Below are 115,343 nucleotides of genomic sequence, written 5' to 3'. Positions count from 1 at the left end.
ATGGGCTGCTGAGCTTTACGGCGGCGCAACGTACGACAGAGATCGGCATTCGCATGGCGCTGGGAGCGCAGCGCTGGCAGGTGATCACGCTGGTGCTGCGGCAGTCGTTTGTGCTGATTGGCGCAGGGATCGGTGTTGGGCTGGGGCTGACGTTTGTTGCGCAGCGAATTTTGACGCATTCATTTGCCGCGATGCATGGGGGATTGGCGGATTCACTGGTGCTGGCTGGGGTGAGTCTGGCACTGGCTGCGACGCTGGCTTCGGTGATTCCGGCGAGCCGGTCGGCGGCGGTGGATCCGATGATCGCGCTGCGGAATGAGTGAAAATCCGCAATCGAAAGCGGCGCTATTCTCAATTTCCCGATAGCGCCGCTGCTACACTTGCTGGCGTTATGCGCCGCATCTTAATTCTCGCTTTCTGCGCCATCTCTTGCTTTGTTCTTGCTGATGGCGTTCATGCTTATTCGCAGACTCCTTCGGCTGCGCCTGCACCTGCTCCCCCAGCGCGGCCTGCTGCGCCGCGAACTGAGGTGAATGCTGATGGATCGATCACTTTCCGGCTAACGTATCCGGGAGCCAAGCAGGTGTCGGTGTTGACTGATGCGCTGTTGCAGCCGCTGGCGCTGGTGCAGGGTGCGGATGGGGTATGGACGGCTACAACGAGTCCTTTGCCTCCCGAACACTACGGATACACGTTTGTGGTGGATGGAGTACACATGCTCGATCCGCTGAATCTGAGCGTGCATGTGAACTTCGTGGATCCGTATAGCGATGTGCTGGTGCCGGGGCATCCGGCTGAGCCGTGGGAGCTGACAGATATTCCGCATGGGATGGTTTCAAAGCACTTTTTCACGACGAAGATAGGGGTGCATTTTCCTGAAAACCAGAGCGCGTATGTGGTGTACACGCCGCCGGGATACGACCCGAAGCGCAAGGATGGGTATCCGGTGCTTTATCTGCTGCATGGGTACACGGATACCGAGGATGGCTGGACGCTTACGGGCAAGGCCAACCTGATGATGGACCGGATGCTTGCGGATGGAAAGATCATTCCAATGATTGTGGTGATGCCGCGTGGGTATGGTGATTTTGACGTAGTGAGCCGCGGGCGCAATGGGACGCCGAGCGGGGCGATGGGAGTGGACAATATTCGGCTCTTTGACCAGACGCTGGCGCGCGAGGTGATGCCTGCGGTGGAACGTGACTACAACGTAGCGCGAGGCCGTGAGAGTCGGGCGATTATTGGGTTGTCTATGGGAGGTATCGAGAGTCTGTCGCTGGCGCTGAATCATTCCGACATCTTCGCGTGGGTGGGCTCGATGAGCGGAGCGCTGCCGCGCGGGGATTTCGATACGCATTTTCGCGATGTGGAAGCGGCCAAGACGAATCTGAAGATGCTTTGGGTTGCTTGCGGAACGGATGACCGGCTGATTACGCCGAACCGTGATTTTGTGGCCTGGGCTAAAGGCAAAGGGTTGCCGGTAACAGCGGTGGAGACTCCGGGAGCGCACACGTTTGTCGTGTGGCGGCAAAATCTGCTGGCTGCTGCACCGTTGCTGTTCCGAAAATGACGGACTGATTACGCGCCAGTGAAGACTGTGATGTTTGCAGTGATAATGTGAGACTGATCTGGCTGGAGTATGACTCCGGCGCTGAGGATATTCGAGGCTTCGACACAGGCAAATTCGCGCCACTCGCTGTCATCCATGTCGGCGAAAGCGGCCGCTCCGCCGCTCCATGGATTCCAGACTACGGTCGTGAGTGAACTTCGCTTTTCAAGGCGAATGGAGCGATTGAGTCCCGCGTCGTGGATAGTGACTGCGTCCCCTGTTTCGACATAGGCGTTGTCGGTGGCGGTAGTGAAGCGAATGTCGCCTGATTGCACCTTCATGGCGTTGTTGTTGCGGTTGTCCAGATAAGTAGCCTCATCCAGTCCGGAGATGCGGATCGATGAGGAATCGCTGACTCGGTTGTAGGTATGAAGCGCTTCTTCGAACTGAAATCCTTCGCTACCTGTGTTCTCCACGATCAGTTCGAGCTTGAGCGATGTGCCTACGGTAATGCGATGAGTGGCGCGGAAGTCGAATGGCCACCAGGCGCGGGTGGAGTCGTCGCTTGCGGTGGTGAGAGCCACAACAACGTTAGCAGCATCCTGGGCGATGGATTCGAGTTTCCATTCTCGCGTTCGGACGAAGCCGTGGGCTGGAGCCTTGGGATTGTCGGCTTTGGCACGGAACCAGGGGAAGCAGATGGGGATGCCGCCGCGGATGGCTTTGCCGTCTTCAAAGTGTGAGAGCTTGCTGACGAAGAGAATTTCATCGAAGCCTGCCGGCTGCCATGAGGTGACGTGCGCGCCGTGGAGGTAGATTTCGGCATTGGCGGCGGGGGTGGTGATGTCGAGCTTTGGAAGGCCGCTCTGGTCGGAAACGACACTGGCCACCCCGGGGATGGCCAGTAAATCGTTGAGTGCTGCGAGTTCTGTTTGCGTCATCGTTGTGATCCGTCGAAGAATCGACACTCGTGGGATGCAACAAATCAGAGAGCCGATTCGCCGCGCTCGTCGTTGCGGATGCGGATGGCGTCGTCGATGCGGGTGACGAAGATTTTGCCGTCGCCGATTTTGCCGGTTCGGGCTGCGCCGATGATGGCGGCAATGGTCTTCTCGGCGAGTGCGTCGGGAACGACGATTTCGATCTTGACCTTGGGCAGGAGATCGACGGTGTATTCGCGGCCACGGTAAAACTCGGTGTGGCCCTTCTGGCGGCCGTGGCCGCGGGCTTCGAGGATGGTCATGCCTTCGATGCCGGCTTCGAGCAGGGCGTCTTTTACCGAGTCGAGCTTGGAAGGTTGGATAACTGCTTCGATCTTTTGCATAGCCGGGAAATCCTTGTGCGAGGTCTACTCGCAATAACGGTGTTTAGGGTATCAGTTCTTCTGACGGGATACGCAATCCCACGAAGTTAGCAAAGTAGTGACCCGGGCGGCCTCATAGAGCCGCCCACTACGCGATAGCTGCTGCCGCTGTGTGATGCAGCAAACATGCTTATGACGTGAGTTATGCGCCAAACTCGTAGCCTTCTTCACCATGCTGTGTGAGATCCAGACCTTCGTTCTCGTCGTGTGCAGAGACGCGCAGGCCGATGGTTTTGTCGACGAGGAAGAGGATGATGACGGTGCCTACGATGGAGATAACCCATGCGATGGCGATGCCGACGATCTGGTTGACGACCTGATGCCAGTTACCGTCCATGCCGCCGGTAGGAAGCAGGTGGCCTTGCGCGTCCTTACCGAAGATGGGATTGACGGCTGCGGTCGCGAAGATGCCAGTGAGGATAGCGCCGAGTGTGCCGCCCGCGCCGTGCACGCCAAAGGCATCGAGTGAGTCGTCATAGCCGAAGATGGCCTTGACCTTGAAGACCATGAAGAAGCAGAAGACGCCCGCGATGAGTCCGATGAGGATGGCGGGCATGGGCTCGACGAAGCCTGACGCTGGTGTGATGGCGACGAGGCCTGCGACCGCGCCGGAGATAGCGCCGAGCGCGGTGGGCTTGCCGTTGTGAATCCATTCGGCCACCGACCAGCTTATGGCTGCTGCTGCGGCGGCGAAGTGAGTCGCGACGAAGGCGCTGGTGGCAAGGCCGTTGGCTGCCAGGGCAGAGCCGGCGTTGAATCCGAACCAGCCTACCCACAGCAAACATGCGCCGATGAAGCTGAGCACCATGGAATGCGGCGGCATGGCTGTCTTGGGGTACCCGACGCGTTTACCGAGATAAAGCGCGGTGATGAGCGCTGATACACCGGAGGTGACGTGAACGACTGTGCCGCCGGCGAAGTCGAGGCAGGGGAATTTGCCGCCAGCCGCGTTGAGCAGGCCGCCGACGCCCCAGACCATGTGCGCCATTGGGTCATACACGATGATGGACCAGAGGGAAAGGAAGACCAGCATGGCGCTGAATTTCATGCGCTCGGCGAATGCTCCGCAGATGAGCGCCGGGGTGATGATGGCAAACATGAGCTGGTAGATCATGTAGGTCTGGTGGGGGATGGTCGCTGCGTAGTCGGCGTCGGGCGCGGCACCCACGCCTTTGAGGAATAGATGTTCTAAGCCCCCAATGAAACTGGTGCCGTGGCCAAAAGCGAGCGAGTAGCTGACGAGCGCCCAGAGCAAGGAGATAACGCCCATCATGGCGAAGCTCTGCATCATGGTGCCGAGTACATTTTTGCGGCGGACGAGACCGCTATAGAAGAGCGCCAGGCCAGGGCCGGTCATCATGAGCACAAGCGCGGCGGAGGTGAGCATCCAGGCGTTGTCGCCTGCACTTTGTGCGCTGGTGACGGCGTTCTGCAATGCTGTGATCTGGTCTTGTGTTGAGGCCGGCGGTGCCGGCGAGCTAGCCTGCGCCAGTGCGGAAACTGGCAGCAGAATGATGCCCGCTGTCGTTAGACACAATAGGAGGAAGGCTCGAAGGGAAAATTTGGGTCTCATTATCGGTTGATTGTATTGAGAAGCGCCAGAAATGCAATCGGTGTATTACGAAGTTTTTACGAGTCTCGCCTGCGATGCTTGAGAAAACAATGGGTTGTGTTCAAAAAAAAGATCTGATGGCCGGCCAGCGAGGTTGTGTGAGAGATGTGGAAATGGAAGCTGTGTTTGCATGGTATCCCATGTTGCCTGCTGTGGATGGTGATCGCGATGATGAGTTTGCTCGATGTGGCGCTGGCGCATGCGCAGAGCGCTGCGAAAAATCCGGCGGCCCAGGACTGCGTGCATGTGTCGCTGCAGGGCGAAGTTGTTGAAGGTAAGAGCTGGAGCGCTTCGCTGGGTGAAGGTTGGGTGCTGCAGGTCATTCCTGTGTCTGGGCCAGTGTCAGGGCCTGTCTCAGGCAATGCGATTTCAGATGGGAAAGTTTTTCGTGGGTGGGACTTGGCGGTGAATCGAGTTGGAGCAGAGACGTATCCGGACGCGCTGTTGCTGGCTACGCCTCCGTATGGCTCGCTGAATGCGCGGGAGATTGCTACGACCTATGGCATGCGGGCGCAGGATGCCATTGCGTGGGAGCCTAGGCATTTCCGGTTTCTGACGATGCAGGAGGATTTAACGCGAGCGTGCGAGTTACATGCGCAGGTGATGTCGATTGGACAAAGGAGCGATGCTGAGCGCAATAAGGCAAGTGCGCAACTGCTTGCTCTACTGGGATCGGCACGGCAGGGAAGCGGGCAGTTGCACGTGGAAGATGCGCACATCGTTCCCGGAATTGCCGACCCGCCATTGTTTGCGCAGGCGTGGACGCAGCACTTACACAATGTTCCTCACAGCAATGAACAGAACGCTGTTGCGAGCGCACGCGGTCAGTTGCGATGGATGCGTTTTGCAATTGATTTGTGGTTGCCGGGTTCGTGGAAGATGCCTTCTCAGCTGAGGGGCGTGAGAGCAAAATGCGCTGAATGATACGTTTCGGGGAATTTCAAATAACGAAACAAATGCTGAAAAAATTTTGAATCTGGTGGATGCGTCGTATACTAGAGGCATGGCGGGAGCGAGCGGCGGAAGTAGTCCGGAAAGCAATCGGGGTACGGGGCAGGAAAAAGACCGATATCTTTTCGGATCTCTCGAGAGCAGTGCCATCAACCGTGCGAAAGTACGCGAGGTTAGTTACGGCTATGAGCAGCCTGAGGGTGTGTTTCTTACCTCGCTGGATTTCGCCGTTAACTGGATACGCAAAAGTTCCATCTGGCCGATGACTTTTGGCTTGGCGTGTTGCGCCATCGAGATGATGTCGATGGGAGCATCGCGCTACGATATCGCTCGTTTTGGCGCTGAAGTCTTCCGGCCATCTCCAAGACAATCGGATCTCATGATCATCGCGGGGCGCGTGTCGCAAAAGATGGCCCCTGTGATTCGCAGGCTTTACGAACAGATGCCAGAGCCCAAGTGGGTTATCTCGATGGGAGCATGCGCGACCTCCGGCGGCGTCTTCAATAATTATGCTTTGGTGCAGGGTGTTAATCAGGTTATCCCCGTAGATGTTTACGTGCCTGGTTGTCCGCCGCGGCCAGAGCAGTTACTGTATGCAATCACGCTGCTTCAAGAAAAGATTCAGCACGAACGCGGAAGTCTGAAACGCACGTTAAACGTTGGGTAAACATCCCTTGGTGCCGAGTAAATTTTATAAGCGCTGAGAGAGATCAATAAGTTAAACGGATGTTTTGCCTGTTACCGGAGCTGGTTGCCAAACGTTGATTGATATGGCAACTCATTCAAGAATTTTACGTTCCGGGATTATCCCTATGTTAATTTGGGATTGATGTAACGATAAGGGCTTGATTCTGTATCAAATGAATTGACTGCCCGCATAGCATCATGCGGGTTTCAACAATTGAAGGGTTTTGCACGCCTGGAAGATCTTCGGATCTTTCGGGCATGGTTGCGGAGGAAATCGAATGAAACTTGGTGTGACGAAACAACAAATTCTCGCAGTTGCGGCTGCTGCATGCATGCTGCCGTTTGCTGCACTCGCGCAGGATAAGCCTGCGGCGAAGCCCCCAGCGGATTCTGCATCCCGCTGGGATATCTTCCTTGGCTATAGCTATCTTGCCCCGCATGGCACGGTCGAAGCGCTTCAGCCGAATTCCGGGCAGACATTGCCCTTCTCTTATCAGTCGGTGAACTGGGGAGCGATCGGAAGCGGAGCGTATTACTTTAACCGGTACATTGGCGCACAGGCGGAAGTGAGTGTCCACAAGTGTGGCGCTACGCAGTCTGATTGCGGCAACAACGATACTTTCATTCTTCCGGCGGCTGGTTTGATCTTCCGTTATCCGACCAGCGATATCACCCCGTTTGCTCATGCTCTCGTGGGTGCAGCCGATATTGGCGGTCCTGATCATGAGCCGATGACCTGGGGCCCATCGTTGACGGTTGGCGGCGGTATGGACTACAACACACCGCTGTTTAACCATCACCTTGCAATTCGTCTGTTTCAGGCGGATTACCAGTACATGCACGCGGACTTCGGTCCTGTCGTGTACGGCGGCCGTGCGAACATCAACGCGGCACGCCTGAGCGCTGGCATCGTGCTCCATGTCGGCGAAATCTACGTGCCACCTGTGACCTATGCCTGCTCGGTCAACCCGTCTTCTGTCTATCCGGGCGAACCGATCACGGTTTCGGGCACGGCAGAGATGCTGAACCCGAAGAAGAAGGTGACGTACACATGGACCGGCGTCAACGGCATCAGCGGTTCGGACGCTACGGCGAAGATCGACACCACCTCGCTTGCTCCGGGCAGCTACACGGTGCACGGCAATGTTTCGGAAGGTCCGAAGGCGGGCCAGTCGGCAGACTGCTCGGCGAACTTTACGGTCAAGCAGTTTGAGCCTCCGACAGTTAGCTGCTCGGCGAATCCGACGACGATCAAGCCGGGTGATTCGAGCACGATTACCGCGACTGGCGTAAGCCCGCAGAACCGTCCTCTGACCTACAGCTACTCGGCCACTGCCGGTTCGGTGAGCGGTACGGGCAACACGGCGACCTACTCTTCGGCTGGCGCACCTGCAGGCTCGGTAACAGTCACCTGCACGGTCACAGACGATAAGGGCCAGACAGCAAGCGCAACTACGCCGATCACGATCGAGCAGCCTTATGTTGCTCCTCCGCCGACGCAGTCTTCGCTCTGCTCGCTGACCTTTGACAAGGACAAGAAGCGTCCGACCCGCGTAGACAACGAAGCCAAGGCCTGCCTTGACGACATCGCGCTGACTCTGCAGAGCAAGTCCGATGCCTCGCTGTCGATCGTTGGCGAGTCGACCGCCGATGAGAAGAACCCGCCGAAGCATCACCACCGCAAGAACGAGCAGCCGGAAGACTTTGCGGCTCAGCGCGCGGTGAATGCCAAGGACTACCTGGTGACCGAGAAGGGCATTGATGCTTCCCGCATTACGCTCTACACGGGCACAACCGATGGCAAGACGGTGGAAGATTATCTGGTACCGTCTGGCGCAACCTTCAATGCAAATGGTGCAACGCAGTACACCGGTGATGTGAAGGCACAGCCTCGCAAGCCGCTGGCCGAGCGTCATCACGCGCACAAAAAGGCAGCAGAAACGAAGTAAACCGTAGCAGGTTTCTTTCGCGACGTGGGCGGAGACTCGATTGAGTCTCCGCCCATTTTCTTGCACGAGAATCAGTGAAACCCGACTTATGATGGAAATATGCAATCTGGCCAGGTTTGGACTTAATTGCATGGCGCTGATGGTGTGAGCGGCCTATTTTGTGTTTCAAACGGAGTTCCGTTGTTCTTTTTCAAGTCTCGTTGGCCTGCATCGCCGGGGTTAAATCGCGGTTTGATCGCTGTGGCCTGTGTTTCCGCAATGACGGCGGGTGCGCTCATTGCGCGCGCCGAGGCGCCGTGGCGCTCGATTGGGCCATTTGGGGGCGACGTGCGGTCGTTTACTGCCGTTCCTGGAGAGCCGGGGCATGTTTACCTGGGCGATGCCGATAGCTGGGTCTTCGAATCGACGGACGATGGTCTTACCTGGAAGCGACTGAGCCGGGTGGATGGCCCGGATGGCGATGGCGGTTTGCTGGTAGACGATATCGTCGTGGACGCATCGGACACGCGAACTCTATATGCCGGTGTTCATCGTGTAGATCGCGTGGATGGCGGAGTTTATGTCAGTCACGACGCCGGTGAGACCTGGAAGGCGATTCCGGCGCTGAAGGGACAGTCCATCCGCTCGCTGGCCCAAGCGCCTTCCGATCCGAATGTTCTGGTTGCCGGTTCGCTGGAGGGCGTCTATCGCAGCACCGATCACGGGACGACCTGGGAACTCATCAGTCCCGCGGGCAGCCATGAGATTCACGAGGTTGAGTCGCTGGCGATCGATCCTCGCAATCCGGGAATTATCTATGCCGGAACGTGGCATCTGCCGTGGAAGACCAGCGACGATGGCAAGCACTGGCGGAATATCAAGAAAGGCGTCATCGACGACTCGGATGTCTTCTCGATCATCATCGATCCTAGACATCCCAGTGTGGTGTATGCCAGCGCCTGCTCGGGGATCTATAAAAGCGAGGATGCGGGCGATCTGTTCCACAAAGTGCAGGGAATTCCGTCTACCGCGCGACGCACACGAGTGCTGATGCAGGATCCGAATCATCGAGAAATTGTCTACGCAGGCACGACGGAGGGTTTATACCGTACGCGGGACAGCGGACATGAGTGGCAGAGGCTGACGGGAGATGACGTTGTCGTCAATGACATCTACCTTGATCCTGCAAAACCGGGCAGGATTCTTCTGGCTACGGATCGCGGAGGCGTGCTAGCGAGCGACAACGGAGGCTCCACGTTTGCCGAGTCGAACCAGGGTTTTTCCGCGCGTAAGGTAGAGGCGCTTGTGGCCGACAATCGCGGCACAGGGCGCATTCTTGCAGGCATCGTGAATGACAAGGCTTACGGTGGCGTGTTTGAAACGGTGGATGGCGGCGGCAGCTGGAACCAGATTGCCAATGGACTGGATGGCCGCGATGTTTTCACGCTGGCCCAGTCGAACGATGGCACTGTTCTTGCCGGCACGAGTCATGGCATTTTCATGCTGGAAGAAGGGGCTGGCGGCGCGCCGCGATGGACGATGACAAGCAGCATCGTCAATACCGGAAGCAAAGTGGTTTCCGAAAATATCGGCGGGCATAAGGTGAACCGGCTTGAGACGGTGACGCTTCCAGCGCGCGAGATGGGATCGCGCGTGATGGCGTTTGATCTCTCAGGGAATGTGTGGCTGGCGGCGACTGCAGAGGGGCTTTTTACCAGTGCGGATAAAGGAATGACCTGGCAGGGCGGACTGGTGATGGGCTCGTCCGACTACATTACGGTTGCTGTATGGGATGGAGAGATGCTCGCGGCGCGGCGGCAGGGGGTGGTCTATTCCAGGGATCACGGACAGACCTGGGACCCGATGGGGATTCCGTCGCGGATTAAGGATATTCACACGATTGCCTTCTCCAAGGATGGATCGTTCTGGATTGGCGCGGGGGATGGCATCTACTTTTCTCGCGACAAGGGCAAGACATGGTTTTGGCTTGAAAAGGTGCCGGCGCGTGACGTAGGCGATCTTGCCTTTGATATGCGCAGCGGCAAGATGCTGGCGACCTCGCGAATTAGCGAATATCTCTATTCGATAGATCCGGCTACGCTGCTGTACACGCGTCTCCCTACCGGGTACAGGCTGTTCATGGCGCGGACGGCGGGCGGGGTTGCGTTTGCGGCGTCGCTGCAGAACGGCGTTCTGATGCAGCCAAAGTCTGAAAAGCCGGAAGTGCCCAAAGCAAGTTTAGCCAAGGAGCAAAATCCGGCTCTCAAGCAGAATGCCCAACATTCGGGTGATTCAAGGGTAAAACCTGCTCTTTCAGAGCCTTAAGTCGGCTTGTGGCTCCGTCAGGTTCCTATGTGGGAATTGAATGAAGCGAGCGGCAGGCTTTGAGTATCATCTAACTATGAGTGTTGAGCCTGTCGTGTCCTCTCGTTCGCCATTTCGTACGTACGATGCCCGCCTTGAGCCTATTGCAGAGAAGGTGTTTGCCGGGGAGCGGCTGAGCTTCGACGACGGCCTGACTTTGTACGGCTCCAGCGACGTGTTAGCTGTGGGCTGGCTGGCAAATCATGTGCGCGAGCGGATGCACGGCGATGTGACGTACTTCAATGTCAACCGCCATATTAATCCGACGAATGTGTGCGTGGCGGCATGCAGGCTATGTGCTTTCGGGCGTAAAAAGGGCGATCCGTCCGGATACACGATGGCGCTTGAGGAAGCGTGGGAGACGGCTGCCTCGGGTTACAGCGAGGCTGTGACAGAGTTTCATATCGTTGGCGGGCTGCATCCGGATTTGCCGCTTGAGTATTTCCTCGATCTGGTGAGCGGTCTCAAGGTTCGTTTTCCCAAGGTGCATATCAAGGCCTTCACGATGGTGGAGGTGGCGTTTCTGGCGAGACGTGCCAAGCTCACCATTGAAGAGACACTGCTGAAGCTGCGCGAGGCTGGCGTGGACTCGATGCCCGGCGGCGGCGCGGAGATTTTTGCGACGCGCGTGCGGAGCTTCATCTGCGACCACAAGATCGATGGCGACGAGTGGCTGAATACGGCGCGACTCGCGCATAAGATGGGCTTCCGGTCGAACGCGACGATGCTGTACGGGCATATCGAAAACAATGAGGATCGCGTCGATCATCTGCTGCGTCTGCGCAATGTGCAGGACGAGACGGGTGGATTCCAGACCTTCATTCCGCTGGCGTTTCATCCAGAAAATACGCCGATGGATCATCTGCCGGTAACTACCGGACTGACGGACATACGACAGATCGCGGTCAGTCGATTGCTACTGGATAACTTTGCGCATATCAAGGCTTACTGGCAGATGCTTACTCCCAAGATAGCCCAGATAGCTTTGCGTTTTGGTGCGGATGATCTGGACGGAACGGTGATTGAGGAGAAGATCTATCACGACGCCGGGGCTAAGACGCCGCAGGGAATGACCCGCAAAGAGCTTTGCCGCCTGATTACAGAGGCTGGGCGGGTACCGATGGAGCGGGATACGCTGTACCACGCGGTGACACGGACCGAAGACAGCTTTGTGGTGGCGGTCTAAACGAAAACATGCTAAGCTTAGCTAAGTTTGGCTAGGTTCGGGGGTTTTCGTGTCTACTGTGAATATTTTCCAAGCCAAAACGCAGCTCTCGAAGCTGGTGGAGCTTGCCGAGCAAGGGCAGGACACCATCATTGCTCGCGCCGGGAAGCCAGTGGCCCGGCTGACAAAGCTAGAGCCTCAAAAGAAAGCCATCCGTTATGGATCTCTCAAAGGAAAAGTGTGGATTGCGGATGATTTCGATGCGCCGCTGCCGGAAGACTTCTTGATAAAGCCTGAGGCCTAAGCGTGCGAATACTGCTCGATACCCATGTGTTCCTGTGGTTGACAACCGGCGATCCACGGCTGACTCCTAAGACACGAGCAATGCTCGACGATGCCAGGGCGATCTTTGTTTCTGCCGCATCCATCTGGGAAATATCCATCAAAGTACGGCTGGGAAAGCTGAGGGCCGATCCTTCGGTTCTGGTAGAGGAGATGCAGGCGAATGGTTTTGTCGAGTTGCCGGTTTCTGCGTTGCATGCAAAGGAAGTTGTGAATCTCCCACCACATCACGGCGACCCCTTTGACCGGCTGCTGGTCGGGCAGGCAATCGTTGAACAGTTGCGGCTGTTCACTGCAGATTCTCACTTAGCGGCTTATTCGGAACTTGTGGTTATTATCTGATTTGCCGCTCTGCTTTTTGCGGGGCTCCTGTTAAGTAGAGAAAGGCAACAGGGAAGGAACAGGAAGGCTTCCACTATGAGTGAATTTGGCATCTCTGCCCTCTTCGGACTGATTCTTGGATTCATGTTTGGGGTTGGCTGCGCCTTTGCAGTCTTATACACGATCTATCTGGGCGGTTATAAGAAGGCGCTGGAAGAAGGATTGCTGGGTCGTAAGTCAGCACGCTATATAGAAAGCCTCGAAAAAGTAAAAACCAGGCTGGCGAAGCGGAAGTCTTCTGTCTTCGAATAGTGGGATATTTCCCGGCAGTTTTCTCACGGGGCTTAAGGTGTGTGCGTGAGAACTCAGGCCGAAGAGATAGAGGTCTATTTCCAATGGTCCGTGGCTAAAGCCACTTCCATGGTTGCCTTGCATTCAGCAGCCTGAAGGCTGCTGCTCCCTCCCATTTGGTCGCCGAAAGCATGCCGAAACGAGTTCCCACGCAAACACGGTCTTTCGCGGAGGCTCTATGCCTGATGCATAGCTTAGAGGCATCTGCATGGGAATCATCAGCATCCGAAGCTATGCAGGAGGGATCGAGATCATGCCGGAAGAACGGACTACGAGAAAAGCGAAGAACGATCTGAAGGAAGGCAAGTCACCCTCGACGGCGGCCGGTGAGTTTGTGCACGAAGAGATTGAACATGTGCGTAAAGGCAAACATGGAGCGTGGTCTGCAAAGCAGGCAGTTGCCATTGGACTAAGCAAAGCGCGCAGAGCAGGCATTCCTGTAAAGCCACCCGCGGAAGGCAAGACCAGCGGCGAAACACGCAGCAAAGCCGAGAAGGATTATGAGAAAGGGCAGCGGTCTCCGCGTTCTCATAAAGAGGGATCGACTCCGCGCAGCAAGGCTCGCATGAAAGCGATGAAGCGCGAACCGAAGAGTTCGGCGAGTCATGCAGCTTTGTCGAGACAGGCCAAGAGCGCAGCCAAGCGCCGTCAGCGATCGTCTTAAGACTAGAGGTTAGAATCTTAGCAAGACAGAGGCGTAGGTACTACTTAAGAGAAGCGTAAGATGCGCCGGCGCAGGTAGCGCCACAACGAGAGGCGCTGCGCAGATGCCGGAGAATCCCGATCAGCAGGTACAGACCTTTGGGGTTTCGCCGTGGCTGATTGCTGTGTCGGTCATGCTGGCCACGTTTATGGAGGTGCTGGATACAGCCATCGCCTCCGTGGCGCTGCCTTATATCGCGGGGTCCTTGTCAGCCTCGACTGATGAAGCGACTTGGGTGCTGACAAGCTATCTGGTTGCGAATGCCGTTATTCTTCCCGCGAGTAACTGGTTTGCGATTCGCTTTGGACGCAAGCGATTTCTCGTTATTTGCGTGATTATTTTTACGGTCGCTTCTTTTTTTTGTGGGGCGGCGCCATCGCTCGGTTTCATCCTGCTGGCGCGGGTGGTGCAGGGAGCGGGCGGTGGCGCGCTGCAGCCTTTATCGCAGGCAATTCTGCTGGAAAGTTTTGAGCCGAAGAAGCGCGGTATGGCGATGGCCGTATTTGCCTTTGGCGTGGTGGTGGCGCCTGTCATCGGACCAACGCTGGGTGGATGGCTGACTGATACCTATAGTTGGCGGTATGCGTTCTATATCAATATTCCGGTAGGCATTCTTGCGGCGTTCATGATCGGACGGTTTGTGCATGATCCGTCTTACATCAAAGACGCGAAGGCGCCGAAGTTCGACAATCTTGGCTTTGGCCTGCTGATTGTGTGGACTGGCTGCCTGCAGGTGGTGCTGGACAAGGGACAGGAAGTTGACTGGTTTGGGGCGATTTGGGTTCGCTATGCAGTGGCCGCAATGAGTGTGGCGCTGGTGTGGTTTGTCATTCATTCCTTCCGCTCGGAAACACCGCTGGTGAACATACGCATTTTCAAAGACAGAAACTTTGCCGCCGGGTGTCTGCTGATAGCGATGTTTGGAGTGGCGGTCTATTCGACGATCACTATCCTTCCGCTTTTCTATCAGGAACTACTGGGATATACAGCGTTTACTGCAGGCCTGGCGGTGTTTCCGCGTGGTATCGGCGCCATCATTGCCATGCCAGTGATTGGCTATCTTAGTCAGAAGGTGGATGCACGTTATCTGCTGACCTTTGGCTTTGTGGTATTTGGCATTACTTCCTTGATCTTTGGCGGAGTCACTTTGGATATCGGTCCCTGGACATTGTTGTGGCCCATTATGATCACCGGCTTTGCCTTGAGCTTTGTCTTTGTGCCCATTACAACGCAGTCTTATGGGACGCTGAAGAATGAACAAATCGGCAATGCGAGCGGGATCTTCAATCTGCTGCGCAATGTGGGTGGATCGATTGGGATCTCGATTTCGCAGACAATGCTGACGCGGCGGTCAGACTCTCATCAGAACGAAATTACGAACTATGTGGCACGCCCGCAACAGTGGTTTCAGAATCAAACCTCGGAGCTGGGGCGCTATCTAGGGCACTTCGTGAATCCTGCGAATGCACTGCCGCAAGCTCGCGGGGAGCTGTATCACGAGCTGGGGCAGCAGGCGCTGCTGTGGGCGTTTATCGATGTGTTTCGATGGACCGCCTTATTGTGCTTTGCGTGCGTGGGGTTGGTGTGGCTCTTCCAGAAGGTGAAGCATGGCAGGGCTCCGGCGGGTGCGCACTAATACTGCTGTTTCGGGCGGCAAAGCAAATAGCAACGGCATCTATTGTGGACATGATACGCAAACTCAAATCCGGAGAATATCGGCTGTATTCGAGGAAGAAGGACGCCTCAACCGGCAAACGCCGCAACCTTGGCACATTCTCCACGATGGAGCAAGCCAAGCAGCATGAGCGTGAAGTGCAGTACTTCAAGAAGCATTGAGTATTGTGCTTTTGCTGACCTGCTTATCGCGGGTCAGCACTCGTGCTCAGAATGCCGCACTGCCGGTGATGTGGCCGCCGATGATCAGGGCGTGGACATCGTGCTAGCATTCCGTCATGCCAAAATCTATCTACCCTGACTTTGAATTGATTAAAAAATGGCCTAGGGAATTTTTGGGGGCCAAGAATGGCAATCAACTCTTAATTCGTCAGACCGTTTCGCAACTTGAACGCCCGGGAGTGTATATCCTGTATCACGCAGATACGCCTGTGTACGTTGGCCGAGCGACTCGTTTAATCTCACGCTTGCATTCGCATGCGAATAAAACTACCAGCAAGCACTTTCAAGGATGGAACTTCTTTTCCGCTTTTGTGCTTGTCGAGAGAGCCAAAAACTCTGATTCGGAGATAGCGCTCCTGGAAGCTGTTCTCATTGCAGCCATACCAGGCATTCGTAACGGAGCTGTTCCTCGATTTAATAAAGTGGTGATTCCGAAAGAATTCAGAAAAATTCTGCAAGAAATCGTATGACTCGCGATTCCATTAGAATGCAGGGCTTCCTGTAATATGCCCGCCGATGATGAGGGCGTGGATGTCGTGTGTGCCCTCGTAGGTAATGACGGATTCGAGGTTCATCATGTGGCGCATGATGGGGTAATCCTCGGTGATGCCGTTGGCGCCGAGTACCTGACGCGCCATGCGGGCGCATTCGAGAGCCATCCAGACGTTGTTGCGCTTGGCGAGTGAGATGATCTCGTGAGTGAGTGTGCCTGCATCCTTGAGGCGGCCGGCGTGCAGTGAGAGCAACTGTGCCTTCGATATTTCGCTGATCATCCATACCAGCTTTTCCTGGATGAGCTGATGGCTGGCGATGGGCTCGTTGCGGAACTGCTTGCGGGTTTTGGCATATTGGAGCGCCGTGTCGTAGCAGGACATCGCTGCGCCGATGGCTCCCCAACTGATGCCGTAGCGGGCTTGATTGAGGCACATGAGCGGGCTCTTGAGACCACCTGAGCCGGGAAGCAGATTGCTGGCCGGGATGTGCACATCCTGCAGCGAGAGACCTGACGTAACAGATGCGCGCAGCGACCACTTGCCATGCACTTCGTCGGCGCGGAAGCCCGGGCGATCGGTTTCGACGAGGAAGCCGCGGACGGTTTCTTTGCCGGGCTCGGGATCATCGACGACCTTGGCCCAGATGATGGCTACGTCGGCAATATTGCCGGAGGTGATCCACATCTTTTCGCCGTTGAGAATGTACTCGTCGCCGACTTTGCGGGCGCGGGTGGTCATGCCACCGGGGTTGGAACCGAAGCCGGGTTCAGTCAGGCCGAAGCAGCCGAGTTTGCGGCCGGAGGCGAGGTCGGGGAGCCACTTCTGCTTCTGCTCCTCGGAGCCGAAGGTGTAGATGGGATACATGACGAGCGCGGACTGGACGCTGACGAAGCTGCGGAAGCCGGAGTCACCGCGTTCGAGCTCCTGCATGACGAGGCCGTATTCGACGTTGGACATGCCGGCGCAGCCGTAGCCGTGCAGGTTGGCTCCGAAGAAGCCTAGTTCGCCCATCTGTGGAACGAGCTCGCGTGGGAAACGGCCCTCACGGAAGCAGTCTTCGATGATGGGAACGAGGTTGTCTTCGACAAAGGCGCGGGCGGTGTCGCGGACGAGGCGCTCGTCTTCATTGAGCAGGGTATCGAACTTGAGGAAGTCTACGTTCTGGAATTTGAAGCCCATGATGGCGGCCTTTCTGCTTCGATTGCGGCGGCGCAGGAAGAGAGGCAAATATGCGCCGGCCCAAACGATTGAGGGTAGCAGGTTGCAGGCGGCGAGGGGAAGGCGGGATCAGTAGAAGGTGAGCTGCTTCATGGGGTTTCAGTAACCGAGTATCTCCGCCGACGGCGACAATCGCGCAATCTGCGGATATAAGCATCTACATCATCGAATTCAGGGCGATCCTTCCAGAGACCGACGATTGCCTCCATAGCAACTTTACGCCGCTCGAAAGAATTGAGGTATTTCTCCTTTACCGCGATGCGGAGTAGTCCGGAGACGCTTGTTTTCTCGGCTTTTGCACGGGTCTTGAGAGCATTCCAGAGATCGTCATCAAGGGTAATCTGGATTTTGCGCATGAGCTAGTTTAATGGAGAACTGTATATTTTCCTCTGGCCAGGAAATAGGCTCAACGGACAGTATTGTTTTATCGCAATCTCTCTAAGCTAGGAACTCCTTGATAAACGGGTCCTGGCTGGTGATCAGTTCGGCGGTTGTCCCGTCGAAGATGAGCTTTCCATCATGGAGCACGAGGAAGCTGGTTTTGGCGTTTATCTGGCCGTGCGGCAGGGGAACCATCTTGTTTTGAGTTTGGTCGAAGCGGTGCGTGACCATGGTGAACGCGTCCTGCAGGCGATGCGTGACGAGCAGGGATGGTGTGCCGAGTACATCGCGTTCTTTGACGACGAGCTCGATGATGGTGGTGGAAGTGATAGGATCGAGGCCGCCTGTGGGTGAGTCGTAGAGGATGAGGTCGGGCTGGTCAATGATGGCGCGGGCGATGGCGACGCGGCGGCGCATGCCTCCAGAGAGCGATGCGGGCAGCAGATCGTAGGTGTGCTCGAGCTCGACGAAACGCAGCGAGTCGCGCACGCGCCGGTCAACCTCGTCGACGGGCTTGTGACGCTCCATAAGCTGATAGCCGACGTTGTCGCGCACGGCGAGCGAGTCGAAGAGCGCGCCTTCCTGGAAGACCATGCCGGTGCGTGTTCGCAAGGGAAAAAGCTCTCGCTCGGTCATGTGTGTAATGTCTTCGCCGAAAAGGAGGATGCGGCCTGAGTCGGGGCGCAGCAGGCCGTTGACCAGTTTGAGCAGGACGCTCTTGCCAACGCCTGCGGGGCCGAGCAGGATGCGGGTTTCGCCGGGTCCTACCTGGAAACTGACGTCCTTGAGGACTTTCAGATCATTGAAGCCGATTGAGACGTGTTCGAAGACTACGACCGGCTCCGAGCTTCCGTGAGCGGAAGCTGGTTCGTGAGCGAACTGTACGGAGTATGCCATTGGCCTAGAACCCCGAGAAGATCCAGAGCATGGCGCGGCTGAGCAGGAAGTCGACGAAGATGATCAGGATGGACGAAACGACGACTGCCTGCGTGGTGGATCGGCCTACTCCTTGCGTACCTCCTGTGGTTCGCATGCCGAAGAAACAACCGATAGTGGCGATGATGAAGCCGAAGAAAAGGGGCTTGGTGAGGCCTTGCGCGATGTCGGCATAGGCCAGCGCCTGGTAGGCAGAGGTGAAGTATTGCGTGCCGTTCTGGTTGTTGATGAAGACCGAGACAAAAGCGCCGCCGGCGGTGCCGAGCGTGTCGGAGATGATAGTGAGCAGAAAGAGCATCACCACCGTCGAGAGCATGCGTGGCGTGACCAGCTTCTTCATTGGGTCGGTGCCGAGGGCGCGCATGGCGTCGATCTGCTCTGTTACCTGCATGGAGCCGAGCTCGCTGGCCATGCCTCCGGCGTTACGTCCTGAAACCATGAGGCCGGTGAGCACGGGGGCCAGCTCGCGAATCATGGAAAGCGAAACGAAGCGGCCTGTGTAGGCCTGGGCTCCGAACTGAGCGAGGGATTGGGCCGATTGCAGGGCAAGCACGCCGCCGGTGAAGAATCCGGTGAGGACGACGATGGGCACTGAGCCGACGCCGATGAGGTCAGCCTGTTGCAGAACGTCGCCCCAGTATTTCGGGGTGCGGAATAGATTGGCGACGGATTGCCAGCAGAAGATGGAGTAATCCTGCACGGCCAGGACCATGCGCTTGGCGACTATGTCGATCTTTTCGAGGGCAAGGGGCATCAGGACGCGTGCTCTTTTAAATCCGGTGCTGTTGCGATGGCTGCCAGTGCTGCGCGAAAACCTCTGCGGTCAGAATAGCGTATCCGGATGGAAATCCGGGTAACGAGGATCGATCCGATCCGGATCATCCTTTGAATCACAAAGTATGAATCATGCGTGCCGGCTTATTGGATGTAAGCGGATTGCTGGAGAATGCATCTAATTTGGCTTAGGAAAGCACTATATAGCCTGTGCTGAAAGGAACACTGGATGAGCCTGTGGTTGCTTCAGACAGGAGCGCAGACAGCGCAACATGCCGCACGTCATGCCGGGAGGCATTCTTCGCCGTGGCTGCGCTGGTTGGTCAGCCTGGGTGGAGTAGGGCTGTTTGCCGTGGCTATCGTGGACTCGTCGGTGATTCCGTTGCCGGTGCCGGGAAGCACGGATTTTTTGCTGATTCTGCTTGTTGTACGGCGCATTTCGTCGGGGCTATGGGTGATCGTTTATCCAGCGGTGGCTGTGGTGGGATCGCTTGTAGGCGGCTATTTGACCTGGAGCGCAGGACGAAAGGGCGGCGAAGTCGCGTTGGAACGATATGTTCCGAAGAAATATCTGAGCAAGATCAACGGATGGGTTAAAAAGCATGGAGCGTGGTCGGTGGCGGTATCGGCAATCTTGCCGCCGCCGATTCCGCTGACTCCCTTTCTGCTAGCTGCTGGGGCGCTCAAAGTGCCGCGAGGCCGTTTTCTGTTGGCGTTTGGCGTGGCGCGAGTCATGCGGTATGGGCTGCTGGCGTGGCTCGGTGTAAGCTTTGGCCGCCATTTTATTCATGAGTGGAATCAGCAGACTGCGAGCTGGTCTTCCACAATTCTGTGGATCTATGGCGCGGTGATGGTGCTGGGACTTGCGTTTGCTGTGTGGAAGATGAGGCGCGGGAACCGGACGCGCGGCCACCGGGCTGGCGCAGTGGCGTGAGGAAAGGAACCTGTTTGTGCGCCCTCCGGCCCGCTCGCGCAAGTTCTTTCATGAGACAAATCCGACTCGGGTGAATGTTGGCCTACTGCGGCTGTTTTTGCTTGTCCGCTACAGTAGCTGCGGGTTTCTCTGCCGGGTATGGAGGCTGCTCGTACTTGTACAAGAGATTGAAGAAGAACTTATACGTTCCGTGCGATTGAGCTCTCCATTGCGGCTTAAATCCGTAGAGGAAGATGTGTCCTTTGCCGTAGGGGACCTCAAGTGCAGCAATCTTCCCCTCGATCGCTTCTGGATGTAGCAGTAGTCCGCTCTCGAGTGGATTCGTATCCTTGGGATATCGTGCCAGCACCGCACCTTTGAAACCGGACTGCGTTTCGAACGCTGGACCGTTCTCAAACATCACTGTGGGCTCACCAGGCAGGCCAAGGGTTGCCGGCCTTTCGGGAGATTCCAGGTCGACTCGCAACAGTGCTCCAGAGCAGAAGAACTTATCGCTCTTGACACCCTCCAGTACATTCTTCACTGGCAGCGATAAGAGAGGAATCAGTGTTGCCGCTGTCTGATTGAAGGCTACGAGTGTTCCACCCTGGCGTACGAAGTCGCGCACGTTCGCCAGTCCTTCTTCGTTGAGGCCACCTGCATATTCCCCGGGAACGATCCCAGTATTGAACCCATTGACCAGTTGCCGCGCGCTCATGTCCGGGAGGATCAGCACATCGACGCGATCCTTTAACCCACCGGAGCGCATATCCGCGTTGTAGAGGCTGATCGGCTTGTAACCGTATTGCTCCAGAATCCACCGCGTCCAGCCTTCATCGATCGAAGCATTCCAGGGCCTGTACAAGCCCACACGCGCCTTATGAATTGCTGTCTGATGTGCTGGAGCTTTATCCAGGGCCAGCGCGGATGCGCCGTACTTTGAGGTCAAGTCCGTCACCGTGCTGCGGCTTATCCCGCTCACTACCAGCGCGCCTGTCTCGGTGCCTTCGGGTGTTTTTACTTCGTCGTTGTCAAAGGCGACCGATCCACCATTCGCTAGCACTTCGTTCACAACGCGGAAGCTGGCATTGGCCTCATGGCTCAGCACGAATTCAGTTCCGGTGCCATCGACTTTCGCGGCAGGTGAATCAATCTGAGTGACCTGCTTCAGAGCGCTCAACTGGGCCGGCGTAATCGGGTCTGACACCGCATCTACCTGAACACCCATTTGCAGCGGCAGTGTCCAGCCTGTGACGTCGTAGGGCAGATCGACGGCTTTGGTAGCTCCGGTATCCATTGCGGCTGGATAGCGCTGGATCTCGAATAGTTCCTGGGCCAGGGAAGAGTATGGCTGGTTCATGAGGATCACCCAGGAGCCGGTAGGGTATTCGCGCCCGTTGGCTGTGAATCCGGCCGTCGTCTCGTTGATGGTGAGGCCGTTTTCCAACATGATGTTGGCGAGTTGTGCAGCTTCTGGCACATCTCTTTGCACGCTGGGAATCACATAGGCGAATGGAGGGGATTGCTGGTAGTGCTGAATGTTGTCGCGAGCCGCCTGGTATTGGTTGTAGAGCAGAGTTTCCTTATATCGCGCCGCCGTGTCCAGAACCGACATGGAGCCTGCCACCATGTAATCGACCGCGTCTTTCAAGCGCCACCACCCGCCCTGCCATGGAGTGGTATACATCGTCAGCGCCTTCAGGTCTTGGCGATCCTTGGGAAACTCGTCGACCGTATAAAACCGCGGCGTTGCGTAGCGGTAAAGAGCGGTTTCTGTGAAGAACGAAATCTCGTTGCGGAATGATCCTGCATAGTCGACAAACCCGGGATACCAGTTATCGAATTGCGATTCGCTGATCGCGCCCGGCATTTGGTGCTCGTTCAGATAGGCCGTCATGTCTGTGCCGATGACGTTGAACCAACTGCGCACATACTGGCTGATGTTCGAAGAGATAGGGTCAGAGAATGGTGGAATCCAGATGCGCGCTGGAAAGGGAGCCGTCTGGTGCTGGCAGTAGAAGATGGCTGGGCTGTACTCCAACTCTGTCTTCGTCACTACCTGCGACTCTTTCATGTTGAGCATGTAGCCGTCGCGATTGTTGTCGTGCCCGACGTAGTCCTGAAAGAGCCATGGCATGGGGCTCACCTCGAATCGGGTTCCGAGATTTTTGCGGTACCACGAGACGACCATGTCCTGTCCATCCGGATTTAGCGTCGGATAGAGCAAAAGAATTTCATTGCTCAGGATTCTGTCGATCTCCGGATCACCCTGTGCCGAGAGCAGCTTATACGCCAGCACCATTGAGTGCTGCGGCCCCGCTACCTCGCTTGAGTGCAGCCCTCCGTCGATATGTACGATGACCTTGGCTTGCTGAGCCAGAGCTTTCGCCGACGCGTCATTCAGCCCCTGCGCCGTGGATAGCCGCTTTGTATCGGCCTTGTACTCGTCCAGCTTGGCAAGATTTTCCGGGGAGGAAATCACCGCAATCTCAATATCGCGGCCCTCGGTGGTCTTGCCCACGGTAAACATCTTGATGCGGTCGGAATGCGCCGCCAACGCATGAAAGTATTGGATCTCTTCTTCGTAGTTGGCCAGATAGTAGTCGTCTCCAGGATTATGCCCCAGAACGGAAATTGGGGTTGGAACCTGTGCTGAGACATACAGGGCCGATGCTGCAAATGCAGCCGAAACAACCAGAAAAAGACGACAAGCATTTCCTATCTGCATCCGATTCCTCTTTGCTAACAGTCTTTGAAAATGATTTAACCACGCAATACCGCGTCAAGATTGCGTCAAGGCTAACCACTATCGCGTTCTTAGGCTCCTGTTCATTTTGCCATCTCAAGAGCGTGGTTGCGGCAGTGCAGTCAAAGATTACGGTAATAAGAGCATCAGCACGATGCGCCAGAGAGAGAATTTCCGGATTTATCGGTTGCAGGAGATGGGCAGCAGGTAAGTTTTCAGATGGGATGGAAATGTATCGTTGAACGTGGTTGGTGATGCCCGTACACTGTCTGCGTGAAGGTTACGCGCCGGTCATTCGTCAAGGTTATTCCCGCGGCCCTCGTTACTACCCACAGCGGTATTTCGCAGCCGATCGTGACTGGCACCAGCTCTGAGACCGGGCTGCCGGTGCGCGATGCATTTGTCACGCAGCAGTTTGAGATATGCCTGAACAACGCCCGCTGGCATCCGCTTTCGATCGCTGCCCGCAAGGCGACGGAGGATTATCTCGAATACAAGTCACGTGGCATCTGGAATCAGAATGGCATTACCAGTCCAATTTCTATCCTGGTTCGAGAGTCGTTTGCGAAGTTGATCCATGCCACGCCTAACGAAATTGCCTTCGTTCAAAGCACTACTACCGGTGAGAACCTCGTGGTCAGCGCGCTGGGTCTAACACAGCCCGGCAACTTCAACATTGTCACGGAGGCGCTGCACTTTGAGGGATCGCTTTATCTCTATACCGAGCTAAAGAGGCGAGGCGTAGATGTTCGTATCGTCAAGCCGCACATTACTGATCAGGGCTGGTCTATCGACAAGGCTGATATTGAGAAGGTGGTCGATCAGAACACGCGGCTTATTGCGGTTTCGTGGGTTTCGATGATTAACGGCTTCACCCATGACGTAGGCTGGCTTGCGTCTCTTGCTCATGCTCATGGCGCGCGCCTTTTTGTGGACTCTGTGCAAGCGGCCGGTTGTGTGCCAATCGATGTACGGAGTGCAGGTGTCGATTTTCTCGCGAGCGCAAGTTACAAGTGGCTCATGGGCGACTTCGGTCTCGGTTTTCTGTACGCTCGCGCGGATATCCTGCCTACTCTTCAGCGCACGCAGTGGAGCTACCGCCAGTTCTCGGACATCGAGTATCATGCCTTTCCTGGTGACACGCCTGGTCCTTTTCCGGCGACGTTTGATCAGCTGCATACTGCTGCGGGCTACTTTGAAACCGGCACCTACGCTAATGCCGTGTTGGCCGCGCTTAGTTATTCGCTTCCGTGGATCCAGCAACTTGGTGTTTCCAACATCCAACAGCATGTGCATGGGCTGAACGCAATGCTGCGCAAGGAGATGCCGCAACTTGGCTATGAGTGCATTACGCCAGCTGACGCGCAAGGAGCGATCGTCAGCTTTTCCGTGAAGGATGATGCAGGCACGGCGGCAAAGCTGAAGCGGGCTAATGTCGATGTTTCACTGAACCCGAGGCGTATGCGGGTTTCGCCGTCCATTTACAACAACGAGGCGGACGTGAGGTCTTTGCTGGAAGCTCTCAGCTGATGCTTAGCTTGCACTGGACTCTTCTAACTCGGCGACGTTGGCCGTGGGAATAATGCCGAGTTGTTGATAGATGGGCCGCATGTGCTTGCGGATATATGGCATGCGCGTGAAGAACCAGGCTGAGCCGAGAATGCAGCAGATGCCGCTGACGATTACTGTATGCTGTGCGCCGATGACGTTGGCAAGCGTGCCGGCGAGCAGGCTGCCGAATGGAGCCATGCCGACGAAGGCGATGGTGTAGTAGCTCATGACGCGTCCGCGTTTATCGGCTGGGACGATGGTCTGGATAATGGTGTTGGAAGCGGTCAGTCCCTGCATCATGCCGAATCCGGTGAGGAGCAGGAGGGCCATCGAGAGCCAGAGATTGTTTGAAAAGCCGAAGAGGATGAGCCCAACGCCAAATGTGGCAGCCGCGACGGGAATCATCTTGAGCAGGCCGCGGACAGACTTGCGCAGGACGAGTGAGATGGCGGAGATAAGCGAGCCGACTCCCAGCGCGCCCATGAGGAAACCAAGGGTATGTGGGCCACCTTTGAGTACCTGCGCTGCAAAGATGGGCATGAGTACTACGAAGGGCCATCCCATGAGGCTGTTAACGGCAAAGAGCGAGAGGATGTTGCGGATGGGCGGGAAGGTGCTGACGTAGTTCCAGCCCTCTTTGAGCTGCGTCACCATGGTGGATTCGGATTTGCTTGCTGCGGCCAGCACACGAGTTGGTAGTCGCATGGCAAGCAGCGACGCGATGACTGCGATGTAGCTGATGCCATCGATGAGGAAGCACCAGCCTTCGTTGCTGGCGGCGATGACCAGTCCGGCCAGCGAAGGGCCGATGAGGCGCGCGGCATTCACCATGGACGAGTTGATGGCGATGGCGTTGGAGAGGTCGTCGCGGCCTTCCACCATTTCAACCATGAACGACTGGCGGCCTGGCATGTCGAAGGCGTTGATGCATCCCTGAAAGATGCTGAGTGCGAGGACTTCGGCGATGTTGATGTGGTGCGAGAGGGTCAGGACCGCGAGGCCTAGAGACTGAAGCATGGCGAGCGCCTGCGTCCAGACGAGGACGCGCTGACGGTTCCAGCGATCGACGAGGACGCCGGCGAAGGGTGCAAGCAGGAATGTCGGAATCTGACCGGCGAAGCTGACGGTGCCGAGCAGGACGGCGCTGTGGGTGAGCCGATAGACGAGCCAAGACGTGGCAATGCGGGTCATCCACGTGCCGATCAGGGAAATAGACTGACCGGCGAAGAAGAGGCGGAAATTACGGTGTTTTAGTGCGCGCCAGGCGTGCGCGAGAGGATGGGGAGTGGTTTGTGGCACAAGTCTATGATGACTGACGGCGCAGGAAGAAGCAGAGCCGACTATGGAAAGATGCGGCGCTGGCGGTCGGGAAGGGAAGGATTCCATTCCGGCAATTGCGGCTAAAACAGTCGCAATTTACAGCGAAAAAATGATGGGTAGGAGGTTGGTTCGAATTGCTGTGCGGTTTTATTTTCGTGGACAACCGTACGGCTGGATTTGGAGTCCAAATCAGGCAAGGAGGATCGCGCAATGGAAGCTGTTCACAGTGGACAATGTGGTCTTTGCACGCACTTCGGCGAGCATCACCCGTCGGATGTGCTGGTGAGCATCATGACGAGCAAACAGGCTGATTTGAAGTTTATCGACGAATGCGGGCATCCCAAACTTGCCGATCTGCACTTGAAGGTGACGGCGATCAGCGGGTGTGACGGATTTGAGCGGGTGCATTGATATAGATCTGACAACATATCTAAGAAAAGAACGGAGCGGCAGCGTGAGTATATTCGCTGCCGCTTCGTATTTCCAGACAATGCCCAGCCGGTTTCTTTAAGTTAAGACCCGCTGTTTGAAGTCGAGATCCTTCGTCTTCTGAACGCGAAGTGCCACAAGACGGCATTGATAAGCACTCCGAGAACCATGCCGGGAACGGCCGCATCGGGCCCGAAAGTTCCACCTGTGAGCCATGCCGCTACGCCTGCTTTTGGCGTATTGAGGAGGAATCCGTGATGGCTGCCGATGCCGAGCACGGAGGTCTCGATGAAGTCATAGCCGAGGTGCATACCAATCGACATCCATAAGCGTCCGGTAATTACATAGAGAAGTCCCAACGCTATCCCGGAGTTGATGATGATTCCGAACATGGCGAGCCACGAACCATGCGCAAAATGAGCGAAGCCGAAGATGATCGCAGAAAGAATTATTCCGGTTTTGACTCCCCATATTCTTGCGAAGATGCGAAGAATGACGGCGCGAAAAGCGAGTTCTTCAAGAACCGCCGATATGTAGCTATCAAAGATGAGGTCGCTGAACCATCGAGACCATACTCCGCGATGTGCGAAGTACAGTTTGAAGATCCAAAGAACAAGCCACATCCCTGTAATGAAAGCGGCTCCGAAGAGAAAGCCAAAGGGAACCTCAGGGAGCATCCGAGAGTCGATCTTAAACTCCCACGGTTTTCGCCGTTCGAATTGCCGGACCAGGACGGCGTAGACCAAGCAGGCAACAATCGGCAAGACAATCGGAGGAAGATAACGCCAGTTCCCGTGTAATCCGATCCATCCTGCGCCCAAGACCGAAGCGAAGAAGAACCCGAGAACGATTGCGAAGAGAAGCACTGCCCAGAGGAGTGCCCGCATTGTGAAGAGCCGGCCTGGGGCAAGAATTCCTGACGTCCCGGGGTCGAATGTTTGGTTTTCTATCTGAGGCATAGCATCATCGTCTCATTCGTAAAGAAGGTATGTACTTGTCCGATGCCTCGACGGGCGGCTTCGATTTGGCCAAATTTTCAATGGGAGACTTTTGGCCGGAGAATTGTTGGGGCTGTCCGCAAATTACTCTGCGCGGAGCGCTTGTATCGGGTCAATGTGCGCTGCTCGGCGCGCGGGAAGCAACGACGCCGCAAGTGCGAGAATCAGGATCGAGAATGCAGCCAGCGCGATCACCATTGGATCAAGTGGATCGATCTGGAAGAGGAAAGAACGCAACAGACGGGTAGCGAATACTGTCGCTACTGCGCCGAGTACGCAACCGGCCACACCCAGCCTGGCTCCTGAAAACAAAATCAATTGCATCACGTCGCCGCGCTGAGAACCGAGTGCGAGGCGGATTGCCATCTCCTGCGTGCGCTGAGCTGTGGTGAATGCAATGACGCTGTAGATGCCGAGCAGGGCCAACAGCACGGCTGCGCCTGCGAATGCGGAGATGAGCGCGGTGGTGAAGCGGCGCGATGCCTGACCCTCTGAAACCACGTGATCCATTGATTCGACGTGAGTGACCGGCAGCTGAGAGTCGAGGGAGCGGATGACGTCGCGAAGAGCATCGGCTAACTGATCTGGCGGTTGCTGGCTGCGCAACACAATGGAGCCTCCGCTGCCGGTGAGCATAGCGGCCGTTGCATATGGGCCTCCGCTCGCTTTCATCTGGCTGGATGGAAAATAGACCTGGTTCATCGTGGGTACATCGGCTGCGAGCTCTTTTACTTCGCCGATCTCGCCCACTATGGTCAGCCAGGGCATGTTTGTCGCTTCCGAGGAGCCGCGGTGCAGGCGTTTTCCGATAGGTTCTTGCCCCGGCCAGTAGTGCTCGGCAAGTGCGCGGTTCACGATGACTACCAGCGGAGCCGTTGCGTTGTCGGCCGTGGTGAACGCGCGGCCGCGGAGGATGGGAATGCCTGCTGCGTGGAAATAATCGCCCATCACTTCGGGATACCAGGCGACATTCAGGCCTGCTCCCTTGGGAGGAACGTAGCCCTCGGGAGTAAATGTGGTGCGGACGTTCTGATTGGCTGCGGGCAAGAGAGTGGTGACGCCGGCTGCTTCTACTCCGGGGAGCTGCTCTAGTTTGGATTGGAGCATCGCATTGAAAGTGTCGATGGAGGCCTGGGTGGTGTATCGCTGGCGAGGCAGGTTATAGCTTGCGGTCAGCATGTGATCGGAGCGAAAACCAAGGTTTATGGAGCGTATCTTCTGAAAGCTGCGCAACAGCAGGCCCGAGGCTGTTAGCAGCACCAGCGCGACTGCGAGTTCGGCTATCACGAGTATGGAACGCAGCCGCGCGTGCGCTCCACCTGCGCTGCCGGTGCGGCCCCCCTCTTTCAACGATTCATTCACCGCGGTCCGCTTTGCGGCAAAGGCTGGGATCAAGCCGCAGAGAATTCCGGTGAGCAGAGCGAGGCCGAGTGCGAAGGCAACCACTTTTCCGTCGAGGCCAATGGAGCTGACACGCGGCAGTGTTTCCGGGAGAAAGCTGACTCCGGCGCGGAGTGCAACCCATGCCAGAAACAAGCCGAGAAGGCCTCCGCTTACGCTGAGAGTTATGGTCTCCACGAGGGACTGGCGAAGAATCGTAGCTCCTCTTGCGCCCAGAGCCAGTTGCACGGCGATTTCGCGCCTGCGGCCAATGACGCGTACGAGCAGCAAGCCTGCCAGATTGACGCAGGCGATAAACAACACCACCAGGACTGCGAAGAACAGTGTGCGGACCATGGGGCGGGCCTGGGCCACCGTGGCCTCATCGAGCCGCTGGATCAGAGGATTGATGCGGCGGCGGGATAGGGCCGGAGGGAAGTTGCGCATGATCTCCTGCGCGGCATTGGCGGCGTCGTGCTGCGCGGCAGGGATGGTTATGCCGGGCTTCAGTCGGCCTACCATGTAGAAGCCCCAGCTTCCAGCGCCCAGGACTGCTTCATCATGGGTAAAGCTCATCAGGATCCAAAGTTCACTTTGGTTCAACTGGCCGGGAATCAGGGGAAACTCGAATTCAGCGGGCATGACGCCGACGATTTCGTAAGGCTTGCGGTCGAGCAGAAGCTTCTGGCCAAGGATGTGAGTATCGCCATGGAAGCGGCTGTGCCAGAGCTGATAGCTGATGACCGTGACTGGGACGCTTGATTCATCTTCCTGTTGGGTGAAGGTGCGGCCAAGGAGCGGCGAGATGCCGAGCGTAGGAAAGACGCTTGCGGTAAGCCGCGTGGCGTTGATCTGGGCTGGATCGCCAACGCCTGAGAGCTCATAGGTCGACGGCTGGTAGCCGCCGAGGCCGGAAAAGGAGCTGGTGTCGCGCATGTAGGTGCGAACGCCGGGTGCTGTGACTCCAGGCGCGTCACCGCCGTAGTCCACGCCTTCGATGATGTCGGCTAGGGTAACGAGCGAGGATTGGCCGGGAAAGGGTAGGGGTCGCAGCAGCACGCCTTCGACGATGGAAAAGATGGCGGTGGTGGCCCCGATGCCGAAGGCCAGCGTCAGGATTGCGGTCAGAGAGAATCCCGGTGACTTACGTAGCCGCCGCAGCGCGTGGTGAATGTCTCGCAACAGGTTGTGCATGAGGCTCCGAAAGACGTATGTGCCGATATCGAAGTGCGCGTTCTCAACTAAATTGTCCCGAGTATAAGGGATTTTCCGGGGATTCGAATCGTTGGAGGATGGATCTTCGCTTGTCTATTTTTCCGAATTTACATTTCGGTGACATCCGTCTGGTGATCCGGTGCGTTCTCAATGCAACCCGCAAGTTCTGAGTGACAAGGGCCCCAACAGGAAAGAACTGAACAGTGGATGAACTTGCCCGGGCTTGAAAGGAGATTTACGGCATGAACGCACCAAACGAAATCGAAGCCATCCGTTTGTCAAAACAGGGCCAATCAGGTTCCTCTCGACGATCGTTTCTCCAGGGTGCAGCGCTTACCGGAGCCACGGCCTTCGCTGTTCTTGGGGGGCTCTCTACCGTGGCCTCAGCGTCGGCGGCAGAACAAGAAGAAGAGCCAGACAGCATGCGATACGAGCACGATCATCTGAAGAAAGACGATCGCGACATCTTAATAGCAGCACAGATTGCAGAGGCGCTCGCTGTCACGACCTACTCCAACATCATCGATACTTCTCCTTTTTTCAAAACGATCCCGGACGACGATCAAGGCTACCTGATCGGCGCGCGCCAGGAAGAGATGTCTCACTATCTTCTCGAGCAGTCCGTTACTGACCAGCCCACCCCATTCACAGAGTTCTTCTATCCGCATAAGATGTTCTCGGACGCGCAGACCACACTTGATATTCTGGTCACTCTCGAAGACGCATTCATTGCGGCCTATCTGGTTGGCGTGCGCAATTTTTCCACACGCAATCTGCGTGTCACCGCTGCGCGCATCCTGGGTATCGAGAGCGACCATCGCACGCTGGCACGAGTCGTAGGCGGTGACGTGACTCCGCAGTTTGGCGGTCCCATCAGCTCGATCACTGGCATTCAAGGAGTGGCAGAAAGCATCGCTCCGCCGAATAACAACGGCTACGAAAGAACGTTATGCTGGACTTCGATCAATCAGGCGTTGACCGCGCTTACGCCTTTTGTCAGTTTCAACGCTGCCAAGGCTGCCGGCTTCGACACTTCACAATCCTTCCCATTCGAGCCCTTTAACCCAACCCTGCCTAATCCGCTTGGGGACTTCATTTCTTTCAAAGGCTGCTGAGCAATTTGGCAGTCGACGAAGCGAATACCCTGCTGCACACGAATGCCCATACTTCCAGTTGAAGTATGGGCATTCCGGCGCGTCCACGCCCGCGTAGGCAGCTATTGTTTGAAGGCTGGGTCGGATTCCGCTCCCGGCCTTGGTTTCCAGGCGAGCGTGTAGTACTGGCCGCGGTCGCGGGCCCATGGGTCGAAGGCGTTGATGACTGGACCCAGTTCCGGCTTCAGCTCGGGGATGTTGCGGATGAGGATGCGCTTCAGCGGTGACACTGGCTGCTTGTGCCCGTTGGGAGTGCCTTTTTCGATCTCGGCTACAGGACCGTTGTTGTTGACCCAATCCACGCCCATCTGTGTGTAGAACTCGGGGCGGAAGCTTGAGGTGAAGAAGCGGTCTGAGAAGAGACGGCGCGAGGCATTGAGGATGAAAACGACAAACTGAGTTTCCGATATAGCGAAGCCATGCGGCCTTCGGAACTCGGCAAGATAGCCAACAACGGTATCGACGTCTTCGACATTGTCGATGGTTGAACCGTTGGGATGGCCGAGGCAGTCATTGATAGGAGAGCCGTCGTCGTTGACCTGCGCGTCGGTGATGATCTTGCTGGCGTCGCAGATGTGGGTTCCATAGAGCTGGCGGAGCTGGTCAACAGCTTGCTGTTGTTGCTGGCGAGTGGGATCGCTCTCGGGCAACGCGCGGACGGCGGGGTCCATGAAGTCGTCATAGCTGGTGAGCTGACGCAGCCCGTACTGGCGGCGGAACTCGTTGAAGCGTGGCACGCCGTGTTCACGATCTCGAATGATGTCGAGCGCGGCGAGATCGAGCTGCTTGGTGGGACTGTCGAGGCGCGGTAGTGTGATGTTCTGCATGAACTGCGGATGGTTGTGCAGGGTAAGGATGCCGAGGCGCTGGCGACCGAGGGTCAGGCCCCAGTCAGGCATGCCGCCGGTATGCATGGCTTCCGTCTCTTTGGCTTCGAAGGTATTGATCACTGCGATTTTTTCCGCGATCTGGTTGGGATTCTTGATATCGCGGAATTCGAGCAGGTCAGGGATGAGCGGATGCAGACGGTAGACGGAGACGAACTCTTCAGGGAAGTTGAAGGGCGAGCCGAAGTGGTTGACGCCGCCTTCGATGCTATCGGCCTTGGTGATGTCGTAGTCCTTTGCCTTGCTCCCGAGGCCGAAGATGCCGGGGCCTGAGGCGAAGACCGAGTACCATTGCGTGGCCTTGGCTACATCGGTGGATTTGCCGAAGTCGTGCGTGACGATATCGGAGAGGGCCTTGGAAACATCAGGATCGCCAGTGCCGAGCAGGCCGTTCCAATTGCCGTTCATGCCCTTGTAGAGTGGCTCGTCGTAGAGAAGCTGCGGAGTCCATTCGATGGTGTGAATTTTGGCAATCTCTGCTGCGACGACGAGGCGCGCGGCGGCAAAGAGTTCATCGGGCGTGACGTCTTTGTAATGGATGATTCGTTTGGGATCGGCAGGGTCGCGGAGTCCGCAGTCTTTGTTCGGAGTGAGCTTAGCCTGTTTTTCGAATGCGGTGACAAAGGAGTTGTGTTCGCGCGTGAATAGATTATGCAGGAAGCTGAGGCCGACGGTGAAGTTGTCTGGGAAGGCGACAGACTCCTGTCCGGCCCACTGCGGAGCGAACGGGTCGCCGGGCTGGAGCGTGGGGAGATATCCACTGGTGACGGGGTCTCCAAGCGGCGCACCAGGCAGAGGCACCTCAAGCAGCTTCGCCGGGTCGCTGGGGTCGTGCTTGACGCGCTTGACGGAGGTGTCATCGTAGCCGTAAATCTGCGAGGCATCCCACCAGGCCGTGTTGTTGTTGCTGAAGGTCCTGGGTGCACGGGCCATGTAGGTCTTGCCGTTGAAGGTGAAGGTTTCGGGAGCAGTGGATTGATCGACGTAGGTGTCGTCGACTTTATCGTCTGGGCGGCAGCCTAATTGCTGGATATCTTCGGGAGTGAGCGGCACTTCAACGTTGTTTACGAGCTTAGTCTTGCAGCCGACGCTGATGTACTCAGGCGCGTTGTGGCCCTCTTCCATGTGCGAGAACCAGTCGTGGGTCATGAACTGGATCCAGTAGGCGGCGAGCACGTTGAAGAAGGGAGCTTTCTGGTAGTCGCAGTTGGCGTCGGCGGAGTTGTTGGGCAAGCCGAAACCGCCGTTGCATTTGCTGGCGTCAGACTGCTGGCGCGTGAGCAGAACGCGGCTGATGACCTGCGGATCGGGCTGGAGCAGGCTGAGGCGGCCGCCGTGGCGGTTGCGGGAGTACTCATCATGTCCCTCATCGGGGAAGGATGTTTCAAACTCCACGTTGCGCGCGAAAGGCGTGCCGGTTGAGCCCATGAGCGGATTGCGCACATCGTTGCAGATGCCGGTGAGGGTGCGCCCACGCACGAGCGAGCCAGTACAGACCTGAGTTCCGTCGCCGCCGACTGCTGCGTAGTTAGGATCGTTGCTGGGCAGGCGCATCTCTGGCCATACTTTGAGCGCCGGGCCGCCAACGCCGTCGCGTCCCTGGATGTAGTTCTGATAGGAACCGGTGTTGTCGAAGAGATTGAACTTGATGAGCTCAACTCGCTGGAATTCAAGATCGAGCAACGCTCCGGTGACGCCGCGAAAGGCTGGGCCTTTGTTGGTCAGAAAACCGGTGGGCAGCGATTCCATGTCGCCGGTGCCCCAGTAGGTCTGCCAGTCGACCCAGGGCGTGAGGCGGAACTGCTGTGAGGCGTAACCGCCACGGCAGAGAGCGTTTACGTCTGAGACTTTGCCTTCAAAGCGAAGATTGCGCTCTTTTGCGATAGGGCGGAAGCCCTGGAGAACGGCTTTGGCGCAGGCGTTAAAGGCATCGAGCTCTTCTTTCTTCGGGTCAGGTTTCGCGGGAGACGGTTGCGATGCTGCGGGTTGAGTTTGCGCGGCGGGGGGAGTGGCGAAGACGGACAGCGCAGACACAACTGCAAGGACGCAGAGGGGGATGTGCATGAAAACTTTCTTCATGGTGAGCAAGATTGAACCTCCCGGAGCGGAACGTCAAGAAATTCTTTACCGCGACGGTGGTTAGTGATGGACAACTGGGAATCGTGTCATCTCATTGTTTGCATTGGTAGTTGTGCCCTGTGTGAAGGCCCAGCTACTTGCCTCGGCGGTTAAAAATTCACTTCATGCGATTGACAGCGGGGAAAATTACAGGCATCTTCTATAGATATCTAGGGGAAGGCTGTGGCGAAATCAAAAAACGATCATTTGCAGGGAACGCTGGTGATGCTGGTGCTCAAGAGCCTGGAGCAGGGAGCGATGCACGGTTGGGGCATCACTCTGCACATCGAGAGCATTTCGAACCAGGTACTGCGCGTGGAAGAAGGGTCGCTGTATCCGGCGCTGCACCGGATGGAGCAGCAGGGATGGATCGCGTCTGAGTGGGGCATGAGTGAGAACAACCGGCGCGCGCGGTATTACCGGCTGACTGCCGTGGGGAAGAAGCAGCTGATGGCTGAAGAGAAGAACTGGCGGGAAATTATCGGCGCGGTAGGACTCGTGATGAGCTATTCACCGGCAAAGGGCTGAGGAGACAGAGATGGGGTGGCTGAGAAGAGTTGCATCGTTGTTTCGCGGTGAGTCAGTTGCGAAGGAGCATGAGGAAGAGATGCGCTTCCATCTGGCGATGCGCGAGCAGTGGAATGTATCTAAAGGGATGGAAGAGCCTGAGGCGCGCCGCAACGCTAAAGTGCGATTTGGCAATTTCAACCGATTGCGTGAGCGATTGCGAGAGATCGATATGTGGACGCTGCCTGAGAGTATCGGGCAGGACCTGCGATTTGGCGTGCGGATGCTGCGCAAACATTCTGGCTTTACTCTGGCGGCGGTTGCGGCGTTGGCCATGGGCATCGGGCTGAACACGGTTGTCTTTACGCTTGGCAAAGCTGTGTTTGGGCGAGGAGTGGAAGCACACGATGCGGACCGCATGGTGAATGTGAGTCTGATTGGCAGGAAGGGCGAGTTTAATTCATTTTTCAGTTATCCCGATTACGAGGCCTATCGCGATGGTGCGAAGAGCTTCTCAGGGGTAATTGCGGAGAGACGCGTAACTGTGAAACTTTCCTCGGCGGGCGGCGCAATGACGCAGACCACTACCGGAGCCGGAAAACTCGCCGAGGCCCTTTTGGGGTTCAAGCTTCCGCGCATGTCGACCGGAGAGACGGAATTTACGACGATATCGGAGATCTCGGAAAACTATTTTGACGTTCTCGGCGCGAAGGCTTTTCGCGGGCGGATCTTTCAGGCAGGCGATCGAGCTGAATTGGTTGCGAATCCTTCGGCGTTGATTAGTGAAAACTATTGGGAACAGAGATTTGGTTCCGATCCTTCGGTGATCGGGCGCAGCATGAAATTCAATGGTGCTTCGTTCACTGTGATTGGGATTACGCCGCGTGATTTTACCGGAACCGGCGTAGTGACTCCGAATTTCTGGATTCCAATAGTTTCGATGCCGCTGCTGCATCCGGGAATGCAGATACTGCAAGACCGCAACAACATCTGTTGCCGTATCTTCGCGCGGCTGGCCGATGGCGTGACGATGGCTCAGGCGCAGGGTGAAGTGCAGGGCATCGCGGATCGTTTGCGAACGCTGCACGATCCGCACTCGGATGAGGCGAAGCCAAGCTCCGCATTGATCTGGCCAGGATCACCGTTCCCTAGAAAGATCGATTCGGGAATTGTCTTTTCAGCGTCTCTCATCATGCTGGCGGTTGTGCTGGTGCTGGTCATTGCCTGCGCGAATGTGGCGAGTCTGCAGTTGGCGCGAGCAGCGGCGCGGCAGAATGAGCTGAGCATGAGGCGCTCGCTGGGAGCCTCGCGGGCGCGGGTGATTCGGCAATTGCTGACCGAGAGCGTGCTGCTGGCAATATTGGCAGGGGCAGCGGCTTTGCTGTTTGCATGGGGACTGCTGCGGGTGCTCGTTGTCGAATACGCCGACATGATGCCGCCGGAGTGGGGAACAGTGGTGCTGCATGTGAATCCCGACCTGACGATCTTTGCCTATGTGCTGGGGATTTCGGTTCTTGCTGGAGTGCTGTTCGGTCTTGCGCCGGCGCTGGAGTCTTCACGCTCTGTGCTCGGTGGGGCTATGAAGGCGAATCAGAATGCTTCGCCTTCCCGCAGCGGGAAGCTGCGCAATGCGTTGGTTGCGACACAGGTGGCCGTGTGCCTGGTGCTGATGATTACGGGAGCTTTGCTGATTCGCGGTTCGATGCATGCGCTTGAAGTGAAGTACGAGGTGAAGCGAGTGCTCAATCTCGAACTGGGATTTCCAGACAATGCGAAGTACACCAAGGAGCGGAAGCTCAGTCTTGCGCGCGAGATCCGGACGAAGATTGCGACGCTGCCCGGCGTAGTCGATACGAGTGTGGGGCGCGCGCCAGACGGTGGCGGAGTGCGCGTGGCAAGCATCTCCACAGATACGAAAAGCGCGGCAGGTGAGGCTGGGCATCCGGTGTTGTTCTACACATACGTGATGCCGAACTATTTCCAGCTCATTAACCTTCCAGTGCTGGCTGGTCGAGGCTTCGATAAAAATACAGGAGCAGCGGAGCCGGTTGCGATGGTGAGTCAGTCGGCTGCGGCGACATTGTGGCGAGGAGAAAATCCAATTGGAAAGAAGATATGGCTAAGTACTGCAGGGCAATATCACGGCAAAGACGAACCCCTGCCGGATAGTGTGCAGTATGAGGTCGTAGGTGTGGTTACCGATGCCGGAGGGACGCAACTTGATGGCAGCGACAAGTCTCAGATTTATTTGCCGCTACCAGAGGACAGCATCTATCAATACGCATTGCTTATTCGAACGCAGAGTGATCCGGAGCCGGTGAGTGAGAGTATCGGAAGCGTGTTGGCTGTGGTTGATCCTGAGGTGATGGGCTACACATCAACTCTCGAAGAGATGCTGCACGAAACGGCTCCGTTTGGGGTGTCTCGCTGCGCCGCGGCATTTACTACTGTCGTAGGCTCGTTTGGCTTGTTGCTGGCGTGTATGGGCATTTATGGCACGGTGAGTTACATGGTGGTGCTACGCACGCATGAGGTTGGAATTCGCATGGCACTGGGAGCAAGCCGCGCAACGGTCTTGCGGCTTATGCTGCGCGAAAGTATGCGGCCAGTGGTGACGGGAATTGGAGCGGGGCTGGTGCTGGCAGTAGGAGCTTCTTATCTGCTGCGAACGCTGCTTTATGGCTTGAGCGCGTTGGACGTTATATCGTTCGCCGGGATGTCTATGCTGTTTTTACTGATCGCAATGGTGGCGGCGTATTTTCCATCGAGAACAGCTACGCTGGTGGATCCGATTGTGGCGCTGCGGTATGAGTAGGCTGTAAGAACCGCGTAGAACTGAGAAGCTACGTGGCTTCTCAGTCGCGGCCCTTCTTGCGGATCTCGATATTGAGGCGCTTGATCTTCTGATTGAGCGTCGAGAGCGGGATGCGGAACTGCTCGGCGGCGTCGGTCTGGTTCCAGTTGCAGCGCTCGAGCTTCTCGATAATGATGCGGCGCTCGATGTCTTCGAGGATGTCGAATAGCGATGAGTTTGGGTTGTGCTCGAGCAACGCGTCCTGGAAGCTACGGCCAGTGATGTGGCCCGGCAGAAGACCGGAGTCGATGATGTGCGTACTGGAAAGAACCACGCCTCGCTCCATGACATTCTCAAGCTCGCGGACGTTGCCCGGCCAATCGTAGTCGACGAGCGCGCGCATGGCGTCGGGCGTGAGCTTGCGGATTTCGAGGTCGTTCTCTTTGGAGAAATACTCAAGGAAGCGGTTGACGAGCAGCGGAATGTCTTCGCGGCGCGCGCGCAGCGGCGGCAGGTCGATGGAGATTACGTTAAGGCGATAGAAGAGGTCGTCTCGGAAGCGTCCGTCGCGGACTGCTTGACGCAGATCGACGTTGGTGGCGGCGACGATGCGGACATCTACTTGAATCTCCTGTGTGCCGCCGAGCGGGGTAAAGCGGCGGTCCTGCAGGACGCGGAGAATCTTGGCCTGCGTGTCGAGGCCCATGTTGCCGATTTCGTCGAGGAAGAGCGTGCCGCCGTTGGCTACTTCAAAGAGACCCTTTTTGGTGGCGATGGCTGAGGTGAACGCGCCTTTGACATGACCGAAGAGTGTGGATTCGAGCAGCTCGGAAGGCATGGAGCCGGAGTTGACGGGAATGAATGGCTTGTCGCGGCGCGGGGAGTTGGCGTGCAGGGCCTTGGCGATGAGTTCCTTGCCGGTGCCGCTCTCGCCCTGGATGAGGACGGTGGCGCGGCTGGGTGCTGCCTGTGCCACGAGATCGAAGATCTTGAGCATGATCTCGCTTTTGCCGACGATGTTATGGAAGTTGTAGCGCTGCTTAAGAGCGCGCTTGAGCTGGATATTTTCTGCCTCGGCTTTATGGCGAGCGACGGCTGAGCGTATGTCGGCGAGAAGTTTTTCGTTATCCCACGGCTTCTGGACGAAGTTTTCCGCGCCGGCACGGATGGCTTCGACGACGTTTTCGACGGTGCCGTAAGCGGTAATCATGATGACGGGCAGCTCGGGATAGAGCTCATGAATTTGCGGCAGAAGCTCAAGACCGGATTGGCCGGGCAACGCGAGGTCGAGGAGAGTGAGATCGTAGTCACCATGCTCAAGCATGGCAAGCCCCTGGACGCCGTCGATGGCCATTTCTACTGTGTAGCCTTCGAGGCTGAGCAGTACTTCGAGCGATTCACGAATGCCGGCTTCATCGTCGATGACGAGAATCTTCGCGCCTGGTGTGTCGGAACTGGATTCGCCGGGAGTGAACTGGCTGGCTTGGCTCAAAGAAGATAAGACCTCAGGCATGAATGGTGGTCCTTAATAAGGGAAACTCGAGATGAAATGTAGTGCCGATGCCGACCGTGCTTTCGACATTGATTTTGCCGGCGTGCTCCTGAATGATGCCGTAACTGACCGATAGACCGAGACCGGTGCCGCGGCGCTCGCCGGGCTTGGGCGCGGACTTGGTGGTAAAGAAGGGATCGTAAATGCGCTTCAGGTTTTCAGGTGCAATGCCTGCGCCGGAGTCCGCGATGATGGCCTCAACATGGCCGTTGGCGACGGTGGAGACACGCAGCTCGCCGCCCTGGGGCATCGCGTCTTTGGCGTTGAGCAGGAGATTGAGGAAGACCTGCTGCAGTTTGCCGGCGTTGCCCTGGATACGCGGGAGATCGTCGCTGAAATCAGCTGCAACGGTGATGCGTGCTGTCTTCATCTGGTGCTCGACCAGCGCGAGCGTGTCTCGGATGACTTGATTGAGGTCGGTTTCGCGGAACTCGGTGGTCGAGGTGCGCGAGAAATTGAGCAGGCCGTTGGCAATCTCGGAGGCGCGGAAGGTCTGCTGCGTGATGCGCTCGAGCAAAGGCGTGAGCTTTGTGTCGCCTTTCATCTGCTTGTTGAGCATCTGCGCGTACGAACTGATGACGGCGAGTGGAGTGTTGATCTCGTGGGCGACCCCAGCGGCGAGCAGTCCGATGGAACTGAGCTTGTCGGCTTGTGAAAGCTGCGCTTCGAGGGTGATGCGCTCAGTGATGTCATCGACGAGAACGATGCGGCCTACCGCGACGAAGTCGCGCGACAGCAGCGGGGCGACTGCGATGTTTGCCGTACGCGATTCACCGGCGCGAGTAGTCAGGCGGAACTTGTAGAGATGATGCACGCCGGATTCATTGCGGAAGCGGTCGAAGGCTTCCATGAACTCCGGTGGGAAGACCGACGCGAGCGGCTGGCCGATGGCTTCCTTGCGGCTCAAGGCATACATGGCTTCCATCTGCGCGTTCCAGCTCTCGATGCTGTCATCGAGATCGACGGCAAGGATGCCGACGTTGATGGATTCGACGATGTTTTCGTTGAATTCCTTGAGGCGCTCGAACTCGCTGACCTGTTCTTCGAGCCGCGCGTAGAGGCTGGCGCTTTGCAGGGCGATTCCGATGTAACTGGCGAGGGATTCGAGGAGTTCGACGTCTTCGGAAGAAAGGAAGTCGCCGCCGATGGTGCGGCCGAGGCCGATGACGGCGATGGTACGGGATTTTGCCGAGGCATTCGCGCTATTGGGCGAGGAGTGTGGAGCAGCATCCTGCACGCGACAGGGCAGGTAATAATTCAGATCGAGAAGTGCGGCGGCCCGCTGCTGTGTTTCCGGCAGATGAATGGTCTGCTGCGTGTTTTCGAAGAAGATATGTCCCTGGCGCTCGCGATAGTCGAAATCGAGAAAGCCGAGATCGAGTGAGTCGCCTTCGAGATCGGCGGGAAGGCCGTGCGAGGCTGCGAGGCGGAATCCGTCATGAAGTCCGGGCGAGTCGGCGAGGAAAACGGAGACCTTCGCTACAAGCAACGTACTCGGCAGGCGGTCGACAATGGAGCGGAGCAGTGCCTGAAGATCGGTTTCAGAACTGAGGCCGCGGCCGAACTCCACGAGCGCCTTGCGGTAGTCGTACTTGTGCCGGTCAAAGACGCGGTCGACCCAGCTCTGGAAGCGGCGCTTGAGCGGATCGAAGAGTTGCGCAATGACCAGGATCGCGAGGACCAGACCCCATTCGCTAACTGCTGGAGGAAGGTGGGTGTGAATCCATGCGGACACGAGGGCAACGGCGCCGAAGTAAACGCCGACCAGTGTTCCTGTCGCGAGGGTATAGGCGACGCCGCGTTTGAAGATCAGGTCCGTGTCCATCAACCGGTAGCGGACGATTGCCCAACTGAAGGTAAGCGGCAGGAAGACGAGGAATAGGTCGGCAATGCGCTGCCAGGGCAGATCGACCTGATTGCTGGTAAGGAACGGAATGGCGTAGAAGATGGTGAAGGGAACAACTGCCAGCAACGTTCCACGCGTAAGCCACTTGAGCTGCTGGCGCAGCAGCGGAGTGTCGGCACGGCGGTAGCTGCGCAGGAAGAGGATGGCCGCGAGAACGAAGTAGGCGGCAACGTAGCCGGTGGCGATGCGGTCGAGCAGGAGCTTGAGCTCGAAGGTGGCCTGCCAGAGGAGCATAGCGGCTATGCGGATGCCGATGACGGTAACTGCCGGCAGATACAGCAGAGGAACCAGCCAGGAACGCTTCCGTCCGCGAAGCCGATCTTCCGGGAAAACAAGGGCGAAATGCAGGAATAGAGCAGGCTGCAGAGCCTCGGCGGCGACATTGCCCCAGAAGATGGTCCAGTCGAGCAGATCGAACTTTCCGGTGTAGTGGAAGGTATTCAGTACGAACGAGACGAGACAGAAAATGTAGAAGTGTGTGGCACGCGGCGCGGTCCATCGGCGAAAGAGGACGTAGATGCCGATACCGAGGTAAACGAGGCCGATGAGCCGCGTCAGGTTGAGCATCGTGCGGTCGACGGGAACGAGATAGACGACTACGGGTGAGTCGAGCAGAACGCCATGGCGGATGATGCTGTACTCAGCCTTGCCGTAGACATCGGTGTGCTTCAGTTCGAGATCTAGATCGGCACCGTATGCTACAGGGCGATCGTTGACCGCTGTCAGAAAATCGCCTGGCTCGATGCCGGCCTGCGCTCCAGGACCACCCGATTTGACGTGAACCGCTATCAGACCGGAAAGAACACGACTGTTTGCTTCAGTCCAAACAACGCCATCGTCTGGTTGCTGATAGGTGCTCTCCTGCTGCAGATTGAAGATGGCGAACAATCCGATGGCGACCGTGGCAATAGCCAGCAGGGTAGCGACCACCCGGTTATATAGGTTCGTCTCCATGGAGAGCCTTCAGCTATTCTCCCACTGCTTGCAAGGTTTACGAATCGGAATGTTTGCTGTTGATGGTACGTAAACCATCGACAGGGAACACGCCACTTCATCCGATCGGTGTAGAAACTGCTTAACCTGCAGACGTCTGCACGTTGCATGCCAAGAGGAATGCGCGGTCCATCTTGTGAGATCGTGGAGGCGGTGTGCGCGAGAAACTATTGAATTAAGAGCATATTTCGTAAAGCGGCCGCTAATTACCGAATCGGAAAAGCGGTTATCGCAGCATACATATTGGGCATGCCGATACGGTATTTTGTATGTTGCTATGAAATTCAGGAACCGATCTTTTCTACTGATTCAGCGGGATTTGGTTTGGCCGTAGGTGGCTTTTGGACCATGTTTACGCTGATAGTGGTGGTCTGCAACATGGAAAGGAAGGCCGTTCGCAGGAGCGCCGAGAGCTTCTGTGCGCCATGCGAGGCGGGCGATGTATTCGAGCAGATCGGCATGCTCGACAGCATCCGCGGGGGTCTTTCCCCAGGCAAAAGGTGCATGGCCGGCAACGAGGACGCCGGGGACGGCGACAGGATCGAGATGCTGTTCACGGAAAAGCCGGGCGATGACGGCTCCCGTATTTCGGACGTAGGCGTCTTCGACTTCGCTGGCAGTCAACTGGGCAGCAAGAGGCACCGGTCCATGGAAATAGTCGGCGTGCGTGGTGCCGAGGCAAGGAATGGGGCGGCAGGCCTGCGCCCAGGCAGTGGCGAATTCGGAATGGGTATGGACAATGCCGCCGATCTGAGGAAACTCACGGTAAAGCAACAGGTGGGTATCGAGGTCGCTGGATGGGCGAAGCGCGCCTTCCACGATTGAACCGTCAAGATCGGTGAGAACGAGGTCTTCCGGCCTCATGGTCGCGTAAGGAACTCCGCTGGGCTTGATGGCGATGATGGGCCTGCCGTCGATGCCGTTGCTGTCGATACCGCTGGCGTTGCCGAAGGTGTGAACGGCGAGGCCGAGGCGGGCAATCTCAAGATTGGCGTGGAGGACCTGAGCGCGGAGTTCCGGGAGAAGCATGACTTGCCTCGAATTGATAGAGGGGCAGCAAGAAATCGTTTACTGAGGTAGTGTAGCAGGATATCTATATGCAAAGAGCATGATGCCTATCGCGGCTATTTCGCGACAAGTATCGGCCGAAGGGGTTGAAAGAGGGTAGCCGGTGTGGCTTGTGCGAGGAAGCAGCAGCAAGAGGGGAAGTTATAGGATCAGCGGCTTTTTCAGAAGCGGACGCGTCTATGTAAACTCGATCAACTGGTTGCCGTCTACCTTGGTGATGGCTACCACGACCACAGTACTGGAGAGTATGGGCAGAGGCAGCGCGGCCAGCGCGTGGAGCAGCGAGAATGCCATGGAGTTCGCCGAGGTTGCGGCGCGCTTTCGGCCACAGATTTTTCGTTTTCTGCTATCGTCCCTGCGCGATCCGGACGCGGCTGAGACGTTAACCCAGGACTGTTTGCTGAAGGCACATCGGAACTGGGCGAGTTTTCGCGGTGAGTCGAGCGTTATGACGTGGCTGCTGCGGATCGCGATCAACCTGCAGAAGGATTACTGGCGTAGCCGGCGGTTGCAGTTCTGGAAGACTGCTACCAATAACTCCATTGACGCCGATGACGCCGCGCAGTGGCTCCCGAGCGGGGAGTCGACGCCGGAAGATCAGGCAGTGGCGCGGGATCAGGTACGGCTGGTTTGGAAAGCGGTTAAGGGATTGAGCGAGCGGCAGCGAACAGTGTTTATGCTGCGCCATGTGGAAGAGATGGAGATTCACGAAATTGCCAGCACGGTGGGGCTGAGCGAGGGAACGGTAAAGGCGCACCTGTCGCGCGCCATGTTGCGAGTGCGGGCTGAGCTGGGAGGCAAGCGATGAGCCTGAATTGGGATCAGGATCGGGAGATGGACGAGGCAAGGATCGAGCATGCGCTCAAGAACTTTCGCGGAAGCGTGAAGGCATGGAGTGATGAAGAGTTTGCGAAACCGCGCGAAGTGCGGCGATCGCGTTGGACCGCGATGTGGATGGTGATTACGCGGCCTGCGGTAGGCGGCGCGATGGCGGCAGTTTTGGCGGCGGCTTCGATTGGCGTGCCTGTTGCGGTGGTGCAGCATAACCAGCAAGTCGTGGCAGAGCAACGGCAGGAAGCGGCAAATCGTCAGAAGGCGATTGACGCGCAGCATGCTCAGGAACAGGCAGCACAGGCGATGAATGACACCGATCTGATGACGGAAGTGGATGGTGACATTGCGCAGGAGGCTCCGGACGCGATGCAGCCGTTGGCGAGCCTGATGAGCGATTCGGGATCTGCACCGGTTGAAAAGTAAGCACGAGTGAATCAATCCGAAAAGGTTTGCAAGGAGAACTACGGGCTATGAACGGCGGACTGAATGTGTTGCGAATAGGACGGATAGCGGCATGGGTTGGCGCATTTGCCGCGATGAGCGTGATGACGGCGGTGGCGCAGGGGCCTGGCGGCATGGGTCCCGGTGGTATGGAGCCCGGCGTGGGTATGGGCCCACATCGGCCGCCGATGGAGCGGGAGATGGCTGGCCCGCGCGGGCAGTTTGGCCGCTGGTGGAACAATCCCAAGCTTGTTGAGAAGTTCAAGCTGACCGACCAGCAGCGCAAAACGATGGATGACATCTATGAGCAGCATCGTTTGAAACTGGTGGATCTGCACGCCAATCTTGAAAAGGCTGAAATCGAAATGGAGCCCCTGATAGGGCAGGACCAGCCGGACGAGACGAAGATTCTGAGTCAGATCGATAAGGTTGCGCAGGCTCGGGCGGAGCTTGAGAAAGCGAACGCGCGGATGCTGCTGGATATCCGTAAACAGCTGACTCCCGATCAGTGGAAGCAAGTAAAGACTGCCTGGACGGAACGGCGCGAGGGACGCGGCGGTCCTGGCGCCCCGGGGGACGGCCCCCGATGGCATCAGCGTGATGGCGCACCGAAGAATGGCGGCGCAATGCCACCTCCACCTCCGGGCGGACCCGGAGAAGAGTAACGCCATATCCGAGGGCGCAAGACAGGATGCCTTCGGAAGACAGGCGACGGTTTGTCGGGTTCAAGGCTCCTCCCGGAGTCGAAAGCCCGGCAAAATGGAACTCTAAATTCGAGACCCCAGATCTCGAGAGTTCCGTGAGCACTACAGAGCAGAGAGCATTGCGGTGGCCGGGTGGCCACCGCGTTTTTTTGCGCAGAATTACGCCTCTGGGGGTTCGGAGATGAGCAGCCGCAGGTCGCGCAGATTGTGTCCGGTCGGTCCGGTTACGACTGTGTCGCCGAGGGCCGTAAAGAGCGGGCAGGCGTTGAATTCCGCCAACGCCTGTTCGGGATTGAAGCCGAAGGCCAGAGCGCGGCTCACCGTGGTCCGGTCGGCAATGGCGCCGGCGGAGCGGGTGTTGCCGTCAATGCCGTCGGAGCCGGCGCTGAAGACGACCAGATTCTCACCTGTATAGCTGGCTAGTTCAAGAGCGCACTCCAATGCGAACTGCTGATTGCGGCCGCCAGCCCCGGGCGTGCGATTCAGCGTGACGGTCACTTCGCCGCCCGAGATAAGGCAACAGCGTGGATGCTGCCTGCGAAGGGAATGAAAGCGATTAAGCAGATAATTGGCGGCGGCGGCGTAATCCCAGTCATCGCAGGAATTATCAATGATGGCCAGGTACCCCTGTTTTTCTGCAATGGCTTGTGCCTGCTCGACGAAATCCTGGCTGGAAAGCAGAACGTCGAAGATGGAGTTGCGGAATGCGTCTTCTTCGGTAGGCTGGCTGTCGGCAAGTGATCTGCGCAGACCGGCGGGAAGGCTTTCCGCCCACGGGATGTCCTTCCATGGAATGCGGGAAAGCAGAGGTCCTGTCCGGCTTTTGTTGCCGGGGGATTCGGGCAGATCGGCACGGCTGAAGAAATCGCGTACAGATGCCGGGAACTTGGCCATGAGATCGTATTTGGCGATTACCGCGAGGGCTTCATCGATGGTGGTGTGATCCGGAACCGTGGGGCCGGAGGCGACAATATCGATGCTGCGCAGAGGCACGTCGGGCAGTATGATGCTCAGCTTTGTAGCCTCGGCGGCGGCAAGTGCCAGCCTTCCACCTTTTACAGCAGAAAAGTGCTTGCGGATGGTGTTGATCTCAGTGATCGGCGCGCCGCTGGCAAGCAGGGCCTGGTGAAAGAGCATGGTGTCTTCGAGAGAAATATCCGCATCGAGCGGAAGATCGAAGAGCGCGGAAGCTCCTCCGGATATGAGGAAGATGACGAGGGTGTCTTTGCGCGCCTTGCGCAGCATGGTCAGCGCAGCGCGTGCTGCAGCAAAGGAGTCTTCGTTGGGCAGTGGGTGTCCGCCCTCAAAATAGCGGATGCGCCAGTTGCGCTTTGCCGGAAGTTGGCCGGAGCAGCAGATGCCGCGTACTCCGCGACGGCGGCTCATACGAGCAAAGAGAGTGTCGAGCATGGCAGGGGCTGCCTTGCCGACGGCGATAACGAAGATGCGCTGAAAGCTATCGAGGTCGATTTCCGATGGCCCGTCGCCAGCGATGCGGCGGCGAAGCAGGGAGCCCTCGATCTGGATGCGATGATCGAAGGCTGATTCGATGCGGCAGGCATCGAGCGCCTGGGTAAAGATGCTGGTAGCGGCTGCGTGTAATGATTCTAAAGCGAGATCACTTGCGGTCATGGTGGTTGCTTTCAAAGGCAACCGCAGACGTTGCGCTGTCTGCGGGCTTGCCGGAAATATGCGATTGCCGGTCAGGGAAAAGGGCAGGGAACGAGGTCAGAATCCAGCTGCGAAGCGCTTCCTGCATAGCTGGCAGAGCTCTGAAGAAGAAATGATCAGCCCCCGGTATAAGAACGAAAGTTTTGGGTTCTGCGGCTGAGGCGATAATCATGCGAAGTTGATCCGGAGTGGCGAACTGATCGCGGTCGCCGCTCAGAAACAGCTTCGGCATGGCGCACTCGGCGAGCATCGGATAACGATAGTGGCGGCCTTGTGCTTCTGACGGAAGACCGAGCGCGGCAAAACCATGGATGCTGGCGTTGCCGCAACAGGCGGCAAGCCCCATGGCTGCTCCGAAGGAAAAGCCAGCGGCGATGATGGGCTTGTCGTAGTGCAGGGTGAGCCAGTCGAGCGCAGTCTGAACGTCCTGGAACTCAGAGCTGCCGTCATGTTCGCCTTCGCTCAGGCCGGCGCCGCGGAAGTTGAAGCGCAGGACGGGCCATCCAAAGCCATGGAAGACTTTTGCGGCATGATAGACAACTTTGTTGTGCATGGTGCCGCCGCCGAGCGGGTGCGGATGGCAGACCAGCGAAACGAACTTTGCGTCGGGATGACCTTCGTTGAGCAGCGCCTCAAGGCGGCCGGCGGGGCCATGAAGTTCAACCGAGCGGATAGATGGTGCATTCGTTCCGGGGTGAGGCTGATCGGGAGCGCCGAAAGCGGACTGTTGCTCGGGTCTGTTCGAAACTGCGGGCATGCCTCTCGATATTTTAAGCCTGAAAAGGCTTTCTCTCGTTCTCCACAGGCCAGACGCAATCCGGTAATTGCAGGATTCCGGCCGGAGCAGATGGGAGGAGTTCGAGGAGTGGGGAAGGATTGGGATATTCTGGCTTCACGATGCCGACGACCGACCCCGTTGCCCCCATGGAGACCGTGAGCTTGAACGAAACCGCCATCGACGTTGTAGAACTGACCCGTTCGCTGGTTGAAATCGAATCGACGACTTATCACGAAGACGCAGTTGGAGAATTCCTGGGGACTTATCTCGAAAGACGGGGATGGCAGGTTGAAAAGATGGCGGTTCCACAGCCTGAGGAGAGCGGTCATGATGGGCCGCGATGGAATGTCTATGCGGCGGTATCGGATGAAGCTCCGGCTCTAGTCTTTTCTACACACATGGACACGGTGCCGCCCTATATCCCGTTTCGTGAGGATGGAGAGTTCATCTACGGACGTGGAGTGTGCGATGCCAAGGGAATCATCGCGGCGCAGATTGCAGCGGCAGAGCGGCTGCGCGTCGAAGGGTTCAAGGTCGGGTTGCTGTTTGTTTCCGGAGAGGAGCGCGATTCGGCAGGGGCGCAGGTGGCAAATACGCAGCCCAAAGGCAGCCGCTATCTGATCAACGGTGAGCCTACCGACAACAGACTGGCGCTTGCGTCCAAAGGCGCTCTGCGAGTGGTGTTCACGGCGCGGGGAACGATGGCGCACTCGGCATATCCAGAACTGGGAGATAGCGCAGTACACAAGCTTGTCGAGGTGCTCTCAAGAGTTTTGGCTCTGGAACTGCCGGTGCTGGAAGACATAGGTCCGAGCACGCTGAATGTGGGATTGATTCAGGGAGGGCGCGCGCCAAATGTGATTGCCGATCAGGCGCAGGCGCAGGCGCTGGTGCGACTGGTGTGCGACTCGACGGAAACGCGGGAAGCGATTTTGCGCTGTGCGGAAGGGCTGGCCGAAGTGGATTTCACGCTGGAGATTCCATTTGTACGGCTCAAGTCGCTGGAGGGATTTCCGACTATGGTTGCGAAGTTCACGACCGACATACCCAAGCTGAGTAACTGGGGTGAGCCGTTGTTGCTGGGGCCGGGGTCGATTCACGTAGCGCATACACCGCATGAACGGCTGGCGAAGAAAGAATTGCTGGAAGCGGTTGAGCTTTATGTCCAAATCGCCAAGAAACTGCTCAGTTAAGTTGACGGCGCAATAGCGCGGAACACGGCGTGTTCGGGACTCGTAGCAGTTCATCATGAAGCGAACTGTTCTATGGAGCCAGCGTATAGCCCGAATTTTGGCCTGCTCCGCACTTGCTTATCTCGTGCTTGCTGCAGTATTCGGTGTGATTTTGGCAGAGGGTGTTCTGCATGTTGCGAGGAACCATGTGCCTCCCAGGGCCAAGTTCGCAGCGTTAGTATCGCCCTGGAGCAGGAGCGGTCTCGAGGATGTTTCGATAAAAGCCGAAGACGGAGCGATACTACGCGGCTGGCCTGTTAGGCCAGATAGGTGGAAACAAAAGGCGGTCATTTTGCTGCACGGTGTTGGGGATAACCGAGCCGGTATGGTGTCCTTTGCTCCGATCTTTCTGAAGAACGGGTACGAAGTTCTAATTCCGGATGCTCGTGGTCATGGTGAAAGCGGCGGATCGCTGGCCACCTATGGCTGGTTTGAGAAAGAAGATGTTCGAGTGTGGGTAGCCGCGCTAAAGAGAGGGGATGTCTGGAATAACGCTCCTCAGTGCGTTTTTCTCATGGGAGAATCAATGGGCGCAGCGATTGCAGTTCAGGCTGCTTCTGTTCCCGGCGTGTGCGGTGTTGTAGCGGAGGCTCCGTTTTCAAGTTTCCGCGAGATTGCATATGAGCGTATCGCCCAAGTCGGGCATGTGCCGCTGTCCTGGAGCCGCCTCGTAGCGTGGCCTGTGGTCGACGCTGCATTTGCGTATGCACGGCTGCGGTACGGAATTGATTTTGATCGTGTCAGCCCTCAACTCGCTTTAGAATCAACGCATGCCCCTGTTTTGCTTATTGCGGGCCTTCGGGATAGCAACATTCCTGCACGTCATTCGAAGCGAATCATGGCTTCGGCTATAGGAAGGAACGAACTGTGGTTGGTTCCCGGTGCGGGACATACTGATGCTTCACGCATTGAACCAGTTGAATTTGAACGACGAGTGCTTTCTTGGTTCAAAGGATGCGGATGAGTTTCCAGTATTTGCTCCTGCTTATGTTTCAACAGCGTCCATCAAATAGTGCAACGGCTCTGAAGATGTCGTTTAAGGACAACTTTTGCTTTATGCGCGGGTTAAAATCCGAGAATTCATAGGGTTCGTCCCGATTTCCCCCTGGAGGATGTTCTATGCGGTTGAAATTTTTTTGCGTGGCTGCTGCTGTATCGCTTTTTTCCGGATTAGGATGCCATGTTGGAATGGCGCAGGTAGCGCCTGCGGCGAGGGTAAGCGGCATTCCATTGACCGTCAGTATTGGTATTTCAGACTACGATCTGGACTATGGTCCGGGCCGGCGTATGCAGGGCGTTGACGGCCGGATAGGCTATGAGATTTTCCGGGGAATCGGGATTGATGGCAATGCCCGGACGATCTTCATGAACACTCCTTACCCGTTGACTCGCATGCAGCAGACAACATATCTGGGCGGTATATTTTACGAACCACAAACACGTTGGCGTTTTCGTCCGTTTGTCCGCATGGGCGGCGGCATTGGCGTAATCGAATTTCCTTCAAGAAATCCTTTTTATACTCGTGATTCTTATAGTGTTTATGCTCCAAGTGGAGGTGTCGAGATTCCAGTAATGGCTCGCCTCGCAATTCGTGGTGAATACGAATATCAGTTCTGGAAGCAATATCAAGGACCGAACGATCTGACCCCGCAGGGTTTCACGATTGGCGTTACCTATGCCATCGGCGGTCGGCATCTGCGTGTTCACGGGAATCATTAAGCTTGCAAATGGGCCCGGAGCCGTGTTCGTTTCCGGGCCATTGCAACCGATGAGCATGAAAGCGGCTGCCGGGACGGGAGCGGTTGTATGCTCGAATCATGGCGATTCACGAGTCCCCCCTTTCCGGCGTCAATCGGCTTGACCAATCCCGATCAGCCTATCTGAAATCGGCGCGACATCAGCCTGTGATGTGGCGCCCATGGGGCGAAGAGGCCTTTGCCCAGGCTCGCGCTGAAGATAAGCCGATCCTGCTGGATATCGGCGCCGTGTGGTGCCACTGGTGCCATGTGATGGACCGGGAGTCGTATGAGAATCCCGAGATCGCGGCGATTATCAATGAGCATTTTGTTGCAGTGAAGGTGGACCGCGACGAGCGGCCGGATGTCGACGCGCGCTACCAGGCGGCTGTTTCGGCTATCAGCGGGCAGGGTGGCTGGCCTCTTACCGCGTTTTTAACTCCGGATGGACAGCCGTATTTTGGTGGCACGTATTTTCCGCCGGATGACCGCTACGGCAGGCCGGGGCTGGGGCGCGTGCTCTTGACAATGGCGCAGGTATGGCGCGAACGCCGGGAAGAGGCGCTTGATTCGGCTGCAAGTGTCATGGGCGCTATCGAGCAGAATGAGAATTTCTCGGGCCGTGGTGGAACGCTGACCCAGGCGCTGGTGGACAAGATTGCCGACTCTGTTCTGAAGCAGTTTGATCCGCGGTTTGGCGGCTTCGGCTCGCAGCCGAAGTTTCCGCACCCCGCGGCAATCGATCTCCTGATTGAGATTGCGACACGTCCTGAACAGGATGCGAAGCGCTCCGAACAGGCACGGAATGCCGCACAGGTAACGCTGACGAAGATGAGCCAGGGCGGAGTTTACGACCAGCTCGCCGGCGGTTTTCACCGCTACTCGGTGGACGAGCGATGGGTAGTGCCGCATTTCGAGAAGATGCTCTATGACAACACGGAGCTGCTGCGCAACTATGTGCATGCGTACCAGAGCTTCGTAAAGCCGGAATATGCGCATGTGGCTTCGGAGATCATCCGGTGGCTGGATGGCACGATGACGGATCGCGAGCGCGGCGGGTTCTATGCCTCTCAGGATGCCGATATCGATCTCGATGACGATGGCGATTACTTTACCTGGACCAAAGCAGAAGCGCAGGCGGTGTTGACGCCGGACGAGTGGGCCGTTGCCGGGAAATACTGGGACATCGGCGAGCTTGGCGACATGCACCATAACCCGCAGAAAAACGTGCTGCATGTGCGGCACACCGTCGCGGATGTGGCGCAGGACGCAGGCATCATGCTTGAAGAAGCAGTGGCCCGGTTATCCGCGGCTCGAACCAAGCTGATGCAGGCTCGTCAGGCGAGGCCGATACCCTACATCGATCGCACACTTTATACGGGTTGGAATGCGATGGCTGTGACGGCATATTTGGAGGCGGCCAGAGCATTGCGGCTGGATCACGCAAAGGAATTTGCGCTCAAGACGCTGGACCGTTTACTGGTGCAGGCATGGGATGGCGGCAGCGATGTTGCGCATGTGATCGCCTACGCGGAGGAAGATGGGCCAGTTGGGCCGGAACGGGTGCCTGGCGTGCTGGATGATTACGCCTTTCTGACTCATGCGGCGACCGATGCCTGGCTGGCGACCGGCAAGATCGCTTATTACCGCGCGGCGATGCAGCTGGCGCAGACTATGATTGCTCGCTTCTACGACAAGACTGCAGGAGCATTTGTGGATACACCGCTGGATGAGGCAGACGACAAGCGTCTGGGTGCTTTGACTGCGAAGCGGAAGCCGCTGCAGGACACGCCTACTCCGGCAGGGAACCCCACGGCGGCCAGCGCTCTGTTGCGGCTCGAGGCGCTGTCTGGGCGGTCGGAGTTTCGTGAGATTGCCGAAGACACGCTCGAATCCTTTGCCGGAATCGTCGAACATTTCGGCCTCTACGCCGGCAGTTATGCACTGGCTTTGCAGCGGCTGCTGCATGATCCGGTGCAAGTGGTCATAGTGGGCCGCGGGGAAGAAGCGAATCGTATGCAAGCAGCCGCGATGGCGCGTTTCGCCGTCAACAAAACGGTGATCCGATTGTCTCCGCGACAGTTAGACGCGCACGAGTTGCCCGAAGCGCTGGCCGGGACGGTTGGTTTGGTGCCCGTGCCGGAGGACGTACATACATGGGCTCTCTTATGTACCGGAAGGACTTGCACACCGCCAGTTCTCAGTTCCGATAAACTGGCGGCGGCACTTCAACAATAACCACACAAATTATTCTTTAAGCAGTAGTTATTACGACTCGGCCGTGAACGGATCGATGGCCTTAGCCGGGATGGCTGTGGGATCGATCGGCGGATGCGCCGAAGCCTCTTCCGGCGTGCGATGGCCCATCGTGAGTTGCGCCTGCGCTGCTTTGTCGCCGGTGAATATGCGATTCGGATCGCCTGGCAGCATACCGTTTTGTTCCAGGGCGTCGCGAACGCGGCGGCGGAACTCACGGATTGGCCCATACTGCTTGGTGGCCTGGGTTTTGAAAACAACGGGATAAACGACCTGCGAACCGACGATCGAATCAACGCCAAGAATCTGCGGGTCGGCCACGAAGACCGGTGCGAAAGCCGGATCTTTGCGGACATCCATCGCGATAGAGGTCAGCAGCGAGATGACCTTTTCAGGCGTAGCGGAGAAGTCGAGATTGACATTGACGGTGGCAACAGAGAAGTCGCGGCTGAGGTTGGCGACTGTAGTGATCTGTGAATTGGGAATGACATAGAGAGTACCGTCTCCATCACGTACTTCCGTACGACGCAGGCTCATGACTTCGACGGTGCCGGTCATGCCGGTGAGGCGGACGACATCGCCAATATTGAACTGATCTTCAAGAATGATGAGCATGCCGTTGATTACGTCCTTGACGATGGTCTGCGCGGCGAGGCCGACAGCAACGCCGATGATGCTGGCGCCGGCAAGCAGAGGCCCCAGATTGGCCCCGAGCGCGGAGAAGATCTGCAGCGCGGCAATTGCCCATAGGACGGTGTTGAGGGTTGTGCGGAGGATACTGGCAAAGGTTTTGACCTGAAAGTGACGGCCGGGCCGGTCGCTTTTGCGGTCGGCGATGCGGATCATCCTCTGTGTAGCTACAGAGATAAGCCGCGTCAGAATGAAGGCAACAAGAAGAATAAAGATGATACGTGGTAGCTTGGTATGGACGAATTCCTGCGCGTCGCCGATCCATTCATCGAGGATCTTACCGAGGAAACGGCCTTCGGCGAAGATTCCGGTGCGCAAAAGGAAAGCAAAGAAATACATTCTCATTCCTCCATTGTGCCGCCTGACGGACACGAGACTGTGACTGGCTCTCAAGCACGGAGCGCCATCCAGTTTGGATGCGCGTGAAGTGCATCGATTGTATTTGCGGGGAAGTTCCTGAAAATCCAGGTCTGAAATTTGGGTTTGAGAAGCCAGGCGATTGGCGTTCGGATTGACATAGGCCTAACCTGAACCACATATCAGGTTTCAGTGGAGAAGATACTGCGCTGCGCTGCGAATTAAATCAGATGAAAACTGGCGGAAAGAATCATGCGCGGGGGCCAATTTCTCTCTATACTTGTGGGCATGAAATTTGTTTCGGGCGTCTTTGGTGTCTTTCGACAACGGGGCGTGAAGTACCAGCATAGGGGCCCTGAAACGCAGTCTACGCCTCTAAACGGCTATATTCTTGGGCTGATCGTATTGCTTGCGGTAGGAGTTTTCGCTGCAGCCTACGCGCAGACGGGTACGAACAGCAGCGGGAATCTGGTGCACGACTACAGCGGCATTCCACCGATGAATCCCGGGGCCAATCCCACTCCCGACGCCAACCGTTTTATGGAAGACGCCATGAAGGCGCAGAATAGCCGGAAGCAACTGGAAGAGCTGAATACACTGCGCCACAAGGAAATGACCGTAGACACCAATCAACTGGTTGTTCTGGCTATTCAGCTCAAGGCTGAGACGGATGCAACCAGCAGAGAGAAGCTTTCGATGGTTGATTTGCGCAAGATCGAGCGTATCGAGAAGCTTGCGAAGGGTGTAAAAGACAAAATGCGTGGGACAGCCGGCGAAGCGGAGCCACCGATACCGGACCTGCGGCAACGATACTGAGTCAATTCTGGTGCATGACAATGACAACCGAGATGCAAATTTCGCGAAGCCGGTCATTCGGGCTGGCGCGTATGGCTCGGAAGACCGTTCCTCCGTTATTGCTCGCGATGTGTTTTACCGGAATCTGCGTGGCGCAGGAAAAAGATTCGAAGGGGACGCAGTCGCCGAAACCGCAGCAAGTACCCCAGCCCGCGCAGACGGCATCAAGTACCACTCCCCCGCAGCCAGGGCAGCCACCGGCAAACCCTCAGACTTCGGAGCAAAAGCAACTTGCGGACGATACGGCAAGACTGCTGCAATTGGCGAACGAGCTCAAGACAGAAATGGACAAAAGCACAAAGGACACCCTCTCTCTCAGCGTTGTGAAGAAGGCTGACGAGATCGAGAAACTTGCCCGTAAGGTCCGTGCTGAGATGAAAGCCGCGCTCGGCGACTGAGAATGCCTGGGGTTTGCCTCAGCTCTTCTCTTTAAGCCAGGGAATTGACAGGCTGCCGGTCAGGCTTGCCACACGCTCGACATTGTGACTGCGGCACCAGGTTTCCAGGCCTTTAACCAGGCGCTCGACAGCACGCGGATCGGCGTAACTTGCAGTGCCGACCTGGACGGCTGTTGCACCGGCCATAAGAAATTCCACTGCGTCTTCCGTAGTCACGATTCCGCCCATGCCGAGGATTGGAATAGAGACGGCCTTGGCTGTTTCATACACCATCCGCAGAGCGATAGGCTTGATCGCCGGTCCTGACAGCCCGCCGGTGATATTGCGTAATGCGGGCTGGCGAGTTTCCACGTCGATAGCCATGGCCAGGAATGTGTTGGTGAGCGAGATGGCGTCTGCTCCCGCCAGCGCGGCTATGCGAGCCATCTGTCCGATCGATGTGACATTGGGCGACAGCTTGACGATGAGAGGACGCTTCGCCGCGGCCTTCGCACGCGCAACCAGGTATTCGAGAGCGCCTGGATCGGCGCCAAAGGTCATGCCGCCCTCGTGAACATTGGGGCAGGAGACGTTCAGTTCGTAGGCGATGATGCCTTCCGCATCGTTCAGCTGTTCGATGACCGCCACGTAGTCGGTCACCTGATAGCCGAAGACGTTTACGATACATCTGGCTTTCGGATAGCGCTTCAGCTCCGGCAGCTTCTTGCTGAGGAAGTCGGCGACACCGATATTCTGCAGGCCGATTGCGTTGAGCATGCCCGCAGAGGTGTGCACCATCCGGGGCGGTTCGTTGCCGGCCATGGGCTCGCGCGAGAGCCCTTTGGAGACAAACGCGCCGATTCGTTCAAGATCGACGATGTCTTCGAACTCAATGCCATAGCCGAAGGTGCCGCTGGCGGCGATGATTGGGTTTGCCAGCTCGATGCCCGCAAACCGCACTGTCATATCTGGCTTCAACGCTTGTCGATTCCTGCTTTGTGCGTGGGATCTGCAGAAGCTTCCCTGGAAGCTGATTTTACCGTTTCTGCTCCCTGAATTGCTTGCGTCAGTACATGACCTACGGAGGCGGAGGGCTGATTGACGCCTAGCAGTGAGGCGAAGGTGGCGGCGATATCGACCGGCTCGACGCGGCCCCGGTACGTGCCGGGCTTGAACGCCGAGCCGTAAAAAGCCAGAGGAACATGGCGATCATAGGACCATGGGCTGAAGTGCGTGGTGCCCGTGCTGTGCTGGTCCTGCATCTGGTAGCCGGCGAGCATCAGCATCACATACCAGTTGCCGTGGTCGCTGTAGCTGTGGGCAAGCTCGCGGCCCATCTCGGTGTCGGGCAGAGTTTCGCTGGAGGCTAGCTGAAGCCGTGTGTAGGTTCCGACTACTTCAGGAACCGGAGCAACGCGTCCATTGACGGCCTTTTGCTGCATCGTCGGGACTATCTTACGGAGGGCTTCGCTGAGAGCCTCTTCCGCCGTCTTTTCACTGATTCTGGCCGATTCAAAAACGCGGCGATCAAGCGTTATGTAGGGCAGGTCAGGGATGGGCAGGATATATTGCAGATTCTTGTCTGGCGAGAAGCGCCGGTTCAGTTCGGCGTTGGCCTTTTCGTTGAGCTGGGCCAGATCGACGATGGCTGCATTCATGCCAAGGCTGGATGCGAACGCCGGCACCGGAGCGACGCCGTGATCCGCGGAAAGAGCGATCCAGACATTGCGCAGGCCGACGGTCTTGTCGAGCCATGAGAAGAATCGATCGAGGTCGCGGTCGAGGCCAAGAACCATCTTCTCTTCCTGCTCGGAATCAGGACCGTATCGGTGGCCGACCAGATCATGCGCCGAAAGAGAAACAGTGAGTAGATCGGTTGTCTTGCCCTGACCGAGCTTTTCACCGGTGATGAGAGCCTGCGCGAAGTCTAGCTCGTAGTGATTGGCTGCGGGGGTAAGTTCCAGATGCGAAGAGAAGGGAACTGGCGCGTCGATCCCAGCTTCCTCCGCGGCTTTGGTTAGTTCGTCACTGGAATTGAAAGCTGTTGCCCACGCGGGCAGATGCTCCATGTAGTAGGTCGAGGTAGTGAAGTGGCCGCTGCCGTCGTCAAGCCAGAAAGCTCCGTTGGCGGCATGGCCCGGCGGCAGGATCGCGGCGCGATCTTTCAGTGATACGCCCCAGACCTGTGAACGGCCTTCCGTCGCAAGGCGCAATTCATCGCCGAGAGTCGAGGCGAGCAGATTGCGCGGGGACGCGCCGGGAGAGTCACTGGTTCCAGTCGGCAGGTCTACCAGCTTATAGCGTTCATCTTCGACTGAAGAGACGGGACGGTCGTAGGTGCGGGCATCCCACCATTCGTTGGAGTTAATGCCGTGCCCATCGGTGTATGCGCCGGTGCCGATGGTGGCGTGTCCGGGAGCGGTCTTGGTATTGGCGTAGTTGTAATAGCAGTCGGGGAACCATGCGCCATCATTGAGGAAAAGCCGAAAACCGCGCCCCTTGAACTCCGAGCGATATCGTTCCAGCATGTCGCCGCGAAACTGGTCGATGACGAGGATCACGACAAGCTTCGGATGAGCGTCGTATGCCTCTGCGCGGGCTGTGGGAGCGATTGAGTGAAACGCGAGCGAGGCAAGCAGAGGTGCAGTAACAAGCAGGGAAGAGATGCGGCGCATCCCTTCATGGTAACGGTTGACAATGAAGCGCAGATTACATGCCGCAACGCTCACGCATACCAGAGAAGCGGCTGCCGGATGGGAAAGTTGCGGATGATTTCCGGATCGCTCGGATCGGGATTGAGCGTCTTCCAGAGCGCAATATAGGGCTCGCGTTTGCAGGCTACGCCAGTGAAGAGCAGCCCCGGCGAGCGAACCGGCAGAGAATCGAAGTGCTCGACATCGTGCTTGTAGGGCCACGTACCTTTGTCTTTGAGATAGGGATAAAGAAATTCGGCGCCTTTGCAGATGCCGCGCCCATCGGAAAGTTTGAACTTGAAGAGATCCGGCCCTACCCCGAGCAGCGATTGGCAAAGACCGGCCATCGTATCGAAGTTGAAGATGGAGTAGCTGTATGGCTTGGTGCGGGCGAGTTCCTTGGGGAACGAGCCGTCCTGTCCCATCTGGTTGGGCAGGAGCACATCGGTGTACTGCCGATGAATCTCCTGACGGGTCTGCTTGTCGCCGATCAGGCGAGCGTACTCAGAGGCCTGCAACGCCCAGCAGGTGGCGTGGTTGTTCTGCGCATCGCGCTCCTGTTTGCCTTTATCGCTAGTCTTCATCCAGTTGAGATAGTTGCCGAACCAGTCTTTGAGTGCTTTGAGATCGGCAGATGACATCGTTCGCGGGGCCACAATGCTGGCGGCTCGCGCCACTTCGACAAGGTGCAGGGTGTCGATGATGCCGTAGGAGCGGCCAGTAGCTACACCAACCACTCCCTGCGAATATTCGAGATTCGGGTTCATCCGGGTAGCCGAAGCGATGAACCAGGCGCGCAGGTGGTCACAGGCTGCCTCTGCATAGCGCCGGTCTTTGGTCAGCAGCCACGCCGCGGTGAGCGCGGGCATGCGGATCGACAGCGCAATCATCGCCTTGCGGTGGCCGTTGAAGTTGTCAGGATTACTCTGGCCATCGCGGTTGATGTATTTGCCACCTGGATTGGCAGGGTCGGGCCAGAAATAATCGGCCTGCGAAAAATAATCGTGCAATCCGCCGGGATTTTTTCCGGATGGAAAAGCGGTAATGGTTTGCGGAACCAGCGGCAGGTAGCTGTCCGCCGCTTTGAGGATGCGCTGGCGATCGTTCCTGGCCACCAGATGGTAATCGCCACTTTCCGCAAAGAGTTCGGAGGGGTGAAGGAGTGTGGTCAGCGATGCTGCCGCGGCGAGCCTGCAAGCCTCTCGGCGGCTAAAGATGTAACCAGGAAGAAAGGAATGCGGCACAGCAGCATTGTAGGAGCTATGCGCGCCGGCTGTCGCCAGCGGATAGTTATCCAAGCGGCAACCCTGCTGGAAACGGCAGGAGGGCGTTTTTCTCCTTTCGCTTCTGCGGGACAGGCTCGTCTATAATCGCAGAGAGTAGCAAGATTTTGTTCAGAAGCGGGTCGCAGCGAGCCAATCCGTTGAGGATTGTGACATTTGCAGGCGATACCGTAAAGGTCGGCACCACTCCATGATTCGTTTTCTGCAGAAAGACAACAAGATGGTCAAGGCCATCTTCTGGGTGATCATTGGCGCAGCCGTGATCACGATGGTCATTACGCTGATTCCCGGCATCTTCCAGAATGCGTCTGTGACCGGCGACACCTACGCCACCATTTATCCGCACTGGTACAGCCGTCTGCTGTTCTCCGGCGACACCATTTCGATGACGCGTGTGCAGGAAGTGGCCCAGCAGCAGTTGCAGCGTCAGCGGCTGCCGGATTTCGCACTGCCGTTCATGGAGCAGCGCGTCGGGCAGCAGTTGATTCTGCAGCGGATTCTGATTGCCAAGGCGCATAGTCTTGGGCTGGCAGCTACCGACCACGATGTACAGAACTTTCTGCATACCGGCCAATACGGCGAACTGCTCTTTCCCAACGGCCAGTTCATCGGCATGGACAAGTACAAGCAGTTCATCTCCAGCCAGTTTGATATGTCGACTACGGCCTTTGAAAAGGCACTGGGCGATGACATCACGGTCAATCGCCTGCGCGCCTTCATCACTGCCGGCGTGACTGTGAGCGACAATGAGATTCGCGACGAGTACCGCAAGCAGAACATCAAGATCAAGTTTGACTATGCCGTGATCTCGGCAGATGACCTGCGTAAAGAGATCAAGCCCTCCGATAGCGATCTCGAAGCCTTCTTCAAGAAGAATGCCGCGCGGTACTCAAATGCTGTTCCGGAACAGCGCACCATCAGCTACTTTGCGTTCACCGCGGACCAGCTTCCGGGTGGCGAGCCGAAGGTCTCAGATCAGGAGATTCAGGCCTACTATAACCAGCACCAATCCGAGTATCAGGTGCCGGAGCGCGCGAAGTCGCGGCACATTCTCATCAAGTATCCCGGCGGCGCAGCGAAGACCGATGCTGAAGCCAAGGCAAAGGCTGAGGACATTCTGAAGCAGTTGCAGAATGGCGCGAAATTTGAAGATCTCGCCAAGAAGGACTCAGAAGATACAGGCAGTGCGGTTCAGGGCGGTGAACTTGGCTTTGCGCAGCACGGCACGATGGTTCCGGAGTTCGATCAGGCGATCTTCTCGCAGAAGATTGGCGACATCAACATTGTGAAGACGCAGTACGGCTATCACATTGTCCAGGTCGAGGAGCGCGAGCCTGCGCACACGCAGACTCTGGCCGATGTGAAATCGACGATCCAGATCACACTGCTGCGCCAGAAAGAATCTGCCGCCGAGTCGGCTTATGCGCAGCAGCTTGCCGAGGAAGCAGGCAAGAACGGACTGGCCAAGACCGCGGACGCGCATCACCTGCAGCTGGTCACGACTCCGTCGCTCCCGGCTCAGGGAACTATTGCCGGATTGCCGGATGGGTCTGGCGTTCTCTCCAAGGCATTCACTCTGGCGAAGGGCGCAGCTCCGGCTTTTGCTCCCTCGGGCGAAGGATATGCGATCTTCCAGGTAACAGGTATCACGCCAGCCCATGCTCCGGCCTTTGCCGACTGGAAAGATCATGTCGCGAAGGACTTTGAGGACGAGAGGCTGCCTCAGTTGCTGGCGCAGAAGACTAAGGAACTTGCCGACAAGGCCAAAGCCTCCGGCGATCTGGCCAAGGCCGCCAAGGAAGTGGGCGCGACCGTGAAGACCAGTGATCTGGTTGGCGAGACCGGCCAGGTTCCGGACTTCGGCCAGGTGAGCAGCGTTGCTCCTGATCTCTTCAACATGAGCGTCGGGCAGATCAGCGGACCGATCAACGCCGGCCGTACGGGCGATGTTGCCAAGCTGGTCGATAAGCAGCAACCGACTGATGCTGAGATCGCTAAGAACCTGGATCAGACCCGGGATCAGATTCTCGATCAGCGTCGCGAAGAGGTCTTCGGTGTCTTCGTTTCGAATGCTCAGCAGGAGTTCGAAAAGCACAAGCTGATCGCGGTCAATCCCAAGGCTGCGAAGGCGCCAAACGCCGGTATCTAAGCAATAACTTTCTATTCACACAGGGCCGTCGAGCGATCGATGGCCCTGTTGCTTTTTGGGCCGCATTTGTTCGACCGGGCAGACGATAATGGGGGCATGCAATTTCAGCGATCGAACGGCGTCCTGATGCACATCACCTCGCTTGCCTCCAACGGAGGCATCGGCGATCTTGGACCGGAAGCGTACAGTTTTCTTGAGTTTCTGGCCGCAGGCAAACAGCATATCTGGCAGGTGCTGCCGCTCAGTCCGACGGGTTACGGCGGCTCACCCTATTCTGCAAGCTCGGCCTTCGCGGGTAATCCATTTCTGATCAGCCTTGAAGTGCTGGCAGAGTGGGGCTGGATCGATACGCAGCGTCTGGAGGGATTGCCCGGACCCACGGCGCAGGTGGACTTCTATGAAGTAGAGCTGAAGAAACTGCCATTGCTCTATGAGGCCGCAGCCAGCTTTCTCGATCGCGGAGCACATGAGGAGGCTCTACAGCGGCAGTGGGCGAGATTCGAGGCTTTCTGCGTGCAGGAGGCTTCCTGGCTCAACGACTATGCCTACTTTGCGCTGTTTCGCAGGCAGTTCAATACAGGGGCGTGGACGGAGTGGCCGGAACCGCTGCGCCGGCGTGATCCACAGGCCATGGCGGAGGTCGCATCTAAGCAGGGACGCGAACTGGCTCTCGAACAGGTGTTGCAGTTTGCCTTCGAAGAGCAGTGGCGCAATTTGCGGGCTGCTGCGCAGAAAGAGAAGATCCGCTTCATGGGTGATGTGGCGATCTTTGTCAGCATGGACTCGGCCGATGTGTGGGCCAATCCGCATCTCTTTCAGCTCGATGAAGACTTGAAACCGATCTATATTGCAGGCGTTCCACCTGATTATTTTTCGCCGACAGGTCAGCGGTGGGGCAATCCACTCTACCGGTGGGATGTGCTGGCAGAGACCGGTTACGACTGGTGGATTCAGCGTATGCGCCGCGCCAGCATGATGTATGACATCATCCGCCTCGATCACTTCCGTGGCTTTGAAGCGTACTGGTCGATTCCGGCGAATGAAGAAACCGCTGTGAATGGCGACTGGATCAAGGCTCCTGGCGCTGAGCTGTTCGAGCGCATCGAGCAGGTGCTTAGGCCGCTGCCACTGGTGGCTGAAGATCTCGGCGTGATTACGCCAGAGGTCACAGCCCTGCGCCTGTCACGCGGCATGCCATGTATGCGCGTGCTACAGTTCGGCTTCGATCAGGGAGAGTCACGCGATCATCTGCCGCATAAATATGTTCCGGGAACGGTCTGCTACACGGGAACGCACGACAACGATACAACGCTCGGCTGGTGGCGCAAGGCAACTGACCAGGAACGCGCGAATTTGGAAACATACGTTGGACCGGTAGCGCTTAGTCCGGTGTGGGCATTGATGCGTGCCGGCGCGACCAGTGTGGCGGAGATGTCACTTGCGCCGGCGCAGGATCTGCTGATGCTTGGTTCGGAAGCACGCATGAACACGCCTGCTGTTCCGAGCGGCAATTGGACTTGGCGCGCGCCTGCCGGATGTTTTACTCCCGATATTTCGCGTGGACTTGCCGATCTTGTGATGGTTTCCGAGCGCGATAGCGATCCACTTGGGCCTCCACCTGCTCGTGCGGTGACGACCATTTTGACAATGACTGAGGCCGAGCGGCAAGCTGCCAAGGCCGCGAAAGCAGCAGCCGCAGTGGCTGCCGTCACTAAATGAGGTAAGGACTGTGAAGATGCTGGTGATCCTATAATCAGAGCTTGCTCTATAGGATGAGCATGTACTGATGAGTGAATCGATCACAGTTTCCAAGCAGGATTATCTGAAGGCCATCCTTGAGGCCGAGTCGGAGGGGCACCAGGTCATTCCGGCAATGCTGGCGCATTGGCTCTCTGTTTCAGCGCCAGCAGTCACCATGGCTTTGAAGCGCCTGAAGCGCGACGGTTATGTGGATGTGAAGTCCGATGGCATTGTGCGCCTGACGCCGACGGGCAAAGAGACCGCATATCGCACCGCGCTGCGCCATCATCTGATCGAGCGCATGTTGTCGGAGATCTTCGGCATGGAGTGGTATGAGATCCACGCCGAGGCCGAGCGGCTTGAGCACGCGGTTTCACCAGCGTTTGAAGCGCGGCTGATCGAAAAACTGGGCGAGCAGGGCATGTGCCCTCATGGAAATACAGTGCTGCCGGAGAGCCCTGCGCAACGCAAAAAGCGAGGATTGACGCAGCTCTCCGAGGCCACAGAACAAACCGACTATGTCGTGTCGGCCCTTTATGAACGCGACCCTAAACTGCTGATTTTTCTGCATGAATCGGGCATTAGCCCCAATACGCGCCTGCGCCTGCAGGCGAGAAATTATGACAAGACGGTGGTGCTTGAGACTCCTGCAGGCCAGGTGACGCTGGGGCACCCGGCCGCAGAGGGGGTCTGGGTCAAGCGGGTTGCCTCACGGGAGGCGAACAAGAAGTGATGTCATAAACACAATAAAAGGAAAATTCATTAACCATAGTTAACTTCCTATGGCATACTGTCGCTAATGGGATCCTCCCCGGCGCATACCCCTATGGCGACCCAAATTTCCAGCACTGCTGTGAATCCGAGAGGTGAAGTGTACCGGCCATCGATGCCGGATATTCACTCGACGGTTCGCGTCTCGACCTCGTCGCAGCTTTGGCGGCGGGTGCTGGGGTTTGTCGGGCCGGGTTTTCTGGTCGCCGTGGGATACATGGACCCCGGCAATTGGGCGACCGATCTCGCAGCCGGATCGCGGTATGGCTACACGCTGCTCTTCGTCATTATGCTGTCGAATCTGATGGCGATCCTACTGCAGAGCCTGTCGGTGAAGCTGGGTATCGCGGCAGAGCAGGATCTGGCTCAGGCCTGCCGGGCACATACTTCGAAACCGGTGGCTTATGGTTTGTGGTTTCTTGCCGAAATCGCCATCGCGGCCTGCGATCTCGCTGAAGTCGTTGGATCGGCAATCGCTCTGCAGCTCCTCTTCCACATACCGCTGCTTGCCGGAGTTCTCATTACCAGCCTCGATGTCATGCTGGTGCTGCTGCTGGAGCGTCGTGGGTTCCGCTATCTTGAAGCATTTGTCATCGTACTGATCGGAACAATCGCAGCATTGTTTGGCATCGAGATCGTGCTATCACGGCCTGAGTTCGCTCCCATCCTGCGTAACCTGCTCGTGCCGCAAACGTCGCTTGTAACCAACCCGGAGATGCTGTACATCGGCATCGGCATCCTTGGCGCAACCGTGATGCCGCACAATCTCTATCTGCATTCTTCGATTGTGCAGTCGCGCGACTATCAGCGCACGCCGGAAGGGAAGCGTGAGGCGATCCGCTTTGCCAATTGGGACTCCGCCGGAGCGCTGACCATGGCGTTATTTGTGAACGCGGCAATTCTTGTCGTGGCCGCGGCGGTATTTCATCGCAACGGGCATTATGAAGTTGCTGAGATCGAAGATGCCTATCGCTTGATGTCGCCACTTTTGGGTATAACGGGTGCAAGCGCAGTCTTTGCGATTGCGCTGCTTGCCTCTGGTCAGAACTCCACACTCACCGGCACGCTCGCCGGTCAAGTAGTGATGGAAGGCTTTCTGAACATCCGTTTACCGCGATGGCAGCGGCGTCTGATTACGCGGCTGGCTGCGATTATCCCCACGGTGATCGTGGTTGCATTTTACGGTGAGCATGGCACGGCGAAACTGCTCATCTTCAGCCAGGTTGTGCTGAGCATGCAGTTGAGCTTTGCTGTCTTTCCGCTGGTGGCCTTCACAAGCGATCGGAAGAAGATGGGCGAGTTTGCAAATGCGGCGTGGCTTAGGTGGATGGCGTGGATCGTCGCTTTTGTCATTGCTGGCCTGAATATCTGGTTGCTGATCCAGATATTTCTTGGTCGCTCCAGTTAACGTGCGCGACAGCAGATTACTGTGACGGCTTGAAATCGAAATAAGCAAAATTCATGTTGCCTTCGGTAAGAATGTGAACGGTCAGCACATTCCTCCCCTTTTTCAACGGAATGTGCGTTAGATTTTTCATCACGTTCCAGTGATGCCATTGCCGCCAGGCGATAGGATCGCGTGCATCATAGGTAGATTGAATCGCAATTGGTCCGGTCACGTCGCGCCCGTTCACATCGATAGAAATGGTGCCTCCGCGATTGGATGTGTAGAGCAAGTCGGCGCTGTAAGAGCCGGTGTGGGCCGCATTCACTGTGATGTTGAACCACTCACCGGGTTGTGTCCAGCCGACGTAGAGTTGATTGAGCTCAGGAGTGACCTTGTCATACGGATTGTTATCGATAGCGTCATGAAACTTGGTGTAGGACGTATCGACTGCCTCCTGCATTCGAAATTCGTTGAGATAGGTTCCATCAGCGGGGTTGAGGCCACCGCTGCCTTCATTCTTGGGAGTCGTATCGTGGTAGGCGATGCCTTCGCCGCCGAGATCGTAGTACGCACACTGCACACGGCCGGGAATGATTTGCGGACCGCTTTGAACGCGGCTGTCATTGTAGGGAAGGCCTTTATAGCTCGAGACAAAATCCTGATAGGCACGGCCTGTTGTAACCAATAGAAGCATTACTGAGATGGCGGCTATGAAACGAACAACGGCATGGCTTGCGTTTGCAAACATGGCAACATGCTACTATTGGGCCGTCGCCTATGATCGCCATCCGCTGATGTCGGTTCTCAGATACTGCACGCTTTGAGCTGTTTGTGATGGCGCGTCACCACACTCTGTCTTGAATAGGCTGTCGATGCTATGTGAGCTCTTCTCATAAGAGCAACGCATTGCGAGTTACACAGAAGGAACAAGCGAATCCAATGCTGAAAAATTTAAAAGAAGCATTTCCGGATGTGATCCGTAGCGAGCGCATGGATCTTGTGCCCGTGACACGGGAGTCATTGCTCTGTCAGATGGACGAAGGGCCGCATGCGCGAAAGGAACTCAGCGCAGTTCTCGATGCAAGTGTGCCGGAAGAGTGGCCGCCCGAGCACTGGGAGCCGCATGTCGTGGACTACCTGCTGAAGCTGATCGCCGAGCATCCGGATGCAGTGGGATGGTGCCGGTATCTGCTGTTGCGACGCGGAACAGGGCGCGTTCTGATCGGAACGTTTGGCTGTACCTTCCCTAAACCGGAGACCGGAGAGGCAGAACTGGGCTACGGTGTGTTGCCGAGCTGGCAGCGACAGGGATTCGCCGCAGAGGCAGTGATGGCCATGATGCCCTGGCTGCGGATGCAGAGAGCGATTCACGCGTTTGTGGCGCAAACTTTTCCATCCCTATATGGATCGGTACGCGTGCTCGAAAAGTGCGGTTTCGTTTCCGCTGGCGCAGGCGAAGAGCCAGGAGCGATTTTATTTCGTAAGACGATCAATAACATCGTGTGAGCCCTGGGTGCTGTACCATCCGTCCTGAACAATGGGAAGTGATTCGAGGGGCGGATGCTGCGGAAAATCAAATTGATTGTCGTGTTTGGATTGGCATGTTTCAGTGCTGGGGCAGGGTTGGCGCAGAGGCCGGTCGCGATTCGTGTTGAAGCCGGCCACACAATCGGCCCTTACGATCGGATCTGGACTTACTTCGGCGCGGACGAACCCAACTACACGTATGCGCCGAACGGACAGAAGCTCCTGCGCGAGCTTGGTGAGCTGAGTCCGGCACCGGTCTATTTCCGCACGCACAATCTCTTCACGACAGGCGATGGCGACGGTTCGCTCAAGTGGGGATCGACCAATGTCTATACCGAGAAGGCCGACGGCACGCCGGTCTATAACTGGACGATTACAGATCGCATTTTCGACGCGTTCGCCGCCGCGCACGTGCGGCCACTGGTTGAAATAGGCTTCATGCCCGAGGCACTCTCAACGCATCCCGAACCCTATCGGCATACTTTTCCCAAAGGCGATATCTTCACGGGATGGACCTACCCGCCGAAGGACTATGCCAAATGGGGAGCGCTGGTGCGAGCCTATGCCGAGCACATGAAGCAGCGCTATGGCAGCGCTGTCGATGGCTGGCTGTGGGAGGTCTGGAACGAACCGGATATCCCCTATTGGTATGGCACAGCCGAGGAGTATGACCGGCTTTACGATGTCACTTCAGCAGCAATTCGCGAGGCGCTGCCCAACGCAAAAATCGGCGGTCCTGAGTCGACGGGCGTTGCCTCAAGCCATGCCGAGACCTTCCTGCGTCAGTTCCTTGAGCACTGTGCGCACGGAAAGAATGCAGCAACCGGTGCAACCGGAGCTCCACTTGATTTCATCAGCTTCCATCCCAAGGGACGTCCGTCCACGGTAGATGGCCATGTGCGTATGGATATCGGCTTTCAACTCCGCGCAGTCGAGCGAGGGATGAAGGTCGTCGCCTCCTATCCCGAATGGAAGAATACCCCGATCATCCTTGGCGAAAACGATCCGGAGGGCTGCGCGGCATGCCAGGGAGCAGCCAATGGCTACCGCAATGGTGCTCTGTACGGAGTAAGCGAAGCGGAGGTGATGGCACGCATTGCAGAGCTTGCCCGCCGATATGACGTGCATGTGCAAGGTACGGTGACATGGGCCTTCGAATTTGAAAATCAACCTTACTTTGCCGGGTTCCGCGAACTTGCCACTAACGGTGTCGACAAGCCGGTACTCAATGTCTTCCGCATGATGGGCATGCTCGGCGGCGAGCAGGTGCAGGTTGAAAGCTCAGGAGCACTCTCACTCGACGACATGCTGCAAGGTGACGCAACCGGCGCTGGCGATATCGACGCCATCGCGACGCGGCAGGGGAACGAGGTCAGCATTCTTGTATGGAACTACGCCGATGATGATGTACTGGCTCCAGACCCTCGGGTAACGCTGAAGATAGCGGGCCTTGGAAATGGATCGGTACAGGAAGAAGAGTTCCGCATGGATAAGAACCACAGCAACGCCTACACGGTGTGGCAGTCGATGGGCAGCCCCGCGCAACCAACGCCCGAACAGCAGAAGAAGTTCGAAGAAGCCGGAGGCCTTGAACGAATTTCAGCTCCGCATGCGATGCAGATTCAGGAGGGAAACGCTGCGGTAGAGATAACCCTGCCACGGCAGGGCGTGACTCTCATTCGATTGAGCCGGTAGGCCGCCTTTACACCCCAGACCCTGAACGCAGAGAATTGCTGGAGACAGTTTCGATTCCTACGTGAGGTACACCCCATGCCGCTTTCCGGAGAAGCCATCCGCCTGATGAACTACATTGACGATGTTTCGGTGACGCTGCGCCGGATTTTGACGGGCGTGGCGACGCTCGATGACGAGGAGCGGGCGAAGGTTTCGGCTCACCTCGCGTCCTCGAAACCCAACGCCCAGGATGTGCTGAACGCCCTGGCCGCCAAGTAAATCTGACTCAGGCCCGGAACTTCGGCTTTCGGGCCTCGTCCATTTGATCCCTTCATTCGTTTTGATCCCTGCAGAAACAACTCTCGCTATTCTCGGAGCCGGATCGCTCGGACGCCGTCTGGCGCATCGTGCGGCCAGCGCAGGTTTTCGCGTGATTCTCGAAGACGTCATGCCCGCCAGCCTGCGGCATGCGCAGGAAGATCTTCGCCAGTCGCTCGGACCAGAAGCCATGCCTCGTGTAACGTTCGCGCGGTCTATCGAAGAAGCTGTTCGCGAAGCCGATCTTGCGGTGGACTGTGTGCCCGATGAGCTTGAGTCAAAGCTCGAAATCTTCAGCCTGCTCGACCGCATGGCTCCGCCGAAGACCGTTTTGCTGACTCCGACAACGAATCTCTCTATCGCCGATCTGGCCTCGTGTACCTATCGGCCCGGCCAGTGCGTCGCGGTACACGTAGACGCAACCGTGCTTGCGCAGGAAACCCATGGAGCCGGCATCCCAGTTGTGTTCACCGCGCAGACAACCGAATCGGCACAGAAGCTGGTCGAGGGATTCTGGCAGCAGCTTGGGTACAGTCCAATAATCAGCCTCGATTCCAGCGCCGTGTAAGCTGCCTTCCGTGCTGGTTTTATTGAAACCAGCAGACGGTTGCTCCTGCTAAAACGTCCAAACCTCAGCAGATGGCAGCGCACATAAACCGGGAACTGCCTGCTCTCAGCCTGCGTACCGATAGTCAGGGCAAAATCAGGGCGAAGCTGCGCCCGCTCTCTTCCGATGCAGAACTTTGGCGACATCCTCGGTGAAGTCTTTCGCGCCATGATGGCCAATAAACTGCGCACCTTCCTGACCATGTTCGGGATCGCGTGGGGGGTGGGGTCGCTGCTGGTGCTTGTGGGCCTTGGCGAGGGATTCCGCTCCGGACAAGAGCGCAACCTGGCCAGCATCGGCAATGACGTCATCATGATGTGGAGCGCCACTGTGCCTGCGGTTTCTGGGCAGCACACCGGCATGCGGCCGTACAAGCTCACTCCCGAGGATGAGGCTGAGATGCGCCAGCTACCTGAGCTGCGCTCCGTGACGGCCACGCTCAATCGTCAGGATCTATATGAAGTTAGCGAGTGGTCGAACACTTCTTCGCAGGTGTGGGGTGTCGAGCCGAACTTTACCGATGTGCGTTTTGTGCCGATAGAGGAGGGCAGATTTCTCGATGCAGCGGACCTGGCGCAGCGCAGGCGTGTGGCTGTTCTCGGGCTGAAAACGGCGCATCTGCTCTTTCCCGGCCATCCGCTTCTCGGCCAGACCATCACCATCAATGACACGGCGTTTACCGTGGTGGGGAGCGTCGGCACGGTTGGGCGCGGCAACAATGACTCTGACGACCAGAAGATTTACATTCCGCTAACCACCATGCAGCAGCTCTTTGCGATGAAAGGTGACAACATTCCGCTGGATGCCCTGACCTCGATCCAATATCAGCCGGCGAAAAGAAGCGATGATGTGGATGCGCTGGCGGCGGTACATAAGGTGATTGGGCGCAACCACGGATTCGACCCGACAAACAAGGACGCGTTTGACGAGTGGGATACGATCCACACCAGCCGCCTGATCGGCAAGATTTTCGACGCCATGGATGTGTTTCTGGGCTCCGTCGGCATTGTGACTCTCGGACTGGGAGCAGTGGGTATCATCAACATCATGCTTGTATCCGTCACCGAGCGGACACGCGAAATTGGTCTTCGCAAAGCGCTCGGGGCGACAAAAAGCAGTATCCTCGCGCAGTTTTTCTGGGAAGGTCTGATTCTCACCGCGGTCAGCGGAGCAATCGGCATCGGCCTCTCTGCGGGATTCATGGGGATATTGCAGGCATTACTTACGGGCAAGATGCCGGGCTTCGATCCGCCGCAGCTGGTGTGGTGGTCGGCGGCGCTGGCGATGGGTTCGCTTGCGGCAAGCGGAATCGTGGCTGGAGTGTACCCGGCGAGCGTGGCTGCTGGGCTTGAACCGGTAGAAGCATTGCGACGGGAATAGGAAGTAAAGCTATGTTGAAAGACATCCTCAGCCAGGCATGGGAAGCGATGGTGCACAATCGGCGCCGCACGATGATCACGATCGTGGGCATGGCCTGGGGCATTGCAACCGTCGTGTTGCTTCTGGCCTACGGCGCAGGTTTTAGCCGTGCAATTGAGGCCATCTTTTCTCAATGGGGCACGCACCTGATGGGCGTCTTTCCCGGCCGGACGAGCGAGCAGGCTGGCGGCGACAAGGCTGGCGTCAAGGTGCAGTTCACCCTGGACGACGTAGACACGGTCTGGAATGGCGTGCCGGGGCTGATTCACATCACGCCCATGGTCAACAAAGATGTTCCAGTGCAGAATGAACTGCACACCTATACATGGACCGTTACCGGCGTGCTGCCGGACGCGCAGGACATTCTGCATCTACCAACATCTGAGGGTCGCTTCTTCAATGGACAGGAAGAGCAGCAACGTGCACACGTCGCTGTCATTGGATCAGAATCGAGCACCAAGCTGTTCTCCGGCCAATGGCCCATCGGTCAGCCGGTTCGGCTGAACGGTATTCAGTTTACGGTGATTGGTGTACTCGATACCAAGATGCAGGAGGGGGACAGCGACAACAATCGCCAGATATATGTTCCTTTCAGCACCATGAGCGATATCAAGAGCACAAAGTATCTCGACGGCATCTGGATGAACTACTCCGGAAACTTCGAGGATGTGGAACGGCACCTGCGTGAGACGCTGGCGATGGCGCACCATTTCAAGTCATCCGATCACAACGCGATTTTCGTCGCCAACCTGATGGAGCAGCTAAGCCAGTTCCGCATTCTCTCGATCGCGTTGCAGGTGCTGCTAGCGCTTGTCGGAGCCTTGACACTGGGCATAGCGGGCATCGGTCTGATGAACATCATGCTGGTCGCCGTGCAGCAGCGCACGCGCGAAATCGGGGTCGAGAAGGCGCTTGGGGCGCAGAAGTCTCACATTCTCATACAGTTTCTTGCCGAGGCATTTGTCATTACCGGTGCTGGCGGTATTGCCGGTATCGCCCTGGCCGAGCTTGTTTCCGTAATGGTTGGGCGAATCACGTTTTACAGCGCCATCGCTTCCAACGCCACCGACGCGGATATCTATCTGAAGATTTCACCAACTGCAGTGATCGTGGCCACCGGGATTCTGGTGGTGACGGGGCTGGTCAGCGGGATGATCCCAGCCATACGCGCGGCGAATCTCGATCCCATCGAGGCTCTGCGGTATGAGTAATTGGCTGCTTTTTGCCGATAATCGCGACCCAAAGGCGCATACTTATAGCGGCGTCGATGACGAGGGTGTTGTTGGCTCGTTTATTACATAATTAGTAAACAATTATAGACTCGATTACGACCAGAAAATTAATATATCCCTCCCCCTCCCGGAGGTTATCTTCTTTGTTTTCAGCAGCAGCAATGAGTCGAGGAGTTTTATTCTTCAAGATTGAAGAATAAAAAGGTTACACAGGGGACAGGGCATCCACGACGGGGATTCCCGCGGGCGGATTAAAGTGGAATTCCGATTCGGGTAGCGCGGGGTTGGTTTGTTCGTTCGAGAAGTCGAAGATGGTCTGAGCGCCGTCGGTCTCATCGATTTCGAGGCGGCGAATAGCGCCGTCTGAGCCCGCAGTGATTGTTACCTTGGTAATTCGTTTCTGCTGTCCCCTGGGAACGCCGGAAAGTGTAAGCGTTCCAGCGGAACTGGAAGCCAGATTGAGCTGCTCCAGCTCCGACTCGATCTTGGTATGGCCCAGCAGAAAGCGGAGCGGAGAACGCAGATCGTCCAGTTCGCTGGCCTTGAGGCGTTGCACCTGGGGAACGCCCGGCGTGTAGAACCAGGCATATTTGCCGTCGAGGACAAAGACTTTTCCCGGAGTACTCGTATAGTTCCAGCGCATGCGGCCCGGCTTGCGCAGCAACATGGTACCCGACTCGCTGCGGTGCATGCCGAGGCCGTTAAATTCCTCGGTGAAGTCGGCTTTGAGCGATTGCAGCTTGTTGTAGTGGCTGTCAATGCGTTTGGCGAGATCTAAAGCTGTCGGTGTAGGCGGAGCAGCAGCATTCGCAGGGGAAATAGCACAAACACAGAAGAGCAACAACGCTGCGGCGATCAGACGCCGCATTGCGCTGTTGCTTTGCCGGACTTCGAGGCTAGTTGTTATTGCACGGCCTGGGTGCAGTTTGTGCCGCCTTGCGGGTCGTATTTGATCTGGCCCTGGTTATCTTCGCAATACCCGCGATTACCGGTTTTGCCGACAGCGAGTGGCACCGCAGTGACTTGAAAGCTGGTGATCTGGTCGGTGTTTCCGACTGTGACCTTGGTTACGTTGGTGATAGCGAACTGATAGCCATCCTTCACACCGTTTTGCAGCGTTCCCGACAGCAACTGGGCGCTTTGCGGAGTCGGATTACCCGACTTGGGATCGCCGCCAAGTTGATCCAGCGTAGAGGCAAATCCGTTGGCGGGATAGTCGTTCTGGTACGAAATCTGGTCTTTGTAGATGACCTGCAGCGAGTTGATCGCCGATTTCTCGTTGACCGACATCTTCATTTTGTTGAAGTTCGGAATGGCCAGCAGCATCAGGATCAGCATGATGCTGATGACAATGAGCAACTCCATCAGCGTAAAGCCGTTGGGGCGTTGGCGGCGGTGCTTAACTTGCGGTGTGTTCATGAGAATCCAAAGCCTCAGGGAGATGCTGATTCCAGTCTGTTGATGCCCGGTGCAATCGAGCCGGAACTGTCACACAAATGCTAACGCCAGTCAGGGGTGGATGCAAAGTCCTGTTCATATCGCCAAATCGCGTCTGCGTTCATTGTGGAACAAGCCATATTGGTTGACGTTCGAGCGCGTGCAAACGCTCGCACAGAGGTGAAAATAGCGATTCTGCCTGCGAACTTCCGCGGAGTGGATCAGCAAACAAGGCGTGAACGGTCGAGCTTGATGCCGTCGAGCCGTCCGAGGAGTGTTACGGCGATGCGGTCAGAGATGAAAAGCTTCTGCGCCATGAACTGGACCTGATCGGCGGTGACTGCGTCGAGCCGATCCAGGACTTCTTCAACGCTGAAGAAGTGGTTGAAGTACATCTCTTGCCGGGCAAGGTTCGACATGCGCGAGCCCGAGCTTTCAAGACCCAGCAAGATGTTGCCCTTGACCTGCTCCTTAGCGCGGGTGAGTTCTTCGTCGGTAAGAGACGATTCCTTCAGATTGCGGAACTCGGCCATGACCAGATCGATCATCTGCAGAGCCTTATCCGCCGAAGTACCGGCGAAGACGCAAAGTGCGCCGGTGTCGCTGTACGGACTGAGGTCGGAGTAGATGGAGTAGGCCATGCCGCGCTCTTCGCGGATGGTCTGGAAGAGCCGCGAGCTCATGCCGCCGCCGAGCACTGTATTGAGGATGAGAGTGGCGTAGCGGTTCTCGTCCGTGATGGGCGGCGAGGGTACGCCGAGGCAGATTTGCACCTGTTCGAGGGAACGCTTATTGCGCAGAATGACGGGAGCGCTGACGTGCGGTGCGCCAAAATCGATGGCGACAGTGCCGGAACGGAGCGGGCTGAACTTCTCGGCTACGGCGGTCACGAACTGATCATGATCCAGATTGCCGGCGGCAGAAAAGACCATGTTTCCGGCGCGGAAGCGGTCGGTGTGGTAGCCAAATAGCGTGTCCTGTTGAAAGCCTGAAACCGTCTTAGTGGTGCCTAGAATGGGCTTGCCGAGTGGCTGATCCTTCCAGAAGTTCTGGGTGAAGATTTCGTGCACGAGCACGTCGGGATTGTCCTCGTCGATCTTGATCTCTTCAAGAATGACGCCGCGTTCACGCTCGACATCGATGTCGGCAAAGACGGGGTTCAAGACTAGGTCGGAGAGCACGTCGAGCGCGATGGGAACGTGATTCGAAAGCGCCTTGACGCTGAAACAGATGGTCTCTTTGCCGGTAAAGGCGTCGAGATTGCCTCCGATCGCGTCCATCTCGCGGGCTATGTGCTGGGCGGAGCGAGAGCGTGTGCCTTTGAAGAGCATGTGCTCGACAAAGTGCGAGATGCCATTGATCTCGGCTGCCTCATAGCGCGAGCCGGACTTGACCCAGATGCCCATGGCTACGGAGCGCAGATGCTCCATGCGTTCTGTGAGAACGATGAGACCGTTGGGCAGAACGGTGCGGCGCAGGTTGCGCTGGGTGGTAGGATCGGGCGAGTTAGCGGAAGAAATTGCCATGTCTGTCTCTTTGATTGTAATTGTTCTGGCAGCCGAAACCCCGCATTGAGTCGCTGGTTGCTGTAAATGACGAACTAAGTTGAAGAGCGGCAAGTCACTCGAAAACTTATTCCGCTGGTATCCTGAAAGAAGCGCGCGGAATACGGCTATAGTTGCCATGAAGACGGCCCAACAACAATCCGATGCCCTGAAATCCGATGTTTTGACAGGACCATTGGTTTCCGTCGGGGAGATCGCGTCTGCACGCGATTCTGGTTCGCAGGCAACGCGAGCACTGTTCGGCATCGACAGGGCTGGATTGATCGCTGTTTTCGCTGAACTTGGTGAGAAGCCGTATCGCGGACGGCAAATGACGGATGCTCTCTATAAGCAGCGTGTATCGAGCCTGGATGAGGTAACGACGCTGCCGCAGACGCTCAAAGACAAACTGGTTGGAGCGGGCTGGCATGTTGGCAGGCCACGCATTGCGCAGGCTTTCAAGAGTGTAGATGGAACAGAGCGATACCTGATCGATGTGGGCGGACAGACGGTGGAGACTGTGTGGATGCCCGAAGGCGACGGCGGAGCCGAGTTCAGCGAAGAGGATGCCGAGAGCGGAGCGCGTGGCTGGAAGCGGGCAACGATTTGCGTGTCGAGCCAGATCGGATGCGCGGTCAACTGCCAGTTCTGCTTGACGGCGAAGCTGGGGCTGCAGAGGAACTTGACGGCAGGCGAGATTGCCGGGCAGGTGGTTGCGGTGCTCGATCGCCACGCAGTGGAATTGAATAGGAATCGCGTCAATCTCGTGTTCATGGGCATGGGCGAGCCGTTTCTGAACTACGACAATTTCATGGCCGCAGTGCGGATTCTGATGGATGAGGTTGGAATTGCGGCGCAGAGAATGACGGTTTCGACGTCGGGGATTGTGCCGGGGATTTTGCGGTTTGCTCAAGAGCCTGCAAGGCCAAAGCTGGCAATCAGCCTGAACGCTCCGAATGATTCGGTGCGCGAAGCCGTTATGCCGGTGAATCGCAAATGGAATATCGCCGCGGTACTGGATGCCGTACGGACGATCCCGTTCAAAGGGCGCGAGAAGGTAACGTTCGAGTATGTGATGCTGGGCGGCGTCACCGATCGGCCGGAGCACGCAGCGGATGTCATCAAGCTGGTGCGGCGCGCCAACTTACCAGCAATGGTCAATCTGATCGCCTGGAATCCCGGACCGGGCATTGCGTATGAGAGCCCGACGGCTGAGTCTGTGCTGGCGTTCCAAAAGCTGTTGCTTGCCGCCGGCATACAGACGTATGTCCGGCGGCCAAGAGGACGGGATATTTACGCGGCCTGCGGTCAGTTAAAGCGGACGACTGAGAACGCCGCGCCCGCCGCGTAAGCGCGTATCCGGCTACTTATCCGCTGGAATTGGAATCGGTTTCACATCGCCGCAATCGGAGCCTTTAAAGACCGAGGTCGATTCGCTGGTCCACTCGACCGGCGTGTTTCCGCCACGGCCTTGAATGCTGCCTGTGAAATGCACACTGCCCTTGGCGTGCTCAGGATCGTCCCAGGAGGATTGCACGGTGCCTTTGCCGCTCATCATGCCGGTGCAGACCATATCCGCGGTCATACTGTGATCGGTCTTGTTGACATTGGTAAATGTGCAGTCGCCACGGCGGATCTGCGGGACGGGAGCGCCGTATTTATCAATGATCTCCTGAGTTAGGCAGACTTGCGTGGTGCGCGGGCCTCCGCCAAAAGGCGAGTTGGGTCCGCCCGGAGGCGTCATTCCAGCGAGGAATGGAGATTGCTGCCAGGTCATGGTGGTGGTCATCTCCCACAGGCCGGGCTTGCGGCCCTGTGCCCATGCGACGATGACGCCAGCTAACACTACGGTACCGACAGCGATCCAGGTGCGAGTAGGACGCATGTTTTTCTCTCCAGGAATCGAGATGCAGGGACAGCAATTCCGTGCGCCACCAATGTACGGGATTCCGGCAGGTACGGGAAGTAGATTCTCGCTCTACATCAGGCTCCAGCGAGATTTTTAATCATGGAAAGACGGCCAAGCTCGAGGAGCGCTCCGGCAACTTTATCTCCTGCGTGGCGGAGTACTTCGCCTTCACTGAGGAAGTTGCCGACGATGCATCGTACGCCTAGACTTTCGACGCGGTCGACATCGGGGATGATCGGTGCTGCGCCCTCTGCAGCGTAACGGAGCAGCATCTCAGGCGAGACAGGTGCGGAGTTGAGGATGGCGTAGTCGAAGATAGGTGCGCCAGTGTGCTCGTAGATGCGCTCGATGTGCTGCGAGGCGGTCAGGCCAAGGCTCTCATTGGCCTGTGTCATGAGATTGCAGATGAAGACGCGAACACCGCAGGCGCGGGTGAGCGCCTCGGGAATACCTTTCACGAGCAGGTTGGTGATGAGCGAGGTGTAGAGCGAGCCGGGGCCGACTGTAATCAGATCGGCGCGCTCGATGGCTTCAAGAGCCTCGGGCAAAGGAGCGGCATCTGGCGGCTCAAGCGTGAGCTCGACGATTCGGCGCTTGCTGGCGCTGATGTTGGTTTCGCCACGGACGAGTGATCCGTCGTCCATTTCGGCCACGAGGGTAGCGTTCGCGGTAGTCACGGGATAGATGCGGCCGCGTGTGGCGAGAATCTTTGAGGCTAGCTGGATGGCCTGGCCAAAATCGCCGGTGATTTCGGTTAGTGCGGCTACGAAAAGATTGCCGAAGTTGTGGCCTTCGATGTCTCCACCGGATTTGAAGCGATGCCGGAATAGCTGGGAGATGAGATCTTCTTCTTCACTGAGGGCAACCATGCAGTTGCGCAGGTCGCCGGGCGGAAGCATATTGAAGCCCTTACGCAAACGGCCTGAGGAGCCGCCGTCATCGGTCACGGTAACGAGCGCGGCCAGGTCGGAGATGATTCCGGTTTCAGTAGTCTGGCCGGGAACGGCAACGTGACGCCTGAGGCCACGAAGAAGGGTAGAGAGACCTGTGCCTCCGCCAATTGCCACTACGCGCAAGGCGGCGGGCGGCGAAATGCTGGCAGAGGCGGTCAAATTCGGATCCTTGTCGGCGAGTGAGGACGTGATCGTCGACGTTCGCATCCTTTGAAGCGCAATGACGAAGAGCGGTCCTCGATCCAGTTTACGGGTTCTCGGGGTAGAGCAGTTCCGTAAAGCGGGGATCGTCCTGCACGTTCTGGAAATCGCTGTCGGTGCGAGCCTGCAGGCGATTGCGCGGGTTGGTCTCAATAGCGCGCGCTAGGTGTTCGAGACACTCCTCGATCTGTCCTGTGATGGCGTCGAGAACAGCCAGGCCATACAGGGCATAGTCGGCTTGGGGGCTCTTGTTGAGGATGTGAGAGAACTGCTCGCGAGCTTCCTCGTAGTAGTCCATATTCAGCAGCGAGACCGCGTAGTCGTATTGCTCCTCGACCGAAATGAATTCGAGGGTGGTCTTGCTCAGCTCGCGATGGCAGGCGCTCACATAGATGCGGCAGCGTTCGGCAAGTGGCGGTGGAGCTGTTCCGAGCAGCTTTTCAAAAGCGATGAGCGCTTTGTCGAACTTTGACTGCTGAAGAAGCTGAAGCGCGGACTGATAGTGCTGAAGGGATTCCGTATCGACGTGGTTCCCGGTCCCGCTAGGGCGTGTGCTGGGCGGTGTTGCTTTCTTGCGGGTGGACAAGGTGGTTCTGGCCTCAGAGCTCATGTTTCAATCGCCGGTGGAGCGGTCCTGGTTGCCTGGTTTTGCAATTTCAGGGGCTCAACCGCTTAAGCGATTGTATCTTCAGCCCCTCTTTATACGCACAAGCCTGCGCTACGTCAATGGGCGTGGGAACAGTGGCGAGTATGGAGAGGCATCAAAGTCCTCATGAGTTGCGGTAGACGGAGGGATTCAACGAAGGGTCGTTATACATCTTGAGCTGGCGGTAGAGCTTGAAACGGCGCGTGCCGGAGAGCGATTCCTCCCAGAGGCGGACCAGGCAGGCTGCGAGGTCATTGCGCTGGATTGCGAGGATTGCGAGCCGTTCCTGATTGCGTTCGAAGTGGCCCTGTGGGGCGTCGGGCCGCTCCATCTCTTCGCGCGTGTGGTAGAGCTTAAGGGCAAGGATGGAGAGCCGGTCGATCATCAGGCCGGGCGACTCGGAGTGCAAAGGGGACGTCTCGTTTGGCATACCAGCCGTGGCGAGCTTTTCGAGGAGGAGTTGATCGATCTGTTCCGACAGATCGTTGCGGCGCTGGTTGGTGGAGTCGATGCGGCGCTTGACGCGTGCGAGGTCCGCATCGGTCGCTTCGGGGGTGCGAGCCTCATCTTCGGTATGCCAGAGCTCAAAATTCGCCAGGTGCTGCCGTGCAACGAGTTCGCTCCATGGGTCCAGCGGACGTTGCCAGGCTTCAAGTGCTTCGCGATGCCAGGCAACCGTGAGCTGGTCGTGAAGATCGGGGATATCGCTGAGATTCAACATAACGGGCGTAGAGTTAGACGGCGAGTACTACCTGAATGAGTGTATCGAACATTGCGCGAGTGAGAGCCCGGGCCTTTTGATGTCAGGCGCGGCCGGTATGGTAGAACTATCGTCACTTGAGCACACACTACGGTCCTGCGCAGAGGGATAGATTTTGCGAGCGCATGGCAGGGTTGAGGATGGGAGAGAGGCATGGCTGATAACAGCGAGCGGTTTCTTTGCATCTCGACGTATGAGAAGGGGCAGGATTTTCTGCGCGAGCTGCATACGCAGGGTATCAAGACGACACTGCTGACTCTGGAAAAGCATCGTCATGGGGCGTGGCCGTTTGAATGTCTGGAAGACCTGGCGACTATGCCTGCCAATCTAACCAATGAACAAATTTTGAACACTGTGGCTTGGATGTCTCGCGAGCGCAAGTTTGATCGTCTGGTAGCTTTGGACGAGTTCGATATGGAAGTGACGGCGCAGCTTCGCGAGCACATGCGTATCCCGGGGATCGGCACGACGGCTATTGCTTACTATCGTGACAAGCTGGCTATGCGGATGGGTGCGCGGGATGCCGGGTTTCTGGTGCCGGAGTTTGTGCGGGTGCTGAACTACGACGAGTTGCGGGAGTACATGGGCCGGGTTTCTCCGCCCTGGCTGTTGAAGCCGCGATCGGAGGCCTCAGCGCTGGGGATCAAGAAGATTCAGGAGCCGGAGCAGCTTTGGCGCGCGCTGGATGAACTGGGCGACCGGCAGAGCTATTTCCTGATGGAGCAGTTTGTGCCGGGGGACATTTTTCATGTGGATTCGATTATCAAGGATGGGAAGGTGGTGTTCTCGGCTGTGCATCGGTACGGCAAGCCGCCAATGCAGGTAATGCATGAGGGCGGCGTGTTTACGACCCGTTCGGTGGACCGGAATTCCGAGGACTGGAAGCAGCTTACGGAGCTGAATGCGAGGCTTGCTCCGGGGCTGGGACTGAAGCGCGGGGTTACACATGGCGAGTACATCAAGGCGCACGCGGATGGGCGATTCTACTTCCTGGAGATTGCGGCGCGGGTTGGCGGGGCGTTTATTGCAGACCTGGTGGAGCAGGCGACAGGCGTGAATCTCTGGCGCGAGTGGGCGAAGATAGAGGTGACTGATTTTCGCAGGACTGAGTATGCCGTTCCGCAGGTTCGAGCGGAATATGCGGGCAGCGTGCTTTGTCTGGCCAAAGAGGAAAATCCAGATACGTCGCTGTTTAACGCTCCGGAAATTGTCTACCGGATGAAAAAGCATCATCATGCGGGGCTGATCGTCAGGTCGCAGGATCCGGCGCGTGTGGCGGCGCTGCTGGATGAGTACAGTGTCGCGTTTGTGGAGAAGTATTTGGCGTCGATGCCGCCTCCGGCGCGGCCTACGGCCTGAGTATCGGAAGGGAAGGAATGATGGAGAAGCGATGGCAGTATCCGCACCGCAGATGGAATCCGCTGCGGCGCTCGTGGGTGATGGTTTCACCGCACAGGACGCAGCGTCCGTGGCAGGGTGAGGTGAGCAAGACCGCTCCGGCGGCTGGGGTGAGCTACGACCCCGAGTGCTATTTATGTCCGGGGAATAAGCGGGCGGGGAATGAACAGAATCCTGATTACACAGGCGTCTTTGCGTTTGTAAACGATTACGCTGCGGTTTTGCCTGTTCCACCGGCACATCTGGATGAGGCGGCCTCGCCTTTGCTGGCTTCGGAGCCGGTCGAAGGCATCTGCAAGGTGCTGTGCTTTCATCCAGATCACAGCCTTACGCTGGCGAAGATGGAGCGTGTGGATATCCGGCGCGTGATCGATGTCTGGGCGGCTGAGACTGAGGAGATCGCGAAAACGAATTGGATCAGGAACATCCAGGTTTTCGAAAATCGCGGGGCGATGATGGGCGCGAGCAATCCGCACCCGCACTGCCAGATCTGGGCGACGAGCGTGGTGCCGGACGAGGCGGCGATCGAGCTGGACGCGCAGAAAGCATATCGGTCAGAGAAGGGAAGTTGCCTGCTCTGCGATTATCTGGCTGCGGAGCGCGAGGCGCAGGACAGGGTGATCTTCGAAAACGATCATTTTGCCGTGGTTGTGCCGTGGTGGGCGGTTTGGCCGTTCGAGACGATGGTGCTGCCGAAGCGGCATTTCGGCGGATTTCCAGAGTTGTCGGCCGACGAGCGTGATGGACTGGCTGACGCCCTCAAGCAAATCACTAGCCGCTACGACAAGCTCTTCGATGTCAGCTTTCCCTATACGATGGGCTTTCATCAGTCGCCTGTGAATAATGGAGCGCATCCGGAATGGCATTTTCACGCGCATTTCTACCCGCCGCTGCTCAGGTCGGCGACGGTGCGGAAGTTCATGGTGGGTTTTGAGATGCTTGGGATGCCGCAGCGCGATATTACGCCGGAGCAGGCTGCAGAGCGGCTGCGTGGGCTTAATCAATGATCCACTGATGCGGCTCATCGAGTGATCTTCGGTCTCTCAGAATGCAAAGGCCATTGGGAGCAGCTATCGCGGTTTTCGCGGAGATTGATTTCAACAATCGGACTGCAATTCCAGGAGCCAATCGCACGGGAGGGCGCGAAAAAACTCCAATTGTGCTGAACGGGGGGCAGTCCTATACTCGGTCCGGTAGTGGAACCATTCCTGACCTAGCAGTACAAACAGCGGAAGGAGATTCAGTACCATGGCTGTCATCCACTGGACAGAGGTGCAAGCCTACGTCATTGTTGCGATTACCGGGTTCGGTCCATCCGGGCATGACCCAACTCAGTTGCCAAACATCAATCTGTCAGATCTGGACGGACCAACCACGGAAAACATCAGGGATCACGGTAAGTTCAAGTGGGAGCGCTGGAACTATGGCATTCCGAAGCATGAGATTGCGAATGACGGCGTGCCTCAGCTAATGGACTGGTTCCAGCGGCAATATCCACGCGCTCGCGCGCTGAAGGTGCAAGCTAAAGGTTATGGAGGTTTCGTCCTCAATCTGACCTGGATGATAGACGACGCGAATCATGGATATAAGCGGTTGTTTAATTTTCACGTAAAGATCAATGCTGGCAGTATGGATTTGAAGACTCTTTTCGCGAGCGGCGCTCAAGGGCAGCAGAAAGATGCCGCCATGGATGCCATGTTCCCGGCTCTGGGGTCCAAATAAAAACTGCTTGTATCCGAACTTCTGTTTTCGGGAATACCCATGCGTAACACTTCAGGGCAGGCGGCAAACACATCTGCCGACCTGCTCTGAAGGAAGAAAAGGCTTCGCGGGTAGGCCGGAACCTGATTTCATGGTAGGGAAAGCTGGCAGACTGTGGAGTGGTGAGCTCGCTGGGAATCGAACCCAGGACCCACGCATTAAAAGTGCGTTGCTCTACCGACTGAGCTACGAGCTCCTGAAGATCTGCCTTATTTAAGGTAGCACAGGGATAGCTTGAGCGCCTGCCAAGGACCGGTTTTCGGAGTGCTCGCAAGACGGAGATGCGCTGCGCGAAGCGCCAAGGTTTTCAACTGTATACGCGCCTGCGCTAAAGCGAACAGTGCACCACACTTGCTATCTCCCAGACCTCTATTCTGGTGGTACTTTACTGCATGAAAACATTGCGCATTTTTGGTCGCATCGGGCCGATTGTAACAATAAAGTGGTACACCTCGGTAACCAGCAGAGTGCTATGGTTTGGCTAATAGGCTCGTCCAAAGTCTCACGGGGGTGAGGCTGCGAGTCTATCCTGCAAGCTTTTGGCACGCTTTGTCTGGTAAGCCGGGGGGGACTGGCCGGGCGCGATGTAGTAGGAGTTGGGCTGGGATCCTTAGGTGGTTTTGCGGGCGCGTTGCCGCCTGCGAGAGAGTGCTGACTATCAGCAGTTTGTGGTTGCTGTAGAGAGTTGCAGGTGAATATGCCAGATACGAATCCAGCAGGGACAAATCCGGCTATGGAGCCGAGCGAGGCCGCAACGCCTGAGGATGTTGCGACGCTGTATTCGTGGGCGAATCTGCACGGTGCCAAATACCGGGATTTCTCTGCCTCACGTGCTCAGGTGCGTGAAGCTACGCGGTTGCGAGCCGAGGCTGCGGCGGCGGAAGAACGCAGACGCCTGGAAGAAGAAGAAGAGCGCAAGCGGCAGGAAGAGGCGCAGATAGCGGCCAGGCTTGCAGCCGAAGCGGCTGAAGCGGCGCGGCAGGCTGAGGCGGATCGTCTTGCAGACATCGCGCGGCAGGCTGAAGCTGAAAGGCAGGCTGTACTGGCTGCGCAGGAAGCGCAACGCCAGGCTGCGCAGCAACGGCCCTGGCAGGCTGTGATGCCTGAGGTTTATCAGGGCGGACAGGGATCGCAAGCAGCGACTGGTCCTGTGCCCGTGCAACAAGAGGTGAGAGCGGTGGTAGAGGCTCCGCAGGTTGCTGGTGCAGGCCAAAGAGGATACGCGGACGCGACTGCGATTGCTGCTCCGCGTGAGTCTGCGGCGCATCATTGGCGGATCGTTGAGTCTGCGGCAATGACTCAGACAGTCGAAAAGCAATTGGCTGCGGACGTTCCTCCTCATGCAAATTCGTCTCAGTTGTACTCGATGGCGCCCGCAGCTCCTGCAGCGGAAACATTTGCGGTGCCGGCGCCCGATCCGTTTTTTTCTTCTCCATGGCAGGCTCCTGAGATTCGCGAACCCCGAGAAGCGCGCGAAAATGCGGTGCGTCCAGCATGGCTGGCTCCTGAGATTCCAGTGGAACGCGTGGAGCATGTGCAGCAACCGATGATGGCGCAGCGAGCAGCGAATATGCCAATGATGGCTCAGGTGCAGCCGATTCAAGGTCAGGCGCAGGTCCCGATGTATGCGCAGTTTCAGGGGCAGAGTGCGGGACATGCCATGAGCCAGTCAATTGGGCAATCGGGCGGGCAGTCGAGTGGGTCGGGCCAAGGTCATCCGCAGGCGCCAAATGTCGTGGATGATACGCTGCTGGGCTCACGGGACCGGCTTACGAATCGCTGGTATGCGTTGAAGAGCGTGTTCGATCCACAAGCCGCCCCGGCTCAGGCGCAGATGCAGCCTCCAGCTAAGGTGCCGGTGCTTGCGGTCTTTTCGCTTGCTGGCGGAGTTGGCAAGACAAGCCTGATTGCTTCGCTTGGGCGAGCGTTGTCGGCGCGCGCCGAGCGGGTTTTGCTGGTCGATACCGCGGCGTATGGATTGCTACCGTTCTTCTTCGGCGCGCGTGATCAGCGGCCGGGAATGCTGCGGACCTTCAATCCTCCGGGAGCGAGCGCCGATGCGCCGATTCAATTGGTGACGCTTGATCCGGAAGCGCAGGCCTCCGATTACGCCAATATGGAAGGGGGGCAACCCCAGCCTCAAGATCCGGCTGCGTTTCAGGGGCAGGGAGCCAATTCCGATTGGCTATTGCAGGAGATCGGGCGTTATGCGCGGTCGACGCATCGTGTGCTGGTGGATTTGCCAACCGCTTCTGGAGCAACCACGCGCAGAATTTTGCGCATGACGCCGACGGTGGTTGTGCCTGTACTTCCGGATATGAATTCCGTGGTGAGCGTGAGCGCGATTGAGTCGTTTTTCCGCAATCATGGCGCTGGAATTTATACCGGCGGCAAGCAGATACTGCCGTTTTATCTGTTGAACCAGTTTGACTACTCACTGCCTTTGCATCTGGATGTGCGCGAGATTTTGCGGGAGCAGATCGGGGATCGGCTTTTGCCATTTGCTCTGAGGAGAAGCCCCACGGTGAGCGAAGCTTTGGCTGAGGGAATGACGGTGATCGATTACGCTCCGAATGCGGTGGTTGCGGAGGATTTTGCGAGCCTCGCGGGATGGGTTCGCAGCCTGTCGGCACCCGCCCAGCAAAGTTATCGCGGCGTCCGGTGGAGTGAACGATGAGCCTCACTCAGGTCTGGCACGATATTGGTGCTGGAGAGACCTTTACCGGTAAGCTGGTTCGGTTTTTCTTTCTCTGTTTTGCAGTGGTGGCGTTTTACTTTTTTGCAACGCTGCCGTTGACCTGGCCGCAGCAGGCTGTCTGCGGTTTACTTACACTGCTGCTGGGGCTGGCGCTGGGGCGTACATCGGATTCTTATCTGATTACGCTCACGCTGATGATCCTGTCGCTTTTCTCGACCTTCCGTTACGGATACTGGCGTCTTGCTACGACGGTCCAGTTTTTTCAAGATCCGTCGAATCACTGGGGAGCGCTGGACGCCTTCTTCATTCTCTCGCTGGTGTTTGCCGAGAGCTACGCCTTTGTGATCCTCTTCCTGGGCTTCTTTCAGACCATCTGGCCGCTACGGCGCGCGCCGATGCCGCTGCCCGAGAACACCGAAGAGTGGCCGCATATCGATGTCTTGATTCCCACATATAACGAGCCGCTCGAAGTGGTGCGCTATACAGCGCTCGGAGCACTCAACATCGACTGGCCGGCGGACAAACTGCATGTCTACATTCTGGACGATGGACGGCGCAAGGAGTTTGAGGAGTTCGCGTTTCAGGCTGGTGTGGGATACAAAATTCGGCCGGATAACTTTCACGCCAAGGCAGGCAACATCAACACGGCGCTGAAGAGTCTGCATTCGCCGTATGTGGCTATTTTTGACTGCGATCATGTGCCGACGCGCAGCTTTCTTCAAATGACGATTGGGTGGTTTTTGCGCGATCGCAATCTGGCGATGCTGCAGACACCGCACCATTTCTATTCGCCGGACCCGTTCGAGCGCAATCTGGGCCAGTTTCACATCATTCCCAACGAAAACGAGCTCTTTTACGGGATTGTGCAGGACGGGAACGATTTCTGGAACGCAACCTTCTTTTGCGGCTCTTGCGCGGTGCTGCGGCGCGAGGCGCTGGATGAAATCGGCGGCATCGCTGTCGAGACGGTGACGGAAGACGCGCATACCTCGCTGCGTATGCAGTCGAACGGGTGGAACACGGCGTATATCAATATTCCGCAAGCGGCTGGATTGGCTACGGAGCGCCTGTCGGCGCATGTGGGCCAGCGAATTCGCTGGGCGCGCGGCATGATTCAGATTCTTCGCACTGACAATCCCCTGCTTGCCCCCAAGCTGAGCTTTGCACAGCGGCTGTGCTACTTCAACGCAATGGCGCACTTTCTATATCCGCTGCCCCGGTTGATCTTTCTGACCGCACCGCTGATCTATCTGCTGCTATCGCATACCAACGTGCCGGGATACTGGGGGGCGATTCTTGCATACGCGCTGCCTCACTTGACGCTCTCGAATATTACGAACTCGCGCATCCAGGGCGCGCACCGGCATTCATGGTGGAACGAAATTTACGAGACGGTACTCTCGCCTTACATTTTGCTGCCGACGATGCTCGCGCTGGTCAATCCCAAGCTGGGTAAGTTCAACGTGACGGCCAAGGGCGGCATCGTGAAGCGCAGCTTCTTTGACGTCAACATTGCACGGCCATTTCTGGTGCTGCTCTTTCTCAATTTCCTGGGATTGGCAGTGGCGATTCCGCGCTTCTTCATCTGGGATCATGACCGCCCCGGCACTGTGATCATGAACTGCATCTGGTGCTTCTTCAACATCGTGGTGTTAGGGGTATGTTCAGCAGTTTCGCGAGAGATGCAGCAATTGCGCCAACATGTCCGCATCAAGATCGTGACGCCGGTGACGATTCGGCTTAGCGATGGACGCGAAGTGAAGGGGGAGACGCTTGATCTTTCGAGCGGCGGCACGGCGATACGCCTGAATGAGGCGTTTGAGGCGCCCGTAGGAGATGACGTTAGACTGATCTTCCCGCTTCCGAGTCTCGATGCCGATCTGCCAGCATCTATTGTGACTTCAGAGAAGACGTTGCTGCGCATCAAGTTCAGCGAGTTGAACATACAGGAACAGGAATTTCTGACAATGGTGCTCTACTCGCGCGCCGATACGTGGCTCGGCTGGGGTGAAAGCAGAGAGGTCGATCAGCCGATGGTAAGCCTGGCGCGCATCTTCGCGATTTCGTTCAAGGGCTTGAAGATGACGTTCTTCAGTCTGTTCTTCCGGCAAAAAACAGCGAAGGGAAAAGGGCTTTCCAAGACCACCAAGGCTGCGGTCAAAGGGAAGTCGAACGTAGCGGCGAGAGCGCATATGCTGCTGCTGTTCCTGTTGCCCGCGCTGTTGCTCGTTTCCGGCTCGACGAGACCGGCTTTATCGCAGCCAGCCATCTCGGGATTAAGCAGACCGTTGACCGCGGCGAGTGCGCCGGCACCTGCGCCAGGTCAATTTCATGACACTTTTACGCTTGCGGATATCGGTACTGGGCCGATCGAGATGCATGGGGTGGACAGTACGCGGTCCATCTTCTTTGCGCTGCCGCAAACACATGTGGTACGCATGGCGAAGATCCACATCTACTACTCGTTTTCGCCAGCCTTGTTACAGCAGATGAGCCATATTCAGCTCATGCTGAATGGAACGCTCTTTGCGACGCTGCCGGTTCCTCCGGATCAGACGGCGGCGACGGGCGCCAGGCAGCAGGATGCGGAGATCTCCATTCCGGCAGAATTGCTGGTGCAGAAGAACATCCTGACGATCGAGTTCATCGGTCACTATGTGATGGTTTGCGAAGATCCGATGAACACGGTGTTGTGGGCGCGGGTTGCGACGAGCACATTTCTCGACTTTACCGGCGATGTATTGCCCATTACAGATGATCTGAAGCACCTGCCGCAGCCCTTCCTGGATACGGAGGCTGTCGCCGCTCCAAAGATACCGGTGGTTTTTCCATCCGCGCCATCGAGCAAGGCAATTCAGGCGGCAGGGGTGGTGGCATCGTACTTCGGTGTGCAATCGGAAAATCGTGCGATCCGCTTTCCTACCTATGTCGGTGCTGCTCCGGCAGGGAATGCCATCATCATCGCCGAGAACCCGGCGAGCCTGCCGGGCGGGCTTAATCTGGGCAATATCTCCGGGCCGACGGTTGCGATGCGGCCCAATCCGACCGACCCTTACAGCAAGGTTCTGATTGTCACAGGACAGGATGCGGATCAGACGCTGATGGCCGCCTGGTCTGTGGCGCAGAACGCCTCTGCGCTCGCGGGGCCGATGTCGATGATCGACAGCAGCCAGACAAAGCCTCCGGTCTCGCCGGCAGCGGATGAAGCGCCGCGCTGGGCGCGAACGGATGGAACGATTGCGCTATGGGACTATGCTTCCGCAGAGTCTCTGCAGACCGACGGTTCGGCTCCGTTGAACGTGTATTTCCGAGTGCCGCCGGACATGTTCTTCGGCGAGCAGTCCAATGCAATTCTCAAGATGGTCTACCGGTACAATCCAATCCCGATAGGCCCCATATCGAGCTTGCAGGTGCGCGTAAACAATGCGTATCTGGGCTCGCTGCCGCTCATACCAGGCTCGGAGGCAACGCGAGAGATAAAGACTGAAGTTCCGGTTCCGGTCGTGAACCTGAGGCCGTTCTCGAATTCGCTCTCATTTGACTTTACCTTTCAGATGATGAAGAAAGGCGGCTGCTCAGATACGACACCGATTAACATGCAAGGCGCCATCCTGCGCGATACCTATCTCGATCTGCGTGGTTATCCGCACTACGCTTCGCTGCCGAATCTTGAAATCTTTGCCAACGCTGGATACCCCTTTACGCGTTACGCGGATCTGAGCCAGACAACGGTGGTTCTGCCGGCGATCCCAACGCCGCAAGAACTGGAGATGTTTCTGACGCTGATGGGACATTTTGGGCGGCAAACTGGAATGCCGGTATTTCGCGTCAAGGTAGACGGCGCAGATGCAATGAAGGCCGGGGCCGATACGGATTTCCTTGTGTTGGGCACGGGCGATGATCAGCCGGCGTTTGCAAAAATAGGCGACAAGCTGCCGGTCAACGTCGAGGGTGGGCAGGTGCAGATTCGCGATACCGAAGGGGTATTTGGATTGCCACGCCATGCGTGGTGGAAGATTCCTGTTGCCGATCATACGGACTCAGGCGATCTGACTGCTTCCGGTACGCCTGACTCCGTGATCGAAGGCGTGGAATCACCGTACCAGCCGGGACGAAGCGTCGTGATTATCAATGTGAAGGATGCCGCGACGTATGACGCCTTTCTCACGACGTTCCTGAAGGTTCAGCAGGCCAGCGACATCAACGGAAGTGTTTCGGTGTTGCATGGGTCTTTATTTCAATCATTTCGACTGGGCGGTGGAACGTACCACGTAGGCTCGTTACCGTTGTGGACACGGCTTCGCATCTGGTTCAGCAAGGTGCCGTGGCTGGCTGCGCTGGGAGCGCTGGCGCTATCGTTCCTGCTGGCGATCTGGGTCCGAATCTGGCTGCGAAGCCACGCTCGTAAGCGGTTGCAGCTGGAAGACTGATATGCAGAGAAAACTTGAAAAAGCATTGCGATGCCCGATCAGGGCTGGTGGCGCACTGATGGTTCTTCTGACTGCAGCGTCTGCGGCATTGGCTCAAACGGCGGCTCCTGATCCTGCACGTCTGTGGCAGGCCTATGCCAGCCGGTATATCAGCGGTGATGGGCGAGTGGTCGATCCGCAAGGAGGCGACCGCACTACCTCTGAGGGGCAAAGTTATGCGCTCTTTTTTGCTCTGGTCAACAACGACCGGGGCCGGTTTGACCAGCTTTTGCGGTGGACTACGAACAACATGGCGCAGGGTGATCTAGGCGAACACCTGCCGGCGTGGAGTTGGGGTAAGGCAAAGGATGGCCACTGGGGAGTATTGGATCAGAATTCGGCTTCGGATTCCGATCTCTGGATTGCATATGATCTGGTGGAAGCCGGACGCTTGTGGAGCGATCACGATTACACCTCGCTGGGACGCCGTCTTGCCGATTTGATTGGACGAAAAGAAACGGCCAGCCTGCCAGGACTTGGAGAAGTGTTGCTGCCTGGTCCGGTGGGATTTCATTTGCAGCATCTCTGGGTCTTGAATCCAAGCTATTCGCCTCTGTTTTTACTGGAGAGATTGGCAGAAGTGAGTCCTGCGGGACCATGGGCCGGGCTGGCAAAGGATTGGCCGACGATTCAGGGGCAGAGCGCTCGGAACGGCTTTGCCATGGATTGGGTCTGTTATGGGCCTGATCAGGGATTTTCTCCATGTCTCGCAAATGGAGCCAAAGCTGCCACGGGAAAGTCGCCGGGACCGATGGGCAGTTATGATGCGATCCGCGTCTATTTATGGACGGGCATGTTGGCAGACTCTGTACCTGCCAAGGCGCAAATGATGCATGCATTGGCTGGAATGAATGAGTATATGCAGCAGCACAGCGCGCCTCCAGAGAAGATCAACGCGAGCGGCGTGCCAATGAATCAGGATGGGCCGGTAGGATTTTCTGCAGCGTTGTTGCCCTATTTGGCCAGCTTTTCCAACGAGGGGTCTGTTGCCCAACAGTTGGTGCGTATACAATCGCAACTCGATGAAAAATCGAATCTGTATGGAGCTGGCTACGGAGGCAGTCCTGCATATTACGATCAGAATCTAGTCCTCTTCGGAATCGGCTGGTACAGCAAGCAGTTTCAGTTTGGAAGAGGTGGAGAGCTGTTAGTACGATGGGGTCATTGAGGCATTTCGCGGACAGCCGTTGCAGGGATGGCGAAGCGTGGTGCGAGATGCGCCGGTGGGACTCCGATGAAAGGGCTCTCTGGCAGGCGAGAACGGTGGGAGACAGGCCTGAATGAGGGCAGTAGATCGGCAAAAGACAAAGCGGTACGAGAACCGGGATAGATTCTCCGCAGCGTTGCGGTTGTTCCGGTTTATGATCGCGCCTGCTGTTTTGCTGATGGCCGCCACAGTTCCTCTTGCCGCCCAGCAGAGCGATGCAGAGAAGATACTGATTCAGAAGGCACAGGCGCTCGAACAGCGTGGGCGTCCAGATATTGCTGTGCAGGTCTGGCAGCAGATTCTGCTTTCTGATCCGAATAATGCGATGGCCCTGGAAGGGGTGGCGCGCGATTACCGTCTGAGCGGCAATTCAGCGGCCTCCGATGAGGCGCTCGATAAGCTGCGCAAGATCAACCCATCGGACCCGAATATCTCCCGGATTCAGGGGCTGACAAGCGACAAGCGCCGTGATGCGCGCCTGGCGCAGGCTGGAGCTCTGGCGAAGGCCGGTAATCCTGAGGCCGCAATGCGGATTTATCGGGAGTATTACGGCGACCATCCTCCCGATGGCGATATCGCCCTGGCCTATTACGAGACTTTGTACGCGACGCCGAATGGCAAGGAAGAGGCGCTCAGGGCCATGCGTGCTGCGGCAGCGAGAAATCCAGGCGATCCGCGATTTATTGTGACGCTTGGCCGCATGCTGACCTATGACACGAAGACGCGCGCGGAAGGCATCAAGATACTACGGGAGCATCAGGACAACTCGGATGCGCAGATGGCTTTGCGGCAGGCGCTTGTCTGGGATTCAGCTAACCCGGCTTCGGCTGCGGAGCTCAAGGAATATCTGCGGACTCATCCAGCCGACGCGCAGATGCAGGAGCGTCTGAAGGTGAATGAAGGCAAGCTGGCGGAAATGAACGCGGGCATCGCCCGGACACCGGCCGAGAGAGCCGCATTTGGCGCATTGAATGCGCATCACCTGCAGGAAGCGGAAACCCGGTTTCAAGCGATGCTGGACGCGAATGAAAAAGACGCGCGTGCGGCAGCGGGCATGGGCTTCGTTCGCATGCAGCAGAATAACTTCGGCGCGGCGATCAGCTATCTGGAACAAGCGGAAGAAAATGGTTTCCGTGACAGTTCAATCGTGAATGGATTGGCGACGTCTCGCTTCTGGTACACGATGGGACAGGCTTCGGCTGCGTTCGATGCCAACCAATCGGAAGTTGCAGAAGAGAAATATAAAGCCGCTCTTGTAATGCGTCCGCATAGTCTGGAGGCGCTGAATGGGCTGGCTGGCGTCTACACCAAGAACCAGCAGTATTCGCAGGCGATTGCGATCTATCAGCAGTTGCTGAAGTCGCAGCCGCGTGCGACAGACGCCTGGCGCGGACTGTTTCTTTCCTATGCGCGCGCCGGTCAGAATCAGCAGGCGCTTTCTTTGATGGCGCGTTTCCCGGCTAGCGTAAAAGCAGCCGTCAATCGTGATCCGGATTACCTGCAGACCCTGGCGACGATTTATCAGGCGCAGGGCAGGGACGCGGATGCGCAGCGAGTGCTCGCGCAGGCTTTGGCTCTGCCGTTTCCAGATAACGGTGCGAATCTGAAGAACGGGACGCGGCTGCAGTATGCCAGCATTCTGATGGCAGCGAAGCGCTACAGTCAGGCCGCGGAGATGTACCAGCAGGTGTTGAACGAAGATACTTCGAGCCTGCCTGCGTGGATGGGGCTGGTGACTGCCGAACACCAGTTGGAGCATGACAACGAAGCGATTGGCCTCGTGGAAAAGATGCCGCCGGACACATACGATTCGGCGCTCTCGGACCCAGGGTTTCTGACGATGCTGGGCTCGATTTATCAACAGTCCAACCAGTTCGAGATAGCCCAGGGATTGCTGGAACGCGCCGTACGTCTGGAGACACAGTCTGGTGGTCAGCCGCCACTCAATTTGCAAATCCAACTGGCCGCAATCTATCTGCAGAGAAACAACACTGCGCAGGCATACGGTATCTATAAGCAGATATTGCAGACGCATCCAGATAATCTGCCAGCCTGGCGCGGGCTGATTGGCGCCTTGCAGCAGACGAATCGCAACACGGAGGCTCTGGAAGAGATCAAGCTGATTCCGCCGGATGTGCGCAAGCAGCTTGAGACAGACGTACAATTCGAGCAGACAGAAGCGAGTCTGTATGCATCAGCCGGCGATACCGTGAACGCCATGGCGCTCTTCAACAACGTGCAGAAACATTACACAACGCTGCGTGAGGAACCGCCTGCGGACGTTCAGATACAAAGCGCCTATCTGCTCTACAACACCAAGAATGATAGTGCTCTATATCCGGCACTGATGCAACTCGGTGCGCGTCAGGATCTCACAGTTGCACAGCGGGAGACGATTCAGAGTTTGTGGGCGAACTGGAGCGTGCGCCGGGCGTCGCAGGCATTCGATAACGGAAATACTGCGCGGGCCACGGACATTCTGGATGCTGCGGCCCAGGCGTTTCCGGATAATCTGACGGTGCGCAAAGCGGTTGCTGGCGGCTATCTGCAGGTTGGCAAATCGAGAGAAGCACTGGCGATCTTTAAGCAGATAGACATGCAGAACGGAAGCGCGGCCGATTTCCAAGGCGCGATCGGCGCGGCTCTGGCAGCAAACGACAAAGGCCAGGCAGAAACGTGGCTGCGGCAGGCGCTGGATCGCTACCCGAGGGATTCTGGAATTCTGGCGTTGGCGGCGCGGTTTGAGCAGGCGCGTGGAGACAATGCACGGGCGGCTGATTACTGGCGAGCTTCGCTGGCTGCAATGCCGCAGGTTTCGCCGCAGGATAAGCTGGCGCACGAACTGGTGAATCCGGAGCCAATGAAGCCTAATCAACGGCCAGCGACACCGGCCGATCTTGCTAATCTGTTGAATCCCGATCGCGATGCGAGCGCAGCAAATGGAAGATCTGGGCGTGCTCTGCCTCCGCTTCCTGCCTATGGGCATGACCCGTACCAGCCGAGCGCGCCAGTGGTGATTGCACCGCAGACTACGCCGGGAATCGGCTCTACACCCTCGATTGGGCAGTACCAGATTCCCACCACAACGACGACACCTCTTCCTCAGTCCGATTTGCAAACTGCACCGCAAGGGGGTTCGGAAGGATCAAGCCTGCCTGCGTTGCGGCTGCCGTCCGGTACTCGATCTTCCGCTGCGGCAACCACAATGCAGCCTCAGGCCAGTGATACAGGATCGAGGAACGGCGATCAGGGACGCGTTCGTAAAAAAACTTCGACGGCAAACGAAGGCCGTATGCAGCTTCCGGAAAGCGGCCGCCAAGGTGGCTTGGGTACTACGCCATCGCAGGCGCAGCAAGGTTATCCGCAGATCGTTCCCCAAAGCTATCAGCCGTCTACGGCCCAGCAATCTAAAGTCACGAACCCTCCCGATGTCTCGCTTGGTTCCTCTCTGAACCTTTCGGGTCTCCGTCTCTCTACTCAGCCGATGAATCTACTAGCGGCGCGGACTCAGGCGCTGATGACGGCTGAGACTGATGCGCAACTGACGGAAGGGCTGACTGCGGGGACGATTCACTACCTCCCGAATGCGGGAGTTTCCGGAGCAGCCTCGGCCTATCCCTCTTCGAATGCGGCTAGCGCTACTCAGCAGAGTCAGTTGCCAGCGAACAGCCGATACAGTGAGGTGCAGTACACGCCGTCCGCACAGGACGCGGCAGCCGGCGCGTACTCCGCGCCGAAGCAGGCGACCACAAAGCCGCAGCAGACCGAACTGCCCATTCCGCCGCCGCAGACTACAACGGGTCAGCAGGCGACGACGCCCGCACCGAAGCTGGAACGCAGCAAGCGGCGAAGACGATCGAAGCCTGCGGCACAGGGAAATTCAGTGCCGACGCTGGTCACCGCTCCGGGTGATCAACAGCAGCCCACAACGCAGTTGCCGGTAACGGAAGGAATTCCATCGGAAGGACAAGCGACGCCGAGCACGACTGGATTGAGCGATCAGGAGCTCGAAGAACGCAACCTGCCACCGCTCAAAGGACCATGGGTCCGTTTAACGCATCCCAAGCCGAAGGTGTTGAGCCCGCGCGAAGAAGCAGAGATGCAATTGCGCACCATCGAGGGCGGATACAGTGCGTGGCTTGGAGGAACGGGGACAATCGCCCATCGTACTGGCGATCCGGGGTTCAACAGCCTCACATCGCTTTCCGCGGATTTTGAGTATTCGCTGCCCATTGGCACCACGGCTAGACTTACTTTTATTGCGCGACCTGCATTTTTGGATTCGGGGCAGGCAGATGGCAATGCCGTTATCCAGTTGACGACAAATGGAGTGACGACTACCTCGCCCGAGCCGATCGGGACGATGACCGGGACCTTGGCCTCAACGACGCCTCCGGCACAGCAGAACTCAGCGGGGATCGGCGGCGAAGCGCAGTTGACCTTTGGCAATCTGGCGATTGCCGGCGGCTATACGCCGTATGGATTTCTGGTATCGAATTGGACTGGGCGCGCCTCATGGAGGCCAGGGAACGGACCGTTTACCTTCAGCTTTAATCGTGATTCGGTTAAGGATACGCAGCTTTCCTTCGGAGGATTGCGCGATCCCGCGACTATCACAGCCTTCAACGCAGGAAACGTCTGGGGTGGTGTTATCGCCAACTCGGCTAACGTGCAGTATGGGAAAGGCGACCTGAACTCCGGTTTTTATGTCGGGGTGGGCGGCCAATACATCACTGGCCTGCATGTGCAGGAGAATCGCAGGTTCGATGGCTCGATGGGTGCGTACTGGCGTGTATTGGCTATGCCTGAATATGGCACGCTCAATGTAGGCGCAAATTTCTTCGGGATGCACTATACATACAACCTGAGCGGCTACACATGGGGCATGGGCGGATACTTCAGTCCGCAGTCTTATTTTCTGGCGAATGTTCCCATTACATGGAGCGGGCATTATTTAACCCGTTGGCACTACACAGTTCTGGGCAGCTTTGGTATCCAGGCATTTTCACAGGATGCCGAGCCGCTGGCGCCACTTGATCTCGGTATCGAGACGAATACATTTAACAATGCCAAGCTCGCAGCTTTGACGAGCGTGGGAGCAAACTATGACCTGCGTGGACAGACAGCGTATGCGATCGGCGATCACTGGTTTGTAGGCGGTTTTGCGAGCGCGAATAACTCGCGGAATTATACGAATCTCACCGCAGGATTTTCGGTGCGATATCTGTTCCGGTCACAACCTTCTACAGTTGCTGGACCGACAGGGCTATTCCAGACCGATGACGCGCATGCGATGCGACCGTTGACGGTGCCATAGGTACAGTCTCGTTTCTTCGGAGATCCAATTTACAGCGGCGGACTTTGTCCGCCGTTTTTCATTGGTTTGAACATGCATCTTCGGTTGGCGTGGTAATCGTAAAATCAATAATATTAAAAAAATTAGTTGTAATACTTAATAAAATTAATTCATAATCGTGCAGTGATTGAGAGTCAATCGTGAAAGCGGATAGCAAAGCTTTGGAATGGCAGGAGCTTCTGCGGATGGCGCAGGGCAGTTCTATGGTTGTGGAACGAGTGCGGCTGCCTGAGAAACAGATTGCGATCGAGGGGACGTTTCTGCTGCCGGAGCTCGCAAGGTTAAGCATTGAGGACCAGATATTTGTCATGGCATTTGTTCGCACGCATGGCTCCATTAAAGAGATGGAGCAGATCTTCGGAGTGAGCTATCCGACGATTAAGGCCCGTTTGAACAGGATTGCCGGGCAGCTCGAGTTTGTGGAGACGAATCCGGGGCCGTCGGGTGTTGAGATTCGTACGGAAGTGCTGGAGAGATTGAATCGCGGCGAAATTACGGCGGTTGAAGCGATTGAGGCATTGGAGGGATTACGGTGACTCCGAATCTGGCGATTGTTCATATTCACAATTCGTTTTGGCCGGGGTTCCGGCTCTGGATTCCTCTATTCCTGCTTTGGATACCGCTGATCATTCTGTCACCGCTGATTTTCCTTGTCCTTCTTGGATGTTGCCTCGCAGCGAGGATCAGTGTGTGGCGTGCCATCGCGGTGTTCTGGGGGTTGATTTGCAGTTTACCAGGAACGGGAGTTTCGGTGAACGCAGAGGGGAACCGCGTTTTCCTGCAGATCTATTAGGAGGCGCAATGCAATGCGAGCGTTTCGGTGTACTGGTGCTACTGGCCGGAGGCCTGATCAGCGTACGCGAAGCTGAAGAGGTCCTCTATCCTTCGCCGCTAGCTGGATTGTTGAGACACGTCAAGATTGTGTTGTGTTGGGGTGTGATCTGCGCGGTAGTTCTCCTGATCGTTGCAGGGGCAGTAGCGGAGGGAAGCAACTGGAATCCCTGGGTGGGAGCGCATTACGGCCTGCTTTCATGGAATGGGCCTACGATTGCGCGGCACGTACATGCCGTTTTGCGGACTTTATTCGGAGGGTTGTGATGAACGATAGCAGACGCCAGGTATTGCAAATGCTGGCCGACGGCAAAATAACGGCTGAAGAAGCTGAACGGCTGCTGAGTGCGCTGGAATCCAATGCCGCAACCGGCGGAAACGGCGCCCGTTACGCAGGAGCGGCATCAGCAGGCGATGCGGAACCGGCGAAACCGCGCCCGAAATATCTGAGGGTGTTGGTCGAGTCGCAAGAAGGCGAAAGCGGCAAGAATGGACCGACCTCAGTGAATATCCGTGTACCGATGCGATTGCTGCGTGCGGGGGTACGCCTTGCAAGCCTGATTCCGGCACAGGCGCATGAGCATCTGGATCAGGCTCTGAACAAGCAGGGAATTCCGCTGACGTTGTCGCAGATCAAACCGGAGAATCTTGAGGAACTGGTTGACAGCCTCGACGATCTGACAGTGGATGTGACCGGAAAAGAGAGCAGCTCAAACGCCAACGTGAAGGTGCGAGTATTTAGCGAGTAGACGGACGTGTTCGCTAATTCTTGCGAACGGGTTTTTGCATGGGTACGACCTGTACGGTGACATCGCGAACTTCCGCCAGGAACCGGTTGAGCACGGAGCCGCGGAGGAGGATGTCCCACCGGGAACGGGCGGACTGACCGAAGACGACGTGGGAGATGTTTTCCTGCTGCGCAAAACGGATAAGGGCGTCAGCTACATTCTTGTCGTGCAGCGTTATGTTCTGTGCTCCCAGATCGCGGGCCATGCGCTGAAACTCCTGCAGGCGCTCGAAAGCTTCAGGGTTGCCATGGCCTTTATCTTCGTCAGGACGCACCACATAAACGGCATACCAGTTTGTGGCGAGGCGGCCGGCGATTCGAGATCCAACGCGAATAAGACGCTCGGTTCCCGTTCGTGTTGAGAGGCAAACCATGACCTTTTCCGGCATGGGAGCCTGCTCCAGACCCTGAATGCGGCGATACTGCGCAGCCTGGCTGCCGACCGTCTCAGCGGTAGTGCGCAATGCCAGTTCGCGAAGCATGTTGAGATTGCCCTTGCGGAAGAAGTTGGCAAGCGATTGCTCGACCTTTTCCGCGGCGTAGATCTTTCCCTGCTTAAGCCGGGTACGCAACTCGTCGACGGTGACATCGACGTTGACTACTTCGTCGGCGCGCTTGAGCACGCTGTCTGGGACGGTCTCCCGAATAGTTGTGTTGGCAGAACGGGCGACGGCGTCGTTGAGAGTTTCGAGATGCTGGATATTGACGGCAGTCATCACGTTGATGCTGGCATCAAGAAGCTCGATTACATCTTCGTAACGCTTGCGGTTTTTGCTGCCGGGGACGTTGGTGTGCGCCAGTTCATCCACGACGACGGTATTTGGGCGGCGTGCGAGAATCGCCTCCAAATCCATTTCTTTGAGCTTGACTGTGCGGTAGCCGATGCTCTGTAGGGGAATGATTTCCAGATCGCGGATCTGTGCTTCGGTCTCCGCGCGACCATGAGACTCGATGAGGCCGATCACAATGTCTACGCCTTGCTGCTTGAGCAGGTGCGCATCACTGAGCATGTGATAGGTTTTGCCGACGCCGGGCGCAGCACCGATGTAGATGCGCAGACGTGCCGGCTCATGCTGACGCTCGATCTGCAGTTCGGTAGGTTGATCGCTCACGATTAGCCCACCTCAACCGGATGGCGTATCGCCTCGACAGAGGCGACCGGTAATGTAAAGCGGAAGGTTGCGCCATGACCGAGACGGCTTTCGACGGAAATCTGGCCTCCGAGGGATTCGACTAGCCGGCGTGCCAGTGCCAGACCGAGACCTGTGCCACCGTCTGAGAATGAGCTGAAACGATCGAAGATGTGATTGAGCCGGTCGGCTGCGATTCCTGGACCGCTGTCGCGCACGATGAATTGAATGAAGCCCTTATGCTCCTCTGCTTCAAGTGTTACCTCGCTTTCGGCAGGCGAGAAGCGAAGAGCGTTGCCGACAAGATTATCAAGAATAGTTCGGACCGCCCGACGGTCGGCCTGTACATGTGAGAGGTCGGCAAAAGCATGGATTTCGATGCGTACGTTGCGAGCCTGAGCAGCATCGGTGGCGCGGTTGCGAGCCTCTACGAGCTCAACGTAGGGAAGTATTTTCTCTACGCGCAGCTCCCTCTTACCCGAGTCGAGCTCGGAAACTTCGATCAGCTCACTCATGAGGTCATCGAGTTTTTGCGATTCGTTGCTGGCAGCAGTAACAAGCTCTGCCTGAAGGGGACGGAGCTCCCCTGCGAACCCCATGCCGAGAGCGTAAAGTCCACGGCGGAGCTGGAGGAGTGGATCACGCAAACGAGCCGAAGCGACTGCGATGAATTGTGTCTTGAACCGGTCGGTTTCCTGAAGGGAGGTGACATCTTCCAGCGTGGTGACGGCGCCCAGCAACCGCCCTTCCGAGTCGCGCATAGGCATGGTGCGCAGACGGTAATTATGCTCGCGTTCACCGATGCGCATCGGTAGAGTTGCTGCTTCCCCTTCCGCCGCGACGGCTCGTTGCATCGAGACGGCATTCCGGATAGCTTCAAGGATTTTTTCGCCGCCCGGTGTATTGGCGAGAGCCATGCGGTCGGTTGCGGCTGAGCCGAGGACTTCAGCGGCTGCCTGGTTGATCTTAAGTACGTGGCCTTTGCTGTCGGTGACGATAATTGGTTCGAAGATCGATTGCAGAACAGCGTCGGAGAGCTGGAACTCCATCTGGCGGCGTCCGGCCTCGGTTTCGCGAAGTTCGCGAAGACGGACGGCCAGACGGTCGATTTCATTCGCGATCTGGCCAAAGCTGTCGTTGCTGTGAACTGTAGAACCCCATTCGGTGCGATGCGCGAGATCGCCAGAGGCGATACGGCGAATGTCACGGCCAAGCTGTTCGATAGGACGCAAGACGAAGATCAGCGTAATGGTTGCGACGAGGATTGCAGAACCGGAAAGCAGCCAGAGAATGAAGACGGCATGCCCGCCTGTTTTTCCGCTCGGAACCAACACGCGATGGACCCAGATGGCCAAGGCGAGCAATAAGGCCACGAGCAGCGCACAACCAAGTGTAAGGCGCTGCGTCAGGTTCAACATAAGTACGGCTCCCGGCGGCCTTAGGTGAGGGCCAAGTCAGAGGATATCCTTTCCATTCTGGCGGAAAGAGCGGCGCGGCGCAAAGTCTTCCCCGAGATCAGGTCAGGGAATCTGGCAGACAGCCAAAGCTGCGTTATGCCATTTGCAGTCAAGACCCGATGGAGCAGGGTGGTAGACGAGCGCCCAATTTGTTCCAAATTGGCTTTTGAGCCGCTTAAAATCGGCAAGCTGGAAGCGCCTCCAGCCGCTAGTGGCCAGTTGCTGCTGATTCCAGATGACGGCCAGACTCGGTACTTGTGTGGCGACAGCCGCGTCCTTGAAGGCGTCTGAGAGTTCACTGCGTTCGGCAAGTGCTCGGAAGCTGTGAAAATCTTCTCCGGGAGCGGACATATAGTGCGGATCCAACGTGAAATAGGCATTCGTGGGGGTGTTTTGACGAATCCATGCGAATGCCTGCAACCAGGCGTTATTCGAGACGATTCCGGGAAGTTCAAGATGTGGAGAGTTGGCGAATAGGTTGCGTTGAACCAGAAACATGCTGCCGTTGGCGACGAGCAGGAAAACAGCCCACCGCCATGTGGATCTCTTCAGCACGAACTTGCCAAGCAGTGCTCCAGCGACGAGGCAGAGAAAAATATAAATCAGGTGCAGGAATCGCATGGGCTGCATTGGGGTGAGGCGTACGAATGCCGGGACCTCAAGCGCGATGCAAGCTACAAGAAGCTGAAAGCAGCCATAGAGGAATATTGCCAGGGAGAGCCGTGCGAGGAGCGGGTGCTCGCGACTGCGGGCGATACGCCACAGACCGTAAAAAATGACCAGCGGCGCAATTGCTCCGAGCCATTCGTACCATGTCCATCGTGAGAGGAAATAGTAGGAGCGCGTGTTGAGCGCTGCATGCCATTCCGGGGATGGCCTTTCGAAAATCCATCCGAGAGGAAACAAGACTGCAGAGGACCTGGAAAACGTTGTTGTATTGCTCATGAAACGCGGATGACCAGTAAAGAACAGAAAAAGGCAGAAGGAGAGTCCGAGAATTCCCATCAGCGGATGCGTGATAACAGCCAGGATAAGCAAGGGAAGAGATTGCCAGGATTTATTTGCCAGTATCCGTGAAACGGCAAAAAGAATGAGAGCCGTGGAGATTGCACGAGGGTGTAGGTATTGATCTGCCAGGTATAGAGCGGTGCCCGCTACTGGGAGAGTGAACATTGCAGATATGAGGGCGACTGCTCCCCATTGGGCACTTTGCTCGGCAAAGAGACTGACGGCTATGCTGCGGCATGCCAGAAGGATCAGGAAAAGAGAAAGGAATTGCCAGAGCAGTTCAGACCATTCGATGGAAAAGTGAGTGGTGTCGGCAAATTTAGCCATCCCGCCGTCAAACACCGTAGCTTGCAATTGCAATCGGAAAAAATCGGAATCGCGGGGGAATAGTTGGGGGTTGAGGTCGGATTTTACCGCACTCAAATATACTCCATCGTCTTCCGCTCCCGGATGGTAGCCCATGGTTAAAAATCCGAGGATTGTGAAAGCCAACACGCCCAACAACGCGGTCAGAATTTTTTTGCGCCTCAAACGATACCACTCCGCTGAATCAACACACTCATGTCTTCGATAGCGATATCACAATCCTACATGCCGGACTCTGTATCAGCGCCTGCTCAGAAGGGGCGTGAAAGAGCACAGTTCGCACTTGTAATCCCAACATTGTGCGAGGCGGGAAATATTCTCGAGTTGTTGGAGGAGGTTCGCAATGTTCTCGATTCGGTTGGTGTGAACTACGAGATTCTTGTTGTGGACGATGAAAGTTGTGATGGGACGGGCGAGCTTGTAAAGCGGGTTGCCGAGAATGATCCGCGAGTTCGCTTGCTGGTGCGCAGAGGAGAACGGGGTCTTTCGGGGGCAATTTTGCATGGCTGGCGTCACAGCGATGCCGATGTCCTTGGAGTAATGGATGCCGATCGGCAGCATCCGCCAGCACTGCTGCCTCAACTGCTGCAGGCCATTTTGAACGACAGAGATGTTGCTATTGGCAGCCGCTACACGAAGGGCGGCGAGACAGGGCAGTGGAATCTGCTTCGAAGATTGTGGTCTTCGATGGCGGTGTCCGTTACGTTGCCATTACAGCAACGAGGCATACGGGCAAAAGATCCAATGTCCGGGTATTTTCTCGTGCGGCGCACTTGCCTGGGTGACATTTGCTTTGAACAAAGTGGATTCAAGCTGCTCCTGGAGATTCTCGTACGGGGCAGGATCAGCTCCATTCAGGAGATACCATTTGCCTTTGGCCAGCGAGCTTCAGGAACCAGCAAGGCAAATCTTCGCGTTGCCAGGGATTTTGCCAGCCTGCTCCTGAAACTCTATGCAAATCGTCTGCAGCTTTCGGGTCTTAAAGAGCAAACAAAGACAGTTCGAAATCTTCCTGAGGCCGAAGAGGCTACCTCCAGTGAGCGCGTTACTCTCCGGAGGTAAAAACACTGCCGACTACTTCAGGCATTTTGCAGACAGTGTAGGGAGCTTGGGCGAATGGGCATTCCAGTCCAGCAGGCGCCTGGCCGCGAATAACAGTCCAGGAAACCTGAGGATATTCTTCACGAAGATGTTTGAAGTCTGACTCTGTGAAGTTGTTGAGGCCTGTTGTTGCCGTTGACATGGACTTCCAGGAATCGGCTAGAGACGGAAAAAGAGAAACCGCCCCACTGTCTTTGTAATAGTCCGCGAGTGCTGATCGCTCAGAGATCGCGCGGAAGCCATGCATATCTGTGCCTGGAGCCTCGAAATAGCGCGAATCGACGGCAAAGACCGCATCCTTTGGAGTGTTGTGGCGCACCCAGAGCAGCGTGTTTATCCATGGATTGGAGCTGGATGACGATGGCAGCTCGATGTGCGGGCTGTCCGGATAGGTTGTTTTGCCGACGACGAACATGCCAATGGCGAGCAAGACGGTTGTCGCGGGTAATATCCAGCGATGTTTGTTCGCTGTGAACTCTGCCAGAATGCCACCCATCAACAGGATAAAGATAAGCGTGATGAGGTGGAAACTACGTAGCGGTTGCAAGCGCTCGAACATGTCGAAAGCGGGAGAGGTTGCGAAGAGTGCTGCAACGGCGATCGATGCGAGGCCAAAGGGGACGAGAGCGAGGCAGAGCTTACGCATGGCGCAGCACGTACCACGGAGATTCGATCTCCAGAGGTAAGCAAGAATTCCGAGAGGTGCCAGAAGGCCGAGCCAGTGGTACCAAGTCCAGTTGTAGAGGAAGAAGTAATCACGCGAGTAGAGCGCCTCGCGGTAAGCGCCATGAGCACGCTCCAGATGGAATCCCGAGGGCAAAAGGAACACCATCGATGCGGCTAATCCGGCAAGTACCGGAACGGGTTCTTCCTCTGGTACTGTCGCTCGCCCGCCATAGTGAATCACCCCGAGCAGGAACGCAAGATAGACGACCATTTGCGGGTGTATGGCTGCGGTTACTAGAAGACCTGCTAAGGCCCAGGCGAACTGTTTTCGCAGAAAAACAGCGAGCGTGAACAAGCACAACGGCGTAGACAGAGAACGCGCTGTTAAGTAGGGATCCACCAAAAGCAGGCCAGTGTTGGTGGCAGGCATGGTCAAAAGGACCGTAGTGACGAGTACCGCGCCCCATCGTGCCCGCGGAGATTCAAAACAGGCCTCGGCCAGCATCCAGCACGAGACGAGCGCCGCGAAAAGTGTGGCCAGATACCACAGGAAGAAAACCCAATCGGGCGGTAGATGGGTAAGGCGTATGCTCCAGCCAACCATGGAGCTGAAAAGCGATAAATGCGCGTGCGATTGAAAGAATTCGGGTGCAAAGGAGAAGAGGGATGGGTCAGCTGCCTTCAGAGCGCCGGGCAAATAAATCTCAGCGTCCTCAGTGCCAAGGTGATAGCCATGGACGAGAAGCGCAGCGATGGTCAATAGACCGAGCCGACCGATCGGTAAAGAGAATGGGCGTGGATTGAAGATTCGGCTAAATCGCAAAGCAGCCGTCCGCCCCCGAGATCATAGATGGAGAAAAAAACGTTTCAAAAACGTGCGCAAACGGGCGTGGGACGCGCCCAAGAAAACCAGTCATGCAGAAAACCTCAATTGTAGTTGGACGATCAATGCCCATTGTAGGACGACAAACGCAAAAATGTGTCATCAATTTCGCATGATTGATGATGGATACGTGTTCGATATGTCACACATGTTTATACGTTACGCATCGTGATAGCGGTCGAGAACCTGTTCTTTTGTGAGCACCCCCTCGATAGCGGTTGGTACTGCCCGGTTGCGTATGAGCAGCGCCGGCCATTTGGAAAAGAAGTGTAAGGTCGTGTCGAGCGGCATATCCGGATAGAGCAGCGGCAAGCGCCGCTCCGGCAGCAGGTCGCCGATCGCTGTCTCGGGTGAGGATGCTGCGCCCAGTTGCTGTAGTTCCTCGATTCCGAGGGAATATCCGTTCCCGTCAGGAAAATGGACGATGATCAGGCCGCGATCGTCGGGGCTGGCTTCAGCTTCGCACAGCGCCTCGCGCAAAGGGCGGGTTGGTGGCAGAACCGGGATGTCCGGCTGCGTCCTGGAAAATCCTGCGGGGGCATGCAGCGCATCTTCGATGTGAAGACGCTCCTCTTCTCGGATCTCTTCCATTGAAGGCAGATCCAGGCCATCCTGTCGCGTGAAGGCTTCGAAGATGGGCACCGGATCAAATTTGCGCGCGATCAGATAGGCGATTGTGTTGGCAAGAATAACCGGGGCTACGATGGAATAATTGCCGCTGACTTCGAGAACCATGAAGACACTGGTGAGGGGTGCGCGCAGAAAGGCGGCAAAGAGCACTCCCATGCCTGCGAGAGTGTAAGAACCAATTGGTCCGGCGAGGTGAGGAAGCCAGATTTCCTGCAAGTTGCCGATGGCGGTGCCGAGCATCGCGCCCACAAAAAGCGTGGGAGCAAACATTCCTCCGGGGGTTCCAGAAACGAACCCTAGGGTAGTGGCGAGCATTTTTAGCGCGGCCAGGATGAAGAGCAGCTTCCAGCCAAAATTCCCATTGATAGCCTGGTTGATGGATTCGTAACCGACACCCATAACCTGTGGGAAACCCAAATAGCCAATCAGCCCAATAGCAAGCCCGGCCAGAGGCGGTTGAATGATATGTGTCCATGCCGGTAGGCGCGCCAAACGGGGACGCAGTTGGCGCATGGTGCCGGAAAAGATTAGCGCGGCGATGCCACCGGCGATACCCAGAGTTGCATAGGCAAGCAGTTCGCGCGGGTCGCGCATCTCCAGGTTAGGCACACGAAAGAGCGGTGCATCGCCAAAAAACCAGCGCGAAACCGCATCGCCCGAGATAGCGGCTAGAACGATAGAACCAAGCACGGATGCGTTCCAGTTTCCGACGACTTCCTCAATGACAAACAGCAAGGCAGTGATGGGCGCGTTGAACGCTGCAGCAAGGCCAGCAGCAGCGCCGACCGGAGCAAAGAGGCGCAGTTTTTCAGGCGATAACCGGAACTGGCGACTGACTGTGGAAGAAATTGCAGCGCCAACCTGCAGCGAAGGATCTTCAGGGCCCAGCGAAAAACCTGCTCCAATTGCAAGCGCTGTACCGATGAGCTTGCCGAACATCGTTCGCATGGAGATATAGCCATTGTGAACGTACATGGCGGCTTTGGTCTGATTGATGCCGGAGCCGCGCGCAGCCGGAAAAGCATACTGAACGAGAATAGCGACGAGCAGCCCAACAGCGCCCGGAACGGCAATCAGGTGCCAGTCTCCCGGACGCATATATTTGCCGATCAGAGCCAGACGAAGCCATTCAATAGAGATGCGGAAACAAACGACGAGCAATCCTGAAAGAATGCCGATGAAGATAGGTAAAACGAGAAAAAGATATCGCTCGCGGCTGACCGGCTGTTGAAATGCCGGAAGGCCGGGAGATGTTTTAGAGGAGATTGTTTCGGCGGGCTGGCCTGAGGAAATACCGTCCGTGGATTGGGCCATCAGTGGTGCCTCATCGTCGGAAGAGTGATGACCGGAGTGTTGTCGGTCGGCAGTCCGAGTGAGGCACGATAACGGTTGTACGCGCTGTAGTAGAGGCCTGCTACAGCAAACATAAGCAGCGTGATGGCAGCAAGAATGCTGAGAGCAATCGCGTCTCGCATAGCTAGTCTGCGCAGAGGATGGTTTCTTCCCCAAGCGTCAGAGAACCTGGTGCCAGCTTCCATGACTTCCAGTTTATGCCACTAGCCTCAATTTCATTGCATGCGAGGCGGTGGCGGGCAAGCAGTTACACATTGGGAAGCAACAGACGCAAAATCAGGAATCCAGCCACGCCTGCGAAGAAAACAAGCGCCATGCGGATGCCCGGCTCGCGGTTGACTTCGGGTACGAGATCGGTTGCAGCGACGTAGAGCGCAACTCCTGCCGAAATGGGCAGCCCGTAGCGGACCATGGACGGCAGTAATTCAATCACCAGCACGCCGACCAAAGTGGCTGCCGCGAGCGCGATGGCTGAAAAGAGAGCAACTTTGCGGCTGCGTCCGCTGGCCAGCATGACAGAAGCCATGGTGAAGCCCTCAGGGGCTTTGTGCAGCAGGATAGCCAGAAAGATCAGCATTCCGAGGACGTTTGAGAGGGCGAAACCTGAGCCGATGGCGACTCCATCGAAGAGCGCATGGACAGTAAGCCCAGCCAGCACCGAATAACTGGTATGCAGAGAAACGAATTCGCCGTGATGAGTCTCTTCACCGAAGTGAAAGTGTGCGTTGATGGTGTGTTCGAGGAAGTGGACGGCGCAATAGCCTGCCATCACAAGGATTGGAGCAATCTTGGCATCAAGACGCAGACTCTCAGGCAGCATTTCGAGCACAGAGGTCGCCATGAGAAAGCCGGCACCAAGAGCGACGAAATAACGCAGATATTTCTGGATACCTCGTGCGCGTACGAGGACCAGACCGCCGACAATATCTGCCAGCGCAGCGATTACGCCCAGAATGATGGAGAGCTTAAGCATTGGACAGAATACTATGTTCCGTCACAGAGCCTGATGCAGCATAACGGCTAAATTATGACGAACGAAAACATTCACTGAAAAATCAGATGAGTTTTAGGGTTGTTTCGCTGCTGTTTCCGCACCTGCGATCAATACAACGGTGACGATACCGAGTAGCAGAATGCTGCCTTCGACCGTAGTACTTCTGCCATGAAGCCGGTTGAAATCCACGCGATATGGATTGTCGACTGGAACGGCATCGATTGCGCCGCCTGCTGCAATCCGGTCGTGCTCCATTGCCGGGATAATGACGAATTGTGAGTACGAAGTAAGCGCGAGCATCAATACGATGAAGACCATTGGCGCCAGCACGCTGCGGGATTTATACACTCCCCACGCAGGAGCAAGAGCGAGCAACGCCAGCAGCACAACTCCACAGACCAGACCCATGCCGTGAAGAATGCGCAGGAGGCCGCCGACAACCTGTCCGGCGGCATGCGTATCGCTGATGTGCGAGAAGGTGACTCCCGCAACGACGGGAAAAAATATCTCAGCGCCGAGCCAGACGATGAAGGCCAGCAGCAGCAGCGTGCGAAGGATCGTTTTCATCGTATCCTCCCGTTATCCTTGCCGCTTGAGTGCACGGCGCAGAACAGTTTCGAGTGCAGGTTTGACCTCGGCGTACTCTTCAGTTGAGAGCGTTCCCGCAATTTTTTCGCTTTCGATGGAGAATAGCTCCTCTTTCAGTGCATCCAGTAGAAGCTGATTGCGTGTCCGCCCGTTGGAGGATGTGGGAATTACTGTCGAGGCCGGGGTGAAAACGGGAGATGCAGCTGAACCCGCGATTGCCGGAGCAGCTTCGGTGACTCCTGAAGGCTTGCGCAGCAGAAATGCGGCGATCGCAACCAAAACCAAGGCGAGTCCGCTCAAAATCCACCACTTGTACTTGCTGAGCGGGTCGGGGGTATCGATAGGATTGCCCAGGCCGCCGCCGGGGCGGCCATTGGGGCCGTTGCCTGCGTTGTCGGCGGGCGATGATTGCGCGCCCTGGTCTGCACCCTGATTTTCACGTGGGAAAGAGCCTGTGCCCGAGACATTGAAGTCAAGAGCCTCGCCAGGGTGAACGCCGCGCATCAGGAATGTCTGCGCGCCAGGAGTGCCGTCATTGACCGTCTGATAACTGGTGCCCGCGCCCGGCTCGAACTTCATGCTGGCAGGGAGAATGATCGCGACATTATCGACCGCACCCATCTCCTTCGGTGAGAACTTGTAGTTGCCGCTGTAGTTCAGGTGATAACTGAGTTGGAATCGCGTGCCGTTTTCGCCTTCGTTGGGCCGAATCGGGTAAGAGAATGCGTAATGCCCCTTGGGATTGACCGGATCGGGTGTCGCTGAAATGGGCATATTCGAAGGACCGGTTGTGGCGGCACCTTCGAGAACCGCATCGGCGGGAAGCACAACCTCAAAGGTATGTTCGCTCGACTGCGTACGAGGCGGGGACGAGACGTTCTTAACAAAGTAGTTTTCCGTGACGTGAAGCTGGCCGTTATCGGCTTCGACACGCATGACGTCGGCCTCTGTCGAAACGCCCTCAACCTTGGCAGCCACGTCATAAACAGTGATGTCAGCCTGCGTGATGCCGGGAGGAACGTTCTTGAAGTATGCCCCCTTATCATGTTCCACGCGAATGAGATAAGGCTCCTCGGCAGGGGTATTCAAAGAGAAGTGGCCCTTGCTGTCGGTCTTGGTGCTACTGAGCTCATCGAGGCCGGCGGAGAGACTCAGCAGTGTGACTGTGTCTCCCGCGGAAGGCTTATTGGCTGTTATGTTGGTAACGGTGCCCTGGATGGTCCGGGCCAGAAGTGCCGGACTCGTAGCAATAGCCAACACCAATGCCGGCAGAATCCTATACAAACTTATCTTCAATTGCTATGCCTCATTACCTTTCAGAAAACCACAGATATTGCGAACCATTCAGGAAGCCGTCAACAGAATATCGAGCCGGCCAGTTGCTCACCAAAGAGCTCACGCATGCGTGTGGCTGCGAATGTAATCCATCTCGGCAAGCACTTTTGCAGCTTCCGCTTCGAGAATGTCTCGCTGCGTGGCGTAATCCTCGGGTGGGTATTTGCCTGCCTGAAATTCAAAGTTGAGCTCGCGCAAATTGGTGTATGTCTGTTCTTTCAGCTCTTCGAGGAAGTCGAGGCGCGTTTTCTGCCGCTGCACGGCAGCATGCTTCTCGGGCCAGAAGGTATAGGCGAAAAGTGCGATGGCTAATACACATCCCAGGATGATGCCGGCGTCGTTGGACATGGTTATACCTCGCCTTCCGTATTAGTTTCGCGGCGGATTCGTTCGCGCATATCGGAGTCAACCGTTGGCGAAGGTGTTGCTGATACCGAACTATCGGCGGAGACAAGTTTTGGCTGCTGGCGGATCCAGTTACGGACCAATAAAGCAGTGCCTCCGAGCGCCAGAATTGATACAGCAAACGGCATGATCCAGGCTACGAGGTTAAAGCCCTTGGTAGGCGGCGCGGATAGCACCACCATTCCATACTCCTGTACAAAACCCTGCAGAATGGTGGCGTCGTCCTGGCCGCTGGCAATACCTGTGCGGAGGCGGTCCATCTCCTCGCCGCGACTGGGGCAGCCATAGTGGTCGCAGCCGAGCAGCATCTGGGCGCATCCGCAGGTGCACATAAGCTTGTCACCGAGCTTGTGGAAGCGGTCGCCGGTATCGGTGGCCGCGAGTGAAAGACAGACCAGCACGGCCACGGCAATAGCCTGCATAGGACGCGCAAAGCGTGAGAACCAGGAATTGCGATGTGAAGTTAGCATCAGTCACCGCTCCCGACTGCGTTCATTGCCTCTGCTGTCACGGCCGGGCTGGGTTTGACGACGGTAACGGCTGCGCGAGAAGGGTTCAGGCTGGGAACCAGCGCCACCAGCGTGCCGAAGACCATAATGGCCAAGCCAATCCATATCCAGGAAACGAGCGGATTCAGGAACGCCTTGATGATCGGCAGGTCAGTGGTAGCATCGCGCCCCTCGTAAATGACATAAAGATCCCAGCGTAGGGTCGAATGATTAGCGACCATGGTTTGCGGCGTACCACTGGCTGCATACACACGCTTTTCAGGAGCCATCGGTTGGTTCAGCACTTTCTTTCCGTTTTCGTAAACATCCAGCAGAGAGAACTCGGTGTCGTAATTGGCGTTCGATTCCTGTGTGTTGCCCAGGTTCTTCAGCGTGTAGGGGCCAACGTTCATGGTGTCGCCTGGCGCCATTGCCTGCTCGGCGCTGCGGTTGAACGGGATTCCAGCGAAACCGATAAAGATGATAACCAGGCCCAGATGCACGATGTAGCCGCCGTAGCGCCGGGTGTTGCGACGGATCAACAGCAATGTAGCGGCAGCGAGATTTTTTCCGGTCTGGCGATGTACGACATTCGCGCCGCGGAAGAACTCAGAGAGAACTGCCGTAGACACTGCGGTTGCGAGAGAGAAGGTCATCAGAGAGTAAAAGACGCCTTCGCTGGTCCATGGCTTGAGGCCAACCGCCAGAAGAACGATTGCAGTGACCACGAAGGCGATGATGGGCAGAATGAAGTTGCGGCGCAGGCCGCGGAATGACGATGCGCGCCATGCGAGCAGCGGACCGATGCCAGTTAGGAAGAGCAGGAAGATGCCGATGGGAACGGTGACCTGGTTGTACCAGGGAGCGCCCATCGTGACCTTGGAACCCTGCACATACTCGGAGATGACCGGGAAGAGCGTTCCCCACAGGATAGTAAAGCAAGCAGCCAGCAGGATCAGGTTGTTGAACATGAAACTGGATTCACGGCTGACCAGCGATTCGAGATGATGTTCCGATTTCAGATGATCACGCTGCAGGATATAGGTAAAGATGCAGACGGCGAGGATGATGACGAGAAAGGCGACAAACCAGTTGCCGATCGAGGACTGCGCAAAGGCGTGGACAGAGCTGACAAGTCCAGCGCGTGTGAGCATCGTGCCCAGGATCGACAGGAGGAATGTCGAAAAGATGAGCCAGACATTCCACTGCTTCATCATGCCACGCTTCTCCTGCATCATCACCGAGTGCAGAAAGGCAGTGCCGGTCAGCCAAGGCATGAGTGAGGCATTCTCAACCGGGTCCCAGCCCCAGTAGCCGCCCCATCCCAGTACGGCATAGGCCCAGTGCATGCCGAGGAAGATGCCGCAGGTCAGGAACATCCATGCCACCATGGTCCAGCGGCGGGTGGTGTGAATCCATTTCTCACCGGGATAGCGCATCATGAGTGCGCCAAGGGCGAATGTGAACGGGATAGTGAAGCCGACGTAGCCGAGATAGAGCATCGGCGGATGGATGACCATCTCGGGGTACTGTAGAAGGGGATTGAGACCGTTGCCGTCTGGCGGAGCGATGCCGCCACGGACCAGCGAGAACGGCGGCGCGGCAAAATTGAGCAACAGCAGAAAGAAGACCTGGACAGCGGCGAGAATGGTGCCTGCGTAGGCGTGGAGCTTGACGTCGCTCTTGTGCGTAAGGCGAAGAACAAATCCATAGGCAGCCAAGAGCCATGACCAGAGCAGAAGAGAGCCCTCCTGACCGCTCCAGAGTGCTGCGAATTTGTACGGCGCGGGGAGGGCGATATTGGAGTGCTCAACTATGTATTCGATAGAGAAGTCATTGTGAAAAGCGGCCCAGACCAGCGCAAAGGCAGCGGCGGTGACGGTGACAAAGGTGGCAATACCAGCCTTGCGGGCGGTTTCGGCCATCTTTTCCGGATTGACTCTGGCTGGACCGCCAACGGCGATGAGGCGTAATGCGATGCCGCCGGCAAAGAGATTGTAGGCGGCCAACACCAGGCCTATTAAGAGCGCAAAACTGCCGAATGCTGCCATAAATTCTGTATCACTCCACCCTGCTCGCGTCCGGGGTATCTCTTTTGATTTTCGCACCGGAGCCGGGAGTCGCACAAAAAGCATGTGGAGAGCAAGACGATTTGCGTTATCTGATCGGTCGATGTTGATTTTGCAATGACTTACGAATGTAGCCAGAAGAACAGTGAAGTGCACAAAAATTCTTCCTAACCGGAATGCGGGATGGTTGTCTAATGCGCAACATGGGGAATGCAGACCAGGAATTAATCCGGCGAGTGCTGGCCGGGGAAAAGGACGCATATGGCCTGCTTGTCTCTGCGCATAGTGAAGCTGTCTTTCGTGTGGCCTATCGGATTACGGAAAACGAGGCGGACGCGGACGAGGTGGTGCAGGAGACATTCCTTCGCGGGTATCGCGCGCTGGATCGCTTCGACTCCAGGGCAAATTTTAAGACCTGGATCTACCGCATCGGCGTGAACTGCGCACTGGATGCGCGAAAAGCCAGGCAGAAGGCCGGGGCGGTTGCGATTGCCGAGGAATTTGAAGAGGAGCAGGTAGCCGTGCAGCTTGCCGATCGAGAAGCAGGTCCCGAGCGGATTCTGCTGGATCGCGAGATTGAAGGAAGGCGGCGCAAGGCGATGGAGCGTATGACCGAGAGCGAACGGACGGCGTTTGTCTTGCGGCATATGGAAGGCAGCTCCATGGAGGAGATAGCGGCCGTGCTGGGCGTAGAGCCGAATACGGCTAAGCAGGCGGTGTTTCGAGCAGTACAGAAGCTAAGGCGGTCGCTCGCGCCATTGTGGGTGAAGGCATGAAGCATTTGAATGAAGAGGAGTTGGTTGAGTTGTATTACGAGAGCCGCGATGCACAGGCGGACGAGCAGGGCAGCAATTTGCATATGAATCACGTGCTTGCCGAAAAGCACATGCAGCAATGTGAGGCATGCGCCACTGCATATGACGGGCTGGCGCGAGTGCTGGCCTCGGCAGAGGGCGAACCCGTTCCGGAACGCGGCGCAGAGTACGGTGCGCAGGTGTGGCAGGCAATACGAAGTTCGTTGCCGGTTTACGAGCCGAAGCGCAGGCACATTTGGGCAATGTGGCCGCGATGGGCTTATGCGATGGCAGGCATTCTGCTGCTGGCTGGCACGTTCTATGCCGGAAAGATCTGGGAACGGACGCACACGACAACGGTCGCGCAGAATGCACGGCAGGGCAGGGAACGCGTAGTGCTGTTCGTTCTGGATGGGCATCTGGACCGTTCGGAGCGATTGCTGGTGCAACTAAGTCACGCTGCAGACGATCCCGGAGCGAAAAGTGAAACAGTATCGCTTCCGCTGCAGTCAGAGGCGCGGCAGTTGCTGGCGGATAACCGGTTGTACCGGCAGAGCGTGGCCCAGGCAAAGGATCCCCTGCTGGCCGGTGCATTGGATCATTTGGAGCGTGTTCTGGTGGAAGTGGCGAACTCTCCAGATGACTTGAGCACCGCGGATGTTGAGCAGATGGAAAAGGAATTGAACACAGATGGACTGCTGTTCGAGATTCGCGTGCTGCGGGCGCGAGTCGCGGACCAGGCAAAAGAACGATCAGGGGCAATCGACAGAGGGAGAACGACGTTATGAAGATGTATCAATGGATGTGCGCAAGTGCGCTGGGCGGGGTACTTTCGCTGACAGCGTCAGCTACAGTGACGCTGTATCAGCCAGGAGATTACCGGATGCCGGAATACGCACCGGTTGCGGATGCTTCTGCTACGGGAAGCGCGGATGAAGAGAAGCTGTATGCACAGGCGACACAGGCGATCAACGAGAGCCGCTGGTCTGATGCCGAACCGCTGCTGAGCCAGGTAATCGAGCTGCATGGGCGCAGGGCGGAAGGCGCTCTCTACTGGAAGGCTTATGTGGAGAGCAAGCAAGGGCGCACCTCTGAGGTGGCCTCCACTTGCGCAAGCCTGCGGGAAGCGAATGCCCAGAGCAAGTGGATGAAGGACTGCAATGCACTGCAGATCGAAGTTGGCGGCAAGAACGGCCAACCTGTGCAACCGCAGAATGAGTCTGATGAAGATTTGAAGCTGCTTGCGCTCAACGCTCTTATGCAAAACGGCGACGAGAATGCTCTGCCGATTCTGCAGCAGATTCTCGAAGGAAATCAGTCGGAGAAGCTGAAGGAGCGTGCGCTCTTTGTTCTCGCACAGGACCAGTCAAAGCAGGCGCAGGACATCATGGCGCAGATCGTACGCGGCCAGAAAGATCCGAAGCTGCAGGTCAGGGCGATTCGGCTGCTTTCGGTAGCGCGCGGCAAAGAGTCTGGCGATCTGCTGGCAGACGTCTACAGCAAATCGAGCGATCCGCAAGTGAAGCGAGCGGTTATCGATTCTTACCTGGTATCCAATCAGCCGGACAAGCTGATCCAGGTGGCGCAGCATGAGAGCGATCCGGAGCTTGCGCGGCACGCGGTCTCGGAACTCGGCGCGATGGGCGCGGTGCCGCAACTCGGAGCAATGTACCAGTCGGCCCCTAATAAGGAGACGAAGCTCGCGGTCATCCATGCGCTCGTGGCTTCCGGTAACAAGGGTTCCGATCTGCTCAAGCAGATTGCATCCTCTGAGCAGGATCCTGAGTTACGTACGCAAGCAATCCGTAACCTGGGCATAGCAGGTGGATCGTCCGCTGCGCCCACGCTGGTTGCGATCTATCAGAAGAGCTCCGATGAAGAAAGCAAGAAAGCCGCTGCAAACGGTTTGTTCATCTCAGGCGACGCGCACGATCTGGTGCAACTTGCAAGGTCAGAGAAGGATCCATCGTTGAAGCGGGAGTTGGTAGGCAAACTTGCGGTCATGCACAACAAGGAAGCTACCGACTACATGATGGAAATCCTGAACAAGTAGCCAAAACAGATGATTGCGATGGGGAGGAAGCAATGCAAAGGAAGCACTATTGGACGGCCGTTTTGCTGGCAGCTCTCGCAGTACCTATGTTTGCCCAGCAGCCAAAGGTGAGCAACACACAGTTCGCTGCTGAGACGGTTACAGGCAATCTGGCCGCGAAACTGGATAGTGTCGCGCAATCTCACGACAGCGTCTGGGCAGGCTACGAAATACAGGCTCTGACAAAGACGCACTTTACTACGTGTTCCTCGGGCAACGATCCGGAAAATTCGGACGACGGATGCTGCGGTGAGTTTCATCTGGAAGATCACGAGTACAGCAATCACAATGGAAAGAACACTCCGGAAGTGCAATCCATCTATGTGCTGGTGCGTTTCGAAGCGGGCCAGGTTATCAGAATGCGTCCCGTGCCGGCCGGATGCCACATCAATGCGGATGGAGTCGCGTTTACTTGGCTGACCGGCGTTACGCAGGAAGAGAGCATTGCGTATCTGGAAAAGCTGGCGACCCGCGACTCAAGCGAAAAGCATGCGGTGGATGGAGCCATGATGGTGCTCGGATATCATGCCTCCCCTGAGGCAACCCGCGCGCTGGATCGGATTGCCGTGTCGAGTGCCCCAATGCGCACGCGGGAACAGGCGGCGTTCTGGCTTGGCGTGATGCGCGGTCACGACGGGTATGTTGCGCTCAAAGAATTGGCCGACAAGAGCAGTGATTCAGGTCTCCGCGAAAAGCTTCCTTTCGATTTTTCGCAGAATTCAGACCCTGC

General features: G+C 56.9%; 95 protein-coding genes and 1 tRNA gene (2 of these 96 cut by a window edge). 54 read left to right on the top strand and 42 right to left on the bottom strand.

Going from position 1 to position 115,343, the window contains the following annotated elements; genetic code table 11:
* Together OHL22_RS02265 and OHL22_RS02260 are read left to right on the top strand one after the other, a co-directional pair.
* On the top strand, positions 1-323 hold the final stretch of the coding sequence (locus OHL22_RS02265) for an ABC transporter permease (RefSeq protein WP_263332751.1). 2,113 nt of this gene lie to the left of the window's left edge; the window shows 323 of its 2,436 coding nt (coding positions 2,114-2,436); its start codon lies off the left edge, out of view; its stop codon occupies positions 321-323.
* A gap of 68 nt (positions 324-391) precedes the next feature.
* Entirely contained in the window at positions 392-1,570 is a 1,179-nt protein-coding gene (locus OHL22_RS02260; RefSeq protein ID WP_263332749.1) for an alpha/beta hydrolase, read from the top strand.
* A gap of 8 nt (positions 1,571-1,578) precedes the next feature.
* Here OHL22_RS02260 and OHL22_RS02255 read toward each other — a convergent pair whose 3' ends face one another.
* The 3 genes from OHL22_RS02255 to OHL22_RS02245 form a co-directional block, all read right to left on the bottom strand.
* Positions 1,579-2,490 (bottom strand): D-hexose-6-phosphate mutarotase, encoded by a 912-nt coding sequence (locus tag OHL22_RS02255; protein ID WP_263332747.1) that lies wholly within the window; start codon positions 2,488-2,490, stop codon positions 1,579-1,581.
* Positions 2,491-2,534: 44 nt separating this feature from the next.
* Positions 2,535-2,873 carry a P-II family nitrogen regulator gene (locus OHL22_RS02250; RefSeq protein WP_263332745.1) on the bottom strand — a complete coding sequence of 113 codons (339 nt, stop codon included), beginning with the start codon at positions 2,871-2,873 and terminating at the stop codon, positions 2,535-2,537.
* A 181-nt stretch (positions 2,874-3,054) separates the two neighbouring features.
* Positions 3,055-4,485, bottom strand: coding sequence for an ammonium transporter (locus tag OHL22_RS02245; protein ID WP_263332743.1), 1,431 nt, complete (start codon positions 4,483-4,485; stop codon positions 3,055-3,057).
* Between the two features lie 165 nt (positions 4,486-4,650).
* Between OHL22_RS02245 and OHL22_RS02240 the strand changes: the two genes are divergently transcribed.
* From OHL22_RS02240 to OHL22_RS02190, 11 genes are all read left to right on the top strand, one after another.
* On the top strand, positions 4,651-5,448 hold the full coding sequence (locus OHL22_RS02240) for a hypothetical protein (RefSeq protein WP_263332741.1): 798 nt from the start codon (positions 4,651-4,653) through the stop codon (positions 5,446-5,448).
* Positions 5,449-5,527: 79 nt separating this feature from the next.
* Positions 5,528-6,142, top strand: a complete 615-nt coding sequence (locus OHL22_RS02235; RefSeq protein ID WP_263332739.1) for an NADH-quinone oxidoreductase subunit B — start codon at positions 5,528-5,530, stop codon at positions 6,140-6,142.
* Between the two features lie 298 nt (positions 6,143-6,440).
* Complete coding sequence (locus OHL22_RS02230; protein WP_263332737.1) at positions 6,441-8,111, top strand: OmpA family protein; 1,671 nt, start codon at positions 6,441-6,443, stop codon at positions 8,109-8,111.
* Positions 8,112-8,291: 180 nt separating this feature from the next.
* Positions 8,292-10,415: a WD40/YVTN/BNR-like repeat-containing protein gene (locus OHL22_RS02225; protein ID WP_263332734.1), complete on the top strand. Its 2,124-nt coding sequence runs from the start codon at positions 8,292-8,294 to the stop codon at positions 10,413-10,415.
* 94 nt (positions 10,416-10,509) lie between these two features.
* A complete protein-coding gene (gene mqnE / locus OHL22_RS02220) occupies positions 10,510-11,640 on the top strand; it encodes an aminofutalosine synthase MqnE (protein ID WP_396127103.1) in 1,131 nt (376 codons plus the stop codon).
* 49 nt (positions 11,641-11,689) lie between these two features.
* The gene (locus OHL22_RS02215; protein ID WP_263332732.1) at positions 11,690-11,923 is read left to right on the top strand and encodes a type II toxin-antitoxin system Phd/YefM family antitoxin; all 234 of its coding nucleotides are present in this window, start codon (positions 11,690-11,692) and stop codon (positions 11,921-11,923) included.
* Positions 11,924-11,925: 2 nt separating this feature from the next.
* Positions 11,926-12,303 (top strand): type II toxin-antitoxin system VapC family toxin, encoded by a 378-nt coding sequence (locus tag OHL22_RS02210; protein ID WP_263332731.1) that lies wholly within the window; start codon positions 11,926-11,928, stop codon positions 12,301-12,303.
* Between the two features lie 75 nt (positions 12,304-12,378).
* On the top strand, positions 12,379-12,594 hold the full coding sequence (locus tag OHL22_RS02205; protein ID WP_263332730.1) for a hypothetical protein: 216 nt from the start codon (positions 12,379-12,381) through the stop codon (positions 12,592-12,594).
* 292 nt (positions 12,595-12,886) lie between these two features.
* Positions 12,887-13,297, top strand: coding sequence for a DNA-binding protein (locus OHL22_RS02200; protein ID WP_263332729.1), 411 nt, complete (start codon positions 12,887-12,889; stop codon positions 13,295-13,297).
* 103 nt (positions 13,298-13,400) lie between these two features.
* Entirely contained in the window at positions 13,401-14,972 is a 1,572-nt protein-coding gene (locus OHL22_RS02195; RefSeq protein WP_263332728.1) for a DHA2 family efflux MFS transporter permease subunit, read from the top strand.
* A 316-nt stretch (positions 14,973-15,288) separates the two neighbouring features.
* The gene (locus OHL22_RS02190) at positions 15,289-15,702 is read left to right on the top strand and encodes a GIY-YIG nuclease family protein (protein ID WP_263332726.1); all 414 of its coding nucleotides are present in this window, start codon (positions 15,289-15,291) and stop codon (positions 15,700-15,702) included.
* Positions 15,703-15,714: 12 nt separating this feature from the next.
* Here OHL22_RS02190 and OHL22_RS02185 read toward each other — a convergent pair whose 3' ends face one another.
* The 4 genes from OHL22_RS02185 to OHL22_RS02170 all read right to left on the bottom strand — a co-directional run bounded on the left by OHL22_RS02185 (position 15,715) and on the right by OHL22_RS02170 (position 19,015).
* Entirely contained in the window at positions 15,715-16,905 is a 1,191-nt protein-coding gene (locus OHL22_RS02185) for an acyl-CoA dehydrogenase family protein (RefSeq protein ID WP_263332725.1), read from the bottom strand.
* 128 nt (positions 16,906-17,033) lie between these two features.
* Entirely contained in the window at positions 17,034-17,300 is a 267-nt protein-coding gene (locus tag OHL22_RS02180) for a ribbon-helix-helix protein, CopG family (RefSeq protein WP_263332723.1), read from the bottom strand.
* Between the two features lie 82 nt (positions 17,301-17,382).
* Positions 17,383-18,222: an ABC transporter ATP-binding protein gene (locus OHL22_RS02175; RefSeq protein ID WP_263332721.1), complete on the bottom strand. Its 840-nt coding sequence runs from the start codon at positions 18,220-18,222 to the stop codon at positions 17,383-17,385.
* Positions 18,223-18,226: 4 nt separating this feature from the next.
* On the bottom strand, positions 18,227-19,015 hold the full coding sequence (locus tag OHL22_RS02170) for an MlaE family ABC transporter permease (RefSeq protein ID WP_263332719.1): 789 nt from the start codon (positions 19,013-19,015) through the stop codon (positions 18,227-18,229).
* 249 nt (positions 19,016-19,264) lie between these two features.
* On the opposite strand from OHL22_RS02170, the gene OHL22_RS02165 reads away from it, so the two are divergent.
* Positions 19,265-19,969, top strand: coding sequence for a YqaA family protein (locus OHL22_RS02165; protein ID WP_263332717.1), 705 nt, complete (start codon positions 19,265-19,267; stop codon positions 19,967-19,969).
* An 82-nt stretch (positions 19,970-20,051) separates the two neighbouring features.
* Here the strand turns inward: OHL22_RS02165 and OHL22_RS02160 are convergent, their stop codons facing one another.
* A complete protein-coding gene (locus OHL22_RS02160) occupies positions 20,052-22,676 on the bottom strand; it encodes a M14 family metallopeptidase (protein WP_263332714.1) in 2,625 nt (874 codons plus the stop codon).
* A gap of 291 nt (positions 22,677-22,967) precedes the next feature.
* On the opposite strand from OHL22_RS02160, the gene OHL22_RS02155 reads away from it, so the two are divergent.
* A complete protein-coding gene (locus tag OHL22_RS02155; protein WP_263332712.1) occupies positions 22,968-24,224 on the top strand; it encodes an aminotransferase class V-fold PLP-dependent enzyme in 1,257 nt (418 codons plus the stop codon).
* 3 nt (positions 24,225-24,227) lie between these two features.
* Here the strand turns inward: OHL22_RS02155 and OHL22_RS02150 are convergent, their stop codons facing one another.
* Positions 24,228-25,544, bottom strand: a complete 1,317-nt coding sequence (locus tag OHL22_RS02150) for an MFS transporter (RefSeq protein WP_263332710.1) — start codon at positions 25,542-25,544, stop codon at positions 24,228-24,230.
* 231 nt (positions 25,545-25,775) lie between these two features.
* Between OHL22_RS02150 and OHL22_RS02145 the strand changes: the two genes are divergently transcribed.
* On the top strand, positions 25,776-25,976 hold the full coding sequence (locus OHL22_RS02145) for a hypothetical protein (protein WP_263332708.1): 201 nt from the start codon (positions 25,776-25,778) through the stop codon (positions 25,974-25,976).
* Between the two features lie 101 nt (positions 25,977-26,077).
* On the opposite strand, the gene OHL22_RS02140 is transcribed toward OHL22_RS02145, so the two are convergent.
* The gene (locus OHL22_RS02140; RefSeq protein ID WP_263332706.1) at positions 26,078-26,953 is read right to left on the bottom strand and encodes a CPBP family intramembrane glutamic endopeptidase; all 876 of its coding nucleotides are present in this window, start codon (positions 26,951-26,953) and stop codon (positions 26,078-26,080) included.
* Between the two features lie 123 nt (positions 26,954-27,076).
* Positions 27,077-29,566 carry an ABC transporter permease gene (locus tag OHL22_RS02135; RefSeq protein ID WP_263332704.1) on the bottom strand — a complete coding sequence of 830 codons (2,490 nt, stop codon included), beginning with the start codon at positions 29,564-29,566 and terminating at the stop codon, positions 27,077-27,079.
* Between the two features lie 263 nt (positions 29,567-29,829).
* On the opposite strand from OHL22_RS02135, the gene OHL22_RS02130 reads away from it, so the two are divergent.
* On the top strand, positions 29,830-30,702 hold the full coding sequence (locus tag OHL22_RS02130; RefSeq protein ID WP_263332702.1) for a ferritin-like domain-containing protein: 873 nt from the start codon (positions 29,830-29,832) through the stop codon (positions 30,700-30,702).
* Between the two features lie 101 nt (positions 30,703-30,803).
* Here OHL22_RS02130 and OHL22_RS02125 read toward each other — a convergent pair whose 3' ends face one another.
* Positions 30,804-33,692, bottom strand: a complete 2,889-nt coding sequence (locus tag OHL22_RS02125) for a peroxidase family protein (RefSeq protein WP_263332700.1) — start codon at positions 33,690-33,692, stop codon at positions 30,804-30,806.
* Positions 33,693-33,929: 237 nt separating this feature from the next.
* Between OHL22_RS02125 and OHL22_RS02120 the strand changes: the two genes are divergently transcribed.
* Positions 33,930-34,274, top strand: coding sequence for a PadR family transcriptional regulator (locus OHL22_RS02120; RefSeq protein ID WP_263332698.1), 345 nt, complete (start codon positions 33,930-33,932; stop codon positions 34,272-34,274).
* Positions 34,275-34,284: 10 nt separating this feature from the next.
* On the top strand, positions 34,285-37,068 hold the full coding sequence (locus OHL22_RS02115; RefSeq protein WP_263332697.1) for an ABC transporter permease: 2,784 nt from the start codon (positions 34,285-34,287) through the stop codon (positions 37,066-37,068).
* A gap of 40 nt (positions 37,069-37,108) precedes the next feature.
* Here the strand turns inward: OHL22_RS02115 and OHL22_RS02110 are convergent, their stop codons facing one another.
* The 3 genes from OHL22_RS02110 to araD form a co-directional block, all read right to left on the bottom strand.
* On the bottom strand, positions 37,109-38,560 hold the full coding sequence (locus OHL22_RS02110; RefSeq protein ID WP_263332695.1) for a sigma-54-dependent transcriptional regulator: 1,452 nt from the start codon (positions 38,558-38,560) through the stop codon (positions 37,109-37,111).
* A complete protein-coding gene (locus tag OHL22_RS02105) occupies positions 38,553-41,459 on the bottom strand; it encodes an ATP-binding protein (RefSeq protein ID WP_263332692.1) in 2,907 nt (968 codons plus the stop codon). Before OHL22_RS02105 ends, OHL22_RS02110 begins: the two co-directional genes overlap by 8 nt.
* A gap of 348 nt (positions 41,460-41,807) precedes the next feature.
* Positions 41,808-42,527, bottom strand: coding sequence for an L-ribulose-5-phosphate 4-epimerase AraD (gene araD, locus OHL22_RS02100; RefSeq protein ID WP_263332690.1), 720 nt, complete (start codon positions 42,525-42,527; stop codon positions 41,808-41,810).
* Between the two features lie 331 nt (positions 42,528-42,858).
* Between araD and OHL22_RS02095 the strand changes: the two genes are divergently transcribed.
* From OHL22_RS02095 to OHL22_RS02085, 3 genes are read left to right on the top strand one after another with little or no spacing between them, the layout of a single operon-like run.
* The gene (locus OHL22_RS02095; protein WP_263332688.1) at positions 42,859-43,374 is read left to right on the top strand and encodes an RNA polymerase sigma factor; all 516 of its coding nucleotides are present in this window, start codon (positions 42,859-42,861) and stop codon (positions 43,372-43,374) included.
* On the top strand, positions 43,371-43,823 hold the full coding sequence (locus OHL22_RS02090; RefSeq protein ID WP_263332686.1) for a hypothetical protein: 453 nt from the start codon (positions 43,371-43,373) through the stop codon (positions 43,821-43,823). Before OHL22_RS02095 ends, OHL22_RS02090 begins: the two co-directional genes overlap by 4 nt.
* Positions 43,824-43,870: 47 nt before the next feature.
* Positions 43,871-44,506 carry a Spy/CpxP family protein refolding chaperone gene (locus OHL22_RS02085; RefSeq protein ID WP_263332683.1) on the top strand — a complete coding sequence of 212 codons (636 nt, stop codon included), beginning with the start codon at positions 43,871-43,873 and terminating at the stop codon, positions 44,504-44,506.
* Positions 44,507-44,704: 198 nt separating this feature from the next.
* On the opposite strand, the gene OHL22_RS02080 is transcribed toward OHL22_RS02085, so the two are convergent.
* Together OHL22_RS02080 and OHL22_RS02075 are read right to left on the bottom strand one after the other, a co-directional pair.
* Entirely contained in the window at positions 44,705-46,177 is a 1,473-nt protein-coding gene (locus OHL22_RS02080) for a glycerate kinase type-2 family protein (protein ID WP_263332681.1), read from the bottom strand.
* Entirely contained in the window at positions 46,164-46,973 is an 810-nt protein-coding gene (locus OHL22_RS02075) for an alpha/beta hydrolase (protein WP_263332679.1), read from the bottom strand. Before OHL22_RS02075 ends, OHL22_RS02080 begins: the two co-directional genes overlap by 14 nt.
* 119 nt (positions 46,974-47,092) lie before the next feature.
* Between OHL22_RS02075 and OHL22_RS02070 the strand changes: the two genes are divergently transcribed.
* The 4 genes from OHL22_RS02070 to OHL22_RS02055 all read left to right on the top strand — a co-directional run bounded on the left by OHL22_RS02070 (position 47,093) and on the right by OHL22_RS02055 (position 52,200).
* On the top strand, positions 47,093-48,187 hold the full coding sequence (locus OHL22_RS02070) for a M20/M25/M40 family metallo-hydrolase (RefSeq protein WP_317890879.1): 1,095 nt from the start codon (positions 47,093-47,095) through the stop codon (positions 48,185-48,187).
* A gap of 55 nt (positions 48,188-48,242) precedes the next feature.
* Entirely contained in the window at positions 48,243-49,190 is a 948-nt protein-coding gene (locus OHL22_RS02065) for an alpha/beta hydrolase (protein WP_263332676.1), read from the top strand.
* Between the two features lie 155 nt (positions 49,191-49,345).
* Complete coding sequence (locus tag OHL22_RS02060; protein WP_263332674.1) at positions 49,346-49,945, top strand: porin family protein; 600 nt, start codon at positions 49,346-49,348, stop codon at positions 49,943-49,945.
* A 98-nt stretch (positions 49,946-50,043) separates the two neighbouring features.
* Positions 50,044-52,200, top strand: a complete 2,157-nt coding sequence (locus OHL22_RS02055; protein WP_263332672.1) for a thioredoxin domain-containing protein — start codon at positions 50,044-50,046, stop codon at positions 52,198-52,200.
* 30 nt (positions 52,201-52,230) lie between these two features.
* On the opposite strand, the gene OHL22_RS02050 is transcribed toward OHL22_RS02055, so the two are convergent.
* Entirely contained in the window at positions 52,231-53,247 is a 1,017-nt protein-coding gene (locus OHL22_RS02050; RefSeq protein WP_263332670.1) for a mechanosensitive ion channel family protein, read from the bottom strand.
* Between the two features lie 270 nt (positions 53,248-53,517).
* Here OHL22_RS02050 and OHL22_RS02045 point away from each other — a divergent pair, with 270 nt between their 5' ends.
* Positions 53,518-54,081 (top strand): hypothetical protein, encoded by a 564-nt coding sequence (locus tag OHL22_RS02045; RefSeq protein ID WP_263332668.1) that lies wholly within the window; start codon positions 53,518-53,520, stop codon positions 54,079-54,081.
* 32 nt (positions 54,082-54,113) lie between these two features.
* On the top strand, positions 54,114-54,518 hold the full coding sequence (locus OHL22_RS02040; protein ID WP_263332666.1) for a hypothetical protein: 405 nt from the start codon (positions 54,114-54,116) through the stop codon (positions 54,516-54,518).
* Between the two features lie 18 nt (positions 54,519-54,536).
* Here OHL22_RS02040 and OHL22_RS02035 read toward each other — a convergent pair whose 3' ends face one another.
* The 3 genes from OHL22_RS02035 to OHL22_RS02025 are packed head-to-tail and all read right to left on the bottom strand — an operon-like array spanning position 54,537 to position 58,488.
* Positions 54,537-55,463 carry a dihydroorotate dehydrogenase gene (locus OHL22_RS02035; protein WP_263332665.1) on the bottom strand — a complete coding sequence of 309 codons (927 nt, stop codon included), beginning with the start codon at positions 55,461-55,463 and terminating at the stop codon, positions 54,537-54,539.
* 8 nt (positions 55,464-55,471) lie between these two features.
* The gene (locus tag OHL22_RS02030) at positions 55,472-57,172 is read right to left on the bottom strand and encodes an alkaline phosphatase family protein (protein ID WP_263332663.1); all 1,701 of its coding nucleotides are present in this window, start codon (positions 57,170-57,172) and stop codon (positions 55,472-55,474) included.
* Between the two features lie 50 nt (positions 57,173-57,222).
* On the bottom strand, positions 57,223-58,488 hold the full coding sequence (locus OHL22_RS02025; RefSeq protein WP_263332661.1) for an alginate lyase family protein: 1,266 nt from the start codon (positions 58,486-58,488) through the stop codon (positions 57,223-57,225).
* Between the two features lie 175 nt (positions 58,489-58,663).
* Here OHL22_RS02025 and OHL22_RS02020 point away from each other — a divergent pair, with 175 nt between their 5' ends.
* The 4 genes from OHL22_RS02020 to OHL22_RS02005 all read left to right on the top strand — a co-directional run bounded on the left by OHL22_RS02020 (position 58,664) and on the right by OHL22_RS02005 (position 64,541).
* A complete protein-coding gene (locus tag OHL22_RS02020; RefSeq protein WP_263332659.1) occupies positions 58,664-60,622 on the top strand; it encodes a peptidylprolyl isomerase in 1,959 nt (652 codons plus the stop codon).
* Between the two features lie 39 nt (positions 60,623-60,661).
* Complete coding sequence (gene malQ / locus OHL22_RS02015) at positions 60,662-62,341, top strand: 4-alpha-glucanotransferase (protein ID WP_263332657.1); 1,680 nt, start codon at positions 60,662-60,664, stop codon at positions 62,339-62,341.
* 67 nt (positions 62,342-62,408) lie between these two features.
* Positions 62,409-63,095: a metal-dependent transcriptional regulator gene (locus tag OHL22_RS02010; protein ID WP_263332655.1), complete on the top strand. Its 687-nt coding sequence runs from the start codon at positions 62,409-62,411 to the stop codon at positions 63,093-63,095.
* Between the two features lie 93 nt (positions 63,096-63,188).
* Positions 63,189-64,541 (top strand): Nramp family divalent metal transporter, encoded by a 1,353-nt coding sequence (locus OHL22_RS02005; RefSeq protein ID WP_263332653.1) that lies wholly within the window; start codon positions 63,189-63,191, stop codon positions 64,539-64,541.
* A gap of 16 nt (positions 64,542-64,557) precedes the next feature.
* On the opposite strand, the gene OHL22_RS02000 is transcribed toward OHL22_RS02005, so the two are convergent.
* On the bottom strand, positions 64,558-65,268 hold the full coding sequence (locus tag OHL22_RS02000; RefSeq protein ID WP_263332651.1) for a carbohydrate-binding protein: 711 nt from the start codon (positions 65,266-65,268) through the stop codon (positions 64,558-64,560).
* Positions 65,269-65,459: 191 nt separating this feature from the next.
* On the opposite strand from OHL22_RS02000, the gene OHL22_RS01995 reads away from it, so the two are divergent.
* The 6 genes from OHL22_RS01995 to OHL22_RS01970 all read left to right on the top strand — a co-directional run bounded on the left by OHL22_RS01995 (position 65,460) and on the right by OHL22_RS01970 (position 71,276).
* Positions 65,460-66,026 (top strand): GNAT family N-acetyltransferase, encoded by a 567-nt coding sequence (locus OHL22_RS01995; protein WP_263332649.1) that lies wholly within the window; start codon positions 65,460-65,462, stop codon positions 66,024-66,026.
* A gap of 54 nt (positions 66,027-66,080) precedes the next feature.
* Complete coding sequence (locus OHL22_RS01990; RefSeq protein WP_263332647.1) at positions 66,081-67,742, top strand: GH39 family glycosyl hydrolase; 1,662 nt, start codon at positions 66,081-66,083, stop codon at positions 67,740-67,742.
* Positions 67,743-67,817: 75 nt separating this feature from the next.
* Entirely contained in the window at positions 67,818-68,000 is a 183-nt protein-coding gene (locus OHL22_RS01985; RefSeq protein ID WP_263332645.1) for a hypothetical protein, read from the top strand.
* Between the two features lie 61 nt (positions 68,001-68,061).
* Positions 68,062-68,607 carry a 3-hydroxyacyl-CoA dehydrogenase NAD-binding domain-containing protein gene (locus tag OHL22_RS01980; RefSeq protein WP_263332643.1) on the top strand — a complete coding sequence of 182 codons (546 nt, stop codon included), beginning with the start codon at positions 68,062-68,064 and terminating at the stop codon, positions 68,605-68,607.
* A gap of 165 nt (positions 68,608-68,772) precedes the next feature.
* Entirely contained in the window at positions 68,773-70,026 is a 1,254-nt protein-coding gene (locus OHL22_RS01975; protein WP_263332641.1) for an ABC transporter permease, read from the top strand.
* An 11-nt stretch (positions 70,027-70,037) separates the two neighbouring features.
* On the top strand, positions 70,038-71,276 hold the full coding sequence (locus tag OHL22_RS01970; protein ID WP_263332640.1) for an ABC transporter permease: 1,239 nt from the start codon (positions 70,038-70,040) through the stop codon (positions 71,274-71,276).
* A gap of 226 nt (positions 71,277-71,502) precedes the next feature.
* Here the strand turns inward: OHL22_RS01970 and lolA are convergent, their stop codons facing one another.
* The 3 genes from lolA to OHL22_RS01955 all read right to left on the bottom strand — a co-directional run bounded on the left by lolA (position 71,503) and on the right by OHL22_RS01955 (position 74,260).
* Positions 71,503-72,165 (bottom strand): outer membrane lipoprotein chaperone LolA, encoded by a 663-nt coding sequence (gene lolA / locus OHL22_RS01965; protein WP_263332639.1) that lies wholly within the window; start codon positions 72,163-72,165, stop codon positions 71,503-71,505.
* A 35-nt stretch (positions 72,166-72,200) separates the two neighbouring features.
* Entirely contained in the window at positions 72,201-72,716 is a 516-nt protein-coding gene (locus OHL22_RS01960) for a competence type IV pilus major pilin ComGC (RefSeq protein ID WP_263332638.1), read from the bottom strand.
* 239 nt (positions 72,717-72,955) lie between these two features.
* Complete coding sequence (locus OHL22_RS01955) at positions 72,956-74,260, bottom strand: M16 family metallopeptidase (RefSeq protein WP_263332637.1); 1,305 nt, start codon at positions 74,258-74,260, stop codon at positions 72,956-72,958.
* Between the two features lie 157 nt (positions 74,261-74,417).
* Between OHL22_RS01955 and rlmN the strand changes: the two genes are divergently transcribed.
* Positions 74,418-75,629 carry a 23S rRNA (adenine(2503)-C(2))-methyltransferase RlmN gene (gene rlmN / locus OHL22_RS01950; RefSeq protein ID WP_263332636.1) on the top strand — a complete coding sequence of 404 codons (1,212 nt, stop codon included), beginning with the start codon at positions 74,418-74,420 and terminating at the stop codon, positions 75,627-75,629.
* Positions 75,630-75,641: 12 nt separating this feature from the next.
* On the opposite strand, the gene OHL22_RS01945 is transcribed toward rlmN, so the two are convergent.
* The 4 genes from OHL22_RS01945 to OHL22_RS01930 form a co-directional block, all read right to left on the bottom strand.
* Positions 75,642-76,163: a DUF3617 domain-containing protein gene (locus tag OHL22_RS01945; protein WP_263332635.1), complete on the bottom strand. Its 522-nt coding sequence runs from the start codon at positions 76,161-76,163 to the stop codon at positions 75,642-75,644.
* 98 nt (positions 76,164-76,261) lie between these two features.
* Positions 76,262-77,299 (bottom strand): gluconeogenesis factor YvcK family protein, encoded by a 1,038-nt coding sequence (locus OHL22_RS01940; RefSeq protein WP_317890878.1) that lies wholly within the window; start codon positions 77,297-77,299, stop codon positions 76,262-76,264.
* A gap of 88 nt (positions 77,300-77,387) precedes the next feature.
* A complete protein-coding gene (locus OHL22_RS01935) occupies positions 77,388-77,951 on the bottom strand; it encodes a tetratricopeptide repeat protein (RefSeq protein WP_263332633.1) in 564 nt (187 codons plus the stop codon).
* A gap of 160 nt (positions 77,952-78,111) precedes the next feature.
* Complete coding sequence (locus OHL22_RS01930) at positions 78,112-78,708, bottom strand: DUF4254 domain-containing protein (RefSeq protein ID WP_263332631.1); 597 nt, start codon at positions 78,706-78,708, stop codon at positions 78,112-78,114.
* A 192-nt stretch (positions 78,709-78,900) separates the two neighbouring features.
* Here OHL22_RS01930 and OHL22_RS01925 point away from each other — a divergent pair, with 192 nt between their 5' ends.
* The 3 genes from OHL22_RS01925 (at position 78,901) to OHL22_RS01915 (ending at position 81,867) form a co-directional block, all read left to right on the top strand.
* Entirely contained in the window at positions 78,901-80,106 is a 1,206-nt protein-coding gene (locus OHL22_RS01925; protein WP_263332629.1) for an ATP-grasp domain-containing protein, read from the top strand.
* A 17-nt stretch (positions 80,107-80,123) separates the two neighbouring features.
* Positions 80,124-81,152 (top strand): UDP-glucose--hexose-1-phosphate uridylyltransferase, encoded by a 1,029-nt coding sequence (locus OHL22_RS01920; protein ID WP_263332627.1) that lies wholly within the window; start codon positions 80,124-80,126, stop codon positions 81,150-81,152.
* A gap of 241 nt (positions 81,153-81,393) precedes the next feature.
* Positions 81,394-81,867 carry a hypothetical protein gene (locus tag OHL22_RS01915; protein ID WP_263332626.1) on the top strand — a complete coding sequence of 158 codons (474 nt, stop codon included), beginning with the start codon at positions 81,394-81,396 and terminating at the stop codon, positions 81,865-81,867.
* Between the two features lie 159 nt (positions 81,868-82,026).
* On the opposite strand, the gene OHL22_RS01910 is transcribed toward OHL22_RS01915, so the two are convergent.
* Positions 82,027-82,102 (bottom strand) — tRNA-Lys (locus tag OHL22_RS01910).
* A gap of 501 nt (positions 82,103-82,603) precedes the next feature.
* Between OHL22_RS01910 and OHL22_RS01905 the strand changes: the two genes are divergently transcribed.
* The 7 genes from OHL22_RS01905 (at position 82,604) to OHL22_RS01875 (ending at position 97,216) form a co-directional block, all read left to right on the top strand.
* Entirely contained in the window at positions 82,604-84,583 is a 1,980-nt protein-coding gene (locus tag OHL22_RS01905) for a cellulose synthase operon protein YhjQ/BcsQ (RefSeq protein ID WP_263332624.1), read from the top strand.
* On the top strand, positions 84,580-89,034 hold the full coding sequence (gene bcsA / locus OHL22_RS01900) for a UDP-forming cellulose synthase catalytic subunit (RefSeq protein WP_263332621.1): 4,455 nt from the start codon (positions 84,580-84,582) through the stop codon (positions 89,032-89,034). The genes OHL22_RS01905 and bcsA overlap by 4 nt, the downstream gene beginning before the upstream one ends.
* A gap of 1 nt (position 89,035) precedes the next feature.
* Positions 89,036-90,241, top strand: a complete 1,206-nt coding sequence (bcsZ, locus tag OHL22_RS01895) for a cellulose synthase complex periplasmic endoglucanase BcsZ (protein WP_263332619.1) — start codon at positions 89,036-89,038, stop codon at positions 90,239-90,241.
* Between the two features lie 112 nt (positions 90,242-90,353).
* On the top strand, positions 90,354-95,597 hold the full coding sequence (locus OHL22_RS01890) for a cellulose synthase subunit BcsC-related outer membrane protein (protein WP_263332617.1): 5,244 nt from the start codon (positions 90,354-90,356) through the stop codon (positions 95,595-95,597).
* Positions 95,598-95,776: 179 nt separating this feature from the next.
* The gene (locus OHL22_RS01885) at positions 95,777-96,172 is read left to right on the top strand and encodes a DUF2089 domain-containing protein (protein ID WP_263332615.1); all 396 of its coding nucleotides are present in this window, start codon (positions 95,777-95,779) and stop codon (positions 96,170-96,172) included.
* 265 nt (positions 96,173-96,437) lie between these two features.
* Positions 96,438-96,734, top strand: coding sequence for a hypothetical protein (locus OHL22_RS01880; RefSeq protein ID WP_263332613.1), 297 nt, complete (start codon positions 96,438-96,440; stop codon positions 96,732-96,734).
* On the top strand, positions 96,734-97,216 hold the full coding sequence (locus tag OHL22_RS01875) for an SHOCT-like domain-containing protein (RefSeq protein ID WP_263332611.1): 483 nt from the start codon (positions 96,734-96,736) through the stop codon (positions 97,214-97,216). The genes OHL22_RS01880 and OHL22_RS01875 overlap by 1 nt, the downstream gene beginning before the upstream one ends.
* A gap of 13 nt (positions 97,217-97,229) precedes the next feature.
* On the opposite strand, the gene OHL22_RS01870 is transcribed toward OHL22_RS01875, so the two are convergent.
* From OHL22_RS01870 to OHL22_RS01860, 3 genes are all read right to left on the bottom strand, one after another.
* Positions 97,230-98,366 carry a universal stress protein gene (locus OHL22_RS01870; protein WP_263332608.1) on the bottom strand — a complete coding sequence of 379 codons (1,137 nt, stop codon included), beginning with the start codon at positions 98,364-98,366 and terminating at the stop codon, positions 97,230-97,232.
* Between the two features lie 2 nt (positions 98,367-98,368).
* Positions 98,369-99,802: a sensor histidine kinase gene (locus OHL22_RS01865; protein WP_263332606.1), complete on the bottom strand. Its 1,434-nt coding sequence runs from the start codon at positions 99,800-99,802 to the stop codon at positions 98,369-98,371.
* Between the two features lie 102 nt (positions 99,803-99,904).
* Complete coding sequence (locus OHL22_RS01860) at positions 99,905-101,380, bottom strand: DUF6798 domain-containing protein (protein WP_263332604.1); 1,476 nt, start codon at positions 101,378-101,380, stop codon at positions 99,905-99,907.
* A gap of 30 nt (positions 101,381-101,410) precedes the next feature.
* Here OHL22_RS01860 and OHL22_RS01855 point away from each other — a divergent pair, with 30 nt between their 5' ends.
* Positions 101,411-102,277 carry a polyprenol monophosphomannose synthase gene (locus OHL22_RS01855; protein ID WP_317890877.1) on the top strand — a complete coding sequence of 289 codons (867 nt, stop codon included), beginning with the start codon at positions 101,411-101,413 and terminating at the stop codon, positions 102,275-102,277.
* Here OHL22_RS01855 and OHL22_RS01850 read toward each other — a convergent pair.
* The 9 genes from OHL22_RS01850 to OHL22_RS01810 all read right to left on the bottom strand — a co-directional run bounded on the left by OHL22_RS01850 (position 102,261) and on the right by OHL22_RS01810 (position 111,709).
* A complete protein-coding gene (locus OHL22_RS01850; RefSeq protein ID WP_263332600.1) occupies positions 102,261-103,805 on the bottom strand; it encodes a hypothetical protein in 1,545 nt (514 codons plus the stop codon). The two genes, OHL22_RS01855 and OHL22_RS01850, sit on opposite strands and share 17 nt — an antisense overlap.
* 219 nt (positions 103,806-104,024) lie before the next feature.
* On the bottom strand, positions 104,025-105,809 hold the full coding sequence (locus OHL22_RS01845; protein ID WP_263332598.1) for a chloride channel protein: 1,785 nt from the start codon (positions 105,807-105,809) through the stop codon (positions 104,025-104,027).
* Positions 105,809-105,970: a hypothetical protein gene (locus OHL22_RS01840; protein WP_263332596.1), complete on the bottom strand. Its 162-nt coding sequence runs from the start codon at positions 105,968-105,970 to the stop codon at positions 105,809-105,811. Before OHL22_RS01840 ends, OHL22_RS01845 begins: the two co-directional genes overlap by 1 nt.
* 125 nt (positions 105,971-106,095) lie before the next feature.
* Entirely contained in the window at positions 106,096-106,821 is a 726-nt protein-coding gene (locus tag OHL22_RS01835) for a ZIP family metal transporter (protein WP_263332594.1), read from the bottom strand.
* A gap of 93 nt (positions 106,822-106,914) precedes the next feature.
* Complete coding sequence (locus tag OHL22_RS01830) at positions 106,915-107,409, bottom strand: DUF4149 domain-containing protein (protein WP_263332592.1); 495 nt, start codon at positions 107,407-107,409, stop codon at positions 106,915-106,917.
* A gap of 12 nt (positions 107,410-107,421) precedes the next feature.
* Positions 107,422-108,726, bottom strand: coding sequence for a carboxypeptidase-like regulatory domain-containing protein (locus OHL22_RS01825; RefSeq protein WP_263332590.1), 1,305 nt, complete (start codon positions 108,724-108,726; stop codon positions 107,422-107,424).
* A gap of 99 nt (positions 108,727-108,825) precedes the next feature.
* Positions 108,826-109,113: a hypothetical protein gene (locus OHL22_RS01820; RefSeq protein WP_263332588.1), complete on the bottom strand. Its 288-nt coding sequence runs from the start codon at positions 109,111-109,113 to the stop codon at positions 108,826-108,828.
* A gap of 2 nt (positions 109,114-109,115) precedes the next feature.
* Positions 109,116-109,640 (bottom strand): cytochrome c-type biogenesis protein CcmH, encoded by a 525-nt coding sequence (locus OHL22_RS01815; protein ID WP_263332586.1) that lies wholly within the window; start codon positions 109,638-109,640, stop codon positions 109,116-109,118.
* Positions 109,640-111,709, bottom strand: coding sequence for a heme lyase CcmF/NrfE family subunit (locus OHL22_RS01810; RefSeq protein WP_263332584.1), 2,070 nt, complete (start codon positions 111,707-111,709; stop codon positions 109,640-109,642). The genes OHL22_RS01815 and OHL22_RS01810 overlap by 1 nt, the downstream gene beginning before the upstream one ends.
* A gap of 212 nt (positions 111,710-111,921) precedes the next feature.
* On the opposite strand from OHL22_RS01810, the gene OHL22_RS01805 reads away from it, so the two are divergent.
* The 4 genes in view from OHL22_RS01805 to OHL22_RS01790 are tightly spaced (at most 32 nt apart) and all read left to right on the top strand, a layout consistent with a single transcriptional unit that may run on beyond the window.
* Entirely contained in the window at positions 111,922-112,503 is a 582-nt protein-coding gene (locus OHL22_RS01805; RefSeq protein WP_263332581.1) for an RNA polymerase sigma factor, read from the top strand.
* Positions 112,500-113,309: a hypothetical protein gene (locus OHL22_RS01800; protein ID WP_263332579.1), complete on the top strand. Its 810-nt coding sequence runs from the start codon at positions 112,500-112,502 to the stop codon at positions 113,307-113,309. Before OHL22_RS01805 ends, OHL22_RS01800 begins: the two co-directional genes overlap by 4 nt.
* Positions 113,306-114,574, top strand: coding sequence for a HEAT repeat domain-containing protein (locus OHL22_RS01795; RefSeq protein ID WP_263332577.1), 1,269 nt, complete (start codon positions 113,306-113,308; stop codon positions 114,572-114,574). Before OHL22_RS01800 ends, OHL22_RS01795 begins: the two co-directional genes overlap by 4 nt.
* Positions 114,575-114,606: 32 nt before the next feature.
* Positions 114,607-115,343: the 5' portion of a HEAT repeat domain-containing protein gene (locus OHL22_RS01790; RefSeq protein ID WP_263332575.1), read on the top strand. 325 nt of this gene lie beyond the right edge of the window; the window shows 737 of its 1,062 coding nt (coding positions 1-737); it begins with the start codon at positions 114,607-114,609; its stop codon lies beyond the right edge, outside the window.

Source organism: Acidicapsa dinghuensis (assembly GCF_025685685.1).
Classification (GTDB): Bacteria; Acidobacteriota; Terriglobia; order Terriglobales; family Acidobacteriaceae; genus Acidicapsa; species Acidicapsa dinghuensis.
This window is presented reverse-complemented; position numbering and strand designations above follow the sequence as displayed.

Coding starts and splice junctions, on each gene's coding strand:
- OHL22_RS02130 (WP_263332702.1), top strand. CDS start 29,830: ATGAACGCACCAAACGAAATCGAAGCCATCCGTTTGTCAAAACAGGGC.
- OHL22_RS01975 (WP_263332641.1), top strand. CDS start 68,773: ATGCAGAACTTTGGCGACATCCTCGGTGAAGTCTTTCGCGCCATGATG.
- OHL22_RS02010 (WP_263332655.1), top strand. CDS start 62,409: ATGAGTGAATCGATCACAGTTTCCAAGCAGGATTATCTGAAGGCCATC.
- OHL22_RS02095 (WP_263332688.1), top strand. CDS start 42,859: ATGGAGTTCGCCGAGGTTGCGGCGCGCTTTCGGCCACAGATTTTTCGT.
- OHL22_RS01935 (WP_263332633.1), bottom strand. CDS start 77,951: ATGAGCTCTGAGGCCAGAACCACCTTGTCCACCCGCAAGAAAGCAACA.
- OHL22_RS01920 (WP_263332627.1), top strand. CDS start 80,124: ATGATGGAGAAGCGATGGCAGTATCCGCACCGCAGATGGAATCCGCTG.
- OHL22_RS02170 (WP_263332719.1), bottom strand. CDS start 19,015: ATGCCCCTTGCCCTCGAAAAGATCGACATAGTCGCCAAGCGCATGGTC.
- OHL22_RS02165 (WP_263332717.1), top strand. CDS start 19,265: ATGAGCCTGTGGTTGCTTCAGACAGGAGCGCAGACAGCGCAACATGCC.
- OHL22_RS02245 (WP_263332743.1), bottom strand. CDS start 4,485: ATGAGACCCAAATTTTCCCTTCGAGCCTTCCTCCTATTGTGTCTAACG.
- OHL22_RS02080 (WP_263332681.1), bottom strand. CDS start 46,177: ATGACCGCAAGTGATCTCGCTTTAGAATCATTACACGCAGCCGCTACC.
- OHL22_RS02085 (WP_263332683.1), top strand. CDS start 43,871: ATGAACGGCGGACTGAATGTGTTGCGAATAGGACGGATAGCGGCATGG.
- OHL22_RS01800 (WP_263332579.1), top strand. CDS start 112,500: ATGAAGCATTTGAATGAAGAGGAGTTGGTTGAGTTGTATTACGAGAGC.
- OHL22_RS01880 (WP_263332613.1), top strand. CDS start 96,438: ATGCAATGCGAGCGTTTCGGTGTACTGGTGCTACTGGCCGGAGGCCTG.
- OHL22_RS01795 (WP_263332577.1), top strand. CDS start 113,306: ATGAAGATGTATCAATGGATGTGCGCAAGTGCGCTGGGCGGGGTACTT.
- OHL22_RS02000 (WP_263332651.1), bottom strand. CDS start 65,268: ATGTTTGCAAACGCAAGCCATGCCGTTGTTCGTTTCATAGCCGCCATC.
- rlmN (WP_263332636.1), top strand. CDS start 74,418: ATGAAGACGGCCCAACAACAATCCGATGCCCTGAAATCCGATGTTTTG.
- OHL22_RS01815 (WP_263332586.1), bottom strand. CDS start 109,640: ATGCTAACTTCACATCGCAATTCCTGGTTCTCACGCTTTGCGCGTCCT.
- malQ (WP_263332657.1), top strand. CDS start 60,662: ATGGCCCTGTTGCTTTTTGGGCCGCATTTGTTCGACCGGGCAGACGAT.
- OHL22_RS01925 (WP_263332629.1), top strand. CDS start 78,901: ATGGCTGATAACAGCGAGCGGTTTCTTTGCATCTCGACGTATGAGAAG.
- OHL22_RS01805 (WP_263332581.1), top strand. CDS start 111,922: ATGCGCAACATGGGGAATGCAGACCAGGAATTAATCCGGCGAGTGCTG.
- OHL22_RS02050 (WP_263332670.1), bottom strand. CDS start 53,247: ATGTATTTCTTTGCTTTCCTTTTGCGCACCGGAATCTTCGCCGAAGGC.
- OHL22_RS01955 (WP_263332637.1), bottom strand. CDS start 74,260: ATGGCAATTTCTTCCGCTAACTCGCCCGATCCTACCACCCAGCGCAAC.
- OHL22_RS01905 (WP_263332624.1), top strand. CDS start 82,604: ATGCCAGATACGAATCCAGCAGGGACAAATCCGGCTATGGAGCCGAGC.
- OHL22_RS02075 (WP_263332679.1), bottom strand. CDS start 46,973: ATGCCCGCAGTTTCGAACAGACCCGAGCAACAGTCCGCTTTCGGCGCT.
- OHL22_RS01945 (WP_263332635.1), bottom strand. CDS start 76,163: ATGCGTCCTACTCGCACCTGGATCGCTGTCGGTACCGTAGTGTTAGCT.
- OHL22_RS01985 (WP_263332645.1), top strand. CDS start 67,818: ATGCCGCTTTCCGGAGAAGCCATCCGCCTGATGAACTACATTGACGAT.
- OHL22_RS01915 (WP_263332626.1), top strand. CDS start 81,394: ATGGCTGTCATCCACTGGACAGAGGTGCAAGCCTACGTCATTGTTGCG.
- OHL22_RS02260 (WP_263332749.1), top strand. CDS start 392: ATGCGCCGCATCTTAATTCTCGCTTTCTGCGCCATCTCTTGCTTTGTT.
- bcsZ (WP_263332619.1), top strand. CDS start 89,036: ATGCAGAGAAAACTTGAAAAAGCATTGCGATGCCCGATCAGGGCTGGT.
- OHL22_RS01990 (WP_263332647.1), top strand. CDS start 66,081: ATGCTGCGGAAAATCAAATTGATTGTCGTGTTTGGATTGGCATGTTTC.
- lolA (WP_263332639.1), bottom strand. CDS start 72,165: ATGCGGCGTCTGATCGCCGCAGCGTTGTTGCTCTTCTGTGTTTGTGCT.
- OHL22_RS02035 (WP_263332665.1), bottom strand. CDS start 55,463: ATGACAGTGCGGTTTGCGGGCATCGAGCTGGCAAACCCAATCATCGCC.
- OHL22_RS01930 (WP_263332631.1), bottom strand. CDS start 78,708: ATGTTGAATCTCAGCGATATCCCCGATCTTCACGACCAGCTCACGGTT.
- OHL22_RS02180 (WP_263332723.1), bottom strand. CDS start 17,300: ATGCGCAAAATCCAGATTACCCTTGATGACGATCTCTGGAATGCTCTC.
- OHL22_RS02090 (WP_263332686.1), top strand. CDS start 43,371: ATGAGCCTGAATTGGGATCAGGATCGGGAGATGGACGAGGCAAGGATC.
- OHL22_RS02140 (WP_263332706.1), bottom strand. CDS start 26,953: ATGCCTCAGATAGAAAACCAAACATTCGACCCCGGGACGTCAGGAATT.
- OHL22_RS02195 (WP_263332728.1), top strand. CDS start 13,401: ATGCCGGAGAATCCCGATCAGCAGGTACAGACCTTTGGGGTTTCGCCG.
- OHL22_RS02110 (WP_263332695.1), bottom strand. CDS start 38,560: ATGCCTGAGGTCTTATCTTCTTTGAGCCAAGCCAGCCAGTTCACTCCC.
- OHL22_RS01890 (WP_263332617.1), top strand. CDS start 90,354: ATGAGGGCAGTAGATCGGCAAAAGACAAAGCGGTACGAGAACCGGGAT.
- OHL22_RS02060 (WP_263332674.1), top strand. CDS start 49,346: ATGCGGTTGAAATTTTTTTGCGTGGCTGCTGCTGTATCGCTTTTTTCC.
- OHL22_RS02125 (WP_263332700.1), bottom strand. CDS start 33,692: ATGCACATCCCCCTCTGCGTCCTTGCAGTTGTGTCTGCGCTGTCCGTC.
- araD (WP_263332690.1), bottom strand. CDS start 42,527: ATGCTTCTCCCGGAACTCCGCGCTCAGGTCCTCCACGCCAATCTTGAG.
- OHL22_RS02160 (WP_263332714.1), bottom strand. CDS start 22,676: ATGCAGATAGGAAATGCTTGTCGTCTTTTTCTGGTTGTTTCGGCTGCA.
- OHL22_RS02205 (WP_263332730.1), top strand. CDS start 12,379: ATGAGTGAATTTGGCATCTCTGCCCTCTTCGGACTGATTCTTGGATTC.
- OHL22_RS01960 (WP_263332638.1), bottom strand. CDS start 72,716: ATGAACACACCGCAAGTTAAGCACCGCCGCCAACGCCCCAACGGCTTT.
- OHL22_RS02145 (WP_263332708.1), top strand. CDS start 25,776: ATGGAAGCTGTTCACAGTGGACAATGTGGTCTTTGCACGCACTTCGGC.
- OHL22_RS02230 (WP_263332737.1), top strand. CDS start 6,441: ATGAAACTTGGTGTGACGAAACAACAAATTCTCGCAGTTGCGGCTGCT.
- OHL22_RS02055 (WP_263332672.1), top strand. CDS start 50,044: ATGGCGATTCACGAGTCCCCCCTTTCCGGCGTCAATCGGCTTGACCAA.
- OHL22_RS02250 (WP_263332745.1), bottom strand. CDS start 2,873: ATGCAAAAGATCGAAGCAGTTATCCAACCTTCCAAGCTCGACTCGGTA.
- OHL22_RS01835 (WP_263332594.1), bottom strand. CDS start 106,821: ATGCTTAAGCTCTCCATCATTCTGGGCGTAATCGCTGCGCTGGCAGAT.
- OHL22_RS02200 (WP_263332729.1), top strand. CDS start 12,887: ATGCCGGAAGAACGGACTACGAGAAAAGCGAAGAACGATCTGAAGGAA.
- OHL22_RS02175 (WP_263332721.1), bottom strand. CDS start 18,222: ATGGCATACTCCGTACAGTTCGCTCACGAACCAGCTTCCGCTCACGGA.
- bcsA (WP_263332621.1), top strand. CDS start 84,580: ATGAGCCTCACTCAGGTCTGGCACGATATTGGTGCTGGAGAGACCTTT.
- OHL22_RS02185 (WP_263332725.1), bottom strand. CDS start 16,905: ATGGGCTTCAAATTCCAGAACGTAGACTTCCTCAAGTTCGATACCCTG.
- OHL22_RS02235 (WP_263332739.1), top strand. CDS start 5,528: ATGGCGGGAGCGAGCGGCGGAAGTAGTCCGGAAAGCAATCGGGGTACG.
- OHL22_RS02115 (WP_263332697.1), top strand. CDS start 34,285: ATGGGGTGGCTGAGAAGAGTTGCATCGTTGTTTCGCGGTGAGTCAGTT.
- OHL22_RS02045 (WP_263332668.1), top strand. CDS start 53,518: ATGCGCGGGGGCCAATTTCTCTCTATACTTGTGGGCATGAAATTTGTT.
- OHL22_RS02005 (WP_263332653.1), top strand. CDS start 63,189: ATGGCGACCCAAATTTCCAGCACTGCTGTGAATCCGAGAGGTGAAGTG.
- OHL22_RS01830 (WP_263332592.1), bottom strand. CDS start 107,409: ATGAAAACGATCCTTCGCACGCTGCTGCTGCTGGCCTTCATCGTCTGG.
- OHL22_RS01855 (WP_317890877.1), top strand. CDS start 101,411: ATGTCTTCGATAGCGATATCACAATCCTACATGCCGGACTCTGTATCA.
- OHL22_RS02135 (WP_263332704.1), bottom strand. CDS start 29,566: ATGCACAACCTGTTGCGAGACATTCACCACGCGCTGCGGCGGCTACGT.
- OHL22_RS02190 (WP_263332726.1), top strand. CDS start 15,289: ATGCCAAAATCTATCTACCCTGACTTTGAATTGATTAAAAAATGGCCT.
- OHL22_RS01840 (WP_263332596.1), bottom strand. CDS start 105,970: ATGCGAGACGCGATTGCTCTCAGCATTCTTGCTGCCATCACGCTGCTT.
- OHL22_RS01865 (WP_263332606.1), bottom strand. CDS start 99,802: ATGTTGAACCTGACGCAGCGCCTTACACTTGGTTGTGCGCTGCTCGTG.
- OHL22_RS01820 (WP_263332588.1), bottom strand. CDS start 109,113: ATGTCCAACGACGCCGGCATCATCCTGGGATGTGTATTAGCCATCGCA.
- OHL22_RS01810 (WP_263332584.1), bottom strand. CDS start 111,709: ATGGCAGCATTCGGCAGTTTTGCGCTCTTAATAGGCCTGGTGTTGGCC.
- OHL22_RS02030 (WP_263332663.1), bottom strand. CDS start 57,172: ATGCGCCGCATCTCTTCCCTGCTTGTTACTGCACCTCTGCTTGCCTCG.
- OHL22_RS01995 (WP_263332649.1), top strand. CDS start 65,460: ATGCTGAAAAATTTAAAAGAAGCATTTCCGGATGTGATCCGTAGCGAG.
- OHL22_RS01970 (WP_263332640.1), top strand. CDS start 70,038: ATGTTGAAAGACATCCTCAGCCAGGCATGGGAAGCGATGGTGCACAAT.
- OHL22_RS01875 (WP_263332611.1), top strand. CDS start 96,734: ATGAACGATAGCAGACGCCAGGTATTGCAAATGCTGGCCGACGGCAAA.
- OHL22_RS02255 (WP_263332747.1), bottom strand. CDS start 2,490: ATGACGCAAACAGAACTCGCAGCACTCAACGATTTACTGGCCATCCCC.
- OHL22_RS02020 (WP_263332659.1), top strand. CDS start 58,664: ATGATTCGTTTTCTGCAGAAAGACAACAAGATGGTCAAGGCCATCTTC.
- OHL22_RS01845 (WP_263332598.1), bottom strand. CDS start 105,809: ATGGCCCAATCCACGGACGGTATTTCCTCAGGCCAGCCCGCCGAAACA.
- OHL22_RS02040 (WP_263332666.1), top strand. CDS start 54,114: ATGCAAATTTCGCGAAGCCGGTCATTCGGGCTGGCGCGTATGGCTCGG.
- OHL22_RS02065 (WP_263332676.1), top strand. CDS start 48,243: ATGAAGCGAACTGTTCTATGGAGCCAGCGTATAGCCCGAATTTTGGCC.
- OHL22_RS02105 (WP_263332692.1), bottom strand. CDS start 41,459: ATGGAGACGAACCTATATAACCGGGTGGTCGCTACCCTGCTGGCTATT.